Origin of the sequence: Pseudomonas sp. RIT357 (genome assembly GCF_000632245.1) — a bacterium.
Taxonomy (GTDB): Bacteria; Pseudomonadota; Gammaproteobacteria; order Pseudomonadales; family Pseudomonadaceae; genus Aquipseudomonas; species Aquipseudomonas sivasensis.
Map to the genome: position 1 here is coordinate 1 of NZ_JFYX01000006.1, position 115,343 is coordinate 115,343.

A 115,343-nucleotide genomic window follows, 5' to 3' on the forward strand; every position below is an offset into this window, starting at 1 on the left:
GACATGGGAAGCGGGGACAAGGGGGACGGGGGTTGGTTCCGTAAATTTCTGCCGTTATCCGGCGAGCTGTTTGCGAGGTGTCTGGAGAATCCGGGGCGATTCAGTTCTGGCTCTGAGTGTCAGCGCCGATATGCTGCTATTTGATGAGGGAGAACGTGGGCCGGATGACCTCCTGAAACTTCAGTTTGAGGCCATTTCCAAGCTGGATGACAAAGAGCGCGAAGCCCTGGAGACAGTGATCAGTAGCGTATTGCACATGCACGACGCCAAGCGCTGGACACAAGCTGCGACTAAAAGAGACAGCTTGCCGGGCCAATAAAACGGGCCAACCTTGAAAAAAAGACCAGTTCTGTGGGGCTGCCGCTGTGTATAACAAATGCTATACAACTCACGTCAGTGCTTGCTGGGCGAAACACTCGTTCTGTAATACAAATGTATAGCAGCACCCAGAAGACAGAAACCGGATAACCAATTGATACATATAGAAAATACCCACCTCGCGGGAGGTGCGTGATGTGTATTGAGATTTTGCTCCTGTTAAGGAGCGAAAAATCATGCTCAAAAAAAGCGTATTGAGCAGATAGACCGTAGGTCGTCAGGGGTGGGTGCAAATTGAGTGCAGAAAGGTTGCAACTTGGGAGCAAAAAGGGTGCAAATAGATAGCAAAAAGGAAGCAAAAGCACCGGCGCAAGGCCGGTGCTGGGAGAGTGCTATCACTATACAGTCAACTTAACTCAATTGATTTCAGCTGCCCCTCGCCATCGCACAAAATAATGACCGTACCGTACGGACAATCTAGAGTTATCACCCTGTCCTTGTACTCATCATCAACCATTCCGGATGGCTTACGAGTAGGGCTGTCAAATCTAATCTCTAGAAAATAGCCCTCCCCATTAGCTTGATTTGGCAAGGCATCTTTATTGCCTTGCTCAGACAAGATTTTTTGAATTTCCTCAATATGAATTGACGCCATAAGCCCTCCGCGAACTCAAGGTAACGGGACAAAATCGCCTTTGCCTAATAAGTTTTTAACTTGGTTAGGTCTAATTGGACCAACGGAAATAATTTTCATCTCGTCTCTTGGCACAGTAATTCGAATCAGCTTCCCTTCAACTTCTTGAATTACATTGATATGCCCTGTCCTTGCATCCATAAACCGAGTAGCGCTGGGATTATTGGCAAGTTTCTGCAAAGCATCGGCATCAAGCTTTCCTGCAAGCTGACCCATTCGAGGATCGTTGAGCTGGCCAAATACGCGATCAGCAATTGAGAAGTTTTTTGCGGAACCAGCAACTTCGCCTACGCCTTTTGCACCAACAGACCCAACCGTACTCGTCCCGCCCTTCCCAACAACAAGCCCCACCCCCGGAAGCATACCAGCTATCTCGGCATGCGTTCCCTGCAAGGTCTTCTGCACGGCCAATCGCATGTCATCCTGATTGCTATCCAGAAACCCTCGGACGATTAGCCGCTCTTCCCAGTTGAGTGCGCCGCTACTTTCGTATTTATCAAGTGCCGCATTTCCCACGGCAATTAATGACCGTTGAGCGTCGCAACTGGCGACATCGGTGCAGTGCATCAGGTCCATCCCGGACTTCTGGTCGCTGATGCCTTCGTACTTGAGCGTCAGGTCTGCTCGACAGGCAGCAGGATTTTCTGCTCCCCTGCACCCTTTCAAGTCCTTTACCAGGTCATCCACTTCGTGGTGATTGAGGTAGTTGTAAGCCGTGGCGTTCTTGGCGATTTCGGCGCCTTTCTGTACATCGCCTTCCGTAGCGCCAGCCGCCGCGATACCTACCAGTTGCGAAGCTGCCAACAAGAGCGCCGGGTTACCTTCCACCGCGTGCGCAAGACTGGTGACCAACGCTTCATTTGCACCTGCTGCCAGCGCCCCTGTGGCAAAACTGCCGCCACCGGCCTCGCTGACCAAACCACCGACCAAAGCATGGAGCGCTACTTTTTCAGGGCCGGACTCGGGCCAGTTTTGACTTTGAGAGAAGTCCCCCACTGTGTTAAAAGCGATGGCCTGCAAGGTACTCTGGAGTTGCGAAACAAGGGCCTGATTAAGGTTTTCTTTCAGGCCACCACCTTGCAGCAAGGTACTGAGGCCTGCCTGGGTAGCCCCTTGTGCTCCTGAGTACGCTGCAAACTTGGCAATATCGGAAGCCGAGGCAAGATCCAAGCCTTGGGTAATGCCGTTGACCTTATCGCCTGTCACACCGAATGCGGGGTCAATTACGCCGGCAGTGAATCCAGCGGTCAGAGCGTTGGTGGCGTAGCCTTCAAAGCGGCGCTTGACGTAACTGGTAGCGCAGTAGCAGGTAACTTAATGACTGGGCTACTCTGAAGAACCCCCTTCAACTCATTTGGGCTAATAGTAAACACAGAGCGGGAATTGGAGACTTCTACGTCGAAATGACCTTTCACGACGTGATCAAAGCCCGCAGATACAGGTTTTCCAGTATCACGGATACGGAGTAGTTTCTGTGCGCCCATTGGCAATATTTATACGAGATTGCACTCGACCGGACACAGGTATTGCAGCCTCACCTGCGGCTTTTGCACCAGAGGAAACTCAGACAAATGAAATGTCTAACCTATCGACCCGCCATGAAATCAGCTTCCCCTCAAGGAAACCAAAGTCCGCCAGAAAAACCTCATCACAGAAGGTCAATCCACTACAGCACAAACAACTATCCCTCAACTCGCCGATAATTCTGTATGAATAGCCTGGACCTTCTCTAAGGACTGAGGGTGTGACATGAAAAACCTCTTGAACAATATACTCACCAAAAACCATGGGCAACAACTCTGCCCGATACACTCGCCCTATCTCAAGCTGATAGGGAAGATAACTTGCAAAGCAGGTAAGCCGCTGACCACATACAACAATCGAGACCTCCTCTTCTATTTCAGGATTGATGCCATCAACAAGCACTGAATAAATCATGGCACAGGCCTTATAGTTTTATCTTTAGGATCACCATTCAACATCTTCCAAAAACTCTTGCCACTTTCCACATGGATTGTAGTTATGGCGCCATCAGAATTAGTTCCTACGAACCCATACTTCGCATCTCCACGGGACGAATTACCCATGAACTGCACGTAGCCAGTTCGCATTTCGCCCTTGTACAGATACTGAACCTTATCCCCGCCTTGCATAATGTCTTTGCCCACCTGCAAATATTCGATAGACGACTTTGCCCCAAATTCAGCACCGTGTTTTTCAAAGTGACCAATCAGCTTTGCTTCATCAGCAAAACTAGCCGACCTCACATTTACAGGCGCTTTTGCACCACCCGCCACAGCCCGCTTGTAAGCCAAACCCCCTGCAACAGTACCCAACCCTACAGCCAGCGCAACCTTAAGACTATCCGCAATGTCCTTCGCCTGGCTATCGCTCAGCTCCCATTTCGCCTTGATCGAATCGACCATGGCGCCGACTGAATGCTCGGTCGTGGCTGTCGCCAGCATTTCCTGGAACTCAAAATTGCCGTTGATGAGGTTCTGTATCGCATCCCGGGCACCGGGCGAGGCGTATTCAGCGATGTCTTTGATGGCGTCCAGATTCGCCATGGTGTTGGCGACTTCTTTGGACAATGCGGCACAAGACCTGGGATCAGCCTTGCAGCCGACAATAGCGTCAATGTCCTGCTGCAGGCTTAACTCTTTGAACTTACGTGTGGTGTCTTCGATGCAGGAGGCATCGGTGCAGCGGGTTATCTGTTTGGCGGCTCGCTCAAGTTGGTTGTGTGCCAGGTAGTTGTACTGCGTTGCGTTCTTTGCAACCCAACCGCCTTTCTCCAGCGCGGCCGCATCCGTATCTTCTTTTGCTGCAGCCGCTAACACGCCGACGATTTGTGAGCTCATCGTCAACAGGTTGTCATTCCCCTTGACCAAGGAATCCAGCTGGGTGACCAACGCCTCGCTTGCAGCGGCGGCCAAGGCGCCAGTTCTAAAGTCTCCGCCCGTGGCTTCTGCCAGCAGTCCACCGACCATGGCGTGAATCGCTACCTTCGGCGCCGAACCATCCGCGAGGACGTTTTTGGTGTAATCGCCCACCAGGTTGAAGCTGGCTGCAGCCAGTGTATTGAACAGCGCGTTTTTCAATGCATCACTGACGCTTGCGCCCTGCCCCAGCGCCTTATTCAGTAACAGAGACGTGCCATTCTGCAGCCCCTGATTGGCCGCAAATTGGCCTACGCCAGTCCAGGTGTTCAGCGAGCCCGATGCAGTGACTTTCTCTAGGGCCGTATTGGTTTGGGCCCCCGTCCACTGATCAAAATACCCCACAGTCAGACCAGCGGTGATTGCCGAAACGGCGTACCCCTTCATCGCGTCGGAGGACGTCACGTCCTTGAAGACGGCGCCGAGATTGCCTCGGTTATTGATCGCGCTGACGCTGGCATTGGTAGAGGCGCCTGTTGCTACAGCACCTACCATGGCGCCCCCCACACCGCCCCCTGCGGCGGCGGCAGCCATTGGCCCGATAACCGCCGACATCACAATCGCGATGATGATTTGCGACGCAGGTCCTAGCCCCGAGTGGCTGTACTTGAAGCTGTCGTGCACCTCCCTGACTTGGCGCCAGTCCACATCACCGCGATTTTCTGCGTCCTTGAGCCAAGCCAGTTGTGGATCTGCTTTGACCATTGCCTCGATGGACTGGCTGACGGTCTGCTGATTAACCTGTTTGATATCGATCTTCAAACCTTCAACGGCCTTGATCGCAATACTGCCCTCGGCAACCAACTGACTTTGCCGCAGCGTTTCGTCGGTACTGCCCTTGCCCCTGGATGAAACCCAGAACGCGCTGTTGTTACTCTTCTCGTGACTCTCCTGGCGCAAATCCTTCACCGCCTCAAAGGTCACTGCACCACCGCTGGTAATGGTGATATCCGCACCACTCTCCAGCCGCGCGCCCTGGTACAACTGGTCGCCGCCACTGACGAGGTTGAGGCTGCCGCCGGTGCTGATCTGGCTGCCGACAGCGCGTACGTCGGTGACTTCATCGCGCTGGGTTTTGATCGCGCCAAAACTGCCCTTTTTCTTGTAGTCGTACAGGCTGTAGTCGCTGTCATTGGCGCTCAATAACTCCAGTTGTCCGCCCGCGATCAGGTAAGCATCCTTGCCGCTGGTGACTTGGCTGGCATGCAGCAGGATGTCTTGCCCGGCCGTTGCCGTGAGGTTGCCGGCCGCGTTGAGTTGGCTGCCGATTTGGCGCACTTGGGTGGTTTGTTCGTGGGTCTTGGCACCGTTGCGTTTGCTGTGTACCTCGTGGTCGGTTTCGTTGGCGGCGGCAAGTAGGTTGATGTTTCCGCCGGCGGCCACGCTGAGGTCTTTGCCGGCATTGGCCTGGCTCGCCAACAGCGTGATGTCGCCGCCGGCTTGCAGGCTCAGGTTGCCGGCGGCGTTGACGTTGGCGCCAAGGTGTTCGGTACGGCTGTGTTGGGTGACAAGGTGCCCGCCGTTTTGCGTGGTGCGCACTTGCTGGGTGTCGGTGACAGCGATGAGGTTGATATCGCGGGCGGCGGTCAGGCTCGCGTCGCCGCCGCTGCTGATGGCGCCTCGGTTGTTAATGTCGCGCCCGGCATCGAGAGCCAGTTGCTGGCCCGCGCTGATCTGGCTTGCGTGATCGAGATGGGTGATGAGCGTGCCGTCACCCTGGTATTGGGCGTGGGCGGTTCGCTCATTGACGATGTCGCCGGTGAGGCTGGTGAGGTCCACGTGGCTGGCGCGGATTTCGCCGGCCATAGCGTTGCGGATGCTGTCGGTGGCCAGCAGGCTGAGGCGTTCGCCTGCAGTCATCGAGCCACCGTTGAGCAGGCTGCCATCAGCCATGGCGGTCAGGTCCTGGGTGGCCCTGAGCGTGCCGACACTGACGATATCGCCGCCGCTGACCAGGTTGATGTCCTGGCCCTGCACCAGGCTGGCGCCACGCAGGTTCTGGTGGTTAACCGTCGCCAGGTACAACACCGGTACCAGCACGTCTTCGCCTTGTACCTGGCGTTTTTCCATCCATACGATGTCGTGGGTCAGCGCGGCGACTTGTTGCGCGGTGAGGCCGACGCCGACGCTCAGTTGCAAGCTGTCGCGCGCGCTGAGGCCGTTGTCCATCAGGTGACGAAACTGCGCTTCATCGCTGTTCTGACCATCGAGAAAGCGTTGCCCGGTCTTGGCCAGCACGGCGTCACGGATCAGGCGACTTTCGTAGTAGCCGTCGCCGAGGCGGCGCCACGCCTCGTCGGTGTTGTAGCCGATCTTATCGAGCAGGTACTGGGAACTGAGGAAATTGCCCAGGTGGGTGAACAGCGGGTTGGTCTCGATGAGGTACGGGCTGCCGGGATCCTTGCTCGGGATAAACAGGCCGTACTCGCCGCTGGGCAAGTGAAACTCAGGCGGACGGGTCAGGTCATCGCTGAGTCGGTCGGGGCTCAGTTCAAGGTCATTGGGGTTGTGGCCGACCTCACCAATCAGCTGCGCCAGGGTGTTTTCGCGCAGGGTGCCATTTTGCAGGTATTGCGTGGCGTTCAGGTTGAGGCTGCCGCCCGCTTGCAGGGTGGCGGCGTACACTTCGCGGCCGTCTTCACGCCAGGTAGTGAGGGTGCCGGGATTGCTGAAGCCGGGGCCTTCGGAACGGGCCTTGAGTTCGGCAAAGCGCAACGGATCAAAAGGCGCGCTGTTGAAGGCCGGCAGATCGTGAAACTCCATCTGGTCCCACACGGCTTTGTCGATGCGCCCAGGGGTGCCGATGATCGTGCTGGACAGGCCGGTTTGTGAGGCGGCGCCCTGGTTGAGCAAGCGACGCGCGCTGAGGTGCATGTCGCCGTTGGCGGCCATCAGGCTGTAGCGGTTTTCCAACGTGTCGGCGTCGATATACAACTGTTGACCGGCCACCAGGCGGGCAGCCTTGGTGGAGCCGGGAGCGGCGGTTTCGCGCCAGGTTTCGGTGATGTAGATGGTGCCGCGCTTGAAGCTGTCATCGCCGTCACAGTGCTGGCCACAAACCCACTGAATGCTGCCGCCGACCAGTTCGCGCTCAAGGGCAAGCACCGTGCGGGCGTTCTCGAATTCAAGTGCCTTGATGTGCAGGTTGCCTTCGCTTTCCACGGTGCCGGACAGGTTGCGAAAGCTCGTCGCCTGGCCGCCGTCGGCGGCGGCGAAACTGAAATCGCCAACGCTGTAGACGTCGCCTTCGAGGTTGCTGAAATGCTCGCCGCGTATGTGCAAGTCACCGCCGCTGAACAGCAGTCCGGTATTGGCCACGTTGGCGCTGATCAGCAGGTTGCCTTGACTGCCCAGGCTGCCGTCGTTATTCAGTTGGGTTGCGTTGAGCTGCAGGTGACGGGCCGCACTCAGCACACCGAGGTTGTGCAGCACATCACGTACGCGCAGTTGGATGTCGTTGCCGCTGAGGATCTGGCCGTGGTTCTGGATGAGGTTGCGGGCGCTGAGAGTGGCATCGCCCTTCACGGCGATCAGGCCACTGTTGTGCAGATCTGCGTCAAGGGTAAGTTGCAGGTCACCATCGCTGAGCAGTTCGCCGCTGTTGTCGAAGGTGTTTGCGGCGAGGGTAATGTTGCCTGCCGCGACGGTCTTGCCGCTGTTGCTGACAGCATCGGCAATGAGATTCAGGTGGCCTTCGGTATGGAGCGTGCCGCTCTGGTTGTTGACCTGTTGAGCCGATAGGCTCAGTTCGCGGGCGGTGACGATCTGCCCGCTGTTGTTTATTTGTTGGCGGGCTTCGATCTCCGCGCTGTCTGCAGCGATGTTGCCGCTGTTGTCGACAACAGCGGTCTTGATGTCCAAATGGCCGCTTGCGTTGAGCTCACCTTGATTGTCCAGGCGTTCGGCGGTGATCCTGAGTTGCTTGCCGGCAATACGCTGGTCCTCCTGAATCCCACTGACCACCTTGCCCTGATTGCTCACGGTTGCCGCTTGCAAGTGCACATTGCCTGCACTGGCGAGGGTGTGCTGAACCACCAGATCGCCCTTCGCCTGCAGGTCCACATCTCCCGCTGCAAAGGTTGGGCCTTGCAACTCAATTGACGCGGCCGTGGCGTTCAACGCGCCGACGCTGGTGGTGTGGGCCAGGCTCAGGCCACCGTTGGCATTGATGACTATGTCCCCGGCGGTACTCGCCATATCCCCGGCCAGCCTTACGCCCACGCCTTGTTCCGTGCCAATCAGACGAATCGCCCCGGCATACATGCCGCCAAGGGCGCTGGCGTCGATGGCCAGTTGCGGCTTTTCGCGGCCATCATCGGCATGGGCACGAGTCTGCAGGCTGTCGGCGCTGACGTCATTGCGGCCGGTAATGATGTTGAGCTGGTCGGCGTGCAACTGCGCATTGAGTTTGGCGGTGCGAGTGATCAGATCGAATTGACCGACATTGCGCGCATTGAGTCCGGCGCCTTCCAGGGCGATATCACCGCCGTCCACGCGAAAGTGATCCAGACGCCCGCCGTCCAATACTGGTTTGCCAGTGGTCAGCGTCGCCCGTGGCGTATTGATAAAACCGCAGCCATTGCAGGTGATGCCATGGGGGTTGGCGACAATCACGCGCGCAGCCTGTCCGGCCACTTCGGTGTAGCCCCCCAGGTGGCTGCGATTGCCACCGGTGACCTCATTGAGAATCACGCTGGCTGCCTGCCCCTGCAAGCCGGGGTTGCCGAGGATCACCCCACCGAGCTGGGTGTTTTGCGTGGCATTCGTGGCGTTGTTTAGGATCAACCCGTTGCTGCCGACGTTGTAGTCGGTGAACAGGTTATGGGACAAGCCGCTGCCGTTGGGACCGGCGATATTGACCACCGGCACGCCATTGGGCGCTTGATCGATGCTGGTGCCGGGGCTGGCGGGGTCGACGCTCAGTTGCGCGGCAGCCGAGACGATCGGGTTGAGAAACAAAATACCTGCGAGGCTCAGGGCCAGGCACTGGTTAAAGGGGCTGCGCGCGTCCATAGGCAAGGTTCCTTGTTGTTAGAAGAAGAGGTCGATTCGGGCGTACATCGGGTGCTCGCGGTGCTCGATCACGGCCGGGCGCTCCAGAGCACGGGCGAATACCAGCGATGCGGCAAGGTGCCGGCCGCGCGCGCTGAGTTCCCAGGCATTGCCAGTGAGGCGCCCGGCCACGTCGGGGTTGTGCGGCCCACGGCGAATAACCCCAACGTCGTAGCCGAAGCCGACGCCCACTTCGTGCACCCACGGGCGCAAGGCGTCCCAACCCACGGCGTGGCGCCAGCGCAGTTGGCTGCGCCAGTAGCCGCCGCTGTTGCCCGAGAGATTCTGTTCGCTGAACCCGCGCACCGCGCCAAAGCCGCCGACGCTGAGGCGTTGTGGTCCATAGAGTTCGTCTTCGGCACGTTGGCCGGTGGCCAGGCTGTCGACGCTCCAGTGCTGGTCCAGCCAGCGAAAGGACTGCAGGTAACTGAGGGTCAGGCTGTATTTCTGATAGCGGGAGGTGGGGGCGCCGGAGCGTGTGGAGAGGTCGCGCTGGGCGTCCAACGCGCCGATGCCTTGCTGCCAACCGGCATCAAGGTTGAAAAACGCATTGCCGATGCGACGCCCATGGTTGAACCCCAACTGGCGCTCAGTGATGCGATGGCTGGACGTGCGCAACAACGCGTCTTCCAGGTAGTTACGTGTACGCAGGTGGCTCAGGCCGATGTTGAGCGCGGTCTTGCCGAGGTTGTCGCGGTGTAGCACGCGTTCGGCGCGAAGTTGCTGGGTGGAGGTGTCGCCGGACAACGCGAAGGCAAAGCCGGACGCATCATTTCGGGTGCGGTAATAGCTTTGGCTGTGGCTGAAATTGAAGGTCCACCAGCCATACGGCAAGCTGTAGAACAGGCTTTGGCTTTCGGAATGTCGCCAATGGTCGCTGACCGTGTCACGGTTGGCGCGCAGGCTCAGTTGGTCCGCCAGCCCCAAAGGGCTGTCCCATTCAAGGCCAAGACCGGCCTGCTGGCGGCCGGTGCTTTCGTCTCCATGGTTGTTGCGGTTAGCCGAGACGCGCCAGGGCTTGAAGCGTTCGCCCTTGAGTGCGACACGGCTACCGCCCACCGCTTGGCCCGGCATCAACTCAAGCTGCGGCTGGCGCGAGGGCAAGCGTCCCAGCTGATCGACCCATTGCTCCAGCTCGCGTAGATCCAGCACGTCACCGACGCTGCCAGGAAAGGTCATGGCTGACTCGGCGGGACTGGCCAGTGATGAGCTGTCGAGGCCTTCGAGGCGCCCTTCCACCACGATGATTTTAAGCTCGCCGTTTTTCAGGTCTTGCTGCGGCAGGTACGCCCGGGTGGTGACGTAGCCACGGCGCAGGTAATGGTCGGTGAGGCTTTTGAGCACCTCGTTTAGCTGAGGAACGCCAAGGCAGCGCCCCGACCAGGGAGCAAGCAAGGCCTCGCGCTTTGCCTCGGAGAGCAAGGTGGCACCTTCAACGGTGATGCGCGTGAGGGTCACGCACTGGCCGTCTTCAACCAGAGCAGGTGCGGTGCGTACTGCGGCTTTTCCAGGAAGGTTTTGCAGTTCGTCCAGACGTCGACGCTGCTCTTCCAGCACTTGCTGTTGTCTTTCCCGGGCCAGCTCTCTGTCGCCCGGTAAGGTTTGCGCCGCGGCAAGAAGTGGACCGCAGAGCAGCGCCACGCCAAGTAACGCGGGTCGTAAAACGGCTGACATCCTTTTCACCCTCACTGGTACTCATATGGAAAGAGCACGCAGCTTGCCGAGGCTGAATTGGTAAAGGAAAAGCAGAAAGGTTACAAAAATCTCAGGATTGCGAAGGGTATTCCTACATCTGTCACGCAGCGTTAAAAAGTCCGTCAGATTTTTCCTAAAAACATGGGAAAAGATCAGGTACCGAGCAGGAAAAAAGAATAAAAAAAGAAACGTATGGTTTTTTCTCCCACTCGAAATCTTCAAACCTACAAGCACATCGGAAAAAAGATAGGAATGGATAAACCAATTTGTCAGAGAGGTAACGCAGGACGCTTAGCCATCAGGCTTTTGCGCTTACCTGAAAACGAAAACCGCAGATTAATACCCCGCAGCTACCGTTTTACATCGTAAAAATCGTAGTTTCATCGACAAGCGGTCACGCTTCCCGCGTCTTCACCTTCAAATGCCGCGCATACCACGGCCGCTTCGGCACGCGCTTGAACAACCCTGTGAGCGCATCGTCGTCAGCACCAAAGGTAATACGCAACGCGAGCTTCATGGTCTCCGGGTCCATTTCCATCGACTTGCCCATTTGCAACCCCGGCGTGGTGCTGCAGCCGTGGGTGTCCGGGCCGAGCCACGGGTCGCCGACTTCGACCCAGCGGCCCGGGGCGAACCAGGCTACGCCGTTGACTTCCAGCCGGCTGACTTCGCCTGGATTGAAGCGTTCATGGGCCCGGAACCAGTCTTCGATGCGGTCGTCGATCCAGCCGTGGAAGTGCCAGAACACCGGGTTTACGTGGGAGGAAAACGGGTCGCCAAGGAAGTCGTTTTCGGCGGCGTACCACCGCGCGGCAAAGTCTGCCGGGTCGCGGGCAAAGGGCACTGGCGCGCCGTTGGAGGGATCGCGGGGCACGGAGGCCCAGCGCATGTGCAGCCAGTCGTGCAGGCCCAGTTCCATCTCGGAACCCAGTTGGCCCAAGGTGTATTTGGCCAGGTAACGCGGGTCGCGGTATTGGGACTCCCAGACCTGGAAGTTGCTGTGGTACGTCTCTTGCGACTTGATGTCGCTGACCCACTGGGTGTATTCGCTGTCGTCGGGGGCCAACCAGGTCGGCGGCAGGGCGAAGCCATCGTGGTTGTCGAAATAGCGTACAAACCCCAGGCGATCACGCTCCAGCGCCGGTTGCGGTTCGGGGAAGGCCGGCCAAGAGGGTAAGTCCTGCATGGCGCGTGCAGTGCCGAGCATGTGTCGATGCATAAAGAAGAAGTCGATGCCCGAGCCGTTGCGATCTTTGCGCTTGCCACGGGCGTCGCGCTCCTGGCCCCGTGGGCCGGGCTGCCAGCCGATGCCGCGCAGGGCATCGCGTTTTTCTTCGGAGAGTTTGTGCCATTGGTCGCGAGTGGCGTGCCACAGCTGGTGGAACAGGCGGTGTTCGGGGGCGATCAGCCAGGCGAGCAAGGTCGGGTTGTGACCGATGCGCTCGCGGGCTTCAGGAAACAGCTGTTTGTGGGCGATAAAGCGGTTGTCGCGTTCGGTCAGGGCCAGGGGGCGATTCAAGTCGAGGATCTGCCCGCTGAGGGTGCCGCTGCCGGCGTTGCCGAAGTCGGCCCAGACTTCATCAAGGGTCATCTTGAATTCATAGGCGGGCCTGCCATCGGCCGAGTCGCGGTCGATCAAGCGCCAGTAGAGCAACGCGCCCTCGCCCGTCAGCAAATCGCCCAATACCCGGTAACGCGGTTCGCCTTCGGCACGCAGGTTGGCGGCGGTGTCCAGGTAGCCGCGCAGGCCTCGGCCACGGGGGGCGATGTCGAGCAGCAGTTCCAAGCCTTGCAGCGGCAGGCCCTTGAGGCCAGCGTCGAGGCCTTCCAGGCGCAGGCTCCAGACGCCACGCAAGGTATTGGCCAGTTGCTGGCCGGCGGTGTCGGCCAGATCGACCGTGGCTTCGCCGGGGGTGATGGGGAATTCTTCACGCGTCCACTCGCGATGGGCATAGAAAGCTGCCGGCACAGCGGCGCCGGTGAGCGCGAGGCCTGCGATGAACCCACGTCGAGAGATGGTCATTGTTTACCTTAGGAAACGGCTTGATCAGAGCTAGAACGTTTGCTGGCAGGGGAAATTTACCGCCGCCGTCTCGCCCGCCTAAATTTCCCCGCTCATCGCTCGTTCTTCCCAGATAGCAAAGGCCTCAACTGACTGAGATGGCAATGACAAAATCACGTTCGAAAAAGGCGTTGTATATCGGCCTGCCGCTGGCCCTGGCCGTCGGCGCTGGCTTGCTGGTCTGGGATCACTGGTTCAGGGGCAACGCCGGCTACTCGCTGGAGGTGATCAAGCAGGCCAACGAGATGCAGGATCGGTTGTTGTCGTTCGACAGCCATATCACTGTGCCGGTGGATTTCGGCACCGCAGGCAAAGAAGCGGACAAGGACGGCAGCGATCAATTTGACCTGGTCAAGGCCAGTCGGGGCCGCTTGTCCGGCGCCGCCCTGACCATCTTCGGCTGGCCGGAAATCTGGAACGGCCCGAACGCACCGCACAAGCCCACCGAAGGGTTTGTCGAAGCGGCACGCCATGAACAGGAAGTGCGCTACAAGATCATCAGCGCCATGGTGCGCGACTTCCCCAATCAGGTCGCCATCGCCTACACCCCGGACGACTTCCGGCGCCTGCATGGCGAGGGCAAGTTCGCGATCTTTATGAGCATGCTCAACGCCTACCCGCTGGGCAACGATCTGAACCAGTTGGACCTGTGGGCCGCGCGCGGCATGCGCATGTTCGGCTTCAGCTATGTGGGCAATAACGCCTGGTCGGACTCATCGCGCCCGCTGCCGTTCTTCAATGATTCGGTGGATGCGCTCGACGGGCTGTCCGACATCGGCAAACAAGCCGTGCACCGTCTCAATGACCTGGGTGTGATCATCGATGTGTCGCAGATGTCGACCAAGGCCCTGGAACAGGTGGCGCAGCTGAGCCGCACACCAATGGTGGCGTCCCACTCGGCGCCGCGTGCGGCGGTGGATATCCCGCGCAACCTCAGCGACAAGGAATTACAGCTGATCAAGCACAGTGGCGGCGTGGTGCAGATCGTGGCCTTCTCGGCCTACCTGCGCCCGCTGAGCCAGCCAACCCAGGACAAGCTCAACACGCTGCGCGCCCGTTTTGACCTGCCGCCCCTGCCGAACCTGGCCATGGCCCTGATGCCAGGCGATCCCATCATCGCTGCCTGGCCCGAGCAGCGGTTCGGCGAGTACGCCAGCGCGCTGTACGGCATCCTCGACGAGGAACCCAAGGCCACCCTCAAAGACCTGGGCAACGCGATCGACTACACCGTGCGCAAGATCGGCATCGACCACGTCGGCCTGTCTTCAGACTTCAACGACGGGGGTGGCATCGACGGCTGGAACAACGTCGGCGAAATCCGCAACGTCACCGCCGAGCTGATCCAGCGCGGCTACTCCGAAGCCGACATCGCCAAGCTGTGGGGAGGCAACTTCCTGCGGGTCTGGGACCAAGTACAAAAAGCCGCCAAACCATTGGCCAACCGTTAACCCTCTAGAAGCCAGTCCATGACCGACCGCCGTACGTTTCTCAAGCAGGCAGGGGTACTTGCCGCCAGCCTGCCGCTGGGCGCTGCCATCCTGCCTCAGGCGCAAGCAGCCGCAACACAAGACCCATGGACCGGGTTCAAGCGACTGTTCAACCAAGACCCGGACTACCTGCACTTCTCCAACTTCCTGGTGACCTCGCACCCCAAACCGGTACGCGAAGCCATTGAGCGTTACCGCGCACAGATCGACCGCAACCCAGGGCTGGCCATGGACTGGGACTTGCAGGAAACCTGGAAGCGTGAAGGCCAGGTGCGCGAATGGGCCGGCCGCTACCTGAAGGCCTCTCCCCCGCAGATCGCCTTGACCGGCAGCACCTCCGAAGGGCTGGCGATGATCTATGGCGGGATCAAGGTACGGCCCGACCAGGAAATCCTGACCACGGTTCACGAGCATTACGCCACCCAGAACGTGCTGGACTTTCGTGTGCTCAAGCAAGCCACACAGGTACGCCGGATCGCACTGTTCGACAACGCCAACCAAGTCTCTGTCGATGAAGTACTCGGCAATATCCAGAGCAACATCCGCCCCAACACCCGTGTGTTGGGCATGACCTGGGTGCAGTCCGGCAGCGGCGTGAAGCTGCCCATCGGCGAGATCGGCAAGCTGGTGGACGAGCACAACCGCAACCGCGATGAGCAAGACCGCATCCTCTACGTGGTGGATGGTGTGCACGGCTTCGGCGTGGAAAACCTCGATTTCCCCGACATGCACTGCGACTTCTTCATCGCCGGCACCCATAAATGGATGTTCGGCCCGCGCGGCACCGGTCTGGTGTGCGCCCGCGACCCCGAGAACAAATACGTCACGCCGATGGTGCCGACCTTCTCCGAGGACAAGGACTTCGCCACCAGCATGACGCCTGGCGGCTACCACGCCTTCGAGCATCGCTGGGCCGCAGATGAAGCCTTCAAGCTGCACTTGCAGTTGGGCAAGGCCCAGGTGCAGACACGCATCCATGGACTGAATACCGAGCTGAAAGACCAATTGCTGGCGCAGCCACAGGTCGAGCTGGTCACCCCGCGCAACCCCGCGCTGTCCGCCGGTTTCACCTTCTTCCGAATCAAGGGCCAGGACAGTGAAGCAGTGGTGGCCCACATGATGAAACACCGTGTGGTGATCGATTCGGTGGACCGTGATGTCGGCCCCGTGATTCGCACCTCGCCTGGCCTGCTCAATAACGCCGACGAAATCCAGCGGTTCATGACCCTGCTGCGCCAGCGGGTGTGACGCTCACTTTTCCCTTTGAACGAGATGCCCACATGATTCCATTCCGACTCAAACCCTTGACCACTCTGGCGCTCACCGCCCTGTGCAGCGCCCTGCTGCCAGGCGTGGCCCAGGCCGCCGCGCCACAGCCGGGCAAAGTGTTCAAGGACTGTAAGGACTGCCCGGAAATGGTCGTGCTGCCCGCCGGCACCTTCACCATGGGGACGCCTGAGGATGAGGTCGGTCGCGAGCCGGATGAAGGCCCGATGCATGACGTGACCTTCGCCAAACCGTTCGCCATGAGCCGCTTCCACATCACTGCCGGTGAATGGGACAGCTATGTGCGCCAGACCGGCGTGAAGATCGCCAATGGCGACACCCGCCCCGGCCGCGAATGCATCGCCAGCAAGCCGCGCTATCCACAAGGCCCACGTCAGCCGGCAGTGTGCATGGACATGGACGACATCAAGGCCTACGTCGCCTGGCTGTCGAAAAAGACCGGCCAACACTACCAAATGGTCAGCGAAGCCCAGCGCGAATACGCCGCCCGTGCCGGTTCCACCGGGCCTTTCCCGTTCCCCTTCGATGAAGGCAAGGGCTACAGCATCGCCGAACACGCCAACACCTACGGGCCTGCGGACGGCTACAGCTACTCGTCGCCAGTGGGCAGCTACCCGCCGAACGCGTTCGGCATGTACGACATGCACGGCAACGTCTACGAGCGCGTCGCCGACTGCGAACATACCAACTACATCGGCGCCCCTGCCGACGGCAGTGCCTGGGTAGAGCCTAACTGCGAGTCCTATCAGATTCGCGGCAATGACTGGGGTGAAGCACCGGTATTTTCGCGCTCGGGCAACCGCAACACTATCTACCCGCAGACGCGGGGCGACTGGATCGGCTTCAGGGTTGTGCGTGATCTCTGATTACGCACACTGAAACCGGCAAAAAAAAACCGCCTGGCATGAGCCAGGCGGTTTTTTTATGTCTGGAGGGCGCCGGCACACGTGCCGGCTCCCGGTGGATCAGAACGCGTACTTGGCGTTGATCATTGCGTTGCGAGGTTCGCCGTAGGAGCCCGAATTGAACGTGCCCATGCCGTCGTAGTACTTCTGGTCAAACAGGTTGTTGACGTTCAGCCCCACACTCAGGTGGTCATCCACTTGGTATTTGGCCAACAAGCCAACCACGGCGAACGGATCCTGCGTTGCCTTGTAGTAAGGGCCGGAGTAGTTGATTTGCGATGCAGCGTACATCTCGCTTTGCCAGGTCACGTTGCCACCGACAGTCAACTTGTTCCACTCACCCGGCAGGCGATAAGTAGTGCCGAACTTGAACTGGTTGATCGGCTGGTTGGTCTGCACCCGACCCCCGTCCTTGTCATGGGACTCGCGGTAGGTATAACCACCAAACACGTTCCAGCCACTGACCACTTCACCCGAGATCTCGGTCTCGACGCCACGGGTGTTGGTACCACTGATGGCCTTGTACACAGCGCGGCCCGAAGAATCCGTGCCCGACTGTTCCGGCGTGTTCTTCTGATTAATCTCAAACACCGCGACGCTCGCGTTCAGCGCGCCGTCGAAGAACTCACCTTTGAGACCGATCTCGTAGTTGTCGCCTTCAAGCGGCGCCAGCGAAGTGCCCGACGCTGTTTTGTAGAACGTCTGCGGCAAGAAGATGCTGGTGTAGCTGGCGTACGCCGAATAGGTGTCGTTCAGCTCATAGACGATACCGGCATACGGCGTGACAACGCCGGTCTTTTTGGTCTTGTCGGTCGTCTTGGTGCCATCGAGATAGTTCTTGACCTCGTCATCCTGATTCCACCAGCTGAGCCGGGTACCCAGAATGATGGTCAGCGGATCGAACGGTTTCAAACGCAGGGCGCCGTACATGCCGGTCTGCTGCAAGGTCGTGACGGTACCGCCATCCTTTTGATACTCACGATTGCCGTACTCACGGCCGTCCCAGTTGAAAATATTCGCCGAACCGTAGTCGCCGTCATCATTGTGGCTGGCGTAGTTAGGGAAGTTCAGGTGAGTGCGCGAAGCACTGGCACCCACCACCAACTCATGCTCGCGACCGCCCAGGTTGAACGGGCCGGACGCATAGGTATCGAGCGTATCCTGGGTCTGGTAGCTGTCCAGGCGGTAAATAAATACGCCTGTGCCTTCACCAGTCACAGGGTCAGGGTAGCCGCCACTTGCCGATGCGCCCTGGCCTTTACGGTAGGAGTATTGATGGCTGTAAGCAGTCTTCAGGCTCCAGTCATTGTCCAGCTTGTGATCAAGCATGGCGGTGAAGTTATAGCTGGTGTTGTCCATGTAACTCGAACGCGAGGCCGGGTTGAATGAACGGGAGAAATTGGTTTGCTTGCCATTGCTGAAGAACAGCGGGATATGCCCGTAGCTGGTGCCTTCGGCGTCGTTGTTCTGGTAGTCGAGGCTAGTGCGCAGCGTAGTGCTGTCGTTGAGATCGATATCCAACGCGCCGTACATCACGCGCTTTTCCTGGCTGTACCAGTCAATGAACGAATTTTGCTTCTGATAAGCCGCGACGAAACGTCCACGCACATTGCCGGTTTCTGTCAGCGGACCCGAGACGTCAACTTCGGAGCGGTAACGGTCCCACGCCCCCGCTTCTCCGGAAACGTAGGCCTGGAAGTCCTTGGTCGGACGCTTACGCACCAGGTTGATGGTGGCCGACGGAGTGCCCGCACCGCTCATCAGGCCGGTCGCGCCGCGCACCACTTCGACACGGTCATAGATGGCCATGTCCGAGATTGCGCCTACGTATTGCTGGGACTCGTTGGCCACCTGGGACGGGATGCCGTCGTACTGGAAGTTCTGGATCGCAAAGCCACGGGAGTAAAACGTGTAACGCTCACTGTCGCGGTGGTTGATGCTGATACCCGGCGTGAACGCCATCACTTCGTTAAGCGTCGAAAGATGCTGGTCGTCCATCAGTTGACGGGTAATCACGCTCACCGACTGCGGCGTTTCGCGCAGGGACAAGGGAAGCTTGGTGGCGGTGCTGGTCGCCCCCGTGGTGTACGAACCGGTGTTTTCAGTCGTCTCCCCAAGACCCTCGGCACTGATCGTGGTCGCGCCCAGGTTCAGCGCCGAACCGCTGGATGGCGCCATCACGATATAGCTGCCGCTGGCTTCGCGACTGGCCTGCAAGCCACTGCCCGACAACAGTCGAGACAGGCCTTCATCCACGCCAAACTGCCCTTTCAACCCTGGAGTGGAGCGCTGGCTGGCGATCGCTGGATCGTAGGAAATCGAGACACCGGCCGCCGAGCCGAATGCCATCAGCGCATCCGATAATTTACCGGCCGGAATCGCGAAGGCAACCTTGCCGGCTTCGCTCTGGGCAAGTGCGACGCTCGGCATCAATGTGGCGGCAGCCGGCACAGCCAGCGCGGCGCCCAACATCATCAGACGCACAGTCTGCGGCAATTTCTTCAGCGCGTAATGCTTGGGCGTAGACAACCAAAGGAGATAAGGCATCGACAGCAATCCTTGAACAATGAGGCGTGTGTTTGGCAGAAATTAGTGGCGTCTTTGAGCGCCTCTGGTTAATAAGACGGTTCAGGTAATGAAAACCAGACTCATTTACCTGCTTTTTTTTACCACCCCTCTAAACGCGCTCAACCCTCAACCGCCAGGGGCACTGAGGGTCGAGCACGCGTGCTCATAGAAATGAAAGCATCCATGGGAAGGGATCGGCGCACCGGCCTACGGGTGCCGGCCATGGAACATGGCCGCATCCAATCTATAACGTGGGGCTGGCGGACAAATTTAGGGCCCGCGCCCAACGCAATGAGGCTAAATCGCGCCGTAGTCGAAACGTCTTCTACAAAAGCCCGCGAGCGATCAAATGGATCGCCGGGCCTCCACTCGCCCTTAGCACGTAGCCACGTCGCGACCGAGGTAGTTTCATGACTGCAAAACCGCGTAGCGCCCTCAGCGAACTCTTGAGCCTGCTCAAGCCCTATCGCTACACCGTCATTCTGTCGATTCTGTTCGGCATCCTTGGAGGGGTGAGCGTCACGGCTCTGCTTGCCACGGTTAACCAGGGCCTGCACAGCGAGTCCGGCCTCACCACCGCAGTGGTCCTGGCCTTTGCCGGGCTGTGCCTGCTCGCCCTGCTCAGCAGCATTGCCGCCGACATCGGCAGCAACTTCGTGGGCCAAAAAGTCATCGCCAGGCTGCGCAAGGACCTCGGCGCCAAGGTGCTGTCAGCGCCAATCGAACAGATCGAACGCTACCGCAGCCACCGCCTTATTCCGGTACTGACCCACGACGTCGACACCATCAGCGACTTCGCCTTCGCCTTCGCTCCGCTGGCCATTTCCATCACCGTCATCCTCGGCTGCCTGGGCTACCTGGCGAGCCTCTCGCTGCCGATCTTCATCATGACCCTGCTGGCCATCGGCATCGGCTCGGCGATCCAGTTCATCGCGCAAAGCAAAGGCATCAAGGGCTTCTACGCCGCGCGGGAAGCTGAAGACAACCTGCAAAAGCATTACTCGGCCATCGCCGAAGGCGCCAAGGAACTGCGGATCCATCGCAAGCGCCGTCACGCCATGCTGACCCGCAACATCCAGGCCACCGCCGACCACATCTGCGACACCCACGTGCGCTCGATCAATATTTTCGTGATCGCCAAGAGCCTGGGTTCGATGCTGTTCTTTGTGGTCATCGGCCTGGCACTGACCCTGCAATCGTTCTGGCCCAGCAACAACCCGGCCATGATGAGCGGCTTTGTACTGGTGCTGCTCTACATGAAAGGCCCGCTGGAAAACCTGATCGCCAACCTGCCGATCATCAGCCGCGCGCAGATCGCCTTTCGACGCATTGCCGACCTGTCCGAACGCTTCTCGTCGCCGGAACCGCACTTGCTGCTTGACGCCGATGAGAGCCGCACGCCGACCATGAAGCATCTGGAATTGCGCGACGTGCAATACGCGTTTCCGCCCGTGGAAGGCAGCGCGCCCTTCAAGCTGGGCCCGGTGAACCTGACCATCGAGCCTGGGGAAATCCTGTTTATCGTCGGCGAAAACGGCTGCGGCAAGACCACCCTGATCAAACTGCTGCTGGGCCTGTACACCCCGCAGCAAGGTGAGATCCGCCTCAACGGCACAACGGTGGACGCCCACGGCCTGGATGATTACCGGCAGATGTTCACCACCATTTTTGCCGACTACTACCTGTTCGACGAACTGGTGCAAAGCGATAAAGCCCTGCCGGACGACGCCAACCAATACCTGGAGCGCATGGAAATCGCGCACAAGGTCAGCATCCGCGATGGCGCTTTCACCACCACCGACCTCTCCACCGGGCAGCGCAAGCGCCTGGCGCTGATCAACGCCTGGCTCGACGAGCGTCCAGTGCTGGTCTTCGACGAGTGGGCCGCCGACCAGGACCCGACCTTCCGCCGCGTGTTCTACACAGAGCTGCTGCCGGACCTCAAGCGCCTGGGCAAGACCATCATCGTGATCTCCCACGATGATCGTTACTTCGATATCGCCGACCAACTGGTGCGCATGGAAGCCGGGCGCGTCATTACCGAAAAAGCCTTCGCCTGACCTCCCCCTCCGGCGAGCGCCCTGCCGCTCGCCGCTGCCTGCCAAGTCCCACGTCACACCTAAATCTCGTCGGCCACGCTTCGTCTTTCTGACAACGCATATTTACGCAGCCGATGGCGACGAGACCAAACATGAACCCACTGAATCAACTCCCCGACGACGACTTGCTGGCTTTGTTGATGGCCGACGACGTCGGTTCAGAGCATTCCATCAAGGCTTCCACCCATCGCGGCCCCACTCCCCTGTCCTTCGCCCAACAACGCCTGTGGTTCCTGCAACAACTCTCGCCCGACAGCAGCGCCTACAACCTGCCTAATGCGCTGCACCTGCGCGGCCCGCTGGATACATCGGCGCTCGCCGCGGCCTTGCAGCAGATCATCGACCGGCACGACGTGCTGAAAACCGCGTTCCAGACCGTCGATGATGAACCCCGGCAAGTGCTTGACCCGCAAGCCCGCATCCACGTGCGCGAAGAGGACCTCTCAGGCCTGGCACCGCACGCCCGTAGCACCGCCGTGACTGAGCGCCTGGCCGCCGAGGCCGGTGCACCGTTTGACCTGGGACGCGCCCCACTGATTCGCGCCACCCTGATCACCCTTGAGCGCGACGACCATATCCTGCTGTTGAACATGCACCACATCGTCTCGGACGCCTGGTCCAACCCGATCCTGATGCACGACCTGATCCAGGCTTACCAACGCGCCTGCCAGGGCGATACCACGCCGCTGGCGCGACCTGCCATCCAGTACGCCGACTACGCCCGCTGGCAGCGCGAGGAGTACCCGAACACGCCGGCACAACAGCGGGCCGCCGACTATTGGGCGGGTTACCTGGGACGGGAGATTCCCACGCTGGACCTGCCTACCGAGTTCCCCCGCAATGCCGAACAACAACACCGTGCCGGCAATCTTCAACTGTCAGTGCCCACAGCCCTGAGCCAACAGTTGCACAGCTTCTGCCAGCAACAGGACCTGACGCCGTTTATCGTGCTGCTGGGCACCTGGCAACTGCTGCTCAGTCGCTACAGCGGCCAGCAGGATTTCACCGTTGGCGTGCCGAATGCCAGCCGTAATCAGAGCGAGACCCAGGACCTGGTGGGGTTCTTCGTCAGCAGCCAGATCTATCGCACGCAACTCACCGACGACCTGACCACAGGCGAGTTTCTCCAAGCGCTGCGCCAGCAATCGCGGGCGGCGATGGAACATGCCGACTACCCGATTGAACTGATCATCGAGCGCTTGCAGCTGCAACGCAGCACCCAGGCCAACCCGTTGTTCCAGACCCTGTTCAACTGGCGGGTGAGCCAGGATCAACCGGCCGCTCTGACGCTGGGTGAGCTGAGCCTGGCGTTCCTGCCGGTGGCGCAACATGAGGCCAAGTTCGACCTGTCGATGGACGTGGACTACACGCCACAACAGATCACGGCGAGCATCGAGTACAGCACGGCACTGTTCGGCGCGGCGACGATTGAACGCCTGGGACAGCACTGGCTGCGCTTGCTGCAAAGCCTCGTTGACGGGCCGCAACGGCGACTGGCCGAACTGCCGATGCTCGACCACGCCGAGCAACATCAGATGGTCAGCGCATGGAACGCCACCGCCACCCACTACCCGCTGCACCACAGCGTCCAGCAACTGATCGAAGCCCAAGTGGCGGCCACACCCAATGCCACGGCGCTGGTGTTCGGCGATCAACAGCTGAGCTATCACCAGCTCAACCAGCGCGCCAACCAGCTCGCCCACAAGCTGATGGAACTGGGCGTCGGCCCCGATGCACTGGTGGGTATCGCCACCGAGCGTAGCCTGGAGATGGTCATCGGCCTGCTCGCCGTGCTCAAGGCCGGCGGCGCCTATGTGCCGCTGGACCCGGAATACCCGCAGGACCGCCTCAGCTACATGATCGAAGACAGCGGCATTGGCCTGCTGTTGACCCAGCAGCACCTGCTCACGCAGTTGCCGATTCCGGCTGCGCTGCCGGTGCTGGCCCTCGATCAACTGGACGTCAGCGCCTATGCCGACACCAACCCGGAGGTCGCCGTTGACGGTGAAAACCTGGCCTACGTCATCTACACCTCAGGTTCCACCGGCAAGCCCAAAGGCGCCGGCAACCGGCATTCGGCCCTGACCAACCGGCTGTGCTGGATGCAACAGGCCTATGGGTTGACCGCCGACGATACGGTGCTGCAAAAGACCCCGTTCAGCTTCGACGTGTCGGTGTGGGAGTTCTTCTGGCCGCTGATGACCGGCGCACGCTTGGCCGTTGCCGGGCCTGGCGATCATCGCGACCCGGCCATCCTGATCAGCCTGATTCAGCGTTACCAGGTCACGACCCTGCACTTCGTGCCGTCGATGCTGCAGGTGTTCCTGCTGGACGAACAGGTCGCCCAGTGCACCCGCCTGACACGCATCATCTGCAGCGGCGAAGCCTTGCCTGTGGACGCCCAACAACAGGTGTTCGCCAAGCTGCCGAACGCCGGATTGTTCAACCTCTACGGCCCCACCGAAGCCGCCATCGACGTAACCCACTGGACCTGCCGCGAGGAAGGCAAGGCCAGCGTGCCGATTGGCCAGCCGATCGCCAACCTCACCACCTACATCCTCGATGCCGAACTGCAACCGGTGCCCGCCGGTGTCATCGGCGAGTTGTACCTGGGCGGCGAAGGCCTGGCGCGCGGTTACCACCGCCGCCCTGCCCTCACCGCCGAGCGCTTCATGACCAGCCCGTTCGGTGATGGCCAACGCCTGTACCGCACCGGCGACCTGGCCAGCTACCGCCCCGACGGCGTGATCGAATACCGTGGCCGTATCGACCACCAGGTAAAAATCCGTGGCCTGCGCATTGAACTGGGGGAAATCGAAACCCGCCTGATGGAATTGGACTGCGTGCGCGAAGCGGTGGTGATCGCGGCTGACGGGCAGTTAGTCGCCTACGCCGTGCCCACTCAAGCCCGTGACGCCGCTGAATTGCGCAGCGACATCAAACACCGCCTGAGCGAACACTTGCCCGACTACATGGTGCCGGCCCAGTTGATCTTCCTCGACCAACTGCCCCTGAGCCCCAACGGCAAACTGGACCGCAAGGCTCTGCCGAAACCCGATGCAAACCTGCTGCAAAAAGCCTACGTGGCGCCGCAGAGCCCGCTGGAACAGCAGATCGCCGCCATCTGGCAAGACGTGCTCAAGCGTGAAGCCGTCGGCCTGCACGATGACTTCTTTGAGCTGGGCGGACATTCACTGTTGGCTACCCAGGTCGTCTCCCGTGTGCGTCATGCCCTGAACACCGATGTGCCCCTGCGCAGCCTGTTCGAGTGCAGCACCTTGCAGGCGTTCGTCGCCACCTTGGCGCAAGAACCGGTCCGCCACGAGCCGCCCTTGGTCCGGGTCGCGCGCGACCAGCCGCTGCGCCTGTCTTACGCTCAGGAACGCCAGTGGTTCCTCTGGCAACTGGACCCTCAAAGCACCGCGTATCACATCCCGGCGGCCCTGCGCCTGCGCGGCCATCTGGACACCCAGGCACTGCAGCACAGCTTTGAGCACCTGATCGAGCGCCATGAAAGCCTGCGCACCTCGTTCACCCAGGACGGCGAGCGTACCGTCCAACGGATCGCCGCCCACGCTCCGCTGGCGATCACCGTCGAGTCACGGCTGGGCGCAGACGAGCAGGCGATCCAGGCGTGTGTTGAACACGAAATCCAGCAGTTGTTCGACTTGCAGCATGGCCCGCTGCTGCGGGTCAAACTGCTGAAACTGGCGGATGACGATCACGTCCTGATCCTCACCCAGCACCATATTGTCTCCGATGGCTGGTCGATCAACGTGATGATCCAGGAGCTGATTGCCCTGTACGCCGGTTTCAGCCAGCAGCAACCCGTCAGCCTGCCTGACCTGCCCGTCCAATACGCCGACTATGGCGTGTGGCAGCGCCAGTGGATGGAGGCCGGAGAGCGCGAGCGCCAACTGGCCTACTGGACCCAACAGTTGGGTGGCGAGCAGACGGTATTGGAACTGCCCGCCGACCACACCCGGCCGTCGGAGCAAAGCTACCGCGGCGCCCAATTGGAACTGGCGCTGGGCCACGAGCTGAATCAGTCGCTCAAGCAATTGGCCCAGCAGCAAGGCGTGACGTTGTTCATGCTGTTGCTGGCCTCGTTCCAAACCCTGTTGCACCGCTACAGCGGGCAAACCGACATCCGTGTCGGTGTGCCGATTGCCAACCGCAACCGCGTGGAAACCGAAGGGCTGATCGGGTTTTTCGTCAACACCCAGGTGCTGCGCGCAGAGCTCAACGGCCAGGCGCGGTTTGTCGACGTGCTGCAACAGGTCAAACACCACGCCTTGCAAGCCCAGGCTCACCAGGACCTGCCCTTTGAGCAACTGGTGGAAGCCCTGCAACCGGAGCGCAGCCTCAGCCACAGCCCGCTGTTCCAGGTGATGTACAACCATGCCAGCGTGCAGCCGCAAAACAACGTCAGCCTGCCCGGCCTGAGCCTTGAAGTCTTGGAAGGCACGCTACCCAGCACCCAGTTTGACCTCTCGCTGGACACCACCGAGTCCGCCGACGATCTGCTGGCCACCCTCACCTATGCGATCGACCTGTTTGAAGCCTCAACCGTCCAGCGCCTGGCCGGGCATTGGCAAAACCTGTTGCAGGCCATCGTCCGTAACCCGCAGCAACGCCTGGGTGAACTGGACATGCTTGGGCGTGAAGAACGGCACCTGATGCTCCATGACTGGAGCAGTGCCACCCTCGATTACCCAAGTGAAGAACGGGTTCATCAGCTGTTTGAAGCCCAGGTGGCGAAGCAACCATCAGCCCCGGCCTTGCTCTTCGAAGACCGCCAGTTGAGTTACGCCGAACTCAACGCCCAGGCCAATCGCCTGGCTCGCCATCTGGTGAGCCTGGGCGTCGGGCCCGACGTGCTGGTGGGGATTGCCGTGGAGCGCGGCCTGGACATGATCATCGGCTTGCTGGCGGTGCTCAAGGCCGGTGGCGCCTACGTGCCTCTGGACCCTGAATACCCGCAGGATCGGTTGCTGTGCATGATCGAAGACAGCGGCACGCAACTGATGCTGACCCAGAGCCACTTGCGCGAACGCCTGACGATTCCTGCCGAGGTGGCGCACCTGTGCCTGGACCAGAACCAAGCCTGGGTCGATCTGGACGACAGCAACCTGGTCAATCGTGCCCATGCCGATAACCTTGCGTATGTGATGTTCACCTCCGGCTCCACTGGCCGGCCAAAAGGCGTGGGCATCAACCAGTCCTCGCTGACTCGCCATGCCTACGTGTCGTTGGGGTTCTTCAATCTCAATGGCGGCGACCGCATCCTGCAGTTTTCCACCTTCAACTTCGACGGCTTCGTCGAGCAGTTGTACCCGGCCCTGATCTGCGGCGCGTCGGTGGTGCTGCGCGGTACCGAAATCTGGGACACCGAGACCTTCTACCACGCACTGATCAAGCACCAGATCAGCGTGGTCGACCTCACCACGGCCTACTGGAACCTGCTGGCCAAGGATTTTGCCGCGGCTGGCCCACGGGATTACGGGCGCCTCAAGCAAGTGCACGCCGGTGGTGAAGCCATGCCGCCAGAAGGCCTCGCCGCGTGGAGCCAGGCCGGCCTTGGCCACGTCAAATTACTCAACACCTACGGCCCGACTGAAGCCACGGTGACGGTCACGGCCCTTGATTGCACCGACTATGTAACCCGCGCACGCCCTACGCCCTTGACTATGCCCATCGGCAAGGTCCTGGCCGGACGCAGCATTTACCTGCTGGACGACAGCGGTGCCCCGGCGCCGATTGGCGTGGTGGGCGAACTGGTGATCGGCGGCGAGTTGCTGGCGCGGGGTTATTTCAATCGCCCGGACCTGACGGCCGAGCGCTTCATGCCCGACCCGTTCAGCCAAAGTGGCGGCCGCTTGTACCGCACCGGCGACCTTGCGCGCTACACCCCCGACGGGGTGATCGAGTACGTCGGCCGGATCGACCATCAGGTGAAGATTCGCGGGTTCCGTATCGAGTTGGGCGAAATCGAAGCCCGACTGCTGGAGCACGACATGGTGCGAGACGCCATCGTCCTCGCCCAACCGGCCGCCAGCGGTTTGCAGTTGGTGGGTTATGTGGTGCCCGAGGCCACGGCCGTGCCGCACGCAGAGCTGCGTCAGTCGATCAAAGCCGCGCTGGCAGCCGTGCTGCCGGACTACATGGTCCCGGGCTTCCTGATGTTCCTTGATGTATTGCCCCTGAGCCCGAACGGCAAGCTGGACCGTAAAGCGCTGCCCAAGCCGGATGCCAGCCAACAGCAAAACCACTATGTGGCGCCGCGAACGGCCCTGGAAATCCAGGTCGCCGGAATCTGGCAAAGCGTGCTCAACCTTGAGCAGGTGGGCCTCACGGATGACTTCTTCGCACTGGGCGGCCATTCGTTGCTGGCAACCCAGATCATCTCCAGGGTGCGTCAGGCCCTGGGGCTGGATGTGGCCCTGCGCAGCCTGTTCGAACGCAGCGTGCTGGGGGATTTCGTCGCCGGCCTGGACGGTCGCGCGCGGCAGCATGAGCTGCCATTGGTGCCCGTCGAACGCACTCAATCGCTGCCCCTGTCCTACGCACAGGAGCGCCAGTGGTTCCTCTGGCAATTGGACCCGCACAGCGCCGCGTACCACCTGCCGGCCGCCCTGCGCCTCAAGGGCGCGCTGGATGTCGCGGCGCTGGAGCACGCGTTCAATCAACTGATCGCGCGTCACGAAGCACTGCGCACCACCTTCGTGGTGGACAACGAACAACCCCGCCAAATCATCGCCGACCAGGCACCGCTGGCGTTGGTGGTCGAGACGCTGAACGGCACGCCGGACGACGCCACGATCAAGGCCTTTGTGGAGCACGAAACCCGGCAACTGTTCGACCTGCAAAACGGCCCGCTGCTGCGGGTCAGGCTGCTGCGCCTGGCGGACGATGAACATGTACTGGTACTGACCCAGCACCACATCGTTTCCGATGGCTGGTCGGTGCAGTTGATGGTGGAGGAACTGATCAGCCTGTACGGCGCCGCCCAGTCTGGACAGCCTCACGCACTGGCACCGTTGCCCATCCAGTACGCCGACTATGCCGCCTGGCAACGGCAATGGATGCAAGCCTGCGAGCGCGAACGTCAACTGGCGTACTGGACCGGCCAGTTGGCCGGTGAACACAGCGTATTGGAGTTGCCGACGGATCACCCGCGCCCGGCGGAACAAAGCTACCGAGGTGCCCACCTGTCAATCACCCTGGCGCCTGGCCTGGGCGATGCCGTGCACGCCTTTGCCCATCGCGTTGGCGTGACGCCGTTCATGCTGTTGCTGGCGTCTTTTCAGACCCTGTTGCACCGCTACAGCGGCCAAAACGATATCCGCGTCGGTGTGCCGATTGCTAACCGCAACCGGGTCGAAACCGAGGGGCTGATTGGCTTCTTCGTGAACACCCAAGTCATGAAAGCCGAGTTCAGCTCGCACCTGCGGGTCGAGGCTCTGCTGCAACAGGTCAAGCAACATGCACTGGATGCCCAGGCGCATCAGGACCTGCCATTCGAACAATTGGTGGAGGCCTTGCAACCGGAACGCAGCCTCAGCCACAACCCGCTCTTCCAAGTGATGTTCAACCACCAGAGTGCCGACAAACCCAGCGCCACCGAACGTCCGTCACTGCCTTCGGCGTTGCAGGTCGAGGGATTGGACTGGGAAGGCAGCACCTCGCAATTTGACCTGACCCTCAGCACCAGCGAATCGGCCGAAGGCTTGAGCGCGACCCTGACCTACGCCACCGACCTGTTCAACGCCACCACCATCGAGCGCCTTGGGCGGCATTGGCAACAGCTGCTGCACAGCCTGATTGCCGACCCACAACAGCGAGTTGCAGATTTGGCGATGCTCGACCACGCCGAGCAGCAGCACATTGTCAGCGCGTGGAACGCCACCGCCACCCACTACCCGCTGCACCACAGCGTCCAGCAACTGATCGAAGCCCAAGTGGCGGCCACACCCAATGCCACGGCGCTGGTGTTCGGCGATCAACAGCTGAGCTATCACCAGCTCAACCAGCGCGCCAACCAGCTCGCCCACAAGCTGATGGAACTGGGCGTCGGCCCCGATGCACTGGTCGGTATCGCCACCGAGCGTAGCCTGGAGATGGTCATCGGCCTGCTCGCCGTGCTCAAGGCCGGCGCCGCCTATGTGCCGCTGGACCCGGAATACCCGCAGGACCGCCTCAGCTACATGATCGAGGACAGCGGCATTGGCCTGCTGTTGACCCAGCAGCACCTGCTCACGCAGTTGCCGATTCCGGCTGCGCTGCCGGTGCTGGCCCTCGATCAACTGGACGTCAGCGCTTATGCCGACACCAACCCGGAGGTCGCCGTTGACGGTGAAAACCTGGCCTACGTCATCTACACCTCAGGTTCCACCGGCAAGCCCAAAGGCGCCGGCAACCGGCATTCGGCCCTGACCAACCGGCTGTGCTGGATGCAACAGGCCTATGGGTTGACCGCCGACGACACGGTGCTGCAAAAGACCCCGTTCAGCTTCGACGTGTCGGTGTGGGAGTTCTTCTGGCCGCTGATGACCGGCGCACGCTTGGCCGTTGCCGGGCCTGGCGATCATCGCGACCCGGCCATCCTGATCAGCCTGATTCAGCGTTACCAGGTCACGACCCTGCACTTCGTGCCGTCGATGCTGCAGGTGTTCCTGCTGGACGAACAGGTCGCCCAGTGCACCCGCCTGACACGCATCATCTGCAGCGGCGAAGCCTTGCCTGTGGACGCCCAACAACAGGTGTTCGCCAAGCTGCCGAACGCCGGATTGTTCAACCTCTACGGCCCCACCGAAGCCGCCATCGACGTAACCCACTGGACCTGCCGCGAGGAAGGCAAGGCCAGCGTGCCGATTGGCCAGCCGATCGCCAACCTCACCACCTACATCCTCGATGCCGAACTGCAACCGGTGCCCGCCGGTGTCATCGGCGAGTTGTACCTGGGCGGCGAAGGCCTGGCGCGCGGTTACCACCGCCGCCCTGCCCTCACCGCCGAGCGCTTCATGACCAGCCCGTTCGGTGATGGCCAACGCCTGTACCGCACCGGCGACCTGGCCAGCTACCGCCCCGACGGCGTGATCGAATACCGTGGCCGTATCGACCACCAGGTAAAAATCCGTGGCCTGCGCATTGAACTGGGGGAAATCGAAACCCGCCTGATGGAATTGGACTGCGTGCGCGAAGCGGTGGTGATCGCGGCTGACGGGCAGTTAGTCGCCTACGCCGTGCCCGCTCAAGCCCGTGACGCCGCAGACCTGCGCAGCGACATCAAACACCGCCTGAGCGAACACTTGCCCGACTACATGGTGCCGGCCCAGTTGATCTTCCTCGACCAACTGCCCCTGAGCCCCAACGGCAAACTGGACCGCAAGGCCCTGCCGAAACCTGATGCAAACCTGCTGCAAAAAGCCTACGTGGCGCCGCAGAGCCCGCTGGAACAGCAGATCGCCGCCATCTGGCAAGACGTGCTGAAACTGGAACGCGTCGGCCTGAACGACAATTTCTTCGAACTGGGCGGTGACTCCATCATCTCCATCCAGGTGGTCAGCCGCGCCCGCCAGCAAGGCATCGCCTTTACACCCAAGGAACTGTTCCAACACCAGACCGTGCAAGGCCTGGCCAGCGTGGCCCGTATCGGCGCAAGTGCCCAGGTGATCGATCAAGGCCCAGCCACCGGCCCGCTCACGTTGCTGCCGATTCACCAGGTATTTTTTGAAACGGCGATCCCTGAGCGCCATCACTGGAACCAGTCGGTACTGCTCCAACCTGCGCAACCGCTGGTGGCCGAGGCACTGCAACGGGCGTTGCACGCGGTGATTGAGCACCACGACGCCCTGCGTTTGAGCTTTGCGCAACACCCCGGCGGCTGGAGCGCACAGTACCGGCCAATGGTCGACTGGCAGTTGCAACAGATTGACGCCACCGCCGAGCAATTGTCGGACCTGTGCGATCAAGCCCAAGGCAGCCTCGACCTGCAACACGGCCCGCTGATCCGCGCCTTGTTGATCCACTTGGCTGACGGTACCCAGCGCTTGTTGTTGGTGATCCACCACCTGGCAGTGGATGGCGTGTCCTGGCGGATTCTTTTTGAAGACCTGCAAAACGCCTATCAACAGGTCAGCGACCAGCAGCCGGTGCAGCTGCCGGCCCGCACCAGTTCGGTCAAGGCCTGGGCCGAGCGCCTGCAACGCCGCGCGCAAAACCAGACGTCCCAGGACGAACTGAACTACTGGCTGGCGCAACTCGACACCAACACGCCCGACCTGCCATGCGAACGTCCCCATGGCAGCCTGGACAATCGCCACAGCCACACGCTGCATACCCACCTCGACGCCCGGCAGACAAAGCAATTGCTGCAACAGGCGCCCAAGGCCTATCGAACGCAGATCAACGACTTGCTGCTGACGGCCCTGGCACGTGTCATCAGCCGCTGGACCGGCGCCCCGCACTGCCTGATCGAGCTGGAAGGTCATGGCCGCGAAGACCTGTTCGATGACATCGACCTGACCCGCACGGTGGGTTGGTTCACCAGCCTGTTCCCGGTCAAGCTCGTGCCGGCCGCCAACCTTGGCGACTCCATCAAGCAGATCAAGGAACAGTTGCGGGCAATCCCCGACAAAGGCCTTGGCTATGGCGCCCTGCGCTACCTGGGCACGCCGCAGGCACGGGCCAGCCTCGGCGCCTTGCAGGCACCACGCATCACGTTCAACTACCTTGGCCAGTTCGACGGCAGTTTCGATGCCAGTCAGGGCTCGTTGCTGGCCCCTGCCGCCGAAGGCAGCGGCCGTGAGCAGGCGCTGAATGCGCCACTGGGCAACTGGCTGAGCCTCAATGGCCAGGTATACGGTGATGAACTGACCCTAGGCTGGCAATTCAGCCGGGAGATGTTCGACGAAGCGACCATTGCGCACCTGGCCGATGACCTCAAGCGCGAGCTGCTGGCCCTGATCGAGCATTGCTGCGACACCGCCAACGTGGGGGTCACGCCATCCGACTTCCCGCTGGCGCGGATCAGCCAGGCACAACTGGATCGCCTGCCGGTGCCGTTGCCACAAGTCGAAGACGTCTACCCGTTGTCGGCGATGCAACAGGGCATGCTGTTCCACACACTGGAGGCACCGGAAAGCGCACTGTACGTGAACCAGATGGCCGTCTCGGTCACCGGCCTGGACGTTGCGCGGTTCACCGCAGCCTGGAACGCCGTGATTGAGCGCCATGAAATCCTGCGTACCGGGTTCTGGGCCGACAACCAACTGGCCGAACCGCTGCAAGTGGTCTATCGCGCGGCGACGATGCCTGTCGACGTACTCGACTGGCAGCAACGGGACGTCAACGCCCAAGACCTGGAGGTGCTCGCGAGCCAGGATTGCGCCCGTGGCTTCGAACTTCTGCGTGCGCCGCTCACACGCCTGACCCTGGTGCAGCTCGACCCGCAGACGCACTACCTGATCTGGACCAGCCACCACATCCTCATGGACGGCTGGTCCAACTCGCGGCTGTTGGGTGAAGTCTTCGCGATCTACAACGGCCAGGCCGCACCGGCCAAACGCGGGCATTACCGCGATTACATCCGCTGGCTGCAAGATCAATCCCAGGCGGTACTGGAGCAGTTCTGGAAAACCAAGCTCCAGGACTTGAACGGCACCTCGTCCCTCGCCAACAGCCTGTCGCCCAAACCGGCCATGGAATTGGAAGGCCACGCGGCGCTGTATCTGAATTGGGATGCGCTGCAAACCGCACACTTGCGTGAGCAGGCCCAACGTCTGCGCGTCACCCCGAACACGCTGATCCAGGCCACGTGGTTACTGCTGTTGCAGCGCTATACCGGCCAGGACACCGTGTGCTTCGGCGCGACGGTCGCGGGTCGTCCAGCCAGCCTGCCAGGCTCGGAGGACATGCTCGGGCTGTTTATCAACACCTTGCCCATTATCCAGACCCCGCAACCGCACATGCCCGTCGCCCAATGGCTGCAAGCGTTGCAGGCCTATAACCTGGAAGTGCGCGACCACGAGCACGCGTCCCTGGCGGACGTACAACGCTGGTCGGGCCAAGGTGGCCAGCCGCTGTTTGACAGCATTCTGGTGTTTGAAAACTACCCGGTGGACGAACGCCTGCAGGAAGCCGGGCAAGAACGCCTGAGCTTTGGCGACGTCAGCAGCCGCGATGTGACCAACTTTGCCATGGACCTGGCGATCAACCTCGGCGACACCCTGAAGATCGAGTTCCTGTACCTGCGCAACCGCTTTACCGAGGCCGCCACCGCACAAATCCTGCGCAGCTTTGAAACCCTGCTGCTGGAACTGCTGAACAACGCCCAGGCCAACGTCGGCAGCCTCACTATGCTGGCAGGCACCGAACAGCAACTGTTGCTGCAACGTAACGTGCTGAGCCCAGCCATGGCACCACGCGCCCACCTGGCACAGGTGATCCGTCAACACGCACTGGAGCGCCCTGACGCAGTGGCGGTGGTGTGCGACGGGATCGAGGTGAGCTACGGCGAACTGGATGCCCGGGCCAACCGCCTGGCCCACTGCCTCATGGCCCAGGGCATCGGGCCGGAGATGTTCGTTGGCGTCGCTCTGGAGCGTTCGGTGGACGTCATTGTCGCGTTCTATGGCGTCATGAAAACCGGCGCCGCCTACGTGCCGCTGGACATTGACTACCCGCAGGACCGCGTGCAGTGGATCGTCGAAGACTCTGCCATGAGCGTACTGATCAGCCAGCACTCGCTGCGGTCGCGCTTCGACGGCCTGGGCGAGGCGACGCTTATCGACCTGGATCGCCTGCCGCTGTCGGACTGGCCGGCGACGTGCCCGGCGCCGCAGGTGCACGACGATAACCTGGCTTATCTGATTTACACCTCGGGCTCCACCGGCAAGCCCAAGGGCGTCGCCGTGACCCATGGGCAAATTCGCATGCATTGCCAAGCGATTGCCGAGCGTTACGAGATGGACAGCGGCACCCGCGAATTGCTGTTCATGTCGTTCGCCTTCGACGGTGCCCAGGAGCGTTGGCTGTCGACACTGCAAAGCGGCGGGTGCCTGGTGGTGCGGGGTAACCAGTTGTGGACACCGGAAGAAACCTGGCAGGCGCTGCACGCCCACAGCATCAGCATCGCCTGCTTCCCTCCGGCGTATCTGCAACAGCTGGCCGAGTACGGCGACAGCCAAACCGATGCACCACCGCCCGTGCGCATCTACTGCTTCGGCGGTGACGCGGTGGCCGAGGCCAACTTCGAGCTGGTCAAACGCGTGCTCAAGCCGCAGTACCTGACCAACGGATACGGCCCCACCGAAACCGTGGTTACCCCGCTGCTGTGGAAAGTGAGTGCCGACGAACGCTGCAACGCGGTGTACGCGCCGATCGGCACCCGCGTCGGTGAACGTACCCTGTATGTGCTGGACGAACACCTCAACCCCGTGCCCGATGGCGTGGCGGGCGAGTTGTACATCGGCGGCGAAGGCGTTGCCCGTGGGTATCACCAGCGGCCCGGCCTGAGCGCGGAACGGTTTGTGGTTGACCCGTTCGCTGCCGACGGCACACGCCTGTATCGCACCGGGGATCTGGTACGCCAACGCCCCGACGGCGTGATCGACTACCTTGGCCGCCTGGACAACCAGGTGAAAATCCGCGGTTTCCGTATCGAACTGGGAGAAATTGAGTCACGCCTGCGCGAGATCCCCGACGTGCAAGACGCCGTGGTGGTCGCCCGCGATACGGCCGGCGGCAAGCAACTGATCGGTTACGTGGTGGCCGACGCTTCGGCCGGGCTGGGCGAACGTCTGCGTGCGGCTTTGCAGGTGGAATTGCCCGACTACATGGTGCCGGCGCAAATCCTCGCGCTGCCGGCCTTCCCGCTCAACCCCAACGGCAAGTTGGACCGCCTGGCCCTGCCTGACCCGGACTTCAAAGGCCGCGCCTTCGTTGCACCGCGCAATGCGTTGGAGGCACAACTGGCAGCGATCTGGCAGGAGGTGCTGGAGTTGGAGAGCGTAGGCGTCACCGACAACTTCTTTGAATTGGGCGGCGACTCGCTGCGCATTCTTAAAGTGCTGTCGAAGGTGCGCAGCCAGCCGGATATCGGCATCGAACTGAAACTGCGGGACATGATCGGCAAACCCACCATCGCTGAGCTGTCCGGGTTTGCCGAAGACGATGCCAGCCTGAATCCGCTGCTACTGCTCAACAGTGAAACGACGCACAGCTCGCCGTTGTTCTGCCTGCATGCCGGTTTTGGCACGGTGTTCGACTACGAGCCCCTGGCCCGTCGCCTGGATGGACAGCGCAGCGTCTACGGCCTGCAATGTCGCATGCTGCTGGACCGCCAGTGGAACGATGATTCCCTGGCGTCCATGGCCATCGATTACAGCCAGTACATCCGCCAGCAGCAAGCCAGCGGCCCGTACCACCTGGTGGGCTGGTCGCTGGGCGGCACCCTCGCGGTGCTGGTGGCCCAGGAGCTGGAAAGCCAGGGCCAACGCGTGGAGTTTCTCGGCCTGGTGGACAGCTTTGTGCCCACTGGCGAAGACGTCTTGAGCGACGACTGGAGCGACGACTTGCGCGGGTTCCTCGCGGTACTGTTCGGCCTCGCGGCCGAGGACTTGCCAGCCTTCGACGTCAGGGCGACGACGGACAGCGCGGTGCTGGAGCAACTGATCGCACAGGTCCAGGCAGGCGCTGCCGCGCGTTCGGTGTATGCCGCAATCAGCACCGAGGAGCTGGCTCACACGTTCCAGGTAGCGATGAAACTCAAGGCGTTGTCCACGGGACTGGACGGCTTGCCGCCCACCCGGGCGCAAGCCCATTGCTGGTGGGCCAAGGCGCTTGCCGACCAGCCGGCATCGAACCTGGCCAGCGCCCGGAGCAATGAACAGATCGCCGCCGGCCACTACGACATGCTTAACCACCCGACCCTGCTTCAGGGTCTGTTGCAGCACCTGGCGCTGCAACCCGTAGCCAGTTGAAACGTCGCCGCCCCTGATGGTCAGGGGCGGCGCTTCAGCCTATTTCACAAGGAACATGCAATGCCCCTGGACCCTGATCTCGAAGGTTTTCTGGAATTGGCGCAGATGGGTCGCCTGACCGGTAAAAGCCACCCCATGCACGCACTGAGTGTTGAACAGGCACGGCGGGAGTTCGAACAGACTTCGGCCATTCTCGACCCCAGCCCGCCGGGGTCGGTGGTGGTCACCCACCTGACGGTCACCGCCCGCGATGGCCATGCACTGCCCGCCCGTCTTTACCGGGCACCGGGCACCGCGCAATTGCCGGTGATTGCGTACTTCCACGGCGGCGGTTATGTGGTGGGCAGCCTGGACTCCCACGACTCCATCTGCCGCAGGCTCGCGGCCAGCGGTCAGTACGCGGTGTTCGCGCCCAGCTACCGTCTGGCGCCACAGGCGAGCTTCCCGACCGCAGTGAATGACAGCCTCGACGCCGCCAATTGGCTGGCCGAACAGGCCGGCAACCTGCAACTGGACAACCGCCGGATTACCCTGGCGGGTGACAGTGTGGGGGCAACGCTGGCGACCGTCCTGGCGATCACCGCAGTGAAGGCGCCGCAGCAACTGGCGTTCAAACCCTGGGCCCAGTTGCTGTTTTACCCGGTCACTGATACCTCGCGGCAGCGTGATTCCCATCGCCACTATGCCGAGGATTACCTGCTGGAAACGGCCACGCTGGAATGGTTCTACCAACACTATTGCCCGAACGCCCAACAGCGCCTGGACTGGCGAGTCTCGCCGTTGCTGGCCGAAGGGCTGACTGCACTGGCACCGGCCTATATCAGCCTGGCCCAGTACGATCCGCTGTATGACGAAGGGCAGGCGTACGCCCAGATGCTGGCCGCGAGCGGCACAGCGGTCAGCCTGCACGTGCAGTCGGGGCTGACCCATGACTTCCTGCGCATGAACGGCATTACCAGCGCGGTTGCAGGCATTTATGAAGACGTGTTGAGTTGGTTGGGGGAACAGCACTAAGCAACACTTGACCGTTCCCGCCATTAAACAACGGGGCTGATTGCCAGCCCCGTTTTACATCCCTACCCCTGCTCCTTGCTCGCCTGCAACTGCCTGGCCTTTTCCATAAGCGCCGCTTTCTCTTCAGGTGTCATTGCATCCATGCGCAAACGTGCCTGGGCGATTCTCTCCAACTGCCCAGCGACAGTTTCACGCTCGCGCAGCTCCCGCGCCAATGCCGCCACGCTTGGGTGATCAAACACCACACCGGGATGAATCTCGCATTGCAGCAGTTTGCGGATGCCTGCCACCAGCTTGATCACCAACAAGGAATGCCCGCCTGCGGCGAAAAAGTCCTCCTCGATGCTCAGCCGTTCCAACCCGACCAATTGGGCCATGCGCGTGGACAACAGGGTTTCAAGCGCATCCCGTGGCGCGACGTACACCGCCTGGGAAACCACAAGTTGAGCGTGCTGCAGCGCCTTGCGGTCAACCTTGCCGTTTGGCAGGCGCGGCATGCGTTCAAGGCTCACAATCTGGCGCGGCACCATGGCCGCCGGGAGATGCTGGGCCAGTTGGTTTTTCAATTGAGGCCCTACGTCCTCTGCCGTCGCCGCACGCATTACCACAAACGCTTGCGGCTCCTCTTGCACCAGCACCACCACGGCCTCACTGACCTCGGGCAAACGCAGCAACTGCGCCTCTATCTCGGCCAGCTCAATGCGGAAACCACGCACCTTGACCTGATGATCGCGACGGCCATACAGCTGCACGCCCCCCTCTACCCGATAACGGGCCAGGTCTCCCGTGCGGTAAAGGCGCGCGCCGTCCACCAGCGGGCTATGGATAAACGCGTCTGCATCCGCCTCGCCCTGCAAATAGCCTCGGCACAGCTGGTGGCCACCGATGAACAACTCACCGAGTTCACCCGTTGCCAGCAATTGCGCGTCGGCGCCCAGTACGAAGACTTGGTTTCCGGGAAGCACGTGGGTCAGCGGCACGCCATGGGACACGTCTTCCGCAGGCAGTAACGGATGCACCATCACACCCACTGTCGCTTCGGTGGGGCCGTAATGGTTGAACACGCGACAGTCGGGCCGCAGCTGGCGAATGCGCTGCACCAGGCTCGCGCCGATGGCTTCACCGCCCAGCACCAGCGTGTCAGGCAATACGGCGGTATCAGCCTCAAGCAAGGCGGCCAGGTGCGACGGCACGATTTTCAGGCAATCGATGCTGTTTTCCCGCAGGAACCCGGCGAAGCCCTGGGGATCTTGCAGGGTCGCATCGTCAGCTATATGCAAGGTCGCGCCGTTGTAGAGCGCGCCGAACAAGGCGGTGTTGCCCAGGTCCGCCGCTACCGTGGAACTAAAGGCAACGTGGCGGCAGGCGGACAGGCCCAGTTGCTGGCTGCTGCTCGCGGTGTAGTTGAGTAACGCGCCATGCTCGATCACCACGCCTTTGGGCTGGCCGGTGGAGCCGGAGGTGAACAGCACATAGGCGACGTCACGGGCCTGCACGGACACCGCCGGGGCCACCGTGGCATCCTGGGTTGATGCGCCCGGATTGAGCAGTTTGAACGCGGTCAGCGGGTCGTCCTGGCCTGGCGCGTGAGTCACCAGGATCAAGCTCGCGGCGGCGTGCCCTGCGATTTCAGCCTGGCGCGCCACTGGCCATTGCGGGTCCAGCGGCAGATAGGCTGCGCCCGCACGCCAGGTGGCAAGAATGGCGACGACCAGTTCCGCCGAGCGCGGCAGCGCCAGGCCCACGATCGACCCAGCGCCCACACCCTGGCGCAGTAATTCGGCACTCAAGCGCGCGGTGCGGGCGTCCAGTTCTGCGTAGCTAAGGGCCTGGCCCGCAGCGACCAACGCCACGGCGTCCGGCGTCTGATCAGCCCACGCAGCGATACGTTGCGGCAACAACTGCGGCGTTTGCATGATTTGCGCCGGCGGGTTCAGTGCCAGCAATCGGCTCTTTTCGTCGGCACCCAACAGGTTCAGGCGTGCAAGGGTTTCATCCGGTTTGTCGGCGATGCTGTGGAGCAACTCGCGGAGCTGGCCCAACAGCGTCTCGACGGCGGGCGCTGTATAGCGTGCGGGATTGAAGTCCAGTGACAAACATTGAGGTTCGCCAGACGCTGCGATTTCCAGCTGAAGGGCCAACTCGAATTCAGGCAGACGGGCCGGCAGGTCGCTGCCCACCCAAACCATCCCGGCCACTTCACGCGGTTCCGAAACCAACCGATTGCCAAAACCGACCGCAGGCGCGGCCTGTTGCGGGAACGACAACGGTGTCCAGTATTCCTGCCAGGTGCGGTGCTGATCCAACTGCGCGGCCAAGGTGGTCACCAGCTCACGGAAGGTGCTGGCCGGATCAATGCGAATCGCCAACGGCAGGGTTTTCTCGAACAGGCCCAGGCTGTGGCTGAAAAATTCATAGTCCAGGCGCGCATCATGCCGCCACCCCGCCAGGAATGACTCCCGGCCACTGATGCGCGCCAGCAGTACCCACCAGGCGGCGTGCATCAGCACGTCCAGCGGCAGCCCCGCCGTGCGCAGGCGAGCCAACAGCGATTGATCCAGTGGCACGCTCAAGCGTTCTGCTGGCAGGACTTCTGCGCACGTCAGGCGATAGGGCAAGTCTGGGCCGCTGAGCAGCCCCTCGTGCCCTTGCAGATACTGCTGCCAGTAAGCCTTGGCGGTGTCTGCGTCTTCGTCGAAGATCACCTCGCTGCGCCATTCCAGGTACTGGGAAAACTGCCCCGGCTCGTCCTCTTCAAACCCTTGCTGCCCATAAGCGGCCAACAACTCCTGCTGGATCAGGGCCAAGGTCCCGGCGTCGGCGGCGTAACGCGAAACGCCGATCAACAGTTGCCAGTGGTCCGTTTCCAGGCGCTGCAACAACGCGCCGATCAGCGGCTGTTGCTGCTGCAACCACTGCTGTTGGCGTGCAATCACCTGTTGGGGCGACGCCACGTCGAGCCACTGGGTCAAGCTCACCGCTTGAGCCGGCGCAACCCGCTGGCGCAATCCGTGATAACCACTGACGGGCGCAAACTGCGCACTCAATGCTTCGTGGCGCACCGCCAGGCTATCCAACGCGTGTTGCAGGCGCACCGGGTCCAGCTCGCCACGAATATCCAGTTTCAGGCAGTGGGTCAGATCCCCCCAGCTCGCCCCTTGTTGCCGTGCGTCCAGATGCTGTTGCTGCTCGACCAGCAACGCCAGTCCCGCGTCCACGGTTCCCTGTTGTGCAGTACTCATGCTCCGGCCTCTTCCTTTTCGGTCTCGCTATGCGCTAGGTGCAGCGCGCTGCGTTCAATCATTTCGCCCATTGCCACAACGATCTTGCGCGGTCCTTCGAAGGGATCACGTGCGTGGGCAGCCAGCATGTTGTCCAGCAGGATGACATCGCCCTTGTGCCAGTCGAATCGCACCGCGCAGGCTTCGTACAGCTCGCCCACCAAGGCCATGACTTCGTCTTCAATCGGCGAGCCATCGCCGTAGTACACGTGCCGAGGCATACGCTGCTCGCCGAACAGTGCCAGCAAGTCTTCGCGCACATCCGGGTCCAGGCAGAAGATGTGGTGCAACTGAACCTGGTTGAAGAAGGTTTTTTCCCCCGTCACCGGGTGCCGGATGATCGCCGGGCACGGGGTGCGGATTTGCAGTTCATCGTTGTCCAGCCAGGTCCACGCGATGCCCGCAGCCCGGCAACGCGCCTCGACGTCGGCACGCACGTCGGTCTTGAAGAAGTGCTGCCAGGAAACGTCGAGCTTGTCGGCAAAGGTGCGCACGTACAGCAACCCCTTGTCCTCGAAGCGCTCGCGGATCGCCGCCGGCAACTTGAGGTACATCTGCCGGCAGTCCACCACCGGTGTGGCGCCGCCGATTGGGGATGGCTGTTCGCAGAAGAACAGCTGCTTGCGCGGCCAGCGGTCCTGATGGGAGCTTTCGTTATGGAACAGGATCATTTTCTTTTCGGGGTACGGCGTGGACCGGTAGGTGTTCTTACCGCCCTCTTTTTTCGGCAAGTCGCCATATTGGCCATAGAGGCCCGGCTGTACAGCTTCAGCGAACGCTTCGAAGTCATGAATATCGCGCAGGGCAAATCCACGGAACAGAATCCCCGCATGGCGGGCCAGTTTTTCTTCCACCAGGGCGCGGTTGTCCTTGATCCAGGCCACCAGGTCCAGGCCCGGATCAGTGGGTTCCATCAGCAATGGAAAATCCTGCCCGGGTACCAGCAGCGATTCACGCATCAACGCGCCGGCAGGCCTGTCGGTGCGGCTCTGGGATTTTTTCAGGAACTTGCCCAGCTTGTCGGCCTTGATGGCTGGCGGTACGGGCGTCGTGGTTTGTTCCAAGGTGTTGGTAGGCATGGTGATATCCCCTAATTGAATGTTCGGATCACACACAATCTGTTCAAGAATTCCCGTCCAGGCGTTGACGAATGACTCGATGCGTTGGTGTTCAAACAGGTCGCTGGCGTACTGCCAGGTACCGTGCAGGCCGCCTGCATCCTCATCGATGAACAGGGCCATATCGAACTTGGAGTAACCGCCACGAGTGGGCAGTACCTCAACCTCGATCCCGTCCATCTGGCCACCCTGCACCGGCAGGTTGTTCATCACGAACAACACCTGCACCAGTGGGTTGAAACCCCGTTGGCGCGGGCGCGGCGAGGCCTCCACAATCATGTCGAAGGGCAGGTCCTGATGATCGAAAGCGTCCAGCGCGGTGCCTTGGGTGGCGGCCAGGAAAGCGCTGAACGGTTGCTGCGCCACGAAGGTCGAGCGCAGCGGCAGAATGTTCACGAAGAAACCGATCAGACCTTCCAGCTCAGGCTGCTGGCGCCCGGCAACGTCGGCACCGACCAGCACGTCATCGCTGCCGCTGAGGCGATGCAGCAGGATCTGGAACGCGGCCAGCATCGTGCTGTAAAGCGTCACACCGGCACGCGCCGACACCGCCTTGAGCCCTTCATGCAAGGCCACGGGCAGCGTGAAACCGAGGTCGCGACCTTCATGGGTCGGTGCCTGGGGACGCGGTTGGTCGGTGGGCAGTTGCAACACGCCGCTGTGACCGGCCAGTGCCTGTTCCCAGTAACGCGCCTGCGCGGCCAGCACGCCGGTGCGTTGCAGTTGCTGTTGCCAGAGGGCGTAATCGGAATACTGGATCGGCAGCGGCGGCAGCGGCTCAACGACCCCCGCCTTCGCCCGGCCATAGAAGCCCACCAGTTCATTGACCAGCACCGCCATGGACCAGCCATCAGAGATGATGTGGTGCATCGAATACAGCAACACATGTTCGGTGGGGCCCAGCTTGAGCACCTGTCCACGTAACAAAGGCGCGTGCAGCAGGCTGATGGATTGGCGGGTGTTCGCCTCAACGGCGACCGCGACCCGGCGCTGCTGTTCAGCGGGATCCAGGGACGACAGGTCCAGTAACGGCAAGTCGACCTCCACGTGCGCGGCGATGACGGCCTGCGGGTCACCCTCCTCGTCGGTGATGTAGGCCGTGCGCAGGGTTTCGTGGCGGGCAACCACCTGTGCCAGGCTGCTGACCAGTAGCGGCACCGACAACTCGCCGCGCAAGCGCACGGCCAGCGGCATGCCATAGGCGCCACTGGCCTGCGACAGCTGCTCCACTACCCATAGCCGGCGTTGCACCAGGGACAGTGCTGCGCTGGTTTTTTCGCCGTGAGCCACTAATGGGCTGCGCGCCGGCGACGTGTCCTGCCCGGTGCGGGTGGAGATCGCCGCGATAAAGTCTGCCAGTCGCGGCGCGCCAAACAGGTCACGCAGGGTCAGGTCGCAGGCCAACAGCGTCTTCAAGCGTGCGACCACTTGGGTGGCCAGTAGCGAATGCCCACCCAACTCAAAGAAGTGATCGTCCAGCCCGACCTGTTCCAGCCCCAGCACGTTTTGCCAAACCTCGGCGACCTGAATGTCCAGGGCCGTTCGGGGTGCCACATAGTGTTTTTGCCGTTGGCTGACATCCGGCTTTGGCAAGGCTTTACGGTCCAGTTTGCCGTTGGGGCTCAGGGGCAACACGTCGATCAGCATCAGGAAACTCGGCACCATGTAGTCCGGCAACGACTGACGCAACGCCGCCGTCAAGGCGTGCGCCTCCAGGGCATCCGACTGGGGCACGACATAGGCGACCAACTGCGCGCCGGTCGGCCCGTCCAGCGCAATCACCGCCGCTTCGCGCACCTGAGGCATGGCTTGCAGACAGGCTTCGATTTCACCCATCTCGATCCGGAACCCACGGATTTTCACTTGATGGTCAATGCGGCCCACGTACTCCAGGGCCGCGTTGTCGTTGTAGCGAGCCAAGTCGCCACTGCGGTAGAGCCGCGATCCCGGCACGCCGGAGAACGGGTCCGGCAAGAAGCGTTCGGCGGTCAGCGCCGGGCGATCGAAGTAGCCCTGGGCCAAGCCCGCCGCCGCACCGATGCACAGCTCACCGACGCCGCAGGTCGGCAGCAATTCAAACCCGCTGTCCAGCACGTACAGCGCGCGCCCGTCGATCGCCCGCCCGATCGGCATGCCGAAGGCGTCATTGGCATCTGCAAGCTGGCAGTCATGCACGCTGGAGACCACGGTGCCTTCGGTCGGGCCATAGGTGTTCACCAGACGAACGTCGCCCAACCCGGCCTCGTGCCAGGCACGTACGCCCTCCACGGCCATGGCTTCGCCGCCGACATGCACTTGGCGCAAGTTGCCCAGGGTGCGGCCATCGACGGCGCACTCCTTGGCCAGCAAGTACCAATAGGCCGCGGGCAAGTCGGCCAGGGTCACGCCCTGCTCGACGATTTGCTGCGCCAGCAACCCGGCGTCCCACAGCTCATCGCCGCGCATGATCAGCGCCGCGCCGATGCACAGCGGCGGGTAGCATTGCTCGACAAACCCGTCGAAGCTGAACGTCGCAAATTGCAGCACGCGGTCGGCAGGCGTCAGCGCACTGTAATCGGCCGCTGTGTCGCAGAACTGGTCGAGTGCAGCATGGTCGATGGCCACCCCCTTGGGTTGGCCGGTGGAGCCTGAGGTGTAGATCACATAAGCGAGGTCGGCGGCAGCGGCGTGGTTCGGTGGATTGGTCAACGGGTAGCCCGCCAGCTCTTCACCCTGCGCGCTGAACTCCACACGTTTGAGCCCATGGGGCAATGGCAGATCAGCCAGCAAGCCGGTCTCGCTGAGCAACAGGTTCAGACGGCTGTCTGCCAACATGTAGCTCAGGCGCTCGGCTGGGTAGTTGGGGTCCAGCGGTACGTAGGCCGCGCCACTTTTGAGGACGGCCAGCAGGCTGACGATCAACTGCGGGCCACGCCGGGAAACCAGGCCTACCCGTTGGCCCGGGCCGACACCCTGCTCCAGCAGGCGGTGAGCCAGACGGTTAGCCCGCTGATTGAGCTGGGCGTAACTCAGGCGTTCACTGCCTGCCTGAACCGCCAACGCATCAGGGGTGGCTTGGGCTTGGGTGGCGATGCGTTCATGCACACGCATTGGCCGCGGCGCAGTACCAGGGGATTGGCTGATGGCGAGCAGAGAGGCTTGCGTGCTGTTGTCCAGCAGTTGCAGGGTGCCGAGTGGCGCGTGGATATCCGCCACCCATTGCGCCAGCAGGTGCTGCAGGTTGGCGCTCAATTGCGCGACGTGTTGCTCGGTGAACCGCGCCCGGTCGTAGCTGAACTCCAGGCGCAAGCCGGTCCCCAGCTCGATGCCCAGGGTCAACGGGTAGTGGGTGCGCTCATGGTTGTGCATCTTGCCGAAGGTAAGGCCCGCTGGCGCGCCTTGCTTGAGCGCTTCGGCTACCGGGAAGTTTTCAAACACCAGCAAGGTGTCGAACAGTGCGGCACCTTGTTGTCCGGCCCAGCCCTGGATGTCGTAAAGCGGTACATGTTCATGGTCGCGCAGGCTGAGGTTCAGCGCTTGCAGCTCCGCGAGCCACGTGGCGGCGGACTGGGCCGGCGAGGCCGCGCTGATGATTGGCAACGTGTTGATAAACAGGCCCAGTTGCTGCTCGATACCCGGCAACGGCGCCGAACGCCCGGCAACAGTGGCACCGAAAGCCACGCAATCCTGGCCGGTGTAGCGTTGCAGCAAGAGGCTCCAGGCGCCTTGCAGCAGGGTGTTGAGGGTGATTTTGTGCTGGCGCGCGCAATCGCCGAGCGCGCGGGTGAATTGGCTGTCCAGGGTGGTGTGATGGTCGGCCATGCCCGCCCCTTCGACCGGCACGCGCAGTGCTTCAGCCAGCAGGGTTGGGGCTTGCAACGGTGCCAGGGCTTCGCGCCAGAACACTTCGCCCGAGGCTTGCTGCTGCAGCCAACCCAAATAATCGCGGAACTGCCCCAACGGTGCGGGCAAAACGTGGCCTGCGTAGTCGGCAATGACTTCGCCGAGCAACTGGGCGTTGCTCCAGCCATCCATGAGGATGTGATGGCTGGTGAAAATCATGTGCCAGCCCGTACCGGCACCGCGCACCAACATCAGGCGAAACAGGGGCGCCGCGTTCAACTCAAAACCGCGCTGACGCTCGGCGTCGGCCAAGGTGTCGAGGTCAGCATGCGGGTCTTCGATCACGTGCAGCTGCAAATCGACCTGGCGCTGGATCACTTGATGGGCGCTGTCCAGGCCGAGCCAGTGGAAGCTGCTGCGCAAAATGTCATGCCGATCCAGCGCCGCCTGCCAGGCACGACCAAAGCTCAGCAGATCGAGGCCTTCAATGTCCACGCGCAACTGGTTGATATAGGCCTGGACTTCAGGCTCGTACAGGGTGTGGAACAGCATGCCTTGCTGCATGGGCGACAGCGGGTAGATATCGGCGATGGCCGGGCCGTCCACGGGCAAATCATCCAATTGCTGTTGGGTCAGGGTTGCCAGCGCAAAGTCCGACGGCGTCACCTGCCCGGCGGGCGTATCGCAGCAGTGCTGGATCAAGGCGTTGAGTTCGGCGGTGTAATCATCCGCCAGGCGCTGGATGGTCGACGCCTGGAACATCTCGCGGCTGAACCCCCATTGCAGCGCCAGTTCGCCGCCATACACCTGCCCTTCCACCGTCAGCCAGTTGGCCAATGGCGCTTCGGGGTCTTGGGCCTGGCCGCTGCCTTGGGTGGCGGGCACGAACAATGCGGACTCATCGAACTGGCGATCGAACTGGCCGAGGTAGTTGAACGTGATGCGCGGCGCGGCCAGGCCCGCAAGGGCTTCACGCACGTGAGGCGCAGCCAGGTAGCGCAGCAAGCCGTAGCCCAGCCCCTTGTCGGGCACGGCACGCAGTTGCTCCTTGACCGACTTGATCGAGGTCGACAGCTCGCCGTCCGCCTGCAGACGTACAGGGAACAGGCTGGTAAACCAGCCAACAGTGCGGGTGAGGTCGACGGCGTCGAACAGATCTTCGCGACCGTGGCCTTCCAGTTGGATCAGCGCCGCAGCCTGCCCGCTCCACCGGCTGACTACCCGCGCCAACGCCGTCAGCAACAGGTCGTTGACCTGAGTGCGATAAGCCGCTGGCGCGTCTTGCAGCAACTGGCGGGTTTGCTCGGCGTTGAGGCGGGTTTCAAGCTTACAGCCCAAGCGGTTTTGCAGCCCGCCGTGGGGGTTGTCGCACGGCAGCTCGGCGTCGACGGACTGCGCCTGCCAGTAAGGCAGTTGTTCGCTGAGGGTTTGCGCGTGGGTGTGCAGTTGGTTCGCCCAGGTTTGGTAGGCACTGGTCTTGGCCGGCAAGGATGCCTGGCGGTAAGCCTGTTGCAGGTCTTCCAGCAGGATGCGCCATGAAACCCCATCCACCACCAGGTGATGCACCACCAACAGCAAGCGCTGGGTGCCATCGGCCATGGAGACGAGGGCGGCGCGCAGCAGCGGGCCTTGCGTCAGGTCGAGGCTGCGCTGGGCTTCGTCGCATAGCGCGGCCAGTTGCGTATCGTCGGCGGCATGGGAGTGCCACAGCGCAGGCTCGTCGACGGGCGCAGCGTGGGTTTGCTGCCAGCCGTCGGGACGCTGCACAAAACGCAGGCTCAGGGCGTCGTGGTGGTTAATCAACTGCGTCAGCGCCGCTTCCAGGCGCACCGGGTCCAGGGCCTCGCGCGGGGTCAACAACAAGGATTGGTTCCAGTGGTGACGTGCCGGGATGGCCTGGGCGAAAAAGCTGTGCTGTACCGGCGTCAGCAGCACCTCGCCGCTGACCGGGCCTTGGTCGATAACGCTGGCCTGCTCAAAGGTGGCGACGAGGGCCAGGCTGCGCACGCTCTGGTACTGGAACAGGTCGCGCGGGCTGAGGCGAATCCCCGCCTGGCGCGCACGGCTGACCACTTGGATGGAGATGATCGAATCACCACCCAACTCGAAAAAGTTGTCTTCCAGGCCGACCTGCTCGACGCCGAGTACGTCGCTCCAAATCGCTGCCAGGGCTTGTTGCAGTGGGTTTTGCGGTGCGCTGTAGGCTTGTTGCGGCGCGGCATCCGGCAGCGGCAGCGCTTTGCGGTCGAGCTTGCCGTTGGCGGTCACCGGCAGCTTGGCCAGGTGCACCATGTGGGTGGGCACCATGTATTCCGGCAGGCTGCTGAGCAGCCAAGCCTTGAGGTCGGTCGGCGCCTCGCCTTCCAGCACCAGGTAGGCCACCAATTGCTTGCCGCCCTGCACCAGCACCACCGCCTCACGCACGCCTGGGTGTTGCATCAGGCGCGTCTCGATTTCTCCCAACTCGATGCGCAGGCCGCGCAGCTTGACCTGATGGTCGAGCCGACCAAGGTAGTCGATCACGCCATCCTCACGCTGGCGCACGCGGTCACCCGTACGGTACAGACGCGCACCGTCACCGAAAGGGCTGGGCACGAAACGCTCGGCGGTGAGTGCCGGGCGACGGTGGTAACTGCGGGCCAGGCCGGTGCCGCCCAGGTACAGCTCGCCGGACACGCCGGCGGGCACCGGGTTGAGCTGCGCGTCGAGCACATAGGTGCCAAGGTTGGCGATGGGGCGGCCAATGGGCACGGCGTCACGGCCTTCGTCGACGCAGGTCCAGTGGGTCACGTCGATGGCCGCTTCGGTCGGGCCATAGAGGTTGAACAACCCTGCCTGGGGCAGCTTGGCGAAGACTTGCAGTTGCGCATCCAGTGGCAAGGCTTCGCCGCTGCACACGATGCGCTTGAGGCTGGTGCAGCCCTGTACGCCCGGCTCATGGACGAACGCCTGGAGCATGGACGGTACGAAGTGCAAGGTGGTGATGCCGTGCTGGCCGATGGTCTCGATCAGACGCGCCGGCTCGCGGTGTTCGCCAGGGGCCGCGACCACCAGGCGCGCGCCGGTCATCAGCGGCCAGAAGAATTCCCACACCGAGACGTCAAAGCTGAACGGGGTTTTTTGCAGTACCGTATCGCTGGCGTCCAGGCCGTAGGCTTGCTGCATCCAGCACAAACGGTTGACCAGCGCGCGGTGGCTGTTACCGGCGCCCTTGGGCTTGCCGGTGGAACCGGAGGTGTAGATCACATAGGCCAGGTTCAGCCCATGGATGCCTACGGCGGGCGATGCGCTGCTGTATCCGTCAAGCCAGCCAGGCGCCTGGTCCAAGGTGATCACCTGGATGCCCTCGGTGGGCAGCGACGGTACCAGGCTGTGCTGGCTGAGCAGCAGTTGGATGCCGCTGTCTTCGATCATGTAGGCCAGGCGTTCCTGGGGGTATTCAGGGTCAAGCGGGACGTAAGCGCCGCCGGCCTTGAGAATGGCCAGCAGGCCAACGACCATTTCCACGGAGCGCTCGACGCAGATCCCCACCAATGCATCGGGACCAACGCCCTGTTCGCGTAAGGCGTGAGCCAACTGGTTGGCACGGGCATCGAGATGGGCGTAGGTCAGCGTTTGGGCACCAAACACCAGAGCCGGAGCGTGGGGTGTGGCCTGGACCTGGTCTTCGATCAGTTGATGAATGCCACGCTCAGTCGGATATGCCTCTGCGGTTTGATTCCAGGCCTCAACCAGCACCTGCTGCTCCTGGGTAGCCAGCATCAGCAACTCGCCGACGCGCTGCTCGCCATCGGCAACCATGGCCTGCAACAGGCTGATCCAGTGCCGGGCCATACGCGCGATGGACGGCGCGTCAAACAGGTCGTTGGCGTACGTCAGCGCGGCGTGCAGGGTGCCGGATTTTTCATACGTGTCGAGGGTCAGGTCGAACTGGGTGGTACGGCCTTGCCACTCCACCAACGCCAGCTCCAGGCCGGAGGCGGTACTGACCGATGCAATATCGGCCACCACCGGCTGGTGGTTGTACATCACTTGGAACAGCGGCGTATGGCTGAGGCTGCGCTCGACTTTCAGGGCTTCCACCAGACGCTCGAACGGCAGTTCCTGATGGGCCTGGGCGCCGAGGGCGTGCTCTTTGATGCCTTGCAGCAGCTCAGCAACACGGGTTTGCCCGGTCAGCTCGGTACGCAACACCTGGGTGTTGACAAAAAACCCGATCAGCCCTTCGACTTCACTGCGGTTACGGTTGGCAATCGGCACGCCGACGCGGATATCGCCCTGGCCGGTGTAGCGGTGCAGCAGCACATTAAAGGCACCGAGCAACAGCATGAACAGCGTGACGTTGTGCTTTTGCGCACAGGCGCGCAGTTGCGCCGCCAGTGCCGGCTCAATCGCGAAGTTATGGCGGGTGCCCTGATAGCTGGGCATGGCCGGGCGCGGACGGTCCGTCGGCAGTTCCAGCACCGGGTGCTCATCGCCCAGGCGCGCCTGCCAGTACTCCAATTGACGGGCCTGCTCCCCCGCTTCCAACCAGCGGCGTTGCCACAGGGCGTAGTCGCTGTATTGGATCGGCAGCGCCGGCAATTGCGGTGCCTCGTTGCGCTCATGGGCGTCGTAAAAGCGGATGAACTCGTCGATCAGCACATTCATCGACCAACCGTCGGAGACGATGTGGTGCAGGGTCAGCAGCAGGACATGCTCCTGGGCGCCAAGCTTGAGCAATTGCACACGCAGCAGCGGGCCGTGCTCCAGGTCGAATGGCAGCAGCGACTGGCGGGTGGCTGCGTCATTCACTGCCTGCTCGCGTTCCGCCGGGGCCAGGTCAGTCAGGTCGAGTTGCTCAACGGCCAATGAGGGTTGAACGGCGACTTGCAACAGGCGCTCATCGGCCTGGCGCTGGAACACCGTACGCAGGGTCTCGTGACGCGCCACCAGGCTGGCGAATGCCTGCTCCATCGCGCTTAAGCTCAGCGTTCCCTTGAGTCTCACCGCCCCCGGCAGGTTGTAAGCGCCGCTGGCCGGGTCCAATTGCCACAGGAACCACATGCGTTGCTGTGCGTAAGACAGTGCCTGACGGTCCTCCACCTCCACCCCGGCTGGAATCGGAAACCGGGAGAAATCCACCCCTTCTTTCTGCAGTGCTTGCAGGAACAGCTGGCGTTTTTCCAGGGGCAACCCGATAAACCGGCGAGCAAGTTTCAAGGAGTCTTCAGCATTCATTTGTTGGAGTCCGGAGCAATAGGCAGGAAGCACAAAGGCACGTCGTCCCTATAAAACGAACCGGAGAGGGAAAAATTAGCGGCGGGTGGAGGGGTTGGAGCGAGGGGTCATCAAGGGTTACGTCAATCCCGGGAAACCCGTGCAAAAGCGAGAATGATCACGTTGCACAGGCCCGGCCCCGGCAATGCACTGAAGCACTGCATTCGGCGCCGAATCATCGAGCCATTGCGTTCAGGAGAACTGATTACGTGAACGACCAACTCAAACGAAAAGCCTGAATCGGCTCCATAGAGGCCTGCCTCGAAGGTAACTTCCTGTTCGGCAAAATCCTGTTCATCAAGGCGCTGAACGCATTCCTGCAACATCACAACGCAGAGGCATGCCCAGCGATGGGTTGGTTAACCCAACCGCCGGTACCCCAACACCGCCGAGCCCAACACCACCGCGCCCGCCGCCAACGCCACCCAGAACCCGCTGGCGGCGCCAAAGTGGTCGATCATCCAACCGGAACTGGCGGCACCAATGGCCACGCCGATGCTCAGGCCGGTGATCAGCCACGTCATGCCTTCGGTCAGGCGGCTGGCGGGGACGATCCGCTCCACCAGCGCCATAGACACGATCAGGGTCGGGGCAAAGAACAGGCCGGAGATAAAGATCGCCACCGCCAGGCCTGGAATGTTGGTGACCAGCAGCAACGGCAAGGTGGTCAACGCCGTGGCCACGCCGCAGAACAGAAACTGGCGCGGCAGCGGCGCCTTGAGCTTGAGAGTGCCAAAGGCGAGTCCCGCCAGGCATGAACCGATGGCGTACACCGACAGCACAATACTCGCCGCCGCCGGCTGACCCTGGTGTTGGGCAAACGCCACGCTGACCACATCCACCACACCCACGATCACCCCCATGGCCAGCAAGAGGATCATCAGGATCAATACCGACGGTGACGCGATCAGCCAGCCGGCATGGTGATCGTGGTGCTCATGCACCGGGGGTTCGGTCGCTCGTTGCAGGACGAACGTGGTGACGCCCACCGCCAGCAACAACGCGGCCACCAGCGGCCCGGCTTCGGGGAATAGCACCACACTCAAGCCCACCGAAATCGGCGGGCCGACGATAAAGCACACCTCATCCAGCACCGACTCCAGGGCAAAGGCGGTTTGCAGCTTGGGCTGACCTCGGTACAACTCGGTCCAACGGGCCCGCACCATCGCCGACATGTTCGGCATGCAACCGGCCAAGGCGGCAGACAGGAACAGCGTCCAGGTCGGCGCCTGCAACCGCGTGCACAGCAACAGCATCAGCAGCGCCCCGCCACCGATCAACGCGGCAATCGGCAGCACCCGGCCTTGGCTGTAGCGGTCCACCAGCCGTGATACCTGTGGCGCGCAAATCGCCGTAGCCAACGCGAATACCGCCGCCACCGAGCCTGCCAGGCCGTAGCCGCCATGCACCTGGGAAAGCATGGTGATAATGCCGATACCGGTCATGGACACCGGCATACGCGCCAGCATGCCGGCCAATACAAAAGCCCGGGCGCCAGGGACTTGAAATAACTCGGCGTAGGGGTTTGCCATGACTTAAACGCCTTCTGTCCTTAAATTGCGCATCCTTTTATCACACCAACCGCTTGATCTGTTTATGCCGCCACACCAACCGGTAATACGCGGTCTGCAACCCCAGCATCGCCAGGTACGTCACCGGAAACGCCATCCAAACGCCTTCCAGGCCGAAGTGCGCATTCAGCAGGTATGCCATCGGCAGCTCCACACACAGCACGCAGAAGATCGAGATCGCCACCGGCATCAGCACCACGCCGCTGGCACGCATGATCCCGCCGATCACGGCCTGGAAGCCGAACACGAGGATGCTCCACAACATGATGTGCAGCAGGTGCTCGGCATTCACGCGTGCGGCGTCATCGGTGATGAACAGCCCGAGCAACCAGTGGGATAACAAGTAGCCCAGCACGATCAGACCACCGGTGAGACAGGTGTTGATCAGCAACCCGGTACGCAGAATCGGCCCGATGCGCTCCAGGCGCCCGGCACCAATGGCCTGGGCGCCGAGGATCGAGGCGGTGATGGCAATCGACAGGGCCGGAAATTGCACGTAGTTGACGATCTGCGTCACCGCCCCATAGGCCGCCGTGGCCTGGGAACCATGGCTATTGACCAACGCCAGGATGACCAGCTCCGAGAGCGACAGCACCACCATCTGCAAGCCGGTGGGCAGGCCGATACGCAGGACTTTACCGAGGATGACGCGGTCCAGGCGCAAGGCCGCGAGCAGTTCGCGATCCGGCGCCATCACGTGGTTTTTATGGCGCAGGCGCAGGACCAGAAACAGCATCGCCGAGGCATTCCCCACCAGGCCCGCGTACACCGCGCTCTGGATGCCCAAGGGCGGCAGGCCGATCCAGCCGCGAATCAACGCCGGGGTCAGCAACAGGCCGACCAGGGTCGAGACCATCAACGCGAGCAAGGGCGAAATCGTATCGCTGACGCCCCGCAGCAATTGGGTGTAAAGGATGAACACCAGTAACAGCGGCATGATCAGCATCATCATCTGGGCATAGCCGACTGCGTCGTCGAGCACGTCAACCGGCGTGCCCAATGCCTGCAACGCCGGGCGCGCAAACAGACTGCCCAACACCGCCGCGATCAAGCCCACCAACGCGCCAAGGGTCAGCGTCGCGCCGGTAATCGACTTGACCATCGCGGTTTCCTGGGCACCCCAGGCCTGCCCGATCAACACCGACGCACCCGCCCCCAGGCCGATCACCAGTGCGATAAAGAAAAACACGATGGGAAACATCCCCGACACCGCCGCCAGGGCCTGAGTGCCGAGCATCTGCCCGACATAAATGCCGTTGAGCGTGCCGGAAAAACTCTGCAGGAAGTTGGACAGCACCATCGGTGCCAGAAAGATCAGATAGACCTGCCACAGCGGGCGTTGCAAAGGGCTTTGCATGAGAAACGGGGCCTCGAAGAACTAAAGCGTCCGAGGTTTATACCGCATGTGGATCCAATGTTCCTGCGGTTTATCAGGGCAAGGGTTCGAACATCAGGCGGCACTCGCTTAGAATTTGGCTGCCCATTCAAGCCACTCCCCTCTGCCCCGTGGGGAAGAGAGAAGTGACAGGGATCACGTCGGATCAGCCTCGAGCAGACTGGCTAGATTTCAACATTGATCATCACCATTCCCCGCTGTGTCGCCACTACTAAACGTTCGCCCCCCAAGAAAGTCAGGGCTCGAACCTGCGCAGCAACGTTCACCTGCAATAGTGCATTCAATTCGGCATCCCAAAACCTGACGACACCATCATCCCCTCCCGACGCCAAAAGCAATTGTGGCCTTTCATCGCAAAACGCCAGGGCAGTCACATCACCCTTGAGGTGAGTGTCATGACGTACGGCGAATCTTTCCAGCGATGGCACATGCCACATCGCAATCTGACCTTCATCAGTGCCTGCCGCCAAAAACTCTCCATCCGCGCTTTGCGTAATCGATAGAACTTGGGCGATATAACTACCGGGAATACGCAGTGTCCTGAACACTTCAGGATCCAGCGCGTGATGCCTCACCGGCGGGTACTGCGCGATCATGACTTTGGAGTATTTACTGGCAAATACGATCCGCGTAGCCGCTTCCTGTGAATGACAAGCCAGGCTCTGCAATGGCTTATCCTCCTCGCCTCCCGTGAGCTGATAACTCCACTTTGTACGAGTCGGATTTGTGAAGGTATTTAACTCAATACCGGTACGCAAATTCCAGGCACGAATCGCGTTGACCTGTCCCTCCCGGACAGACGCAAAGGCTACAGGCTCGCCGTCGTGCCATACGACATCCAGCTTGATCACCTGATCCCCTGCCTCAATAATCTTGTCTGGGACAGGCTCGCCGCCGACACCCACGAGAAAGATGCTGCCCTCTGATGCCACAACCAACGTGAGCCTTCCCGCATCCACATAGCCTGATAACGAGCGGATCCGGTGCGGCACATTCAGTTTTCGCTGCCAGGTCTGCTGTCCAGTCGCAGAGTCCACGCCGACTAGAACGCCGTGCGTAGTGCCGCCGTAAATTGATGCCGCACACCGCTCATCGACGTACATGCAATTGATGTTATCCGGAGAAAAGTCGAGCTCCTTGGTCCCCCCTCCAAGTTGGGGCGTGCTGCTCAGTGTCCAAATATTCACCGAGCCTACGGATGCGCTGATCACACAAGGAGTTCCATCGATCGTGAACGTGTCAGACCAAAATTCGTCAAGGGCGCAACCGTCCATGCGAAATGCAGGCTCCAGCGATATGGCGCTTGCCGAGGCGTCTTCCAGGTCCAGGCTAAACCGTTCAAAGAACCCCGCCCGCCGGACCTGAATGGTTACCGGCATATCCTCACCCTGCAACCACGCGTCATCGACGACCTCGCTCGCGAAATAGAGCGGCGTGAGTCGTTCGCTATCGGCTCTCCATACGCTGTAAGGGCGCAAGCTATCGACTGTGACGGCGTAGGTGATTCCGGCGATCTGCCTCAAATGGATAGACTCGACAACTCCACTATCAATGGTTGCGGGCGTCTCCCATAACACATCGAGATCCATCGACCAAAGGCACAGGCTTGGCGCACATCTGGCCGCATCAAAATGCGTATCTCCACCCGACAGAATTCTCATGCCAGCGGGAGATTTGAATGCGACAAGTTGATAAATAGTTGCGAGCGAGGCGCGCGTTTTGTATCGAACCAAACTGAAGTCAGCAAGATCCCAAAGGTACAGATCGTTTTCGCAAACGGCTCTTTTCGGCCATCTTCCCGGGGACTGCTTACCTTCATTGGCACTGACACAAAAGTAGCGGCCCTCTTGCTCAATAATCGTGAGCGCGGTGATTTCCCCGGTGTGGGCTGTGGCCGGCATCAATGCAAATCGATCCTGTTGATGCCTAAGGTTAGTGGCCCCCAGTTGTTCCCCCCAACTTGCGACCAACACCTCGCCATCAGGCGTGTGGGTGAGCGCCAGGCGAGTCACTTCCTGATCGCGCAAGGGTGCCCAACTGGCCAATTTGTGGCCATCATTGAGCCTGAACACTTCAATCAGTCCATCTGCACGCCCGACTAAAGCGACCGGCGTGTCAGGGTTCCATAAACCCGTGTTCAACGCCGTCACTCTAGAGTCACGGGCGTCTATCAAACCGCTGTTTTTTGGACGGTTCCAGGCCGCCCAGACAGGCGTCCACTGACTGCGTAACCCATTGGGAGCGCTTGGCGCCAAGCGCGGCAAAGCCCTTTGCATGAGGGCAAGAGCCAGATAGGGCCTGCGTTCTGGCTCAGGGAGTTCCCGCAAAGTGCCAAAAAGGCTCAGGTATGTCTGCTCCAGGGAGTAACTCGATGCCGAACGTAGCGTGAGGTGACTGCGCAGAATCTCGGGATCGCTGGCCAACAGAAATTCGGGATCGGTGATTAACTCATCAAGCACACCAGCCTTGGCAGCAAAGGAGGAACCATGGCGTTTGAGATAGGGATGGGCGTTGGCCCACATGCGTTTTCCACTGCTGTCGACCGGCACAGCGGCGAATAACGCGTCCCACAATAGGCGGTAAACGGACGGCTGCTTGCCGACGATCTCACGCAGTTGTTCGGCAAGCTGCTCGTGGTACAGGCGATACACCGAACGCCCGCTTTCGATGGACTCAACAACGAAGGGGGCGGCAAAGTCCCTGACCTGAATGATGTCTTCATCCGTTATGACGCGATTGCTCAATGCACTGGCAGCAGCAGGCCACAACTCGGCCCAGGGCAGGCCCTCCCCTTGAGCGAACGCCAACGCGCTCAAAACCGTGTAAACCGTGGCCGAATCCAAGCCAGCAGCGCGTTTGTCCAGCGATGCCAGGTACTGCTTGAACGCTTGCATAAGGCCCGTGGGCAGTTGAACTATCCAGTCTGGCTGCGAAGTGTCGACTGCTTCCCCAATGTTCAACAAGGCAAGCACCACCGTATGGGCTACCAGGTAGACATGCCCTGCACGTGAGGCAACCGCCAGGGCAACCTCTCTGGCCAACTCCGGCTGTTCTCGGTAAGGCGAGTAACGCTCCGGTTCCTCATCGGCCCTGAGCCGTCGCTCGACGTACAAGGCAACGTCGCCGGACTCAAGATGGCACGCCTGGTCAAGATTGATCTCAAGGGTGTTAGCGCCCAGGGCCTGAAAGCGCTGCTCGCTTGCCGTTGCGTCAGGGCGTGTGCCGACCAACAGAAATACATGCTTGAGTTTGGACAGAGGCAAGAGCAATTGGCGTATGACGTCCTGACTGTCATCGGCCTCGTCAAGCGCGTCAATAACAATGACCGTCTTTCTCTGGCGCTTAGCCAACGAGTCCAGTACTGACGCAACGTCACGCTCGGAAAGACTGAACCCAAGCGCTATCTGCTCAACGATTTCGGCCAGGACTTTGTACCGAGCATGCACCGCCACATCGACGATACCCTGAGGTACGTGAGCATAGAGATGCCCTTCTAACGCTTGCCTTTGTACATCCTGCGCGTCGCGCGGGGCAGCAGACAAGGTCACGACACGGCCCAATAAAGCGGACTTACCGGTTCCTGCGCCGCCGGTCACCACCAGGACGCGTCCTTGCTCATCCGGCAATGCCAGCCAGTCGCCTATCTGCTGCAGTGCCTTGGTTCGACCCGTGAAATAATTACCGGAAGCGCCCAGTTCTACACCGCGCGCTTTAGGCGACCAATGCAGATCGAACACCCGCTGACTGGCCAGATCAAGTCCTGTTTTGAGATTCGGTCGATGGCGGGGGTTAGGGAACAGCAGGCAGATACCGTCTGAATGGATGGAAGAAAACTGTGCCTGCTGCTTGGGAAAGTTAACCCGCAAGTACTGTTTAACCGTCTCCATCACCTCCTCCATCGCCAGGTAAGGCTGGTTGGCCCCACCCAATCGACAGTCAGGATTACTCAGCGCCAACGCCAACGCCGCGCTTAAGGCTCCTTCATCGGCCTGCTCACTATGACGTGCCGCTGCAATCACGTAGGCCGATGTCTGGACAGGAAGTGTATTTGCCAACTTCGCGGCGATTTTTAAGAAATCGCCGGCGCCGGCACCCGCGTGACACACGTCCAATATCAACAACACTTGTTCAGCATTGGCCCTGACCATGACTCGTGCGATGTCGTCAATGGAGATGGCGGTCCGATCAAACTCAGCGCATGCTAGCGCGGTGTCATGGGTCAACAGATAAAAGCGATCCGTCCGTTCACCATGGCCGGTGTAATAGATCACCAGCAAATCATTCTCGTCGCAGCTGGCACAAGCGTCGGCGACCCATGCCTCCATCTGCACCCGCGAAGGCGACACTCCGGTTTCGATCAACTGGTAATTCAGTGATGAAAAGGCAGCTTTTACCGTGTCCAACTCATCGGGCACGCGTGAAAGCTGCCCGTGGTATAGAAAGTCACTGGTGCCCGTCGCCATTAAACGTCGACGGTAGTGATCAGAAGGCGGCAGCAATGGCATGACCTACCTCCCGCGTCGTCAAGTAGCGACAAGCATCGTGTGCTTTGGCGCCGTTACTGATACTGAGATCAACGATGGTTGGCATGAACAACGGTTCAAGTGCCTTGGTCAGCGCAACGATATCGTCGCCTGAGGAAATATTCGTCCAACACTCCACACCCGCCGGCCAATGCCCCTTTCCCTCGGTTGGAGTCGGCTCCAGCGCGTCAAAGATCAGGTTTCGCACGCCCAGCGGCGACCCCAGCGTAATCAAGTGAGTAACTGGCCACTGGGGGTTGGCACACAGGGCCTCGTAGGCAACGACCGAACCGAGTGAATGGGCCACGATCACACGAGTGTCATCGGTGATCAGTTTCGCAATACTGGCCTGTGCTTTAGCCCGAACGACATGATCATGAAAATAGCGAAATACCTGTCTGAGATCGCTGAACATCAGGCTTTCCAGAATACCGCTGAAGTAGCTCGCATTCGTCAAGGCGCTCAGCGCTTTGTGTGCCCCGGCCATGACCCAGGACTTTGTCGCCTCATCGGGGGCGCGAACGTTTGGATACGTCCGCGCGGCCTCTTCCCACCACATCTGAAGTAACTGCGCCTCCCATTCACTCGCATCGGAGACGTCATGCACCGAGCCTGCCGACTTGCCCGTCGGGCGGAATAGATCGCCATAAAAGGCACAGTCAAACGAGACGTCCTCAGGCAGATGATGCCCAGCCAACGTCACTCCATCCTTCAGTGCCGGCAGCCATTTTTCACGCAGCGAATTGGCGCCACCAAATTGATGACCAATGCCATGCACCCCAATAATTTTCGTCATCTCTTTATGCGTCCAATTAAAGATTAACGGAAGCTACGTTCAAGCCGTCCGTGGATATCAATGAAACAGGGGCGCAATGATAGCCAAGTGACACTTTCCCGGTGCAGCTTTCTTGCTCCTTGCAAAAAATAACCGCGGAGGCCGACGCAACGTTGGCGTCGGTCGGCTGGATTTTGATCAAACTGGAGCAACCGGCAGCGCACGCTTGTGTGCGGTCTTGGTGTACGCCGCCTCCACAATCGCCCTCACCCGCTCACTCACCGGCTCGCCCATCAGGTACGCATCGATCTCTTCGTACGTGCAGCCATAAGCCTGTTCATCCAGCTTGCCCGGTGCCAGTTCTTCGAGGTCGGCTGTGGGCTGCTTGTGCACCAGGTTCGTCGGTGCCCCAAGGGCACTGGCCAACAGCCGCACCTGGGTTTTGGTCAGGCCGGACAATGGCGCCAGGTCGCAGGCGCCGTCACCGAACTTGGTGAAAAACCCCATCAGAGCTTCGGCGCCATGGTCGGTGCCGACCACCAGGCCATTGTGCAAGTTGGCCACGGCGTACTGCGCGATCATGCGGGTGCGGGCCTTGACGTTGCCTTTGATGAAGTCCACTTGAGCGGCGCTGGCGTCGGTGGCGGTGAGGCTGGCCATCAGGCCGTCGACGCTGGCGGCGATGTTCAGGGTGTCGATGTGGTCCGGAGTGATGAAATCCAGCGAGGCCTGGGCGTCGCGCTCATCGGCCTGGGTCTTGTAGGGCAGGCGCATGGCGATAAAGCGCGCGGCGTAATCCTCAGCCCGCAGTTGCTCAACCGCCAACTGGCACAGGCGGCCGGCGGTCAGGGAATCCACGCCACCGCTGATGCCCAGCACCAGGGCTTTGCAGCCCGACTGGCGCAACGTGGTCTTGATGAAATCGATGCGCCGTTGGATTTCCCTGGCCTCACCGCCCTTCACCAGTTGCCGGTTGATATTCAGTTCCTGCGCGATACGGTCTTGCATGTCACACCTCCACGTTGCCGACATTGAATACCTTCGCTGCGTACTGCAAAAACGAGGGGTCTTCGCAGACGTTCTTCACCGGGTCATCGGAGAACTTCACCACCGGTTCGCCGTGCACCCGTACCAGCTTCATAACGATGCTCAGCGGTTCGACGCCGTCCACATCGCAAGCCAGGCTGGTGCCCATGCCGAAACCGAACTTGGCCTTGCCACGGATGTGCCGCAGGATCGGCAGGCATTTTTCGAAGTTCAGGCCGTCGGAAAACATCAGGTCCTTGGTCATCGGGTCGATGCCCAGCTGTTTGTAGCGAGCCAGCACCTTGTCGGCCCAGGCGATGGGGTCACCGGAGTCCTGGCGCAGGCCGTCGTAGAGCTTGGCGAAGTACAGGTCGAAGTCCTTGAGGAAAAAGTCGGTGCTGATGCAGTCGGTCAGAGCGATGCCGAGACGGCCACGGTATTCATGCACCCAGTTCTCCAGGGCGGCGTTCTGGCTTTCGCGCAAGCGCCCCAATTGCTGGTGCACCATCAGCCATTGGTGGGCCATGGTGCCGATCAGCGGCAAGTCGAATTCATACGCCAGGTGCGCGTTGCTGGTGCCAACGAACTGGCCGGGGAAGTCGCGGCGCATGATGTCCACCACTTCGCGCTGGGCCTTGAAGGACAGACGCCGACGGGTCGAGAAGTCGGAGACGCGCAGGTCGGCCAACTCGTCGCGGCTGAGGTTTTTCTCCAGCCAGTCGAACTTCTGGTACAGCTTGCGGGTGACGTCTTCCAGGGTCACATCCGGGTATTTGTCGCGGTTGCGCAGTTCGCTGACCAACGCGAGCACCGGCTGTTCGAACATGATGCAGTGCAGCATCGGGCCGACCACGCGGATGTTCAATTGGCCATCGACTTCGCTGACGTGGATATAACGCAGGTTGAAGCGGAACAGGCCCAGGAAGCGCTCGTAGTCCGGGGTGAGGTACTCGCGAAAGCGTGGGTTGAACAGAAAGCGCAGCTCGCCTTCACGCACCTGCAGGCTGGCGAGTTTGTCCAACTCGGCGCGCAACTGCGGGATCAAGTGGCCGAGTTTTTCCTTGGAGCGGACGATGAAGTTGTATTCCACATCGACGTTGGGGTACTGGTGCAACACCGCCTGCATCATGGTGAAGGTGTAGTAGTCGGTGTCGAGCAGGCCCTGGATCACCGGGGCGTCGTAGTCGTAGGCACTTTCCATGGTAAATCTCCTTAACGCGTGGCCATCGCGGCCAGTTCTTCGCGGGTGCGGCTGATGCCGGCACCAGCCTTGAGCAACTCATTGACAGCCTGTACGCCGCCCTCCTCGCTGATACCGCGGCACGCCGGCAGGTGCAGCACGACTTCCAGGCCGGCCTTGAGCAATTGCAGTGCGGTGGTTTTGACGCAGTAGTCCAGGGCCAGGCCGCCAACGATCACACGGGTGACACCTTGAGCCTTGAGGTACTCGATGACTCCGGTGGACAGCTTGTCGTGCAGGTCGTGGTAGCAAGCACCGTAGGGGTGCAGGTCGGGCTCGACGCCTTTCCAGATGAAGTAGTCGTAGTCATAGGGCGTGGGCAGTTCGTCGAGCAACGTGAAACCTTCAGTGCCCGGTACGCAGTGGCTGACCCATGTGAGGTCGGCGTGAGTCAGGCCGGTGGGTTTCAGCATCTCGCTGGGCTGCGCGACCACCCAGGGTGCTTGCGGGGTGTGGGCGTCCTTGCTGCCGACGCGATAGCCGGCGAGGCTGGCCATGTAGTTGAGTTCGGCACCGATCTGGTCACCACCGGCCACAGGCAATTCGTTGGGGCACAGCGGCGTGAAGCTCTTCTGAGGATCGACATCGAAAGAAGCAAGGGCAGTTTTCGCAAGGGTCATGGCTGTTCTCCTGTGGCCTGGAAACAAAAGTACACGTCATGTACTTTCATTGCAAGAAACATTTATTTATCTATTCGCCTTCAAGCACATGACATATCTTTTCGATCCGTTAGACTGAGCCCTCTTCGCCGTTCAGAAGGATTTCATATGCCACTTAGCGCCTACCTCCACACCGTCGACCTCTGCGTGCTTTTTTACTGCCGCGCAACCGGGGAACTGAAATTGTTGCTGAACAAGCGCGACGCCGAGCCCTTCGCCGGGCATTGGGCGTTGCCGGGCGTGGTGGTGAATGGCGACGTGCAAGATCTGAGCCTCCAGGATGCGGTGGAACGCTTGCGAACCAGCGACAAGGTCGGTCTGGAGCTGGCCTGGAGCGAGCAAGTCGGCACGGTGGGCGATGCGTTTCGCGACCCGCGTTGCTGGTCGTCATCAACGTACTATTTGGCGATCGTCGCGGATGAGGTGCAGCTGGGGGAGCATCAAGGCTGGTTTGGGTTGAGGGCGGTGGCGGACGGCAGCATCAAGTTGCCGTTCGATCACAACAGCATCGTCGCGGCCGTGCAGGAGCGGTTGTTCTCCAAGTCGCTGTACAGCAGCTTGCCGCTGATGTTCCTGGGCAATGAGTTCAGCGCGCCGGAGGCGACCACGATCTTTTCCCTGGTGCTGGAGCGGCCGGTGCTCAAGACCAGTATTCGCCAGCGCTTGTTGAAGCTGACGGAGGCGGGATATTTGCGCGAGACGGGGCGCAAGAAGCATGGCGAGGGCGGCAGGCCCCAGGCCACGGTGGAGAACTTGAGGCCTGGGGCGGTTTACTTCTTTGATCGCAGTTTTGCCGACTAAGCACCCTTTTCAAGCGCGATGAGGTTCAAATGTGGGAGGGGGCTTGCTCCCGATAGCAGTGTGACAGTCAGCAAATAAAGTGACTGATCCTCCGCTATCGGGAGCAAGCCCCCTCCCCCAGTTTTGATTGGGGTATGGCGTTAGCTCATCCAATTGCCGCCGTCGACGTTGTAGGTCTGGGCCACCACATAATCAGCCTCCTTCGATGCCAGGAAGATTGCCATTCCGGTGAGGTCTTCAGCCGTACCCATCCGCCCAAACGGCACCTCTGCCCCCACCCGCCGCTTCTTCTCGCCAGGCGCCAGCCCTTCATGCTTGGCGAACAGCGCATCCACCCCATCCCAATGCTCACCGTCGACCACACCGGGTGCAATGGCGTTGACGTTGATCCCTTGCTTGATCAGGTTCAGCCCCGCCGATTGCGTAAGGCTGATCACCGCTGCCTTGGTCGCGCAGTACACCGCCACCAATGCCTCACCGCGCCGCCCGGCCTGGCTGGCCATGTTGATGATTTTGCCGCCGTGGCCCTGGCGGATCATTTGCCGGGCCGCGGCCTGCAAGGTGAACAGCGTGCCGGCGACATTGATCGCGAACAGCCGCTCGAAGCTGTCGCGGGTGATGTCGACGATGGGCGCCAGGTCGAACAGCGCTGCGTTGTTGACCAGGATATCCAGCTTCCCGACATGGGCAACCACGGCGGCAATCGCGCCATCGATGGAGGCTTGGTCAGTGACATCCATCGCGACCGCGTAGGCCTGAGGGCCCAGCTCAGCGGCAGTTTGCTGGGCGCGTTGCAGGTTGATGTCGGCAATGGCAACCGTCGCGCCTTCATTGATGTAGGCCAGGGCAAACGCGCGGCCAATCCCGCGCGCCGATCCAGTGATCAGCGCGCTTTTACCTTCCAGTCGTTTCATGGGTGTTGTCCGTCAAGGTTACTTGGGATAGCCGGCGCGTTTCATTTCGCGCTCGGTGGTGGACTGCGCCTGCAACAAGGCCTGATCAACCGTCATGCCGCCGGTAAGCGCCGCTGAAAACAGCTTGCCGACCGAGGTGCCGATGGCCTGGAACTCGGGGATGGTCACGTATTGGATGCCCACGTACGGCACCGGTTTGGCTGAAGGATGGGCGGGGTCGGCGTGTTTCATCATCTCCAGCGTCACCTGGGCAAACGGCGCGGCCTTGAGGTAAGCCTCGTTGTAAGTGGATTGGCGCGTGCCCGGCGGTACGTTGGTGATGCCCTCTTTATCGGCGACCAGTTGGATGTAGTCCTTGGAAGTGGCCCAGGTGATAAAGGCCTTGGCGGCGTCCTTGTGCTTGGAAGTGGCCGGGATCGCCAGGGACCAGGCGTAGAGCCAGGATGAACCTTTGTCGGTCACCTCAGTAGGCGCGGCGGCGAAACCGACGCTGTCGGCAACCTTGCTCTGGCTGGTATCGGTGGTGAAGGAACCGGCGACGCTGGCGTCGACCCAGATCGCGCACTTACCACTGTTGAACAGCGCCAAGGTCTCGTTGAACCCGTTGCTCGACACGCCTGGCGGGCCGTATTGCTTGAGGGTATTGACGTAGAAGTTGGCGGCGGCGGTCCATTCGGGGCTGGTCAGCTCGGGCTTCCATTGTTCGTCGAACCAGCGCGCACCAAAAGCGTTGGCCATGGTACTCAACAGCGCGATGTTCTCCCCCCAGCCGGCCTTGCCCCGCAGGCACATGCCGTACTGACCCTTGTCCTTGGCGGTGAGTTTGGCGGCGAACTCGCCGAGTTGGGTCCAGGTGGGATGCGCGGGCATCCTCAGGCCGGCGCTCTTGAACAGGTCGGTGCGGTAGTAGGTGACGGTGCTTTCGCCGTAGAACGGCAAGGCGTAGAGGGTGTTATTGACCGACAGGCCCTGGCGCACTGAGGGGAAGATATCGTCGGCGTCGTAATCGGCCGGCAGCTCGGTCAACGGTTCCAGCCATTGTTTGGCGCCCCACAACGGGGTTTCGTAGGTGCCGATGGTCAGCACATCGAACTGCCCACCCTGGGTGGCGATGTCGGTAGTGAGGCGTTGGCGCAGAACGTTTTCTTCAAGCACAACCCAGTTAAGTTTGATGCCAGGGTGCTGCTCTTCGAATACCTTGGACAGGCGCTGCATGCGGATCATGTCGCTGTTGTTGACCGTGGCGATGGTCACGGTGTCGGCCGCATGGCCGGGTATAGCGATAGCCAGGCCGGACAGCAGTAACAGTGCTTTGGGAAGCGTTAACATGGCGGTTTCCACCTGTTGTTTTTGTTGTTGAGCACCGATTACAGCAGCTTGGCCAAGCCCTCACAAACGCCTGGCGAATGCGCGGCTGATACTTTTTTAACCGCACACCCAGGATCAAAAAAGTATCAGTGCCGGGCGAAAGCGGGGGTAGCCTGCCCCGTGCAAACCCGCGTATTTTGGTGTAATCCAACGCACAAGAGGCAGCACCATGCCCGTCAGCCGCGCCGAACTGTTCGAGCACCGCCCCGCCGAACTCGAAGTGATCTTGCCCGAACCCGACCACTGCTTTCGTTGGTTCGAACACGATTACCCCTATGATCTGGCGCGCTGGAACCACCATCCCGAATTTGAAATCCACCTGATCCGCCAAGGCACCGGCAAGCTGGTGGCGGGCGACTATATCGGTGCATTCAGCGCCGGCCATGTCGCATTGATCGGCCCGGACCTGCCCCACGACTGGATAGGCGAACTGGCCCCCGGCGAACACTTGAGCGGGCGCGATGTGGTGCTGCAATTCGATGGCGCCGCCCTGCTCGCCCTGCGCAATACCCTGCCGGAACTCGGGGATTTGCAGCCGCTGTTCGAACAGGCCCGGCGCGGCCTGGAGTTCACCGGTGCCAGCGCCGAAAAGGCTGCGCACCTGCTGGAAGCCATCGGTAGTGCCAATGGCCTGCAACGGCTGATCCTGTTCCTGCAATTGCTAGACACCTTGAAAAACGCGCCGCCCATCCAGGTCAAGGCACTGGCCAGCCCCTGCTACGCGCCCACGCTGGATGCCCGCAGCGCTGAACGCATCAACAAGGCCTTCGACTACCTGATGCGCGAACTCACTGGCGACGTGCGCCTGTCGGTCATCGCTCAACAACTGGAAATGAGCGAACCGGGATTCTCGCGGTTCTTCAAACGCAACACCGGCCACGGTTTTATCGACCTGATGCGCAAATTTCGCGTGCAGCGCGCGTGCCGGTTGTTGCTGCACAGTGAGCGGTCGGTGGCGGATATCTGCTTTGAAGTGGGCTACGCCAACCTGTCCAATTTCAACCGGCACTTTCGCATCGAGATGAACCAGACGCCGAGCGAATATCGCCGCGACACCGCGATGCATCTGTTCAATCCCATTGAAAAAATGACACCCAGTCATTTCTGATCAAAAGGTCGACTAATTTGTCTTTTTTCTAGGCCATTCAAGCCATTGGGCAAAGTTGGTACAGCATGTGCAAACGTTTGCGGTACGAACTTGACCGTCAAGTTCCTCCTTACCTGAGCAATCGGGTTCAAACCGCGTACGAATAGGGACTTTCAATGCACCTCACCTCAAGGCCTCGCGCCTGCTTTGGTGTTTCCTTGCTACTGGCCGCCGTTACGGGAGTACTCAGCACACCCATTTTGGCGCAGGAAACACCTGCCAATGACTCAGCACAGGGCGAAACCCTCAGCCCTGAAGCCACCCAATCGAATAAAGGCCCTTACCTGTCGCAATGGTTCAACCAGGACCTGACGCTGATCGGCAGCAAAGACATCAGCTTCGGCCCCAAGCCGTCCGATGACATTTACCTGGAATACGAGTACTTCGGCCGCAAAGGGCCCTTCGAGCTGTATGGCTACATCGACGTGCCGAAGATCCTCGGCATTGGCAACAGCAACGACAAAGGCGCATGGGACCACGGCTCGCCGGTGTTCATGGAGCATGAGCCGCGCATCTCCATCGACTACCTGGCCGGTCGCAGCCTGGCCATCGGGCCGTTCAAGGAATGGTACGTGGCGTTCGACTGGATCTACGACCACGGCAGCAACAAGGAAAACCGCGCCAACACCCTTTACAGCGGCCTGGGCACCGACATCGACACCCACTCGCGGGTCAACCTGTCGGCTAACTTCTATGGGCGCTACCAGTGGGAAAACTACGGTGCCAGCAATGAGTATTCCTGGGACGGCTATCGCGCCCAGATGAAGTACATCGTGCCCATCGGCAAGTTCGACAACGGCGCTTCGCTGACCTACATCGGCTTCACCAACTACGATTTCGGCTCCAACCTGCACAAGGACAACCCGGCGCGCACCGCCAATTCCATGGTGGCGACCAACGTGCTGCTGTACTCGTTCACCCACCTGCGCTTCACGCTGGTCGGGCGCTACTTCCATAACGGCGGCAACTGGGAAGATGGCAGCGAGTTGAATTTCGGCGAAGGCAACTTCCGCGCCCGCTCCGATGGCTGGGGCTACTACGCCGGTGTCGGCTACCAATTCTGATCAAGGAGCATGAGATGAACACGTTTACCCGTCTATCGATGGCCATCGGCATGGCCCTGTTGCCGCACCTGGTGCTGGCAGATACCCCGCCACCGATCAAACCCAAAGTGATGCTGATCACCATGTTCGCGCCCGAGGCACAAACCTGGATCGACCGCCTGCAACTCAAGCAAGAAGTGCGCGTGCCGGGCCTGTCCGCCGAATACCCGGTGATCCGCTGCAACACCCAGGACGTTTGCCTGCTCGTCACCGGCATGGGCCAGACCAACGCTGCCGCCTCCACCCTGGCCCTGGCGTTGTCGCCCAAGTTCGACCTGCGCCAGAGCTACTTCCTGATTGCCGGGATCGCCGGCATCAGCCCCAAGCACGGCACCATCGGCACCGCTGCCTGGGCGCATTACCTGGTGGAGTTTGGTACGCAGTGGGAACTGGATTCGCGCGATGCGCCCAAGGACTGGCCGACCGGCTACATCGGCATCAACACCAAAGGCCCCAACGAAAAACCGCCGCTGGACTACAAGACCGAAGTGTTTGAGCTCAACCTCAAGCTGCAAGCCAAGGCGTTTGCCCTGTCGCAGAAAGTCGAGCTGACGGAAAGCAAAGAGTCGACGGCCTGGCGCAAGCACTACCCCGCCGCCCCGGCCAACCAGCCGCCGCAAGTCACCCGCTGCGACACCCTGGCGGGCAACACGTGGTTCTCCGGCACGCGCCTGAGCGAACGCGCCGAGGTTTGGACTAAGCTGCTCACGGATAACAAAGGCGAATACTGCACCACCCAGCAGGAAGACAACTCCACCTATGAGGCCCTGCTGCGCGCCAGTCGCGAGGGTTTGGTGGATATTCAACGCCTGGCCGTGGTGCGAGCAGGTTCCGACTTCGACCGGCCTTACCCTGGCTACAGCGAGGTGGATAACCTGCTCAACTATGCGGACCAGGGCGGGTTCGTGCCGGCGCTGGAAAACCTGTACCGCACGGGCAATCCGCTGGTGCAGGCAATCCTCAACAACTGGTCAGCCTGGGAAAAAGGTGTTCCCGACGCGTGACGATCCCTGTGCCGGCGATGGCGTGCTTAGGGCCAATCGCCGGTAAGCCGGCGCCTACGGGACCGTATCAGGGCAGGAAGATGATTTTGTCTGCACTGCCCTGGTTCACGTCTTCGTAGCACTGCGTCCCTTCGGCCAGCGCCACTTCGCGCAGGCCGACCGGCAGCGGCAGCAGGCCCTCATCAAAAAAGCGCCCGAACTGCTCCAGCATCACCGCGCACTGCTCGCAGCTGTAGAGCAATGAATTGATCCCCACCACTGAACCTCCCTTGCGGTACAGCGCCAGAGCCGGCAATTGCACATGACCGTCCACGGGCGCAGCAATGATGGCGATACGGCCAAATGCCGCCAGACCCGCCACGGCGGCAGGCAGCCAGAAACCGGTGGTGTCGAAGATTACGTCGGCGCCGCCTGCGAACACGGCATTTACTTGCGAACCCAAGTCTTGCGGTTTAGCGAGGGTAATCGCCTCGAAACCTTGCGCTTGCAAAACCTCGACCTGCTCAACCCTGCGCACCGCCGCCAGCACCCGGGCGCCACGGATTTTCGCCAGGGCCAACGCCGCACTCCCCACGGCACCGTTGGCGCCGATCACCATCAACCGCGTGCCTTTGCCCACACCGCTGCGCTCCAGCGCATCCCAGGCGGTGGTGTACGGCACACCCAGGCTCGCCGCCTGGGCAAAGCTCAAATGCGTAGGCTTATGGGCCACGCCCTTGGCAGACACCGTGAGGTATTGAGCGTGGGAGCCATCGGCAAAAAAACCAAGATCGCGGCCGGTGCCCCAGACTTCCCGGCCCACCAATGCCTGCGGGCCTTCAACCACCACGCCAGCAAAATCGCGACCAGGAATGCGTGGCAGCGTGGTGTAAGGGAAGCGACCGAGCACGTTCTTTACATCGCTGGGGTTGAGGCCCGCAGCCTGGATTTTTACCAACACTTCATCAGCGCCCGGCACCGGTGTGGGAACGTCGATAAAGCTGAGGGCATTGAGATCGCCAGTGGCGGAAAATTGCAGGGCTTTCATGGGCAGTACATCCATCGAAAAGAAAAAGACTTCAGGACAACCAGGCACTGACCAACTGTCGCCCCATGGGCCACAGTTTTTCGCCGATCAACATGCCCATCAGGCCGACAAGCGCGATGGCCGGCGGCGCGGGTGAGCGAAAATCCAGCGCACCATAAATCACGCCGACAAACAGGCCAATGGCGAGGGAAATCAAGTAATTCATGGGGGCAGCGCCGTGTGGGTTGGTGGGCTCAGTGTAGGGAGCCCCTCCCGCTGGCATCGGCCAACTGCTTCAGGATTTCGGCCAAACCTCAGCCGGTGTAGTGCGAAGGGGCCACACCGAGTTCGCGGCGGAACATGTCGCTGAAGCTGCTCGGCGAATAACCCAGGGACCGCGCAATCCCGCTGACCGACTGGCCCTGGATCAACTCCGCCACCGCCGTGGCGAGTTGCACTTGCCGGCGCCATTCGGCGAACCCCATGCCCAGGTGGTTCTGGAACAGCCGCGCCAGGGTACGCACGCTGGCACCGGCCACCTCGGCATGCTGCTCGAAGGGGATCACCAGGGAAGGCGCAGCCATGACCGCCTGGCACGCGCTGATCAGTCGACGGTCGGCTTCAACCGGCATGGCGATGCGGATCCGGGAGCGACGCGCCCGCTGCAACTCCAACATGGCCAGGCCGACCACCGCGTCGTAATACGCACCGTCGCCGCTATCGCCCTCCTCCACCAGCGTGACGATCAACTCGCGCAGCAACCCACCGACCTCAATCACCTGCACCTGGCTGTCCAGCGTCGCCGCCAAGGCAGGACGCAGGTAGATATTGCGCATCTGCAAATCCGACACTACGCGAATCCCGTGCTCGACACCCGGCGGCAGCCATACCGCGCGCTGGGGCGGCACCACTAGGGCTTCGCGTGGGGTCTCGACCCACATAACGCCGCTCATGGCGTAAAGCAATTGGCCCCACTCGTGCCTGTGGGGTTCCACATACCACCCACGCGGGTAAGTACGCGCCAGAGGTTGCACGGGGACAGCGTGATCACTGAGGTCAGGTGGCGCGGCCAGGGCCATGGGACGTACGTCAGTCTAGGATGAGCCACCATGGTAATGACCACCGCCCGACAATCCGAGTGAATTTTTGGCGCTCGTGGCGATCACTTGCTTACACCACCAGGGTTGATGGGCCGATGAATAACGCAAAACTGTTTGTGATCGATTACACCCTCCATGGCGAGGCCAAGTCATTCATTATCCGCCTGGAAAAACTCGATGCCGCCGAAGCTTGGCATTGGGCAAGCTGCGATGCCGGCGTCGGTCGTATTGGCCGTTTCGCCCGGGAGCAGGTCAAGAAGACCAGCCAGGTTCAGGCCGAGAAATTCGGCATCACCAACGTGCAATGGCGCCGCTCGGACGCGCGCGCCCAGGCTTGATCAAGGAGAGATACCCATGAATGTATGTGGCCAGGTCAATGGTAAGGCTCGGATTGATTACACCCAGGACACCCTGTTTGGCCCACTGGCCAGGCATGTGGAATGCCAAGTGAGCGTGCAGCGCAAACCCGACAGACTCGTACTGAAGGTGTTCCAGCCGCTCCCGGATGATCTGCATGCAGCGAAAACGGTGGTGTTTGCCCTGGAGGGACGGCGGACCAGCGGGGTGGTCAGAGGTCGGCAGCGCCTGTCTGACCATAGCCTCCGGCTGGAGTTGGAAACCCAATAGCAGCTAACAGATAGATCAAATGTGGGAACGGTTTTGACCGCTCCCACCGCATTCAACCGTCGGCCGACTTGGCACACTCGCAGCCCGTAGCCGCAGCGCAGGGTTCACCATGGGCATGGTGTTCGGCACAGCCCTGGCAGCAATAGCCCTTACCGTCTTTCATCACCGCTTCGACACCCAATACACATTTGCAGTGTGGGCAGGCACAGGTTTGATCTGGCATGGTCAGACTCCTTCATCATGGTCGTCTCGGTACGGCGAGCGCCGGCACCTTAAGCAATGACTGCCGGCTCACGCAGATCGTTCAAACCATCAGTCGGTGCGCGTATTGCTGCGATACATGAACACCAGCGCCAGCGCCAGGCACACCATCGCCAGCATGCGACCGCCCGACAATTCGATGGCAGGGTTGCCCAGCCAGCCGAAGTTATCGATCAGCATGCCCATGCCCAACTGCCCGGTGATCACCGCCACAGTGGCCACCGCCGTGCCGACCACCGGCACCGCACCGACCATCACCATCATGTACACCACGCCGAACAGCGCGCCGGTCAGCTGCCATTTAGGCACGTCCAAGAGGCTCAACGCCTGTGCCGGTTCAAAGAAGAAAATCAACAGCGCGGTGGTGAGCGCCCCTACGGCAAAGGTCAGCAAACTGCTGCGCAACACACCCACTGTCTGGCCCAGGCGACCGTTGATCGCCGCCTGCACACTCAATACCGCACCGGCCGCGATGACCAGTACCAACAACAGAATCAGATTCATCGTCTTACCCTCGTGCGATCAGAACAAGTGCCACCACAATCAACGCCAGCGCGATCCAGCGCTCTCCATTGACTCGCTTGCGCGTCGTGCCGAACCAACCGAAATGGTCGATCAGAACGCTCTTGCCCACCTGTCCTGACAGAATCGCGATCATGGTCATCGCAATACCGATGTGCGGCGTGGCCAGGGTCAGTACCACCACGTACATCGGCCCCAGAAAACCGCCGATCAGCTGCCAGCGCGGCAAGTCCGTGAGCGCCGGGCCTTTTTGCGGACCGCTGAACAGCAGCAGCAAATACAGAATCGCCGAGCCCACGCCGAAGATGCTCAACGTCGCCCACAGGTGCCCCACCTGCACGCCCAACGGGCCGAGTAAACCGGCCTCCACCGACAAGCCCATACCGGCGAGGATCACCAGCGGCAACAACAGCAACCGCAGAAGGTTTTTTTTCGGCGTGGCGTTCGCCACACCCTCGATAGAACTGGCCTGCATACATCACCTGCGCATCAACAAATGGATTAATGGCGCGCATTATCCAGTGGCCGTCCTGTGCGATAAATGGGAGCATGCCAACAACACCTTTGCGCAAAACGCACAGCCTGGAGCCATGATGCAGGGTTTGAACGAGTTGAGTTTCAAGGCGCTGCGCCTGTTCGTCGCAGTGCTGGACCACGGCAGCTTCTCCGAAGTGGCGCGCCGCGAAAGCCTGGCGCCCTCCTCGATCTCGCGGCAGATCCAATTAATGGAGCAGACCCTGGGGCAACAGTTGTTGTATCGGCACACCCGCGCCGTCAGCCCCACCGAGGCTGGGCGCCTGCTAGGGCGGCACGCGCGCCTGATGCTCGAACAACTGGAAGCCGCCGGCCAGGCCCTGCAGGAACAGGAAAGCGAGCCCAGCGGCCTGGTGCGTATCAATGCGCCGATGGTGTTCGGCCAGCGTCACCTCTCACCCTGGCTGGGCGAGTTGTGCCGCCGCTACCCCAAGCTGCAACTGGATATCCAGCAAACCGACACCTACGTCGACCCTCTGCAAGATGGCACCGACCTGCTATTTCGCATCGGCGTGCTCAACGACTCCGGCATGCAGGCACGTATCTTCGCGCCCCAGCGCTTTCGCATCGCCGCCAGCCCTGCTTACCTGGCGAAGCAAGGCACGCCCTCGCACCCCGATGAACTGATCAACCACCAATGCCTGGCGTACAAGGGCATCACCGGCCAACAACGCTGGTTTTTCCGCCGCGACCAAGGCGACTGGACGCCCTACAGCGTCAAAGGCCCGATCACTGGCAACCACGCCGACACCCTCACCCACGCCGCCGAACAAGGCCTGGGGCTGGTGGTGTTTCCATCCTGGTTGATCGGCGAAAGCTTGCGCGCCGGCACGTTGCACGCGGTGCTGACGGAGTACGAAGTGGCGACCACGCTGGAGCCGCAGCAAATTGCGGCGTTGTGGCCAGGGAGCCGGCGCTTGTCGCTGAAGGTGAGGACCGTGATTGATTACTTTGTGGAGTGTTTTGGGGCGGTGCCTTATTGGGATCGCTGACTCAAAACACCCATTGCCCAATCAACCAAGCATTCGCCCCACTGATCACCACAAATAGAAACCACACCAACACCCTGGTGGGCAGGCTATTCACAAACGGTCCCATCAGTTGCTTGTCGCCAGTCATGCGAATCAGCGGATACAGCGCAAACGGCAGCTGCAGGCTCAGCACCACCTGGCTCAGGATCAGCAATTTGCCGATGGCATCGTCACCCATCAGCCACACCCCGAGAAACGCCGGGATCAGCGCCAGCCCCCGGGTAATCAGGCGCCGCTGCCAGCAGGGAATGCGCAGGTTCAGGTAGCCTTCCATAATCACTTGTCCGGCGATGGTGCCGGTAAACGTCGAGCTTTGCCCGGACGCCAGCAAGGCGACGCCGAACAGGATGCTGGCAAAGGCGCCACCCACCAACGGATCGAGCAGGTGGTAAGCATCCTGGATTTCCACCACGTCGGTGTGGCCGGTCTTGTGGAATGCGGCGGCGGCGAGTACCAGGATGGCGGCATTAACCAGCAGGGCCAGAGCCAGGGAGCCGATGGTATCGATGCGCGCCAGCTTGACCGCGTCCTGTTTGCTGGCCAGGTCTTTACCGATCAGGCGGGTCTGCACGATTGAGCTGTGCAGGTAGAGATTATGGGGCATCACCGTAGCGCCCAGAATGCCGATGGCCAGGTACAGCGGCGCGGCATCGCTGATGGCCGACAGTGACGGCGTGAAGCCGCTGAAGACGTCCGGCCAATACGGTTTGATCAACACCAGCTCGATAAAGAAACACACCCCGATGGTCGCCACCAACGCCAGCATGATCGCTTCCAAGCGGCGAAAGCCTCGGTTTTGCAGGGCAAGGATCAGCAGCGTGTCAAAGGCCGTGATCACAATACCGGTCGTCAGGGAAACGCCTAGCAGGAGGTGAAACGCCAAGGCGCAGCCGAGCACTTCGGCCAGGTCGGTGGCAATGATGGAGATTTCCGCCAACGCCCATTGGGTGCGGGCGGAGCGCTTGCTGTAGCGCTCGCGGCATAGCTGCGCCAGGTCTTTGCCGGTGGCGATGCCCAGTCGCGAGCACAGGCACTGCACCGCCATCCCCGCCAGGCTGGCCAGCAGCACCACAAATAAAAGGCTGTAGCCGTAGCGCGAACCGGCCTCGATGGCCGTAGCCCAGTTGCCCGGGTCCATGTAGCCAATGGAGATCAGCAGGCCGGGGCCGGCAAACATGAGGGCACGCTTGAAGAACGACGCCTTGGGATCAACGGCGACAGAGCCCGCCACTTCCGGCGGGCAGAACGGGGCGGTAGCAATTTTAGGCAGGCTGAATTTCACGCGGTATCCCAGGCAAACACACTCGACACCGCGCAGCTTATCAGTCGGACGCGACCGTGCGCATCACCGTGTCCCGTGGCAGGTCAAACGCTTCCACCACCTGCACCACGAGGTCCATCTCCTGGTTCAGCGCCTCACGCTCCATGCGCTGGCGAATCACACCGATCACCAACACCGCCAGCGTCGTAATCGAATACGCCGGACCGGAAAACGCCCGAACACCACTCACCAGCAGCATCGCGGCCGCCAGTGCCTGCCCCACCACCGGAATCGCTGAGGCCGCCCCACGACGCAGGATAAACCCGGTCAGCCCCGCCAGCGCCGTGCCGCTCAAAGCCGTGGTGGCCGAGCGCCCAACGTCGAAACGCTTGAACAGGCCCTGCTCTTTTTGCGCGGCCGCCTTGAGCTCCGCGTCGAAGACCTGCCGGTCGGCATTACTGAGCTTGTCCTTGTACTGCTCGATCAGCTTTTGCGCGACCTGGGTTTCGATCTCTGCCAGCGCAACCGTTTCAAGCGACTCGTCAAACTTGATCCCCAGGCGCTGCGCCACGTCTTCGGCGATCTGGCGATAACTTACGCCATGCCCACGAGCCAGGTTCATAAAGCTATCGCCGCCCATGCGCTGTAACTCGATGGCCAGTTTGAGCGGCTCGCGCACCTTGGCATCAATCGATGCACTGCGCTTTTGCGCCATCAGTTCGGCGAGGAATTTCAACTCCTCCGGCCGCGCCTGCACCAAGGCTGGGAACAGTTCCACATCCTCCTCGGCAAAGCGCACCTCGCTGCTGCGCTGGTCGGAGCGGATCATGCCGCGTCGCTCGTGCAACAGGTCGGTGTACTGCACCACCGTCTGCAATTGCGGCCAATAGGCGGCGTGATCGAAGGTAGCCAAGTGCACATTGGTGATCTTGGCCTTGAGTGCCGGCGTCACCTCAATTGCATAACGACCAATGCAGCGCTCGGTGTCCGGCTTAATGGCCAACGCCCAATCCTTGCTGGAGTGGCAGTTGATCAGCCGGCCCTTGAGTGGCGCCGACACCTCATCCCACGGGCTCGACGTGCAGATCGCCCCGCCCATCAGCAGTAGATTGTCCAACGGCAGTTCCCGCGCAGTTTCAGGGCTGGCCAGGAGGCTCTTGACCAGAATCCGCGCGCCCAGGGAATGGCCGATCAGGTTGATACGCCGCACGTTCAGCGACTCACCGTGCAGGAAACCCGCCAGCTCCGGCAGCAAACTCTTGGCCACTTCGTCCACCCGCGCCTCGACGCTTTTGTAGTGGTCGAGGAAATAGGCAATCGCCTTGCCCACGCCGACGGTCGCTGCGCCGACACTGCCGCCGCCGAGCATCGCGCCGATCACGTCCTTGAAAGGCGCAAACAGGTTTTCCAGGAAGTGCCCCGCGGGCCAGAACAGCATCAGGTTGGTGGAGCCTTCGATGCCCGCCAACTGCGCCTTGAAATTGCCCAGTTGTTGCCGGTTGAAAAACGCCGAATAACCGTGAACATAGAGATTGAGCACGTCCCCCTTAGGCTCGCCACACAGTAGGAATGTGGGCTTGCGGGTGCGGTGCATTTCATCCCACTGGTGTTGCATTGGGCGGTGACTCCGGGTGACAAGGGTGGGCGATAGTAACAAAGGCAAGGCCCAAGGGAGGTGAATCCTGACCGACGTGGCAGCAGCAAACGCCTCAGAACTGCGCGCCAGCCTTTGAGTTCGCCAGGTAGCGCGCCGGAGAATCCCCCAGGTTGCGCCGGAACACCGACGTGAACGCACTGGAACTGCTGAAACCCAACCCGAGCGCCACCTCGGTGATGGAAGCGCCATGGCTTAGGCGTGCAGTGGCTTCCAGCAGGCACACCTGCTGGCGCCAGGACACAAACGTCATCCCCGTGCTTTCCTGGAAATGGCGGGTGAACGTGCGTCGACTCATGTTCGACCACTCAGCCATCTCGTCGAGGGTGATTTTTTGCGTGGGCGCCTCCAGGAAACGCTGACAGGCCCGCGCCAGCCGTGGTTCGCCAGGCAATGGCGCGCTGAGGGGCACCTCAGGCATGGCGCCGATTTCATCAATCAACAGCGTCAACACGCAGCGATGCCTCACATTGAGTGGCATTGAGGGATCGATAGCCAGCGCCGCCTCCAGCAAATGCCTGAGCAAGGGCGACACTTCAAACACCTGACAGCGCGCTTGCAACCCCGCGCGCAGGACGGCATCGGCGTTCAGGTAGGTATTGAGCATCACCACCTCCCCGCGCATCTGCATTTCATGGGGCACACCACCGGGCACCCAAATCGCCCGCTGCGGCGGCACCACCCAATTGCCGAGGTCGGTGAACATTTTCAACGCACCGGTGGAGGCATAGGCGAACTGCCCACGCGCATGCGTGTGCCGCTCGAAAACAGTGCCATTGGGGTATTCGCGTAGCGTCACCACGGCGTCAGGGCTGGAAAAATCAAAGGCTGGAATCATGGCCCGATCTTGTCAAAAGTTGACCTGACATAGCAAGCGGGCCAATCGAACTGCCCCTAACATCAACGCCCTTAAAGAAGCGTCATGACCTAGGGAACACTCCATGCTGAAAAAACACTTGGCGCTAGCCGTGCTCGTCACCCTGGTGTGGGGAGTGAATTTCCCCATCACCCAATTGGGCCTGCGCTCGGTCGACCCCTTTGTGCTCACCGGCATCCGCTTTGCCTTGGCAGCCCTGCCCCTGGTGTTCTTCATCAAGCGCCCCGCCGTCAAGTTCAGCTACGTAGCCGCCTACGGTTTTATCTTCGGGCTGGGCATGTGGGGCGTAATCAACTACGGGATCCAGATCGGTGTGAGCCCTGGTATTGCTTCATTGATCATCCAACTCAGCGTGTTCTTCACCATGGGTTGGGGTTTTTTACTGTTCAAGGAGAACATCCGCAAGGCGCAGATCGTCGGCGCCTTGCTGGCGCTCAGCGGACTGGCGGGCATCATTTCCACTCAGGAAGGCAACCACGCCGTCCTTGGGGTGATGTTGATCGTATTGAGTGCGCTGGCCTGGAGCGTGGGCAACGTCATCATCAAGAAGTCCGGGGTCAAGGAGATCTTCTCGTTCATGGTATGGGCCAGCCTGTTTCCGCCGATTCCACTGTTCCTCATGGCCTGGTGGATGCATGGCAGTAGCCCGTTCGAAGGCTTGAACGCCAGCCTCGACCTGGCAGCGATACTGTCCATCCTGTTCCAGGTGTACCTGGCCACGCACTTTGCCTACTGGGGCTGGAACTCGCTGCTAAAACTGTACCCCGTGTCCACAGTGGCGCCGCTGTCGTTGCTGATTCCCGTATTCGGGATCAGCAGTTCGATGTTGATCATCGGTGAGCACGTTTCCACGCCGAACCTGATTTCGATTGCAATCATCATCGTCGGGTTGGCGGTGGGGTTAGTTCCCCGCTACGGACCGCGCTTGAGCGAAAACACAAAATAGTCTTCGACCCAAAAGCCGTCCATCAACGATCAACTTTCGTAGGAATATGCTCAGCAACGTAATCTACTAGCTGTTTAAGGCTTTGCTCGAACGTCTGGTTAGCCGTATCAATGATCAAATCAGGGTTCAAGGGCGGCTGGTAAGGCGCATCTATACCCGTGAAGTCGAGAATTTCTCTGGCTCGGGCCTTGCGGTACAAACCCTTGGGGTCACGTATCTCACACGTTGCAAGGTCTGCCGCAATATAGATTTCATGGAAAGACGTGTTGCCGGCTGCGGCACGAGCGCGCGCACGCCCTTCGCGATAGGGGGAGATAAACGCAGTGATACAAATCATGCCCGCATCTGCAAATAGTGCGGCTACTTCACCGACCCGCCGTATGTTCTCTGTCCTGTCGTCTTCTGAAAATCCCAGGTTGGCATTAAGTCCTTTGCGAATATTGTCTCCATCCAGTGTGTAGCACGCGCAGCCAGACCTCAGTAGATGCGCCTCCAAGGCCATCGCCAAACTCGACTTTCCGGACGCAGAAAGGCCCGTAAACCAAATCACAGCGCCTTTTGTCCCCATGTAATGGGCGCGCTCAGCCTGGGTCACATGGTGACTGACAGACGTCAGGTTAGAGGTATTGACAGGCGATTTCATAAGCGTGATCCCGCGTATCCCAACGCATGAATTAGAACTCGCCGAGCTTTCAGCTCAGCACCGTCTGATTGTAGAAAATAGTCTTGGGCGCATCAGTCGTGAGGAACTTGTGAGGCGATCACTCACCAACGTCTGCCAGGTAACTGGATAAATACTCACTCGGAAAAGAGTGCCCTCTCAATCCGTCCAAGCCACTAATAATTCCCTCACGCCATTTCTCAAGAAGTACTGTTGAGACATGGCGTTTATCTACGCTGACCCCAGCCGCGCTTAGTAAGCGTCGGCTTCGTCGCATGGAGTTGGGGTCATTTTCAACGTAATACGATAGAAAGCTGCGCTTTATCGAATTCAAATGAGGTAGCAGGAACGGTTCGGGCTTTCCTTGTTGATCTGCTGAAAGTACTTTTACAATTCGATTCAGCACTCGCATGGCCTGAAGTTCATGCCCGGTCAGTGAGCGGTTATGTTGAATACTCTCTGGGGAACGAGGCCTCAAGGTAAAGCCTGCGTGCCCCTCAATCATGTCGTAGAAACGACCGGGGTCGTCACGCAGCAACTCTACGGGAATAACCAGTACGTTTGATGCGCCAAACAGGGAAGCGTAAAGATCATACAACTTCGCGTAATTCAATAACCCGAGCAACATGGCATGCCAGCGTTCGGTAAACACACGAGGGTTTTCAGAAGCGCCCTCTTTCACCGCCTGATTGTAGTAGCTGTCCACAAACGACAACGGGCTTCTTGTCACAATCAGCACTTTAGCGTCGGGTAACTCATGCTTCAGCGCCGCCGCGACCAGGCGTTGGTACGTTTGAATTTCAAGTGCCGTTACCGGTCTCGGCGCCCAGCCGCAGAGTTCTTCACAGCTCACGAAAACAGGGGCATCTGCCCGTGGTTGGTGTGGCGCTATATTCGACTCCCCCGGACCGTCTAGATAAGCTTCCAGCGAAGCCGCGTGAACAATATTCTGGGCGTAATTGTGCCATTGAAGCACCTGTACGTCGCCCCGCTGCTGTGCCGCGGCTTGTATGTAAGTTGACGCTGACTTGGGGAGGCCAATGTGAATAAGCTTCATTAAATATCCTGTCGAGGGTACCCCGATAACGATCGGCGCCACCCCATGAGTAAATTTAGCGCCCCGCGGCAGTCTGCCGGCGTTAGCCTAGGTCGGTTTCGTCACCTACCCTATAACCAGCGCTTCCTTAGGAGTGATCAACTTTCTTTTCAGCCAGACACGTAATGTGATGTGTTTATTCTCCAGCAACCACGCGCACATTGCAGCAAACATAATGCATATAAATACTGACAGCCAGGCATTAGACACGCGCGATGGATCTATATATTGCGCCACCAGAACACGAATCGGCTCATGTGTCAGATACAACGCATAGGACACATATGCACCCTTTGCAGTCACCCACCTGACGGGGGAAGGAATACGAAGATCCTTGCTTGCCAATACGACCAGCATCAGCCCTACACCCGAAAGAATTAGAAGCTGTAAGTCATACATATTTATCTGACTGGCAAGCGAGAGTTTTTGAAATTTCCAGAGAATCCCAGCCACAACAGCCATGAGGGGGACAACAACCTGCCGCCACCCCATCTGAGGCGCATAGACAAATATAGCTGCGCAGGCGGCACCCAGAAACCACTCCCATGCTACCGATTCCCAGACTGTGAAATACCCCACCACCAGTGTCGCGGGGCATGACAGCAGTACCGCAAGCGATTTCTCAATCTTTCCCATCGACCTCCAAAAAAAGGCAATACCGAAAAAGACATAGAGCCACCACTCAATAGCTATCGTCCAAAGAACACTGTTTCCCCCATAGATATTTATAGGCGGGACGCCTCCGATCATCCTGGCGAAAGGCGTGTGCTGAAGCTGAAAAAGGTGCCCAACAGAATCCCAAGCCGTTGGCGGAGCACGGCCCAAAACAACAACACAAACCAAAAATGTAATCATCAGCCCCGGAATATATAAAACATATATCCTGCTAAAGCGATCTATCATGTACTCGCCAAAACTGTACTTTTTCTTACTCAAGCATTGGTAGACGATAAGAAATCCTGAAAGCCAAAAAAACACAACTACCGCCAAGCTTTGAAATGGCATCACCTTACCAAACCAACTATCAGGAACTACTAATGAAAACGTATGCCCTACTAAAACTACAAAAGCAGCCAACGCTCGTATTGCATCGAGCATGGTTGACTGACCAGCGGTTAATCTATTAATCACAAAAAGCTACCTTCTTTATTATTAGTCAAAATACCATTCAGACATTTGTGACTTTATTGGAATAAAGAGATAAACGCTTTTTGGCCATATTATTATGCGCCCACTGCGGGCTGCACCTGCAAATAACCAGAATGCCCAGCACACACACAAAAAAAACCGCCATTCAAATGAGAATGACGGCTTTTAAAACTTAATCGTTTCTTGGCGTAAGGCCATATATCGCAGCCTGTTCCAGCATGCGTACCGCAATGTCCCAATCCTCGAGAGTATCAATATCGAGCGACTCGCGACTGTCCGTCATTACTAACGGCACGGTCCCGGGGCCTAAAAAACGCTTCTGCTCACGAAGAACATCTGGCGCCAGCAGGTAAATGGCCCCGTCCAATGTGTAGGCCGGTTCCAGGTCCTGCGATCGCTTCGACAGGCTCTCCCAACCAAGGAAAGGCGTCATGGTGTCCCCTTCCAGCCTGAAACACCAAGCGGGATGAGAGCTGGCTGCTGCAACACTGACAACGGAGCGGGAAACATCCTGCTGATACTGCAATACCGCACGCCGAATGGATTCTGCCGAACGAAAGGGCGAGGTGGGCTGAAGCAACATGACACCATCCACGGCGCCGTGAGCGGTTTCATATTCATCCAGCACCTGCACCACTACGTCAAAACTGCTGGCGATATCAGTGGCCAAATGCGCAGGCCTCATACTGAGGACACTGCCACCAAACGTGCGGGCAACGTCCGCAATAGCAACATCATCCGTCGAGATCACGACATCGGTAACAACGCCACTTTGCTGCGCAGCTTCAATTGTCCATGCAATCAACGGCCGCCCACCCAGAACCTTGATGTTCTTTCCGGGTAGCCGTTTGGATCCGCCCCTCGCGGGTACGATTGCCAGGATTTTCATTTCAGCGCCACAAAGTCGCGCAACATCGACAACCCGACCTTGCCACTTTTTTCCGGATGAAATTGAGCGCCCCACACATTGTCGCGCCCGATAACCGCCGCCACAGCCGTATCGCCGTACCGGCAATCCGCAACGCGATGAGCACCATCTTCAGGAACAGCCATGTAGGAGTGCACAAAATAGACCGCGCTATTGTGCGGTTCTATCGAGGCCAGCAATGTTCCTTCCCAGGAAGCACGCCCTGCGGCACAAACCAGATCTGACCAACCAATATGAGGGATTTTCAGACGCGCACCGCTCTTATCAACGGCAGGTATCGGTTCTACGGAACCTGGGATCAATCCCAACCCGTTGATAAGGCCAAACTCATGGCTGCAATCCAACAACAGCTGCATTCCAAGGCAAATGCCGAAAAGTGGCGCACCAGATGAGGCGTACTCTTTGATTGCCTGATCCATTCCGTTCGCCGACAACATCGTCATCGCATTGGAAAAGGCCCCCACACCTGGCAGTAGAACCTTAGTGGCGTCTTTCAACGCATCGGGATCGGATACCAGGTTTACGGTCGCACCGCAGTACTCAAGCGCACGACGTACGCTAAAAAGATTACCTACGCCATAATCGATAACTGTTACTACATTACTCATAGGTTCGAACCCGGATCCCGCCAGCAGAGGCTTCTGTTCGGATGTCAGCCAGCGATGCTCGCTTATAGTGAAGAATGTCAGCCATAGCTACTGCATCCGCCCCCATCCTGACCACCTCGACGGCATCTTGGGCTTTACCCATACCGCCGCTGGCAATAACAGGAATATTGACTGAATCGGTTACCGCCTGAACAAGTGCCAGATCGAAGCCTTTACGCGTTCCTTCGCGGTCGACCGAGGTCAGCAAAATCTCTCCGGCACCTAACGCTGCCGCCTGTTTTGCCCAGTCGACGACGTCAATACCCGTGCTTTCACGGCCATTGTCGGTGAACACTTCCCAACGTTCCGGCGAGACGCTTTTTGCCTCAATTGACAACACCATACATTGGCTGCCAAAGCGCCGAGCGATCTCGGTGATCAACTGCGGATTGCGGACCGCTGCGGTATTAACGGCGACCTTATCGGCACCACACCTCAGCAGATGAGCGACGTCGTCAGCCGATCGCACGCCTCCGCCGACGGTCAGAGGAATGAAGACATTCTCTGCCGCCTGCTTGATCAACTCACTCAGGCTGTTGCGCCCATAAAGACTCGCGACGCAGTCCATATAGATCAACTCATCAATGCCCTGCTCGTAGTAGCGCAGAGCATGTTCGTTAGGGGACCCGATTACGCGGAGCCCCTCAAGATGAATGCCTTTAATGAGATTGGCACCTTTCACATCAAGGCGGGCAATCAGTCGCGTGTTGCTCATTCAGCGTTAACCTGAGGATTCCAAGGCGTGTAACGCAGTTTCCACTCGCCATCAACCACATGCCACAGGTGCGGAGAACGGAAACGATCACATGTTTCCAGGAACTCTTCACGGGTCATGCTGATGTAGTCCAGGAATTCCTTTTCGTAGCGCGATGGATATTCACCTTCATAACGCTGCATCAAAGCTATTGCTTCGTCCTTGTCGATGTGATGGTTACGAATCTCTTGAGCAGAGTCCATCATCGAGCGGCCCACGCCGAATTTGATCCAACGCGTGAAGTAGAAGAAACCATCTACCTTGTCATCGAGGCTGTTGTACTTGGAGTACGTCCCCTCGGTGCGAACAGGGTTGGCTTCAAAGCCGGTATTCTCTACGGCGTAGTAGTAGGCTTCCTGCGGTACCCACTTCTTGTAGTAACCCAGGTATTTGAAATCGATACCCTTGCGCTCAAGCACTTCGGCTGGCATTGGCAGATAGCTTTTCAGGTCGACCAGCGGAACGCCTTCGTCCAGGTATTCGCCAATTTTCTTGCCACCCAGGTAAACGTCGCGGACGTCTTTGCCACCGAAATAATCCAGCGAAAAACCCTCGCTTTCCGCTACTTCATTGGCGGCAGCGTAGCTTGAGGTTTTATGGGAAATCTTTTCGCCGTACTCGCCTGGCATCTCTCCGTAGAAGATCAACGGAATATTCAGTTGCGCTGCCATTTTAGCAACGAACGTCTTCTGCCCCAGGATGAACGGCTGGAAAGGGTGCAGCAGATTGATTGTCGCGTTGCGGGTCAGCAGGCGGTGAATCTTGCCATTGGGGGTATACAGATAGTTATCGAAGCCACCGACATGCAGCCACTGCTGGAAGTTTTTCCAACCGATATCGGTATACAAGTGCGGCGACCAGGTCACGGTCAGCGGATTCATGCCGTATTTGTACTTCAGCAGGTGAGACTGCATCGCGCTGTCTTTACCACCGCTGCCACCGACGATGCAGTCATAGGTGCCGTCGGACTTACGATGCTGATTGCACAACTCGACGAGTTCGCGCTCACGCTCGTCCCAATCGATTTCACCGTCTTCCTTGAGGATGTTGAAACGGCACGCGTGACATACACCCTCTTCGTCGAAGCTCAAGGTTGTCTTGGTCGAGCCATTGCTGTGCGCGTACTCATTGCTCGACATCGGCTGCTGGTTCGACATGTTGCACTTTTTGCAGAACTTAACGTCGCGCGGCAACCCGTAATAAACTTCCAGTTCATTTTTTGGCTTGCTGAACCTTGAAAGATCTATAGATGAACTCGGGGCAATTTTCAAAACCAATCTCCAATCACGAAATTATTTATTGAACAGTGTACTTGTACGTACCAACAGCGGGTCGCTGGGTCTGTATCGCTTACGCCCCGCATGCTGCACGCGCTCGAACAACAGTGGTATATCGCTCTGACCCCCAAAATAAACGATTTCATCGATTAAAGCGGGGTCCACACGTAGATACCAGCGCTTACGTGTATTCGGTTTATCGGCCTCTCATGGAGGCCATTATTTTTGCATCTTCAGTCGCTTAACGTTTTTTCCTACCGTGTTGACTGACATCAACTGGAAACTGTTGAACGCCACTGGCATGCGTCAGACGCACAATGCTTGCGCAGCCCACTTCATGGGTTGCGACCAAGGGCCCGACAAGCGCATTTTTCCAGAGGAAGTTGGTCAACTGAGCTCATGATTATTTTGGCTCAACTTTAAATTTCGACTCACGAATCCGCATTGGAGAACTCACCACCAAATGCCCTGCTTGCAGGTCCCTGACCAACGTACTTCCCGCCGCCACGATGGCGCTCTCGCCAATACTAAGGCCTTGCAGGGTGGTGGAACCTGCGCCAACAAATGCGCCAGTCGCCACCTTGACTCCACCGCATAAAACAGCCCCGGGAGCGATGTGAACATGACTTGCGATTATACAGTCGTGATCGACCCTGGCCCCGGTATTTATGATCGTGTTGGCACCTATGACGGAATCGGGCTGAATCACTGCCCCGGCCATGACTTGGGCACCCGCCTCCAGCACTACAGTTGAGTCGATCCATGCTGCCGAGTGCAGAAGTGCTGGAAACGTATAGCCCTTGGCGGTCAGCTCCATAAAGACCTTCATCCGGCGATCGCTGCCGACAACTTGTCCCAGACCATTGACCAATGCCACCTGGGTAGGATCCAGCCCATTAAGCGCCTCGTCACCCCCCAACACCCTTACACCCCGCCAGAACTCGATACCACTCTGCGCCAGAACGGGATCGCAGACCCCCTTCACCACCGCCCCCATCGACTGAAGCAGCGCCAATAACACTTTCGCGTGCCCCCCGGCGCCAAGAATGACAAATGGAAGCAGGGAAACGTCGCGACCAGACTCCTTCATTCGATGATCTCACCGGCGCGATAGTTGCGCGAAGCCACTGCTCCGACTCGCTGCCACAACTCAGTCGCAGGCAAGCCGCTGCCAGAGCGCGCCGTGGTCAGATCGGCGCGGGCGAACCGCTGACCCGAAGTAATTTCGCGCGCCGCCACTACCTGCTGACGAGCAGCCTTGCGGGTATCCCACTCACTGGGTTGTGGCGATTTTCCCGGCTTCCCGAGGGCCAGTTCCAGCGCCCTTATCTGCCTTACCATGTCAGCAAGCTCAGCGGGCTCCAGCGATGCCTTGTGATCCGGGCCCGGCATGGAACGATCCAGCGTGAAATGTTTTTCGATTACGGTCGCACCACGAGCGACCGCGGCGACGGGCACCAGTAATCCTTCCGTATGGTCCGAGTACCCGACTTCAAGCCCGAACGCTTCTTTCAGCGTATCCATGGCCCGAAGGTTAACTTCCGCCATAGGCGTAGGGTATTGCGAAGTACAGTGCAACAGCGTGACATGGCCGGCCAATCGGCCTCTTGCCTCATCATCACTCCAGCACCGCCAAACTTCATCCATATGTGCCGGTTCGGTTTGATTACACAGTGCGTGCGCAACGATAGCCAGACCTTGCTCGACCTCACTCAGTGTCGCCATGCCCGTCGACAGAATGAGTGCCTTCCCGGTCCTGGCAAACTGCCAAAGCAACGGTCCGTTGGTCAGCTCCCCCGAAGGAACCTTGAAGAATGGAATATCCAGCGAACACAGAAAATCCAGGCTATCGCTATCAAAAGCAGTGCTGATGAACTCAATGCCACGGGCTTTGGCATGGCTTTGCAAATCAGCGTGCCAGGCGCGCGGCAGTTCAAGCTTCTGCAGCATCGCCAACTGGCTTTCAGCCGCGTCGGTCGTTTCCTGCTGATACAAGGCCTTGGGAGCACTTGCAGATGCCAATTTGCGCGCATCGAACGTCTGGAACTTTACCGCATCTGCCCCAGCGCTCGCGGCCAGGTCGACCAGTTCAAATGCCAACTCGCGCTCACCATTATGGTTTACACCAGCTTCAGCAATAACGTACACCGCATCTTTTTTGGGTAGTTTCATACGTCAACTCAAATCATGAAATGTTTTGTGACTCAATAGGTCACAAGTTTCAAGAACGGCCACAATAGCCTCGGCGACTTCACCCTGCCCATACGGGTTGGTTGTTTCCCTGCAAGACTGCGCAAATGGCGCACTCAGCGCCAACGCAAGCGCCGCGACGATGGCGTCTTTATCGGGCGGGCAGGCCAACACCGAGTCCGCGCAAAGCCGGCCGGCCTGACGCATGCCAATATTGACGGTCGGCACACCAAAAGACGGTACTTCGATGATCCCACTGGAAGAGTTGCCGACAACCGCTGAAGCGCGTGCGACGACACTGAGGTAGCGACGAAAACCCAATGAAGGGATCGCCAGGACCCGATCAGGATGACGCCCAGCAAAATCCTCCAGCAACGGAATGATCGCGCGACCACCGTTATCGGCATTCGGGTAGGTCAGAATGACGCGATAATCCGCGAATTCCTCCAGGGCCAGCAATAAGGCGTTGAAGCTTTCAACTGGATCCTCTGTCAACGCCGTGACCGGGTGGTAAGTGACCAGGATGAGCGGTGCATCCACATCAAACTGAAGGCTCTCACTTAATTCGTGTGCCGACATAAGCGGCGTGCGCTTAATGTGATCAAGCCCAACCGCTCCGACATTAAAGACCCGCTCGGGGCTTTCACCCATCTGAATGACACGCTGCCGGTAGGGCTCAGCCGCCACGAAATGCAGGTATGCCATTTTCGTGATTGCATGGCGAATGGCATCATCATATGCGCCCTCCGTCAGCTCCCCACCGTGCAAATGAACGACAGGAATGCGCATGACCAACGCCGCCTGAACAATACTCAGCGCCTCGAATCGGTCACCCAGTACCACCAACATCTCAGGGCGCAACCGATCCAGGGCATCAGCAAATCCCAGCGTACCCAATCCCATCGACTTGGCCACGCCGACGTCGGTATTGGAGGATAAAAGCATCTCGACCTTGGCGTCGATGGCAAAACCATCGTGCTCGATTTGTCGCCAGGTCTCTCCAAACTCAGGAGAAAGGTGCATGCAACTGACAATGGTTTGCAGCTCAAGCAGCTCGCTGGCCTGAATGCCTTTCATCAGCCAGTACAGCAAGCCGTACTCAGCCCGAGTCCCGGTAAATACGGCGACGCGACGTGTCATAAGCGACCCGCAGGCGGCACGCTGCTGGGCAGGTTAACGATACGCGCCTCCAGCCAATGCGAGTTAGTCAGGTCGCCCTTCAAGCAATGCTCGTAAGTGGGCAAATGGCTCATCAATTTCCAGATCGGCCGAGTCATGACACCACTGTCGTTGGTTGCTTTCAGCAGCGCGTCACGCTGCGTCCTGTCATTGCAAATAACCGCGTTCAACCAGTAATTGGATTTGCCATGCGCCGGCTCGGTAAAAAACTGCAAGTCGGTTTGTGCCAACTCATGCTTGTAATTCATTGCCAGCTTTCGCTTGGATACGAGGAATGAATCCAACTGTTCCAACTGCGCACAACCCAGGGCCGCATTAAGGTTAGGCAACCGGTAGTTGTAGCCCACTTCATCATGAACATATTCGTAGGCATGAGGCTGTTTGGCAGTGGTCGTAAGATGCTTGGCTTTGGCACCCAGTACCTCGTTGGTCAGCAGCATACCGCCACCGCCAGTGGTAATGATCTTGTTGCCATTGAAGCTGAGCGTGCCAATCAACCCGAATGTGCCGGTATGACGCTCTTTATAAGTACTGCCTAGAGACTCGGCCGCATCCTCCACCAACGCCAGCCCCCAACGAGCACAGACCTCCATGAGCGCATCAAGCGCTACGGGATGGCCAAATGTATGCATTGGTAAGCAGGCCCGGAGTGCGCGGTCGTCACTTCGCAAGCGGCAAACGCCGTCGGCGTCGATAAACGCTTCGGACTCAAGCCACGCATCCAGGGCTGTCGGCGAAAGGCCCAAGGTCTCACGATCGACATCAACGAATACAGGTTGAGCGCCACAATAGGCAATGGCATTGCATGTAGCTACAAATGTCAGGGACTGAGTGATGACCAGATCACCCGGCTTAACGCCCGCCAACAAAAGAGCTATGTGCAACGCAGCGGTACCGTTCACGGTAGCTACGGCGCGCTCACTGCCAGTGTAAACCTGCATGTCCTTCTCGAAACGATCTACAAAGGCACCAACGCTGGAGACGAAGGTCGATTCGATCGTGTCTGCTACATACTTTTTCTCGTTACCGGAGAACACCGGGGCATGCAACGGAATGAACTCATTTGTTCCGTATTGATCGCGTACAAACCGAACCAGGGCATCAAACATTTCGAGCCTCAAACGTTATAAATATTGGCTTTATATTTGCTGAGATTTTGAGGCTGGGAGAACCACTCAACCGTTTTTTCCAGGCCTTGGCGAATCGAATACTCAGGCTCAAAACCGGTAAGAGCGTGGATCTTTGAGTTATCACACCACAAGCGGAAAACTTCAGATTTCTCTGGACGCAGGCGCTGGTCATCCGTCAGGAACTCAACATCGCTATTCATCAACTCGCGAATAAGATTGAGCGTATCACCTACCGAAATCTCAAAATTCGAACCGATGTTCACCGTTTCACCGATGGCTTGCTCGCAACGAGCCAATTCCAGGAACCCACGGCACGTATCGGCGACGTAGTTGAAGTCGCGAGTCGGCGTTACATCACCCAGCTTGATCTGTTTCTGCCCGGCGGCAATCTGACTGATGATGGTGGGGATAACCGCCCGAGCAGACTGGCGAGGACCGTAGGTGTTAAATGGGCGCGCAATCGTCAATGGCAGATCAAATGCATTGAAAAAGCTCATTGCCATTGCATCAGCGCCGATTTTTGAAGCGCTGTACGGCGACTGCGCCTGAAGCGGGTGCTTCTCATCGATAGGCACATACTGGGCAGTGCCGTACACCTCACTGGTCGAGGTATGGATAATGCGCTTTACGCCGTTTTCCAATGCCGCCTGGCAAATATTCAAAGTGCCTTTGACATTAGTATCTACATAACTGTCTGGAGCGACGTAGGAATAAGGAATAGCAATCAGCGCAGCCAAGTGAAAAACGATGTCGACACCTTTAGTGATGTGCTTGCAATAGTGCGGGTCACGCACATCACCATTGAGCACCTCAATACGAGACAGGCAATCGACATCCTCGAGCCAACCCCAATAGTTGAAGGAGTTATACTGAGACAGCGCCTTTACATTATAACCTTCACGCACGAGCAGCTCGGTCAAATGCGAGCCAATGAACCCATCCGCGCCGGTCACTAAAACTGTAGTCATCGTTCAACCCTTAACGTACTTGTCCCGAAGCCCCAGAGCCCAAGACACAAAAAACAGTTACGCAAGAGTCCTACAAACGGATCCTGCTTCAAAAATTGCGACACGTGCAAAAGCACGCGCATACCACACCGCACCGAGCCGCATAGAGATAGCCTGGCTGGCAACCCGCAAGGCAATGCCATCAGAGGGAGCACATCTTGCACTGAATAGCCCGGCTTGCGCCATTAGTCGCCCAACAAGTATCCGGCAGCAACCATGACACAGCGCAGCCTACGACGCAGCGAAACCAGAGGTGGTGTAAAAAATCAAACAGGGGGGAGGCTCCCATTACTTTACGCCAAGGGAGCTTTGCCAGGATCAATCACGAGCCGCCTGAAAAGCGTCTCGCAAGAAATCGGTGAGCATGCATCCCTGCAATGATTGGCTGATCATACCAGCTCAAAGAGCGCCGAAAAACATCCCTCGCCACTCTTCCTACAAAAAGCAGCATAAGTGGCTTACGTTGCGCATGCGTGAACCGCACACTGATCACTCTTGTTGACTTACGAGACCTGTCGTGTAGGCTTATTGCGCCCCTGTTTAACAGCTGCGGCTGCGCTACAGTTCGGCTGTTCAAAATATTCGGAGCAATATAGATACAGTAGACAGGGACGCTCTGCTCCGAGGCACTCCAGTCAGATTAGGAAGTCGATAAAGTGAAGGATTGGAGAGATACCGTAGTCTCGCCCAACACTCCGTTGCGCGAAGCGATTGTTCGCATCGACGCCTGCGGGATGCAAATGGCACTGGTGTTGGATGATGACGAAAAACTGGTCGGGTTACTCAGCGACGGTGACGTCCGCCGAGCAATCCTTAAGGAAGTCCATCTGGAGACGCCGGTTGCCGAAGTGATGAACGAGGCGCCGCAGACTGCTCACGCAACATCTTCCAGCAACGAACAATTGAACCTGATGCGCCGAGGTGTTTTACACCATCTGCCGCTGCTGGATGATGAACAGCGCGTGGTGGGTTTAGCCACGCTCGATGCCCTCACGGGAATACTTGAGCGCCCAAACTGGGTGGTGTTAATGGCTGGCGGCCTGGGACAACGCCTGCGCCCCCTGACAGAGCACTGCCCAAAACCGATGCTGATGATTGCCGGAAAGCCCATATTGGAGTGCATTCTGGAGAGTTTCATCGAGCAAGGATTTCGCAACTTCTTTCTCTCCGTCAACTACCTCGCTGAAGTGGTACGCAACCACTTTGGGGATGGCAGCAAATGGGGTGTGCGAATTCGTTACCTGGAAGAAAACAAACGACTAGGTACGGCAGGCGCCTTGTCGCTACTGCCCAAACGCCCCGAGCACCCTATTCTGGTGATGAATGGCGATCTCTTGACTCATGCGCGTTTCGACGACTTGTTGCAGTTTCATGAAGATCACAACGCCGAAGCCACAATGACAGTACGCGAGTACGACTTTCAGGTGCCCTACGGGGTTGTGAAGGTCGATGGTTCAGCCATTACCGGCATTGATGAAAAACCGATACACAGTTTTTACGTCAATGCCGGAATCTACGCCATTTCACCCTCGGTGCTCGACCAGATTCCCGAAGGTACCTTTTACGACATGCCCACCATGTTCGAGGACTTGATCGCATCCAAAAGAGCCACTGCGGCATTTCCCCTGCGTGAGTACTGGCTCGACATTGGTCGTATCGAAGAATTCGAACGAGCACAACACGAATGGTCTGCGCAAAAAACCGAAAGGCAGCCTGCAAACTAACGCCAAACAGCACAGTGAATTTTCCATGAAAAAAATGCTTTTGCTTCTGACTATTTTGACCGCCACCGCTGGCAGCCTTGCTGGCTGCGATCAAGCCTCCGACAAACAAGCGCAGGCTCTCGGCAGACCAGCCAAAGCGGCCCCTGCAGTAACCCTTGAGAATCAGGCGCTTGAACTCGCACTGTCCTCGCCTGAAGGCGCTGCACAACTGGCCGCGAAGTCTCCGGAAACCGTTGCCGTCGCTGCAATGCAAGCGTCCGAAAAAGCGCTGTCTGAAATCAAGTCCTCGCCAGAGTCGGCAATGCTGAGGCTTAACGCCTACGTAGAGCTTGCATCGGCCGCCTCTGCAGCAGCTCCACAGTCGCAAGTTGCGAAAGACGCAGCCCAAAAGGCTAAGAGCGCTAAATTGCGTGCCACAGCGGCAATCAAGGATGCTAAATAGATAGCAATCCATCCAAAAAGTGTTGCGGTCGAGCGGGCGCTCACGCTGAGTGACCCGACTTCGACGGCACAACGAATTGTGCATAAGGTTGACGGGAACGCTCAAAGGCCTGCAAGCCGTGCTTTTTGAGAAAGAATTCCTACTCTATTTTTTCCAACACGTAACGACTTCATTAGCTTAGCGACGGAGATGTCAGGACGATGCACGCAACAAAAGGTGAGGAATGAAATTGGGCTCTCCACTCCCTGGCAAAAATGTGCTTTTTGTCGTAAACGAAGCCGGGGAGTTCGTCGAGCTTCGCCGTGTCGCAATAGCTGCCAAGACGGCTGGTTACGACGTCAGCTTCCTTTTCGTACAAGCGGGCTATATCAACCTCAAGCCTGACCGTGCGTTTTGCCGCATGAACGGCTTCGGTGCTTATTACCCAGGGCGCCCGCTGAAGCGCTCTCCACTGTCGATAAAGTATGAAAAAATCGCGAAGGAGCTTGAAAACGGTTACATACCTCACTCCTTGGTGCAAAAGACCAATCCCAAAGGTCGTGCATTTACATGGGCCGGCCTTGTTCTAACGACAGTGCTCAGTCCATTTTTCAAGCTGCATGACTTCGCCACTCGCTCCAAGCAAAAGCGCGCCGAAAAAGCCAACAGCAAAAGTTTCCAGCCGTATAACTACGCGCGCCAGTTGTACAACGTCCTCAAGCCTTCAATGGTGGTTTTCGGTCAGGAATTCCCAGGATCGGTGAATACCCTGCTGACGAAAATCTGCAACAAAGATAACGTCCCAACACTGATCGTCCCGTTCGCCGTAGGCACGGCCAAAGAAATGGTCGAAAGCCTTTCCGACAAACCGATGTACGAAGCGGACAGGAATATCCTTAACAAACTTGCAGCGTTTCTGTTTCCACACTGGGTCAACTACTACGCCTCGAAGAAACTCCTTCGCCTGCCCGGTCAGCACATATTTTTGCTGGAAGCCTTCGGTTTTGCGCCGGAACATCCTTGGATCCCTAACAACAGCAGCGTCACCTGTATCGCCGTCGAAAGCCCGGAAATGGAGCGTTACTATCGCCGTATGCTATTCCCGGAGCACCAGTTGCGCTTGACGGGGGCTGCATACGACGACGTTATGCATGCCGCACGAGAGTCGCAAACCGCCCGCGAGCGCATTTTCCGACGACTGCGTCTGGATCCTACCAAGCCTTTGCTCGTCTGTGCCTGGCCCACCGACCAATATGGCTCACGCAGCATCCCAATGGAGTTCCAGGACTACAAGTCACTTTGCAAGGCCTGGGCAAAAGCCCTCGCAAGCGTCAGTCGCTTTACTGATTTCAATGTGATAATTCGTCCACACCCCGTCACCGACCCCGAGCTTTTGAGTGAAGTCCTCAGGCCCTATCGCCTGCATCACCGGGTGACCGATATCGACACACTTGAACTCGTTCCCGCGTGCGACCTGTTTGTCGCGTGCGTGTCGTCCACGCTGCGCTGGGCCACGGCATGTGGAATTCCAGCCATCAACTACGACTGCTATGACTACGGCTATACCGACTTCGATAACGCGAAAGGCCTTATTACGACCAACCGCTACAGCGTATTCCAATCGAGTCTGGAGCAATTGACTGACAACAAGGAAGCGTACGCCGAGGCACGAGCCAATCAAATTGAATGTGCTCATGAATGGGGCCTGCATGACGGTAAATCGATGGCGAGAATTATCAAGCTGTTCGACGAACTGACAAGCGCTCAGCCTCTCTCCACCCCCTCAACCAGAACCTGACCCTAATGAGTACCGAAGAAAAAATCCGCCCGCCGCTCAAGGAAACGGTTGTCAACAATTCCCGCCGTTTCGACCTTCGCGGACTGATCAGAACCCTATGGGATTTTCGATTACTGTTGTGGGTGTTCTGCAAGCGGGATCTGAAGGGACGTTACACACAAACGATATTCGGATTGGGGTGGGTCGTTCTGACCCCACTCATTACCGTTGGCGTATTCGTTATCGTGTTCGGCATCATGGTCAAGGTGCCAACTGATGGGCTCCCCACCATTATGTTTTACCTGGTGGCGGTCATACCCTGGTACGCCTTCATGAACGTCCTCAACCCCTCGGTTCAGATGATTGAAGGCAACGCAGGCCTGATCACCAAAGTCTACTTCCCTCGCCTCCTCATTGGCGGGGCTTACGCCGTAGGCGCCGCCGTTGACTTCCTGATCGCCTACACGTTGCTGATTACGCCTTTCGCCATTATCTATGACGTTTGGACAATTCAGTTGCTGCTCATCATGCCGTTGCTACTGGCCTGTACACTCATGACAGGCCTGGGCATAGGCCTGATGCTCGCGCCTTTAAATGCCAAGTATCGAGACGTAAAACACTTGGTACCCTTGGCCTTACAACTTTTTTATTACTCAACACCTGCTATTTACCCGGTCTCGGCTGTCCCGCCTTGGGCTAAACCCTGGTATGCAGTCAACCCACTCTCGCTGGTGATTACCGGTTACCGTGACGCCATGCACGGCCACTGGCCCGCACAATCCACCCTGCTTACGCTCATTGCCATTGCAGTGACTTGCTTCTCGGTTGGCGTGTTTATATTCCAGCACTTCGATAAAAATGTGGTAGACACCCTATGACATGGGCTATTCGTTGCGAGAACGTTTCCAAACTTTATCGGATTGGCAAGTCCAACGTTACCGCCGCCGAAATGATCAATATGCGTATTCGGTGGATGCTCGGCCGAGTGATTAACCCGCTGCAAAAGTCGAAAACTGCGAAACCGGTGGAAACCACTCACGAATCGCACACCATTCTCGACGCCATGCAGACCCAAGATGCGCCACCCAACCATTTCTGGTCTCTGAAGGACGTGGACCTGGAGATAAAGCAAGGTGATCGAGTCGGTATTATCGGTCCCAACGGTTGTGGCAAAAGTACACTGCTAAAGATCTTGTCCAGAATCACGTCGCCCTCCCATGGCGGCTTTCGATTCCGTGGACGATTGATCAGCCTTCTGGAGATCGGAACAGGATTTCACGGCGATCTCAGTGGCCGCGAAAACATCTACCTGAACGGCTCGATCATGGGCATGAAACCTCAGGAAATCAGCCGTCGTATCGAGGAAATTATCGAGTTCTCGGAACTCGGCGAACTGATTGACACGCCGGTGAAGCGCTATTCCTCAGGCATGTATGTGCGCCTCGCCTTTTCCGTAGCGGCCCACCTTGAATCCGAGATTCTCATCGTCGATGAAGTGTTGGCGGTAGGTGATGCTGCGTTTCAGAGACGCTGCACCGAAAAAATGCTTCAAGTAGCCGACCAGGGACGCACACTGCTGTTTGTCAGCCACGACATGGATGCTGTCAACCGCATTTGCAATAGAGCCGTACATATGGCTCACGGCCGCATTGTTAACGACAGCAAAATCGAACTGCCGAAAAGCGTCGAAGACAAACAAATTTCTACGCAAAGTGTCTCAGACATCACCCGCTCTTATATACGCTCAGGCATTCAACTGACACCGGCAGTGACGTGGGCTGAGGCCAACGCGCCGCTGTTTGACGACTGCGTAAGACTCGACTCGATCATGGTTCTTGATCAAAACGGCAATCCGAGTCCCGAATTTGACGTGAAGGAAGAGTTTGTTATCGAAGTCAAGTTCACGGTTCTTGAGGCGAAATGGCCGATTAATGTGCACCTGCACCTGAAGGACTTGGCGGGCCATTATGTACTGGTGAGCATGGACAACCTGTACACCGGCACGGATGTCAGGGCCGTGGGCCAACATATCGAGCGTTGCACTGTTAAGTCGCCGTTGCTCAATGTTGGAGACTATCGTGTCGATGTCGAACTGTGGCCTGGCGCTGAAATCGATCACCGGATCATGAAGCAGGCGGTCATCAGCTTCACGGTTGCCGATGACAGTGAACCCACCGGAGTTCGTGGGAACTGGCCCAACGCATGGCCCAACTGCATGGTGCGGCCTCACCTATCGTGGGATGTTGATTTGCCCGTAAACCGTCAGGCGCGCTAGTCAGTGATCGTGGACAATGCACACACTCTTTCCCCCGCATCCGCGGGGAAAGAGGTCATTTTGATCTCGTCTCCACATCAACTTTTACATGCTCTCTGCGCGCTTCGTTTCGATAGAGAATCCAGGAATATTGCAAGAGAAACCCCGGCCACTCTAGTGCTGTGGTCCTATCAACTGATGGACCACTCGCCGAACTCAAAAAGTCGGCAATTTTTTGATGCCGCACTCAAAAGCTTCCCGTTCATCACCGGAGTGCTGCCATCACTGAAGGAACGTAAAGGACCGCTCTCCGCTTACCGAAAATTGTCAAAACGTGCAGAGTGGCTCAGGGAGTATTTGAACATCACTCCTGGAGAATGTGCCGCGTTTTATTACTCGCACGATGCCAGCTCCGAACATACTGCGCAGGCATTCATGCAGGCTCTATCAGCAAAACGAAATATTTGTTATGGAGACTCCCCTGGCTTTCTCTATCCAAATATAAAGCCCCCTGCGCCGACTTTTGATATCAGCCTTCGCGGGCTGAAGCATTTTTTTTGGTTCACCCGCGTCAACATCGCCGCCGAATGGATTGCAGCAGAGACGGCGTTGACCGTGATCGATTTTGATGACCTGGACCGCACCCTTCCCCACCCTAAGCACACCATCATACCTACCGAAATCCTCGTACAGACGCTCACCACGCTGAAGCAGTTTTTCGCGCCTGTACTCCAGCTTGAACAGGAAATTGGTGCAAGGTCGAAAACAGAACCTACTTGGGTGCTCATCCTCAGCAACTTCACGAGCAGTAAATTGACGAGCGAGTCGGATGAGCTCGAATTGTATGTCCAGATCTGCAGTGAGCACGTATTACCGGGCGGGACAATTTACATTAAAAAGCATGCGGGCACGCCTGCTGTCTTCGTCACGCAGTTATTACGGCGTCTTGAAAACTATAACGCAAAGAAACTTCCTGACAGCCTGGATTGCTTGCCTATTGAGTTTCTAAGTCAAGTACTCGAAACGTGCGGCATTATTTCCGTTTCATCAGCATCAGCGCTGTTGAGTTTATTGCAAGCCCCTAATCTAATTCACGCACTCACTGCAGAAAACATAGACATGTTCTTCAGGCCAGCCCATAAAGAATATATGACCATCGCAAACAAACAAATACTAAAAAAACTACATATGCCACAGCTGCACTTCCCCCAACATCTTAAGAACTAAATAATGCTCCGTCTCAATATAAAAAACGCTACCCTCGCATTTATTACGGTAATGATAGCCTTCACTACTCCAACGCTAGTGATTGCCCAGTCCGAGGAGGCAGACAACTCTACCACCCTCATTGGAAGCGTTCCCTACACCATTAGCAAGCCAGGAAACTATAAGCTGGAACGATCGCTACAGAGCGACCGCAACGGCATTGAAATTCTTGCCAGCAACGTCACCATCGACCTTGATCAACATACAATCAATGGCCCCACTGAAGGTGACAATACCGGATTCGGTATTTTTTCATTCGGCCAAAGTAACATCACCATAAAAAACGGGTTTATTCGCGGCTTTCAGTACGGCGTTTATCTTTCCGGGTTTTCTGACCTCGCCACCCACTCTTCAATGTTGGAAGGGCGCAATCACTTAGTCAACCGTATGGATATTCGCTTTAGCACATTCAGAGGAATTAGGGTTGAGGGCGAGAAGTCGGTGATCTCCGACAATGTGATCTCAGACATCGGCGGGGATACTACCATTGAAAACGCATACGCCATGGGTATCGAAACCTATGGAAAGGATATCCGAATTCAAAACAACAGCATCATGGAAGTAAGAGGCCAAGGGATTCAGGATATAGGTGAGGGCGTAGGGATTTCACTCTCCCGATATGGCGAAGGCAGCGTTGTGGACAATAACAAGGTCGCTAACCGCGAGCTCGAAATAAGCAGCGACTCTCCCGCCTGGCAGAGCAGATCAAGGTCAACTTACGGCATATGGGTAGGTGGCGATGGCATTCAAGATGTTGTCATCAGTAACAACACCGTCAACAACTTTAAACAGGGCATAACGTTCAAGCGATCTGAGTCGGGCTCTTTCTCTGGCAACCGGGTTACCAACGCGTTTATCCCTTATTACCTCCCCGACAATCATGAAAGAACAAGAGTGGTAGATCTAGGAGGCAACACATCGGATGAACAGACTCTTGAATTGAAGCCTGGGAGGGCAACGCCGGGCCAGATCGAAACCGTGGAGCCCCCTTACCTCACCTATCTTTCTCCCCTGCATCGTCATTCCAATCCTGCCTTTCTTCCTCGGCCAAACCCGACCAATGGCGACGATATCATCATTGGAATTGGCGAACGGAACATGGTCGATTATTGGTCCCCAATCGACCCAAGCAAACCCGACAACCCTGTATTCATTGATCTGATGGCAGGACGAGCGACTGGTGGCGGTGGCAACGACCGTCTGATCAACATTCGCGGTGCGCAGGGCTCCCCCTACGACGACATCATCCTCGGCGATGACCACGATAACTTGCTGGCTGGCGGAAGCGGCAACGATCGTATTGAAGGCAGGGAAGGAAATGACTATCTCTACGGCGATGACGGAGATGACGAGCTTTTTGGCGGCCCAGGCGATGATGTTCTCGATGGTGGTGCCGGCAACGATATTCTGTGGGGTGGCCCGGGCGCTGATACTTTCATTTTCTGGAAAGGAAGTGGCGGCGGAGAAACTATCATTGGAGACTTTTCAGGCAGTGCCGGCGAGCAAGATAAAATTGACCTTGCAGGTATTGTAGCGACCTTCGAAGAAGTCATGGATGCGTCGGTACAGATGGGCGACGACCTGCTTATCACGCTTAACGAAGATGACTCAATCTTGCTGCTCAATATAAAGAAAGAAGACCTCTCCCCTACCGACTTCATCTTCTGACATAAACATGCAACTATCAGGCGCTTACCGACAGGTTCGCGCCGCCTTTTTTTATACGCGACGCATAATGACCGCAACTATCAAACCAAGATTCCCCAACAGCGTCTGACGATATACTCCCGAGCCTATAAAACCCCAAAACCGTGCTAATAATCTATTCTTTCTGGCCTTGGTAAAACGCTCAAGAGTCGTTCTGTTTTCCGCTGTAAACCGATGACTGATTACCTGCAATGAAATAATATTGTTATCAATCCAACCCTGATAACGTCCGCGCCACAGTTCCTTTGCACGCTTACTATTGTTAAGAAACCCACGATTGGTACCAATGCAGTTCAAACTGTGCTGACGATAAAGTACTGTGGGTGTCTCATCATAATAAATTCGACCATTACAACCGCTGACAATCATGTATGCCCACCAATCGTGAGATGCCACGGGCACACTATCGCCTGCCTCACGAATCAGATCCATCAAGGCCTGATTGAAAACCATGGTATTTCCACCTGCAATATTTTGAACGAGCGCGTTCTTAAAAGTTGCTGGTTTTAAAAAGAAGGGGGAGAAGCCAATACTTTGACCATGCTCATCAATTAGTTCCGTGCGTGAACAATAAAGGGCCGGCACGGAACTATCACCACTGGCGAGCCACTCTACTGCGATCTGGAGTTTATTCTCATTCCAAATATCGTCCTGATCGCACCATGCATAATAGTCGGCTTTTACGTCGGCGCGACAACTGACAGATAAAAAGTTTCTAGCAAACCCTTTTACTGGACCATCAGTTAGTTCAATACACTCATGCCCCAAGCGCTCAATTTCGGCTGTAACAATGGATTGCGTAGCATCACTCGATCCATCGTCAGAAACATAGACTTTAACGTTCTTATGGGTTTGACGATAAATTGAAGCTATTTGCTCTTCAAGGAAGCGCTCACCATCTCTCGTGCATAATAATACGGCGACAGAAGCAATAGCAGCCAAGCCCACACCATCCATTGGTAAGTCATTGGAATCTAAACCCTTTGAAACCCTGTCTACAGTCACGTTTCGTAAATCCCCTAAATCTAAGTATCAGTTCCGATAGCAATAAAAATTAGCGCCTCACAAAACGAGAGTACTTTCGAGCTAGTTTTCGGCGTTAAAGCCAGCGCCGCCATCCATACAAAGCGCCACTATCGCATATCAGAAAAATCTGATCTCGAATTGGTATTTTCCACGCCAACTGTAGGATTGTCTATCCTACTTCGAGTAAAAATCGACTTTCTAACACATTTCAAATTGCCACTAGTCAAATGCTTATCAGCTGTCGCGCAGAAAATACCTGGCAGATACGGCAGCAGATCTTGTTAGACGAAACAGCATCCGCCTTCAAAAATTTTATGAATTGAATCCGAATGATATTTTTGGGTTCCCTGTAAATGAGAGTTCCGTCCAGCATTCATTGATATCTGCCTCAAAAATACAATTTTCAAAATGTAAAAAGCGCTCTAATACACGCCTGATGACTGGTTTTGAAGATCCTGGAGTTCGCAATGCCCCATGAAGGCAACCTGTTACAAGCAGCCGTGGTGTTCCTGCTCGCGGCCGTGCTGACCGTGCCCCTGGCCAAGCGCCTGCAATTGGGCGCGGTGTTGGGCTATCTGTTTGCTGGTGTGATCATTGGTCCATCGGTGCTGGGCCTGATAGGCAACCCGCAAAGCGTGGCGCAGTTTTCGGAGCTGGGAGTGGTGTTGCTGCTGTTCATCATTGGTCTGGAACTGTCGCCCAAGCGACTGTGGGTGATGCGCAAGGCGGTGTTTGGTGTCGGCCTGGCCCAGGTGCTGTTGACCGGGCTGGTCATGGCCGCAGTGGCGCTCTGGGTATTTGGCCAGGCCTGGAACAGCGCCATCGTGCTGGGCCTGGGCCTGGCGCTGTCGTCCACCGCGTTTGGCCTGCAAAGCCTTGCCGAGCGCAAGGAGCTCAACCAGCCCCACGGCCGGCTGGCGTTTGCCATCCTGCTGTTCCAGGACATCGCGGCCATCCCGCTGATCGCCATGGTGCCGCTGCTGGCCGGCAGCGACCACCCGACCACCGAAGCCCAGGGCGTGCAACACGTCCTGCAGATCCTCGGCAGCATCGCTGTGGTGATCATTGGCGGGCGCTACCTGCTGCGGCCAGTGTTTCGCATCGTCGCCAAGACTGGCCTGCGCGAAGTGTCCACTGCCACCGCGCTGCTGGTAGTGATCGGCACAGCCTGGCTGATGGAACTGGTGGGCGTGTCCATGGCCCTCGGCGCCTTCCTCGCCGGCCTGCTGCTGGCGGATTCGGAATACCGCCACGAACTGGAATCCCAGATCGAACCGTTCAAGGGCCTGTTGCTGGGACTGTTCTTTATCAGCGTGGGCATGGGCGCCAACCTCAGCCTGTTGCTCAGCTCGCCCCTGGTAGTGATCGGCCTGACCCTGCTGCTGATTGGCCTCAAGCTACCGCTGCTGTACGCCGTGGGCCGGATGGTGGGAGACCTCAATCGCGAAAGCGCCCTGCGCCTGGGCGTGGTACTGGCCGCCGGCGGTGAATTCGCCTTCGTGGTGTTCAAGATCGGCCGCGACCAGGGCCTGTTCGAACCCCATCTCTACGACATCCTGGTGCTGACCATCACCCTGTCCATGGCCGTGACGCCGCTGCTGTTGCTGGTGTGCCCGAAGCTGTTCAAGCCCAAGGTCAAGCCGGTGGAAGTGCCCGAGGAGTACCGCGCCATCGAAAGCGATGCGCCGCGTGTGGTCATCGCCGGCATGGGCCGTATGGGCCAGATTGTGGCGCGGATCCTGCGCGCCCAGAACATCTCGTTCATCGCCCTCGACACCTCGGTGGAAACCATCGAACTGACCCGCAGTTTCGGCGGCATGCCGGTGTTCTACGGCGACCCGCAGCGCCCCGAGATCCTGCACGCGGCCAAGGTCGACCAGGCCGAGTTCTTTGTGATCGCCATGGACGACCCGGAGATCAACATCAAGACCGCCGAGCTGGTGCGCACCCTCTACCCGCACATGAAAATCATCGCCCGCGCACGTAACCGCCAGCATGTGCACCGCCTGGTGGACCTGGACGCCTCGCCCGTTCGCGAGACGTTCTACTCCAGCCTGGAAATGAGCCGCCGCACCCTGGTAGGTCTGGGGCTGACCCAAGCCCAAGCTGATGCGCGCATCAACCGGTTCAAGAACCACGACCTGCAAGTACTCGCTGCCCAGCACGCGGTGTACGACGACGCAGCCAAAGTGATGCAGACCGCCCAGGAAGCCCGTACGGAACTGGCGCGGCTGTTTGAGATGGACAGACTTGAGGAAGAGTCCGACAAGGTGTGAGGCTAGCGATGAACGATCTTGCGAATTTTCTGACAGAATACGGCGCAATTTCGTTCATCCCTGGAGCGCTTCATGGCCACTTTCACCAAGACCGCCGCCCTGCTGGCCCTCGCGCTTACCGCCGGCAGCGTATTCGCCGCTGCCAAGCCGACCGTGCAAACCATCTCCACCTTGGGCGGCAAGTTCACCTTCAGCCTGCCCAAGGCCTACACCGCCGACACCCTGCCGTCGGGTAAGGCTGAAGATGGCACTGCCGACACCCAAGGCACGATGTACGCCAACAAGACCACGAAAAGTGTAGTGATCGTCGCCGAAACCGTGCGTAACGACGGGGTTAGCATTAAGGACAACGACCCACAATTCCTCGACGGCGCCGTGGCCGGCTTCGTCAAGGACCAGAGCGCCGCCCTGCCAGACTTCAAAAAACAAAGTGAGAAAAAACTGACTTTCAAGGGCCTAGGCCTCCGCCAGGTAGACAGCACCGCCACCCAAGGCGGCGGTAAAACCTTGAACTCCACATTCCTCGGCGGTTCAGGCAATCACCTGCTGGTGATCCAGGCGATTTCACGGGCCGATGATGCAAAAGGACATGCTGAACTGGTGAAACAAATCACTGGCGGCAAGTAACCAGCAGTCCTGACGACGCCAATCAAAAGTGGAAGGGGCATGCCCCCTCCCACATTTGTTCAACGCGCTCACTTCAAATTCGTTTCCAACCAGGCCTTCAGGTCTTGCACTTCCGTCTCACTGACGGTGTGGTTCATCCCTGGATAGCCATGAAACTCCGGCTTCAACCCCAGCCCCACCAACACCTCATTCGCCCGCGTCGCCGACGCATACGGCAGCGCCTGGTCCAGGGTGCCATGGCCGATAAAGATCGCCAGTTTGTCCAGACGCTCGTCCGGCTTGAGCTCAGCCTTGAGCACCGGCAGCAGGCTGCCACTCAGTGCCGCGATGCCGCGCACCAACTGCGGGTCACGTAAAGCCACCTCATACGTCATGATCGCGCCCTGGCTGAAACCTACCAAAAACACACGATCAGGCTGGGTGTGATACTTGACGGTGGCTTTGCCGACAAAGTCCCTGATCAGCGCAGCGCTGCTCTGCAAATCGGCCGTCACCCCATCGTAATCGCCGTCCCCCGGAGTCTTGGTAAACCAGCGGAAGCCATTGGGCTCCACCGGCATCGGCGCGCGGACCGACAGGTAGGTCCAAGTGGACGGCAGCGCGTCCTTGATCCCGAACAGGTCCTCCTCATTACTGCCGAACCCGTGCAGGAAAATCACCAGCGGCTCGTTGCGCGCATCGCTCTGGGTCTGTTCCAGGTACGCCAGCGGCAAATCGGTGTGCAACTCGGAATCGGCGTGAGCAACGCCAGCCATCAGGGTCAGCGCCAGGGCAAACAGTTTGAGCATGGGAAATGACCTCAGGGTTTGCGCAATAAATAGGTGTCCATGATCCAGCCATTCTCAAGGCGCGCCGCCTTGCGCACCCGCTCAATCTCTTCAGCCACTTCGCTGACTTTGCCGCTGATGAGGATTTCATCAGGCGTGCCCAGGTAGGCGCCCCAGTAAATATCGAGGCCCTGATCCGCCACCGTGCGGTAGGAATCTTCCGCGTCGAGCATGACCACCAGGGTGTCGGCATCGCTGGCCTGCCCCGCCGCCAGCCTGCGTCCCGTGGTGATTTCGACGGACTTGCCGATACGGTTCAGCGCCACCTTATGCTGGGCCGCCAAGGCCTGCACACTGGTGATGCCGGGGATCACTTCAAACTCGAACGTGCACCGGCCAGTGGCCAGGATCGCCTGCAAGATGCGAATGGTGCTGTCGTATAGCGCCGGGTCGCCCCAGGCCAGGAATGCGCCGACTTCGCCGTCGGCCATTTCCTCATTGATCATGCGCTCGAAGGTGGCCTGCTTGTCACGGTTGAGGTCCTGCACAGCGGTGGTGTAGTCGATATCGCCGCGCACACGCTCGGGGCAATCGGCCTCGACAAAGCGGTAGCCGGGCTCGGTGATGTAGGTCTCGCAAATCTCACGGCGCAGGTCGATCAACTTGTCTTTGCTCTGGCCCTTGTCCATCAGGAAAAACACGTCGGTGCGGTTCAGCGCCTTCACGGCCTGCATCGTGATGTAGTCAGGGTTGCCGGCGCCAATGCCGATGATCAGGATGCGTTTCATGGGTTGCTCTCATTGCGGGGCGTGGATTTTGCCATGTTCACGCGCCTGGGCGTGAGTTTCCAGGCGCAAGCGCCAGACCTTGTTGAAGCGAAGTTCAGTGGCCGACAACGCTTCGACGTCGATGAGGTAGAACATCGACAGCGGGAACTGCATGACGTACAGCAGTGCGGCGCGGATCACAAAGGGGTGCGTAATGGCGACCACATGGCCGGGTTGGGTTTCGAGGGATTTCATCCACTGCGCGACACGTGTGCAAACGTCATCCACCGACTCGCCGCCATGGGGTGCGCACGTGCTGTCAGTGAGCCAGGTGTTTAACTGATCGCCATTCAGTTGGCTGATGGCCTGGCCTTTCCACTGGCCGAAATCCGCGTCACGCAGGGCGTCTTCGATTCCTGCGTCATCGCCGAACAAGCCGGCTGTCTGCCGTGTACGCACTTCCGGCCCGCACAACAAACGCCGGGGTTTCTTATAACGCCCGGCGAGGGACAGCGCCGCGCCATGCCAATCCATCGCCACCGCCTCGTCGTCCGGAAAACGCCCGCGCTTTTGCAGAGGCGTGGCGGCATGGCAGATGAGTGTCAAACGGGTGGCCTGGATCACGGATTGTTTCAACGACAAGGATTAAGGCCACCAAGACTGGCGCAGTTATCACTGGGGCGCAACGCCTTGTGCCAGATAGAGCACCTGGTAGCCCGTGCCTGGGTGCTCGGCATCCAACGTTTTGGCCGACAGCGTAAACCGCACCAAGCGCCACGCTTGTACGTCCAGCGCGAGGAACACCGCGAACGTGTCGTTGCTATCCGCCAACTGCTGATTCCGTCGTTTCTCATCGGCCAAGATGCCCGCGCGGTCCACGCCAGGCGCCAGCGGCCGTTCCTCCCGATACAGACTCAGCGCGTTCTGCGCAGGGCCACGTTGTACATCCAGCGGCAGCCAACTCTCGATATGCGGACGACCGAAGCTGTCGAGCACTTTCTGGAAACGCTCCCCCAGCAAAAAGTCAGCGGCCTGCAACGGGTCGGCCCACAGGTACACCGAGGAATACACATTGCCGCCAGTCTCCTGGGCGATAAACGCCTTGAACAGCAACCCTTCAGCGTGATCCCACAACGGCCCCAACTGCGTGGCACGTCGGCGAATCACGTTCATGTCGTAATCGGCGGGTAAGCGGTGTGAATACTGTTTGGCGAACATCAGGAAGCTCCCAGGCAAGATGAGGTATCAGCTTGCGCATCCGCGATGATTTCAACAAGATATGACCGAATATAGGTGCGATAAGGATTTGATATGACTGACGCGCTCAAACCTCTGGACATCGACACCGTGCACGCCTTCGTACTGGTGGCCGATTTCGGCAGTTTCACCCGTGCCGCCGAGGCCCTCGACACTTCCCAGGCCGCGATCAGCCTTAAGCTCAAGCGCCTTGAAGAGCGCCTCGGCTATCGTCTGCTTGAGCGCACGCCACGGCATGTGCGGCTGTCGCCCCAGGGCGAGCAGTTCATCGTGGCCGCGCGTGCGCTGCTCAACGCCCATGAACGCGCGCTGGGCGACATGGGCACCCACGCACCGCGTCGCCTGGTGATCGGCATCAGCGACCATGTCGCCGGCCCGGACTTGCCGGCCTGGCTCAGCCGCCTGGCCGCCTATGACCCTTTGGTGATCCTCGAAGTGCGCATCGCCTCCTCCCGCGACCTGGTCGCGGCCTTCGATCGCAACGAGCTGGACGCGGTCATCGTGCGCAACGAGGGCGACCGCCAGGACGGCGAAGTCTTGGTGGTGGAACGCTTTGGCTGGTTCGCCGCGCCCACCTGGCAGCACAGCGCCGGCACGCCACTGCGCATGGCGACCATGGCCGCGCCCTGCGGCGTTCGCCACTTGGCCACACGCGCACTGGATGCGGCGTGCATCGACTGGACCGAAGTATTCGTCGGCGGCGGTGTGATGGCCGTGGGTGCGGCAGTCAGCGCCGGCCTCGGCGTCGCCGCCCTCGCCCACCGCGTGGCACCCGCTGGCGCGGTGGAGGTGAGCGAGCAATATGGGTTGCCGGCGTTGCCCGTCAGTGAAGTGGTGCTTTACAGCCGTATCAGTGACGCACGCTCCAGGGAAACGTTGCGCGCCCTGAGCGCAACCTTTCGTGGTGTGCTGCAACGGTGAAACCAGCCCCGCAATTCCTCTGCTACGGGCCATCTCATTGAACATGTGCAGTCAATCAAACCACTCGCGGCGGCCTTCGAACGTACTGACGATCAACGCCACAATCATCTGCACCGCCTCGGCATCCTGCACCTGTGCATTCACCGCCAGCCACACCTGGCGCTGCATGCTCTCGGCCAACAACCCCGGCAAGGCCACCAGACCTCGGTCGAAACTGCTCATGTAGTGCGGCAGCAACCCGATGCAGGCGCCGCAGCGGATCATCTCCAGCATCAGCGAATACGCATGCACCTGCACCACGGCGGCGAGGCGCTGCTCCACCACGTGGTTCCATGGCTGCAAGGCCTCGACCTGCGCATCGGGTTGCCATTGCACCAGCATGTAGTCAGCGAGGTCTTCCACGCTGTCCGGGCGCGTGGTCAGCCGCGAGTAGCGCTTGGCAATGTGCGGCAAGTACTGCAGGCGCGCCAGGGCCCTCGGCGGTTCGGTGACAAAGCCCGGGCCGGGCATCGGGCTGTCGCTGTCCGACAACCACACCACCACATCCACGTCCACCGCTTGCAGGGACAGTTGGCTGTCGATGGAGATGATCTCCAGGCGCACGCTGGCGTTGCGGCGCAGCAAGGCGATCAAATCGCGGCCGAGGATGTCATGCAGGATCGGTTCGGCCACCGCCACGCGGATCAGCGGCTGTTCCACCACCGGCAGGCGTCGTTCATGGGCCAGAGCGATCAGTTGCGCCTGCAATTGCTGGCCGTCCCGACTGAGCACCAGCCCATTGCCCTGGTAACTGAACAACACGTGGCGCAAGTGCTCTTCCAGTTGCGCCAGGCGCTTGCGCAGCAGCGTCGCCTTGATGTTCAGGCTGCGCGCCGCCTGCATAAAGCAGCCGCAGCGCGCGCTCACCAGAAAGTAGCGCGCCACCTCCGGGTCAATCTCATGGGCCAGGGCCAGCCAATGGCTGCGCGGCTCGGCCGCCGCGGGATAGGCGGCGGTGCCCTGAGGGCCGGACGGTTCCAGTAATGCCATTTGAGACTCCCTGTCTTGTTGGTCTGGGCATCCAATGCGGGTGGACGGGTATTACTCCAATACTTTGTTCAACTCGGCGCCGTCGATGCTCAAGGTCGCGGTGTTGAGCATGCCTTCAAGGTAAGCCTTGGCGATCTGCTCTTGACGCTGGGCACGCAGGGCCTGGGTCAGGCGTTCACGCAGCTCATCGAGGCTGGCGGTGCGCGCCGGTTGTTGGCCGATCAACTTCAGTACATGGAACCCCGCCGGGCTCTGCACCACGTCCGACACCGCGCCGACCTTGAGTCGCGACACCGCCTCGCGTACTTGCGGCACCAGTTGCTGCAACGGCTGCATCCCCGAATCACCTCCGCGCGCGGCGCTGTCCGGGTCCTGGGAAAACTGCGTGGCCAAGGCCGCAAAATCGGCTGGCGCGGCCTGGGCCTTGCGGCTCAACTCCTGGGCCTGGCGCCGCACGGCATCGAGGGTTTGCGGGTCATTCACGGCGAGGAAAATCTGGCTCACCCGGTACAACGGCGGCGTCACCCATTGCGCCTTGCCGCTGTCGTAGGCCTGTTGCAATTCGGCGGCGCTGGGGTAATCGGCCGGGACTTTACTGACCGACAACATGTAGTCGCGAAACACGATCTGCTCGGTGGCGGCGCGGGTCTGTTGCTCCACCTCCGGGCGTTGGCGCCAGCCTTGGGCGTCGGCCTGTTCCAGCACGGCTTTTTGCGCCAGACGCGAGCGGATCCAGGTTTCCAAGGCGCCACGGTTGCCACGCAATTGTTCGCGGGACTCAGCCGGCAGGCTGGCGAGTACGTTTTTCAGTTCCGGCAGGTCGATCTGCTGGTTGCCCAGGCGCGCAACCGCCGGCCCGGTTGACGCAGGGCTGATCACCGGCGCCGGTTGTTGCGCCGCCACCGGGTCGCTGCCCGGTCGCAGGCTCAACGCCACTGCCACCACCAGCAGGGCCAACGCGCCCGCGCCGACCATCAGTGTCGGCTTTTTCACAGGACAGGCGCCTCTTCCCCAACCGCGGCGGCCTGCAACTGCGCCGCGTGCTGGCTGTATTCACGCAGGTAGACGATGAATTCCTGCAACAGACGGTCCCACAATTCCAACTGACTGCGCAGGTGCGTGGCGCCAACGCCGGCCACCACCACGTCCATTTCCATCAATAGGAATTCACCCTGCACCGACAACCGCGCAAAACGGCGCGAGGCATTCCACACCTGGGCCAAGCCTTCGGGCAATTCGCCCTGGACCCGCAGCGCGCAGCTGTAGGTGAAGTCCACATAGCTGCCCTGCTCGGCCGCCGGGTTGCCGAAGCGCACGGCAAAGCCGATGCCCTGGCTGGCGCTGAGCAACTGCACGATGCCGTTCTGTTCGGATTGGTTGACCCGGTAGCCGGCTTCCTGCAACAGCTCGGTGAGGCTCTGGACGCTAACGCTGGTGATCAATTCGCTCATGGTCTGTTCTTCCTTGTCGATCAGTGGGTGACGCCCGCCTGGGGCGCATCAAAACGGCTCTTGTACAAATCGTCGCCAAAACCCTGGGCCAGTTCCTCGAACTTGACCCGCGCGCTGCTGGCGAACGGCTGGCGAATACTCATCACCTCAGCCACATCGATTTTTTCGTAGGCCGCGAGCAACTGCTGGGCCACGCCGTACATTTGTTGATTCTTGACTGAACATTGCTGCACTTGTGTGTCACGTTCGCTCAATTGCGCTTGCAACCGCGCACGCTCGGTTTCCTTGCCCTTGGCCAGCACCAGCAACTCGTCATAGGCCTTCTTGAACTTGCCAATCTGCTCGTTGCTCGCATTCACCTGGGCTTGCGCCTGGCTGTGCAGGCTTTGTTGCTGGCCGGCCAGTTGCTCGGCCATGCCACGGGTCCTTTCCAGCTCAGCCGTCAACTGCTTGATCTGGGCCTGGGCCTGCTTGGCCTGGGTTTCGGCGGCGATGCGCGCGGCACTGGCCTGGGCCTGCTCGCTTTGCAACGCCTGCAATTGCTGGGTAGTGCTGCGCAGTTGGGTACGCAGACGTTCCTCCATGCCTTCGGCGCAAGCGCCGCTGGCGACGAACAGCAACAACAGCCCGCAGATTCGCGTGTTCATGTGGCATCTCCCTGCGCATCAAAAGCGCGTGTTGAGTTCCAGTTGCATCACATCCACCTCAAACGGCTGGCCGTAGACTTCGGAGGCGCTCAACCAACGTGCGCTGGCGTAGATGTTCTTTTCGATGCCGTAGTTGGCGCCAATGAAATAGCCCTTGGCATTGGTGCCGCCCAGGTGGAACGAGGAGTCATTGAAGCCGTCGGGCAAGGCGTCGGGTTGGATGTATTTGTAGCCGGCCAGCACGTTCCAGTCGCCACGCTTGCGCATCTCCAGCGCGCTGCCGAGGGTGAACGAGACCATCAAGGCATTGCCGCCACTTTCAAACTGGCCGTCGCTGTTGAGGTTGTTGACGATCTGGCCTTCGCTGCGCTTGAGCATTTCGCCCTTGTCGTAGGCCAGGTTGTGAATGAAGTTGCCCTGGCTGCGCAGCTTCAAGTCGCTGGGCAACTCGCTGTCCCAGACCGCGTTGAGGTCCAGCACATTGAACTTGGACGCCAGGCCGACGTATTGCGGCTCCGGCGTAAGGCCGGGTGTGGCCGGGTTAGGCGTGATGTTGCGCAGGTTGAACACGCTGTTGCCCTTTTGCATAAACGCCACCCGCGAGCCATCAGTGTCGCAACCGGGTTGGCCTGCCCACGGTGAGCACGGGCTGGAACGTTCGCCTTCGATGTCCTGGAATTGGTAGTACGCGGCGGCCAGCTTGAGTTTGTTGCTGCGGCTGATCTTCCAGTCCGCGCCGATCTGCCCGCCAAACAGCCATTTGGTCTCGCTGTCCTGCTTGTCGACGCCGTTGCTGCTGGCGGTGTCGGAGGTGTACTCGACCGGGAACGCACCAAGGGTGCCGAACAGGCCCCACTCGCTGTTGAGGCTGTGATTGAAAATCGCCGCCACGCCGTCGAAATTGAGGTCGTTGGAATACATCATGTCAGTGGAATAGAACGGGTTGCCGATACGCCCGCCGGTCAGCGTCACCGCGTCGGAGGCTTTCCAGCTCAGGTAACCCTGGTCGAGCCAGATGTCTTTCTTGCCGAAACCACCGCCCAGGGTCTGGGTGGTGGACACCGGGTTATTGTCCGAACCGGTCCCCAGGCGAATGCCGGCGGTCCATTCCGGTGAAATCACCGCTTTCATGCCCAGGCGGGCGCGCAGGCGGAACAGGTTCTCACGGTCCTCGCGGGTATTGAGCAACGGCGGAAAACGCGTATTGGTGCCAGGATTGACGTCATACGGGCCCGAATCGTTGAGCTTGGCGTAGTCGGTGATGGTGTCGTCGTTCTTGCCCGAAAAATACCGAGATTCGTCGCGTAAACGGATATCGCCATCAAAGCTCACCCGTGAGATCCAATCCGGAAAGGTGTTGGGTTGGGCCCAGTTTTCCTGCTTGGCGGTGGCCATGACTTCAGCTTTCACCTGGTCACGGATCTGATCACGCACCGCTTGCGGCACATACTGCACCCGCACATCCCCAGGCGCTGCGGCCGGGCCGCTGGCAACCACCGGCGCCGCATTGGCCTGGCGCGCCTGCAAGGCTTCTTTTTCGGCCTGGGCGATCAGGCCGTTGGCGGTGTCCTGGGTCAGCACGCCCTGCTGCACCAGCAGGCGGATCAGGTTGATGGTGACGTTTTCCGAAGGGGCAACCGGAGCAGCCGCCGCCTGGCCGACCAGGGTCGCGATGACCATGCCAACCGCCAGGGTCAGTCGATTCACGGGGGAAATCATGTGTACGCAACTCCTGTAAAAAACCATTGAAAAAGCATTCGATCAATCTGGACGCCGACCCTTGAGGGACAGGCGTACCGGCATCGTCACCGAGGCCGGCACCCGTTGCGTGGCATGGGGCGCACGCAAGGCGGCGAGGACCTGGGCATCGGTGTCGGCATCGCCGCTGGACTTGGCCAACTGCGCACGGGTGACCGCACCTTCGGCGTCAAGCCACAAGTCCGCTTGCACCGTGTAAGCCTTCTTGCGTAACTCCGGGTCTTCGCGCAGCAGGCGTTGAAACACCCCGGCCAAGTACTGCTTATAAGTGCCGGCACCGAGTCCACCACCACCGGAACCCGCCATGCCGCCGCCCTTGCCCGCGCCAATGTTGAAACCGTCGTTACCTGACTGGGCGTCGCCATCGATCTGCATCGGGTTGGCCAGGTCATCGGCCGGTGAAGGCGGCGCTTCCTCGGCCGGCTTGACCTCTTCCGGTTCTGGAGTAGGGACCGGCTCAGGGATTTTTTCTTCCACTTGCGGCTCCGGTTCCTTGGGCTTTTCAGGCGGTGGCGGCGGCGGTGGCGGCAACGGAATAATCGTCGGCACCTTCGGCGCTTCGCGACGTACGCCACTCATGTCATTGGCCCATTGCCATAAAAACCAGGCCGCCACGGCCGCCAGCAGCAAGCCGGCGCCCCACTTCAGCGGGCGCAGCTTCGGCGTTTTCTTGACCGGCAACGGCGTGATCGGGATCTGTGCAGTCATGACTCAGCCCTGGCTCGGTTTGCCGGTGACCAACCCGACCTGGGACAGCTCCAATCGGCGCAGCAGGTCGAGCACTTCGATCACTTTCTGGTACTGCACCATGGCGTCGCCGCGCACGATCACCGGGAAATCCGGGTTCAATGCTTTCTCGATGCGCAGGCGCTCTTCCAGCTCGCCGAGGGTCACCGGGTAAGCGTCGAGGAACACCTGGCCGCCGTCATTGACGGAAATGGCCTTGGTCTTTGCCTCCGACAACGACACCGAAGCGCTGGCCTTGGGCAGGTGAATCTGGATACCCGACACCTGGGCGGTGGCGGTGAGGATGAACATCACCAACACCACCATCAGCACGTCCACCAGCGGCGTGATGTTGATGCTGTCGACAGCGGCATCATCGTCATCGTCGTGGGAGGTATTTACGGAAGCCATGGCGATTCTCCTCAGGCCGGAACCGATGCGTGATGTTCGCGACGGTGCGCGATTTCACTGTGCTGGCTCTCGCCGTGCATCTCCGCCAGGCGGGTGATGAACTCGTCGACGAACACCCGCATGTCGGCGCTGACTTCCTTGTTGCGCGTGATCAGGCGGTTGTAGCCAAACAGCGCGGGGATCGCGACGAACAGGCCCATGGCCGTGGCCAGCAAGGCGGCCGCCATACCGGGGGCGATGGCGTTGATGTTGACGTCACCGGCCATGGCCGTGCCGAGGAACACCACCATGATCCCCAGCACCGTACCGAGCAGGCCGATGTACGGGCCGCCGGCAATGGCGTTGGACAAGGTCGAGAGTTTGGAACTGAGGGCCTGGTTCTCACGGGTGCGCACGCCGTCCATGGAACAGCGGATCGCTTCGATGGTGGCCGCAGACACCGATGAGGTGTCGGCGCCCTGGGCACGGCGCGTGCGGATCTCCTTGACCGCCACCAGATACAGGCGCCACAGCGAGGAATGGGTCAGCCGCTCACTCAGTTGTGCGTCGTCGGCGTACATTTCCAGACGGGTGCCGATCTGCGCGAAGTGCTCGCGGAACACCTCGTTGGCACTGCTCACACGGCTGACCTGACGGTTCTTGCGCAGCATGATCACCCACGATTGGAACATCATCGCCACCAGCACCAGGATGATGACCCAGGCATCCACCGGCACGGCATTGAGCAAAAAGCCCAGGCTGCCGAAGCCCATGCCCGACTGTTCTTCATCCACCCCGTAAGCCACCAGTTTCGACTCGGCGCCCTGGGCACTGGCATCAGCCAGCAACAGCGCGGCCGGGCGCGCCACTTTGGACAAGCGCAGCTCATCCATCGCACCAGCGAACGGCAAGTGCGTACTGCCCGCTTCCGGCAGGTCGGCACCGATGGCGAATTGGGAATTGAAGGCCGGCAATGCGACGGCGAGCGTGGCGGTTTCGCGACCATTCACATACAGCGCGACTTTTTCACCCTCGGCGGTGAACGCCAAGTGCTGCCATTGGCCGGGGTTCAACGGCTGGGTCGAGACGGCGCGCTGGCCGTCGATTTCCACAAACGGCATGCCTTGATTCAAGCCCAGCAACAGGCTGTGGGCACCGTCGCGACGGGCCAGGACGATTTGTTCGCCACTGGCCTGGTCCAGACGCAACCAGGCGCTGACGGTGAACGCCCCACCGGCGGCGTGTTGCAGCGACGGGCTGGCCGGCAGCAACAGCGGCTGGCCGCCGAACTGCAAGGCGCGGCCGATTACGCCGTCGATGCTCGCGCCGGTGGCGTTCAGCGCCGTGTTGGCATAGGCCGTGGTGTCCCGTGGCGGCGTGGCATTGGCGCCGTCAAAGTGATAGAGCGCGGTGTAATTCGGGTCAAACGTCAGCTGGCCGTTAGCGGTGGCCGGGGCCTTCTGGTTGCCGTAGTACATCCAGATGTCCTGGCGCTGGCCGCCTTCGACCTTGGGCACGTCGACCCAAATCAGCGCCATGCCCATCAACGGATCAAAGCTCTCGATCTGGTGATTGAGCACGGTTTTGTCATCGGCACTCACAAAGCGCAGGTCGGCGCCGTCGTCCTTGACCCCGTCAAAGGTGAAATTGCCGGTGTGCAAGCGCACCAGCAGTGCGGTACGGCCCAAGGCCTGATTGATCGCGGCGCCTTGGGCGGTGGTGTCTACCGAAATCTGTTTGCGGTAGTGCCAATCGTCCTGCCACCAGGCGTGGGCGGTGGCCGGGAGCGCGAAGCCCAGGCAGATCATCAGGCTCAGAAATAGGCGTTGCATGGGTGAAGTCTCCGGAAGAAAAAGTCAGAACGTCGCCTGCACACTGAAGTGCAGTCGCGAATCCTGTTTCTGGGTGTTCGGTCCATCGAGCAGCGGGTAGCCCCAATCCAGGCTGCCGGACAACCATTTGCTCAAACTGGCGCGGGTGCCCAGGCCGACACTGGCCAGGCTGTATTCGTCTTCTTGCTCGAGCAGCGGGTCGTGCAGACGCAGGCGCGCGCCTTCGGCGAACGCATAAAAGCGCCACTCCTGCACATAACTGCCGAGGAACTTGGCCAGGGACGGCGTGCGCAGCTCCTGGGACAGCAGCAAGCCTTCGTCGCCGGTGCGTTCGGCCGCCAGGTAGCCGCGCACCGAAGTGGCGCCGCCGGCGGAATACTGCTCGTTGGACACCAGCGGCCCCGAGGCCAATTGGAAGCCGGCCTTGGACGCCGACTGCCAATCGTTGGCGAAGGTGTAGCTGTAATTCAGGTCGCCCTTGAGCACGGCAAAACTGGCGCTGGCCTTGTAGCGTTTGTAATCGAACTCTTCGGCGTCGCTGCCGTAACCAAAGAACGCACGGGTGCCGACCACCAGGTTCAGGCCCAACCCCAACTGGGACTGTTCGGTGTAGCGATAGCCGTTGTAGCCGAGGGTGAACGGCGCGTACTTGAGCGGCACCTGATCGCTGCTGGAACCGAATCTCATCTGCTCGTCGAAGTCTTTGAAGTCGATACCGAACGAGAAGGAATTGGCCCAATTGCCGGCGGCCGGCAGGTTGTAAATCGCCGAC

General features: G+C 59.5%; 77 protein-coding genes and 1 pseudogene (1 of these 78 running past the window's edge). 25 read left to right on the plus strand and 53 right to left on the minus strand.

Annotated features, from left to right (window positions below; translation table 11 throughout):
- The coding region (locus tag BW43_RS29110; protein ID WP_256226072.1) for a hypothetical protein at positions 1-319 on the plus strand (319 nt) is incomplete at its 5' end.
- A 405-nt stretch (positions 320-724) separates the two neighbouring features.
- On the opposite strand, the gene BW43_RS20910 is transcribed toward BW43_RS29110, so the two are convergent.
- The 6 genes and pseudogenes from BW43_RS20910 to BW43_RS20890 form a co-directional block, all read right to left on the minus strand.
- Positions 725-973, minus strand: a complete 249-nt coding sequence (locus BW43_RS20910) for a hypothetical protein (RefSeq protein WP_032885330.1) — start codon at positions 971-973, stop codon at positions 725-727.
- Between the two features lie 15 nt (positions 974-988).
- Positions 989-2,275 (minus strand): annotated as a pseudogene (locus tag BW43_RS29115) (DUF637 domain-containing protein); the annotation flags it as partial.
- A gap of 300 nt (positions 2,276-2,575) precedes the next feature.
- A complete protein-coding gene (locus tag BW43_RS28730; protein ID WP_155989945.1) occupies positions 2,576-2,950 on the minus strand; it encodes a hypothetical protein in 375 nt (124 codons plus the stop codon).
- A complete protein-coding gene (locus tag BW43_RS20900; protein ID WP_050442810.1) occupies positions 2,947-8,964 on the minus strand; it encodes a DUF637 domain-containing protein in 6,018 nt (2,005 codons plus the stop codon). Before BW43_RS20900 ends, BW43_RS28730 begins: the two co-directional genes overlap by 4 nt.
- Before the next feature lie 18 nt (positions 8,965-8,982).
- Positions 8,983-10,677 carry a ShlB/FhaC/HecB family hemolysin secretion/activation protein gene (locus BW43_RS20895; RefSeq protein ID WP_032885332.1) on the minus strand — a complete coding sequence of 565 codons (1,695 nt, stop codon included), beginning with the start codon at positions 10,675-10,677 and terminating at the stop codon, positions 8,983-8,985.
- Positions 10,678-11,092: 415 nt separating this feature from the next.
- On the minus strand, positions 11,093-12,721 hold the full coding sequence (locus BW43_RS20890) for a hypothetical protein (protein WP_032885333.1): 1,629 nt from the start codon (positions 12,719-12,721) through the stop codon (positions 11,093-11,095).
- A gap of 143 nt (positions 12,722-12,864) precedes the next feature.
- On the opposite strand from BW43_RS20890, the gene pvdM reads away from it, so the two are divergent.
- Genes pvdM through BW43_RS20875 form a run of 3 tightly spaced genes read left to right on the plus strand, consistent with a single transcriptional unit; the run spans position 12,865 to position 16,400 of the window.
- Positions 12,865-14,208, plus strand: a complete 1,344-nt coding sequence (pvdM, locus tag BW43_RS20885; protein WP_032885334.1) for a pyoverdine-tailoring dipeptidase-like protein PvdM — start codon at positions 12,865-12,867, stop codon at positions 14,206-14,208.
- 18 nt (positions 14,209-14,226) lie between these two features.
- Positions 14,227-15,495 (plus strand): aminotransferase class V-fold PLP-dependent enzyme, encoded by a 1,269-nt coding sequence (locus BW43_RS20880; protein ID WP_032885335.1) that lies wholly within the window; start codon positions 14,227-14,229, stop codon positions 15,493-15,495.
- 32 nt (positions 15,496-15,527) lie between these two features.
- Positions 15,528-16,400, plus strand: a complete 873-nt coding sequence (locus tag BW43_RS20875; RefSeq protein ID WP_032885336.1) for a formylglycine-generating enzyme family protein — start codon at positions 15,528-15,530, stop codon at positions 16,398-16,400.
- Between the two features lie 99 nt (positions 16,401-16,499).
- On the opposite strand, the gene BW43_RS20870 is transcribed toward BW43_RS20875, so the two are convergent.
- Positions 16,500-18,986, minus strand: a complete 2,487-nt coding sequence (locus tag BW43_RS20870; RefSeq protein WP_032885337.1) for a TonB-dependent siderophore receptor — start codon at positions 18,984-18,986, stop codon at positions 16,500-16,502.
- 431 nt (positions 18,987-19,417) lie between these two features.
- Here BW43_RS20870 and BW43_RS20865 point away from each other — a divergent pair, with 431 nt between their 5' ends.
- The 3 genes from BW43_RS20865 (at position 19,418) to BW43_RS20860 (ending at position 37,104) form a co-directional block, all read left to right on the plus strand.
- Positions 19,418-21,067 carry a cyclic peptide export ABC transporter gene (locus BW43_RS20865; RefSeq protein ID WP_032885338.1) on the plus strand — a complete coding sequence of 550 codons (1,650 nt, stop codon included), beginning with the start codon at positions 19,418-19,420 and terminating at the stop codon, positions 21,065-21,067.
- 131 nt (positions 21,068-21,198) lie between these two features.
- Positions 21,199-36,090 (plus strand): non-ribosomal peptide synthetase, encoded by a 14,892-nt coding sequence (locus tag BW43_RS28185; protein WP_081797622.1) that lies wholly within the window; start codon positions 21,199-21,201, stop codon positions 36,088-36,090.
- Between the two features lie 60 nt (positions 36,091-36,150).
- Complete coding sequence (locus tag BW43_RS20860; protein ID WP_032885339.1) at positions 36,151-37,104, plus strand: alpha/beta hydrolase; 954 nt, start codon at positions 36,151-36,153, stop codon at positions 37,102-37,104.
- Between the two features lie 62 nt (positions 37,105-37,166).
- Here BW43_RS20860 and BW43_RS20855 read toward each other — a convergent pair whose 3' ends face one another.
- The 9 genes from BW43_RS20855 to BW43_RS20815 all read right to left on the minus strand — a co-directional run bounded on the left by BW43_RS20855 (position 37,167) and on the right by BW43_RS20815 (position 61,735).
- Positions 37,167-40,346, minus strand: coding sequence for an amino acid adenylation domain-containing protein (locus BW43_RS20855; RefSeq protein WP_032885340.1), 3,180 nt, complete (start codon positions 40,344-40,346; stop codon positions 37,167-37,169).
- The gene (locus BW43_RS20850) at positions 40,343-50,545 is read right to left on the minus strand and encodes a non-ribosomal peptide synthetase (RefSeq protein WP_081797624.1); all 10,203 of its coding nucleotides are present in this window, start codon (positions 50,543-50,545) and stop codon (positions 40,343-40,345) included. The genes BW43_RS20855 and BW43_RS20850 overlap by 4 nt, the downstream gene beginning before the upstream one ends.
- A 398-nt stretch (positions 50,546-50,943) precedes the next feature.
- Positions 50,944-52,116, minus strand: a complete 1,173-nt coding sequence (locus BW43_RS20845) for an MFS transporter (RefSeq protein ID WP_032885341.1) — start codon at positions 52,114-52,116, stop codon at positions 50,944-50,946.
- A 40-nt stretch (positions 52,117-52,156) separates the two neighbouring features.
- The gene (locus BW43_RS20840) at positions 52,157-53,512 is read right to left on the minus strand and encodes an MATE family efflux transporter (protein ID WP_032885342.1); all 1,356 of its coding nucleotides are present in this window, start codon (positions 53,510-53,512) and stop codon (positions 52,157-52,159) included.
- Positions 53,513-53,715: 203 nt separating this feature from the next.
- On the minus strand, positions 53,716-58,056 hold the full coding sequence (locus BW43_RS20835; protein WP_032885343.1) for an AAA family ATPase: 4,341 nt from the start codon (positions 58,054-58,056) through the stop codon (positions 53,716-53,718).
- On the minus strand, positions 58,034-58,870 hold the full coding sequence (locus BW43_RS20830; RefSeq protein ID WP_032885344.1) for a hypothetical protein: 837 nt from the start codon (positions 58,868-58,870) through the stop codon (positions 58,034-58,036). The genes BW43_RS20835 and BW43_RS20830 overlap by 23 nt, the downstream gene beginning before the upstream one ends.
- A 177-nt stretch (positions 58,871-59,047) precedes the next feature.
- A complete protein-coding gene (nadE, locus tag BW43_RS20825; RefSeq protein WP_032885345.1) occupies positions 59,048-59,857 on the minus strand; it encodes an ammonia-dependent NAD(+) synthetase in 810 nt (269 codons plus the stop codon).
- A 1-nt stretch (position 59,858) separates the two neighbouring features.
- Entirely contained in the window at positions 59,859-61,076 is a 1,218-nt protein-coding gene (gene pncB / locus BW43_RS20820) for a nicotinate phosphoribosyltransferase (protein WP_032885346.1), read from the minus strand.
- An 11-nt stretch (positions 61,077-61,087) separates the two neighbouring features.
- Positions 61,088-61,735 (minus strand): nicotinamidase, encoded by a 648-nt coding sequence (locus tag BW43_RS20815; RefSeq protein WP_032885347.1) that lies wholly within the window; start codon positions 61,733-61,735, stop codon positions 61,088-61,090.
- A gap of 147 nt (positions 61,736-61,882) precedes the next feature.
- On the opposite strand from BW43_RS20815, the gene BW43_RS20810 reads away from it, so the two are divergent.
- Positions 61,883-62,575: an NUDIX hydrolase gene (locus tag BW43_RS20810; RefSeq protein WP_032885348.1), complete on the plus strand. Its 693-nt coding sequence runs from the start codon at positions 61,883-61,885 to the stop codon at positions 62,573-62,575.
- 140 nt (positions 62,576-62,715) lie between these two features.
- On the opposite strand, the gene BW43_RS20805 is transcribed toward BW43_RS20810, so the two are convergent.
- Positions 62,716-63,489, minus strand: a complete 774-nt coding sequence (locus BW43_RS20805) for an L-iditol 2-dehydrogenase (protein WP_032885349.1) — start codon at positions 63,487-63,489, stop codon at positions 62,716-62,718.
- Positions 63,490-63,507: 18 nt separating this feature from the next.
- Entirely contained in the window at positions 63,508-64,818 is a 1,311-nt protein-coding gene (locus BW43_RS20800; RefSeq protein ID WP_032885350.1) for a sugar ABC transporter substrate-binding protein, read from the minus strand.
- Positions 64,819-65,026: 208 nt separating this feature from the next.
- Between BW43_RS20800 and BW43_RS20795 the strand changes: the two genes are divergently transcribed.
- From BW43_RS20795 to BW43_RS20785, 3 genes are all read left to right on the plus strand, one after another.
- Positions 65,027-65,965, plus strand: a complete 939-nt coding sequence (locus tag BW43_RS20795; protein WP_032885351.1) for an AraC family transcriptional regulator — start codon at positions 65,027-65,029, stop codon at positions 65,963-65,965.
- Between the two features lie 155 nt (positions 65,966-66,120).
- Positions 66,121-67,068, plus strand: a complete 948-nt coding sequence (locus tag BW43_RS20790; protein ID WP_032885352.1) for a nucleoside-specific channel-forming protein Tsx — start codon at positions 66,121-66,123, stop codon at positions 67,066-67,068.
- A 14-nt stretch (positions 67,069-67,082) separates the two neighbouring features.
- Positions 67,083-68,111, plus strand: a complete 1,029-nt coding sequence (locus BW43_RS20785; RefSeq protein ID WP_032885353.1) for a purine nucleoside permease — start codon at positions 67,083-67,085, stop codon at positions 68,109-68,111.
- Between the two features lie 67 nt (positions 68,112-68,178).
- Here BW43_RS20785 and BW43_RS20780 read toward each other — a convergent pair whose 3' ends face one another.
- The 3 genes from BW43_RS20780 to BW43_RS20775 form a co-directional block, all read right to left on the minus strand.
- Entirely contained in the window at positions 68,179-69,138 is a 960-nt protein-coding gene (locus BW43_RS20780) for a zinc-binding alcohol dehydrogenase family protein (RefSeq protein WP_032885354.1), read from the minus strand.
- A 31-nt stretch (positions 69,139-69,169) separates the two neighbouring features.
- Positions 69,170-69,343: a DUF1427 family protein gene (locus tag BW43_RS28195; protein ID WP_081797626.1), complete on the minus strand. Its 174-nt coding sequence runs from the start codon at positions 69,341-69,343 to the stop codon at positions 69,170-69,172.
- Between the two features lie 88 nt (positions 69,344-69,431).
- Complete coding sequence (locus BW43_RS20775; RefSeq protein ID WP_032885355.1) at positions 69,432-70,196, minus strand: helix-turn-helix transcriptional regulator; 765 nt, start codon at positions 70,194-70,196, stop codon at positions 69,432-69,434.
- A 116-nt stretch (positions 70,197-70,312) separates the two neighbouring features.
- Between BW43_RS20775 and BW43_RS20770 the strand changes: the two genes are divergently transcribed.
- Together BW43_RS20770 and BW43_RS20765 are read left to right on the plus strand one after the other, a co-directional pair.
- Positions 70,313-70,555 (plus strand): DUF6555 family protein, encoded by a 243-nt coding sequence (locus tag BW43_RS20770; RefSeq protein ID WP_032885356.1) that lies wholly within the window; start codon positions 70,313-70,315, stop codon positions 70,553-70,555.
- A 16-nt stretch (positions 70,556-70,571) separates the two neighbouring features.
- Complete coding sequence (locus tag BW43_RS20765; RefSeq protein WP_032885357.1) at positions 70,572-70,844, plus strand: hypothetical protein; 273 nt, start codon at positions 70,572-70,574, stop codon at positions 70,842-70,844.
- Positions 70,845-70,896: 52 nt separating this feature from the next.
- Here the strand turns inward: BW43_RS20765 and BW43_RS28200 are convergent, their stop codons facing one another.
- The 3 genes from BW43_RS28200 to BW43_RS20755 all read right to left on the minus strand — a co-directional run bounded on the left by BW43_RS28200 (position 70,897) and on the right by BW43_RS20755 (position 72,102).
- Positions 70,897-71,067: a metallothionein gene (locus tag BW43_RS28200; protein WP_081797628.1), complete on the minus strand. Its 171-nt coding sequence runs from the start codon at positions 71,065-71,067 to the stop codon at positions 70,897-70,899.
- Between the two features lie 89 nt (positions 71,068-71,156).
- Complete coding sequence (locus BW43_RS20760) at positions 71,157-71,609, minus strand: DMT family transporter (RefSeq protein WP_032885358.1); 453 nt, start codon at positions 71,607-71,609, stop codon at positions 71,157-71,159.
- A gap of 4 nt (positions 71,610-71,613) precedes the next feature.
- Positions 71,614-72,102, minus strand: a complete 489-nt coding sequence (locus BW43_RS20755; RefSeq protein ID WP_032885359.1) for a DMT family transporter — start codon at positions 72,100-72,102, stop codon at positions 71,614-71,616.
- 118 nt (positions 72,103-72,220) lie between these two features.
- Between BW43_RS20755 and BW43_RS20750 the strand changes: the two genes are divergently transcribed.
- A complete protein-coding gene (locus tag BW43_RS20750) occupies positions 72,221-73,153 on the plus strand; it encodes a LysR family transcriptional regulator (protein WP_032885415.1) in 933 nt (310 codons plus the stop codon).
- Position 73,154: 1 nt separating this feature from the next.
- On the opposite strand, the gene BW43_RS20745 is transcribed toward BW43_RS20750, so the two are convergent.
- From BW43_RS20745 to BW43_RS20735, 3 genes are all read right to left on the minus strand, one after another.
- Positions 73,155-74,474, minus strand: a complete 1,320-nt coding sequence (locus tag BW43_RS20745) for an Nramp family divalent metal transporter (RefSeq protein WP_032885360.1) — start codon at positions 74,472-74,474, stop codon at positions 73,155-73,157.
- Between the two features lie 40 nt (positions 74,475-74,514).
- Positions 74,515-76,068, minus strand: a complete 1,554-nt coding sequence (locus tag BW43_RS20740; protein WP_032885361.1) for a DUF726 domain-containing protein — start codon at positions 76,066-76,068, stop codon at positions 74,515-74,517.
- A 94-nt stretch (positions 76,069-76,162) separates the two neighbouring features.
- Positions 76,163-76,945 (minus strand): helix-turn-helix domain-containing protein, encoded by a 783-nt coding sequence (locus BW43_RS20735; protein WP_032885362.1) that lies wholly within the window; start codon positions 76,943-76,945, stop codon positions 76,163-76,165.
- A gap of 103 nt (positions 76,946-77,048) precedes the next feature.
- Here BW43_RS20735 and BW43_RS20730 point away from each other — a divergent pair, with 103 nt between their 5' ends.
- On the plus strand, positions 77,049-77,930 hold the full coding sequence (locus BW43_RS20730) for an EamA family transporter (protein ID WP_032885363.1): 882 nt from the start codon (positions 77,049-77,051) through the stop codon (positions 77,928-77,930).
- Between the two features lie 22 nt (positions 77,931-77,952).
- Here BW43_RS20730 and cysC read toward each other — a convergent pair whose 3' ends face one another.
- From cysC to BW43_RS20670, 12 genes are all read right to left on the minus strand, one after another.
- Positions 77,953-78,573: an adenylyl-sulfate kinase gene (gene cysC / locus BW43_RS20725; protein ID WP_032885364.1), complete on the minus strand. Its 621-nt coding sequence runs from the start codon at positions 78,571-78,573 to the stop codon at positions 77,953-77,955.
- Between the two features lie 118 nt (positions 78,574-78,691).
- Positions 78,692-79,648 carry a sulfotransferase gene (locus tag BW43_RS20720; protein ID WP_032885365.1) on the minus strand — a complete coding sequence of 319 codons (957 nt, stop codon included), beginning with the start codon at positions 79,646-79,648 and terminating at the stop codon, positions 78,692-78,694.
- Between the two features lie 105 nt (positions 79,649-79,753).
- A complete protein-coding gene (locus BW43_RS20715) occupies positions 79,754-80,785 on the minus strand; it encodes an acyltransferase (RefSeq protein WP_081797632.1) in 1,032 nt (343 codons plus the stop codon).
- 223 nt (positions 80,786-81,008) lie between these two features.
- Entirely contained in the window at positions 81,009-81,725 is a 717-nt protein-coding gene (locus BW43_RS20710; RefSeq protein WP_032885367.1) for a cytidylyltransferase domain-containing protein, read from the minus strand.
- Complete coding sequence (hisH, locus tag BW43_RS20705) at positions 81,722-82,372, minus strand: imidazole glycerol phosphate synthase subunit HisH (RefSeq protein ID WP_032885368.1); 651 nt, start codon at positions 82,370-82,372, stop codon at positions 81,722-81,724. Before hisH ends, BW43_RS20710 begins: the two co-directional genes overlap by 4 nt.
- Entirely contained in the window at positions 82,365-83,126 is a 762-nt protein-coding gene (gene hisF / locus BW43_RS20700; protein ID WP_032885369.1) for an imidazole glycerol phosphate synthase subunit HisF, read from the minus strand. Before hisF ends, hisH begins: the two co-directional genes overlap by 8 nt.
- Complete coding sequence (locus BW43_RS20695) at positions 83,123-84,442, minus strand: N-acetyl sugar amidotransferase (RefSeq protein ID WP_338105013.1); 1,320 nt, start codon at positions 84,440-84,442, stop codon at positions 83,123-83,125. The genes hisF and BW43_RS20695 overlap by 4 nt, the downstream gene beginning before the upstream one ends.
- Positions 84,443-84,845: 403 nt before the next feature.
- Positions 84,846-85,532, minus strand: coding sequence for an acetyltransferase (locus BW43_RS20690; RefSeq protein ID WP_032885371.1), 687 nt, complete (start codon positions 85,530-85,532; stop codon positions 84,846-84,848).
- Positions 85,529-86,614, minus strand: coding sequence for an N-acetylneuraminate synthase (gene neuB, locus BW43_RS20685; RefSeq protein WP_032885372.1), 1,086 nt, complete (start codon positions 86,612-86,614; stop codon positions 85,529-85,531). Before neuB ends, BW43_RS20690 begins: the two co-directional genes overlap by 4 nt.
- 3 nt (positions 86,615-86,617) lie before the next feature.
- The gene (neuC, locus tag BW43_RS20680; protein WP_032885373.1) at positions 86,618-87,772 is read right to left on the minus strand and encodes a UDP-N-acetylglucosamine 2-epimerase; all 1,155 of its coding nucleotides are present in this window, start codon (positions 87,770-87,772) and stop codon (positions 86,618-86,620) included.
- Complete coding sequence (locus tag BW43_RS20675) at positions 87,769-88,920, minus strand: LegC family aminotransferase (protein ID WP_032885374.1); 1,152 nt, start codon at positions 88,918-88,920, stop codon at positions 87,769-87,771. The genes neuC and BW43_RS20675 overlap by 4 nt, the downstream gene beginning before the upstream one ends.
- Positions 88,921-88,928: 8 nt before the next feature.
- The gene (locus BW43_RS20670) at positions 88,929-89,909 is read right to left on the minus strand and encodes an NAD-dependent 4,6-dehydratase LegB (RefSeq protein ID WP_032885375.1); all 981 of its coding nucleotides are present in this window, start codon (positions 89,907-89,909) and stop codon (positions 88,929-88,931) included.
- Positions 89,910-90,604: 695 nt separating this feature from the next.
- Here BW43_RS20670 and BW43_RS20665 point away from each other — a divergent pair.
- From BW43_RS20665 to BW43_RS27940, 7 genes are all read left to right on the plus strand, one after another.
- A complete protein-coding gene (locus BW43_RS20665; protein WP_032885376.1) occupies positions 90,605-91,672 on the plus strand; it encodes a nucleotidyltransferase family protein in 1,068 nt (355 codons plus the stop codon).
- A 25-nt stretch (positions 91,673-91,697) separates the two neighbouring features.
- Complete coding sequence (locus BW43_RS0127320; RefSeq protein WP_032885377.1) at positions 91,698-92,114, plus strand: hypothetical protein; 417 nt, start codon at positions 91,698-91,700, stop codon at positions 92,112-92,114.
- 223 nt (positions 92,115-92,337) lie between these two features.
- Positions 92,338-93,891, plus strand: a complete 1,554-nt coding sequence (locus tag BW43_RS20660) for a hypothetical protein (protein WP_032885378.1) — start codon at positions 92,338-92,340, stop codon at positions 93,889-93,891.
- Positions 93,892-93,896: 5 nt separating this feature from the next.
- Positions 93,897-94,748, plus strand: coding sequence for an ABC transporter permease (locus tag BW43_RS20655; RefSeq protein WP_032885379.1), 852 nt, complete (start codon positions 93,897-93,899; stop codon positions 94,746-94,748).
- The gene (locus BW43_RS20650; protein ID WP_032885380.1) at positions 94,745-96,145 is read left to right on the plus strand and encodes an ABC transporter ATP-binding protein; all 1,401 of its coding nucleotides are present in this window, start codon (positions 94,745-94,747) and stop codon (positions 96,143-96,145) included. The genes BW43_RS20655 and BW43_RS20650 overlap by 4 nt, the downstream gene beginning before the upstream one ends.
- Before the next feature lie 3 nt (positions 96,146-96,148).
- Positions 96,149-97,351, plus strand: coding sequence for a hypothetical protein (locus BW43_RS20645; RefSeq protein ID WP_155989946.1), 1,203 nt, complete (start codon positions 96,149-96,151; stop codon positions 97,349-97,351).
- 3 nt (positions 97,352-97,354) lie between these two features.
- Positions 97,355-99,058, plus strand: coding sequence for a right-handed parallel beta-helix repeat-containing protein (locus tag BW43_RS27940; protein ID WP_050442812.1), 1,704 nt, complete (start codon positions 97,355-97,357; stop codon positions 99,056-99,058).
- A 51-nt stretch (positions 99,059-99,109) separates the two neighbouring features.
- Here the strand turns inward: BW43_RS27940 and BW43_RS28205 are convergent, their stop codons facing one another.
- A complete protein-coding gene (locus tag BW43_RS28205; RefSeq protein WP_233897005.1) occupies positions 99,110-100,102 on the minus strand; it encodes a glycosyltransferase family 2 protein in 993 nt (330 codons plus the stop codon).
- Positions 100,103-100,590: 488 nt separating this feature from the next.
- Here BW43_RS28205 and BW43_RS20640 point away from each other — a divergent pair, with 488 nt between their 5' ends.
- Positions 100,591-102,399: a monovalent cation:proton antiporter-2 (CPA2) family protein gene (locus BW43_RS20640; RefSeq protein WP_032885382.1), complete on the plus strand. Its 1,809-nt coding sequence runs from the start codon at positions 100,591-100,593 to the stop codon at positions 102,397-102,399.
- 72 nt (positions 102,400-102,471) lie between these two features.
- A complete protein-coding gene (locus BW43_RS20635; protein WP_032885383.1) occupies positions 102,472-103,026 on the plus strand; it encodes a hypothetical protein in 555 nt (184 codons plus the stop codon).
- A gap of 68 nt (positions 103,027-103,094) precedes the next feature.
- Here BW43_RS20635 and BW43_RS20630 read toward each other — a convergent pair whose 3' ends face one another.
- Genes BW43_RS20630 through BW43_RS20615 form a run of 4 tightly spaced genes read right to left on the minus strand, consistent with a single transcriptional unit; the run spans position 103,095 to position 105,778 of the window.
- Complete coding sequence (locus BW43_RS20630) at positions 103,095-103,814, minus strand: alpha/beta hydrolase (protein ID WP_032885384.1); 720 nt, start codon at positions 103,812-103,814, stop codon at positions 103,095-103,097.
- A gap of 11 nt (positions 103,815-103,825) precedes the next feature.
- Positions 103,826-104,581: a precorrin-6A synthase (deacetylating) gene (cobF, locus tag BW43_RS20625; protein WP_032885385.1), complete on the minus strand. Its 756-nt coding sequence runs from the start codon at positions 104,579-104,581 to the stop codon at positions 103,826-103,828.
- Between the two features lie 9 nt (positions 104,582-104,590).
- Positions 104,591-105,181: a histidine phosphatase family protein gene (locus BW43_RS20620; protein WP_032885417.1), complete on the minus strand. Its 591-nt coding sequence runs from the start codon at positions 105,179-105,181 to the stop codon at positions 104,591-104,593.
- Positions 105,182-105,232: 51 nt separating this feature from the next.
- Positions 105,233-105,778 (minus strand): DUF4865 family protein, encoded by a 546-nt coding sequence (locus BW43_RS20615; RefSeq protein ID WP_032885386.1) that lies wholly within the window; start codon positions 105,776-105,778, stop codon positions 105,233-105,235.
- Positions 105,779-105,871: 93 nt separating this feature from the next.
- Between BW43_RS20615 and BW43_RS20610 the strand changes: the two genes are divergently transcribed.
- Positions 105,872-106,738, plus strand: coding sequence for a LysR family transcriptional regulator (locus tag BW43_RS20610; RefSeq protein ID WP_032885387.1), 867 nt, complete (start codon positions 105,872-105,874; stop codon positions 106,736-106,738).
- Between the two features lie 51 nt (positions 106,739-106,789).
- Here BW43_RS20610 and BW43_RS20605 read toward each other — a convergent pair whose 3' ends face one another.
- The 9 genes in view from BW43_RS20605 to BW43_RS20565 are tightly spaced (at most 51 nt apart) and all read right to left on the minus strand, a layout consistent with a single transcriptional unit that may run on beyond the window.
- Positions 106,790-107,767, minus strand: coding sequence for a LysR family transcriptional regulator (locus BW43_RS20605; protein WP_032885388.1), 978 nt, complete (start codon positions 107,765-107,767; stop codon positions 106,790-106,792).
- Between the two features lie 51 nt (positions 107,768-107,818).
- Positions 107,819-108,760, minus strand: coding sequence for a peptidylprolyl isomerase (locus BW43_RS20600; RefSeq protein WP_032885389.1), 942 nt, complete (start codon positions 108,758-108,760; stop codon positions 107,819-107,821).
- A complete protein-coding gene (locus BW43_RS20595; protein WP_032885390.1) occupies positions 108,757-109,218 on the minus strand; it encodes a YbjN domain-containing protein in 462 nt (153 codons plus the stop codon). Before BW43_RS20595 ends, BW43_RS20600 begins: the two co-directional genes overlap by 4 nt.
- 20 nt (positions 109,219-109,238) lie before the next feature.
- Positions 109,239-109,865: a hypothetical protein gene (locus BW43_RS20590; protein WP_032885391.1), complete on the minus strand. Its 627-nt coding sequence runs from the start codon at positions 109,863-109,865 to the stop codon at positions 109,239-109,241.
- An 18-nt stretch (positions 109,866-109,883) separates the two neighbouring features.
- Positions 109,884-111,584, minus strand: a complete 1,701-nt coding sequence (locus BW43_RS20585) for a putative porin (RefSeq protein ID WP_032885392.1) — start codon at positions 111,582-111,584, stop codon at positions 109,884-109,886.
- Between the two features lie 42 nt (positions 111,585-111,626).
- Positions 111,627-112,331 carry an energy transducer TonB gene (locus tag BW43_RS20580; RefSeq protein WP_032885393.1) on the minus strand — a complete coding sequence of 235 codons (705 nt, stop codon included), beginning with the start codon at positions 112,329-112,331 and terminating at the stop codon, positions 111,627-111,629.
- Positions 112,332-112,334: 3 nt separating this feature from the next.
- Positions 112,335-112,760, minus strand: coding sequence for a biopolymer transporter ExbD (locus tag BW43_RS20575; RefSeq protein WP_016980095.1), 426 nt, complete (start codon positions 112,758-112,760; stop codon positions 112,335-112,337).
- A gap of 11 nt (positions 112,761-112,771) precedes the next feature.
- Entirely contained in the window at positions 112,772-114,571 is a 1,800-nt protein-coding gene (locus BW43_RS20570; RefSeq protein WP_032885394.1) for a DUF2341 domain-containing protein, read from the minus strand.
- Between the two features lie 24 nt (positions 114,572-114,595).
- Positions 114,596-115,343 carry the end of a ShlB/FhaC/HecB family hemolysin secretion/activation protein gene (locus BW43_RS20565; RefSeq protein ID WP_032885395.1) on the minus strand. Its footprint extends 836 nt past the window's final position, so 748 of the gene's 1,584 nt are visible here — the last part of the coding sequence; its start codon lies beyond the right edge, outside the window — the gene reads right to left on this strand; the stop codon is at positions 114,596-114,598.

What these genes read in the sequence shown, in the direction of transcription:
- BW43_RS20710 (WP_032885367.1), bottom strand. Translation starts at nt 81,725, where the DNA reads ATGAAAATCCTGGCAATCGTACCCGCGAGGGGCGGATCCAAACGGCTA.
- BW43_RS20875 (WP_032885336.1), top strand. Translation starts at nt 15,528, where the DNA reads ATGATTCCATTCCGACTCAAACCCTTGACCACTCTGGCGCTCACCGCC.
- BW43_RS20790 (WP_032885352.1), top strand. Translation starts at nt 66,121, where the DNA reads ATGCACCTCACCTCAAGGCCTCGCGCCTGCTTTGGTGTTTCCTTGCTA.
- BW43_RS20855 (WP_032885340.1), bottom strand. Translation starts at nt 40,346, where the DNA reads ATGAGTACTGCACAACAGGGAACCGTGGACGCGGGACTGGCGTTGCTG.
- BW43_RS20835 (WP_032885343.1), bottom strand. Translation starts at nt 58,056, where the DNA reads ATGCCATTGCTGCCGCCTTCTGATCACTACCGTCGACGTTTAATGGCG.
- BW43_RS28195 (WP_081797626.1), bottom strand. Translation starts at nt 69,343, where the DNA reads ATGAATTACTTGATTTCCCTCGCCATTGGCCTGTTTGTCGGCGTGATT.
- BW43_RS20595 (WP_032885390.1), bottom strand. Translation starts at nt 109,218, where the DNA reads ATGAGCGAATTGATCACCAGCGTTAGCGTCCAGAGCCTCACCGAGCTG.
- BW43_RS20640 (WP_032885382.1), top strand. Translation starts at nt 100,591, where the DNA reads ATGCCCCATGAAGGCAACCTGTTACAAGCAGCCGTGGTGTTCCTGCTC.
- BW43_RS20800 (WP_032885350.1), bottom strand. Translation starts at nt 64,818, where the DNA reads ATGTTAACGCTTCCCAAAGCACTGTTACTGCTGTCCGGCCTGGCTATC.
- BW43_RS20590 (WP_032885391.1), bottom strand. Translation starts at nt 109,865, where the DNA reads ATGAACACGCGAATCTGCGGGCTGTTGTTGCTGTTCGTCGCCAGCGGC.
- BW43_RS20900 (WP_050442810.1), bottom strand. Translation starts at nt 8,964, where the DNA reads ATGGACGCGCGCAGCCCCTTTAACCAGTGCCTGGCCCTGAGCCTCGCA.
- BW43_RS20755 (WP_032885359.1), bottom strand. Translation starts at nt 72,102, where the DNA reads ATGCAGGCCAGTTCTATCGAGGGTGTGGCGAACGCCACGCCGAAAAAA.
- BW43_RS20760 (WP_032885358.1), bottom strand. Translation starts at nt 71,609, where the DNA reads ATGAATCTGATTCTGTTGTTGGTACTGGTCATCGCGGCCGGTGCGGTA.
- BW43_RS20660 (WP_032885378.1), top strand. Translation starts at nt 92,338, where the DNA reads ATGAAATTGGGCTCTCCACTCCCTGGCAAAAATGTGCTTTTTGTCGTA.
- BW43_RS20850 (WP_081797624.1), bottom strand. Translation starts at nt 50,545, where the DNA reads ATGAATGCTGAAGACTCCTTGAAACTTGCTCGCCGGTTTATCGGGTTG.
- BW43_RS20780 (WP_032885354.1), bottom strand. Translation starts at nt 69,138, where the DNA reads ATGAAAGCCCTGCAATTTTCCGCCACTGGCGATCTCAATGCCCTCAGC.
- hisF (WP_032885369.1), bottom strand. Translation starts at nt 83,126, where the DNA reads ATGAGCAACACGCGACTGATTGCCCGCCTTGATGTGAAAGGTGCCAAT.
- BW43_RS28730 (WP_155989945.1), bottom strand. Translation starts at nt 2,950, where the DNA reads ATGATTTATTCAGTGCTTGTTGATGGCATCAATCCTGAAATAGAAGAG.
- BW43_RS20610 (WP_032885387.1), top strand. Translation starts at nt 105,872, where the DNA reads ATGACTGACGCGCTCAAACCTCTGGACATCGACACCGTGCACGCCTTC.
- BW43_RS20770 (WP_032885356.1), top strand. Translation starts at nt 70,313, where the DNA reads ATGAATAACGCAAAACTGTTTGTGATCGATTACACCCTCCATGGCGAG.
- BW43_RS20910 (WP_032885330.1), bottom strand. Translation starts at nt 973, where the DNA reads ATGGCGTCAATTCATATTGAGGAAATTCAAAAAATCTTGTCTGAGCAA.
- BW43_RS20615 (WP_032885386.1), bottom strand. Translation starts at nt 105,778, where the DNA reads ATGTTCGCCAAACAGTATTCACACCGCTTACCCGCCGATTACGACATG.
- BW43_RS20650 (WP_032885380.1), top strand. Translation starts at nt 94,745, where the DNA reads ATGACATGGGCTATTCGTTGCGAGAACGTTTCCAAACTTTATCGGATT.
- BW43_RS20720 (WP_032885365.1), bottom strand. Translation starts at nt 79,648, where the DNA reads ATGAAGCTTATTCACATTGGCCTCCCCAAGTCAGCGTCAACTTACATA.
- cysC (WP_032885364.1), bottom strand. Translation starts at nt 78,573, where the DNA reads ATGAAATCGCCTGTCAATACCTCTAACCTGACGTCTGTCAGTCACCAT.
- nadE (WP_032885345.1), bottom strand. Translation starts at nt 59,857, where the DNA reads ATGCAAGACCGTATCGCGCAGGAACTGAATATCAACCGGCAACTGGTG.
- BW43_RS27940 (WP_050442812.1), top strand. Translation starts at nt 97,355, where the DNA reads ATGCTCCGTCTCAATATAAAAAACGCTACCCTCGCATTTATTACGGTA.
- BW43_RS20740 (WP_032885361.1), bottom strand. Translation starts at nt 76,068, where the DNA reads ATGCAACACCAGTGGGATGAAATGCACCGCACCCGCAAGCCCACATTC.
- BW43_RS20795 (WP_032885351.1), top strand. Translation starts at nt 65,027, where the DNA reads ATGCCCGTCAGCCGCGCCGAACTGTTCGAGCACCGCCCCGCCGAACTC.
- BW43_RS20815 (WP_032885347.1), bottom strand. Translation starts at nt 61,735, where the DNA reads ATGACCCTTGCGAAAACTGCCCTTGCTTCTTTCGATGTCGATCCTCAG.
- BW43_RS20860 (WP_032885339.1), top strand. Translation starts at nt 36,151, where the DNA reads ATGCCCCTGGACCCTGATCTCGAAGGTTTTCTGGAATTGGCGCAGATG.
- BW43_RS0127320 (WP_032885377.1), top strand. Translation starts at nt 91,698, where the DNA reads ATGAAAAAAATGCTTTTGCTTCTGACTATTTTGACCGCCACCGCTGGC.
- BW43_RS20570 (WP_032885394.1), bottom strand. Translation starts at nt 114,571, where the DNA reads ATGCAACGCCTATTTCTGAGCCTGATGATCTGCCTGGGCTTCGCGCTC.
- BW43_RS20805 (WP_032885349.1), bottom strand. Translation starts at nt 63,489, where the DNA reads ATGAAACGACTGGAAGGTAAAAGCGCGCTGATCACTGGATCGGCGCGC.
- BW43_RS20785 (WP_032885353.1), top strand. Translation starts at nt 67,083, where the DNA reads ATGAACACGTTTACCCGTCTATCGATGGCCATCGGCATGGCCCTGTTG.
- BW43_RS20750 (WP_032885415.1), top strand. Translation starts at nt 72,221, where the DNA reads ATGCAGGGTTTGAACGAGTTGAGTTTCAAGGCGCTGCGCCTGTTCGTC.
- BW43_RS20890 (WP_032885333.1), bottom strand. Translation starts at nt 12,721, where the DNA reads ATGACCATCTCTCGACGTGGGTTCATCGCAGGCCTCGCGCTCACCGGC.
- BW43_RS20580 (WP_032885393.1), bottom strand. Translation starts at nt 112,331, where the DNA reads ATGACTGCACAGATCCCGATCACGCCGTTGCCGGTCAAGAAAACGCCG.
- BW43_RS20830 (WP_032885344.1), bottom strand. Translation starts at nt 58,870, where the DNA reads ATGACGAAAATTATTGGGGTGCATGGCATTGGTCATCAATTTGGTGGC.
- pvdM (WP_032885334.1), top strand. Translation starts at nt 12,865, where the DNA reads ATGACAAAATCACGTTCGAAAAAGGCGTTGTATATCGGCCTGCCGCTG.
- BW43_RS28200 (WP_081797628.1), bottom strand. Translation starts at nt 71,067, where the DNA reads ATGCCAGATCAAACCTGTGCCTGCCCACACTGCAAATGTGTATTGGGT.
- hisH (WP_032885368.1), bottom strand. Translation starts at nt 82,372, where the DNA reads ATGAGTAATGTAGTAACAGTTATCGATTATGGCGTAGGTAATCTTTTT.
- BW43_RS20870 (WP_032885337.1), bottom strand. Translation starts at nt 18,986, where the DNA reads ATGCCTTATCTCCTTTGGTTGTCTACGCCCAAGCATTACGCGCTGAAG.
- neuC (WP_032885373.1), bottom strand. Translation starts at nt 87,772, where the DNA reads ATGACACGTCGCGTCGCCGTATTTACCGGGACTCGGGCTGAGTACGGC.
- BW43_RS28185 (WP_081797622.1), top strand. Translation starts at nt 21,199, where the DNA reads ATGAACCCACTGAATCAACTCCCCGACGACGACTTGCTGGCTTTGTTG.
- BW43_RS20810 (WP_032885348.1), top strand. Translation starts at nt 61,883, where the DNA reads ATGCCACTTAGCGCCTACCTCCACACCGTCGACCTCTGCGTGCTTTTT.
- BW43_RS20880 (WP_032885335.1), top strand. Translation starts at nt 14,227, where the DNA reads ATGACCGACCGCCGTACGTTTCTCAAGCAGGCAGGGGTACTTGCCGCC.
- BW43_RS20575 (WP_016980095.1), bottom strand. Translation starts at nt 112,760, where the DNA reads ATGGCTTCCGTAAATACCTCCCACGACGATGACGATGATGCCGCTGTC.
- BW43_RS20775 (WP_032885355.1), bottom strand. Translation starts at nt 70,196, where the DNA reads ATGGCCCTGGCCGCGCCACCTGACCTCAGTGATCACGCTGTCCCCGTG.
- BW43_RS20845 (WP_032885341.1), bottom strand. Translation starts at nt 52,116, where the DNA reads ATGGCAAACCCCTACGCCGAGTTATTTCAAGTCCCTGGCGCCCGGGCT.
- BW43_RS20840 (WP_032885342.1), bottom strand. Translation starts at nt 53,512, where the DNA reads ATGCAAAGCCCTTTGCAACGCCCGCTGTGGCAGGTCTATCTGATCTTT.
- BW43_RS20630 (WP_032885384.1), bottom strand. Translation starts at nt 103,814, where the DNA reads ATGCTCAAACTGTTTGCCCTGGCGCTGACCCTGATGGCTGGCGTTGCT.
- BW43_RS20670 (WP_032885375.1), bottom strand. Translation starts at nt 89,909, where the DNA reads ATGACTACAGTTTTAGTGACCGGCGCGGATGGGTTCATTGGCTCGCAT.
- pncB (WP_032885346.1), bottom strand. Translation starts at nt 61,076, where the DNA reads ATGGAAAGTGCCTACGACTACGACGCCCCGGTGATCCAGGGCCTGCTC.
- BW43_RS20690 (WP_032885371.1), bottom strand. Translation starts at nt 85,532, where the DNA reads ATGAAGGAGTCTGGTCGCGACGTTTCCCTGCTTCCATTTGTCATTCTT.
- BW43_RS20605 (WP_032885388.1), bottom strand. Translation starts at nt 107,767, where the DNA reads ATGGCATTACTGGAACCGTCCGGCCCTCAGGGCACCGCCGCCTATCCC.
- BW43_RS20675 (WP_032885374.1), bottom strand. Translation starts at nt 88,920, where the DNA reads ATGTTTGATGCCCTGGTTCGGTTTGTACGCGATCAATACGGAACAAAT.
- BW43_RS20730 (WP_032885363.1), top strand. Translation starts at nt 77,049, where the DNA reads ATGCTGAAAAAACACTTGGCGCTAGCCGTGCTCGTCACCCTGGTGTGG.
- BW43_RS20895 (WP_032885332.1), bottom strand. Translation starts at nt 10,677, where the DNA reads ATGTCAGCCGTTTTACGACCCGCGTTACTTGGCGTGGCGCTGCTCTGC.
- cobF (WP_032885385.1), bottom strand. Translation starts at nt 104,581, where the DNA reads ATGAAACGCATCCTGATCATCGGCATTGGCGCCGGCAACCCTGACTAC.
- BW43_RS20655 (WP_032885379.1), top strand. Translation starts at nt 93,897, where the DNA reads ATGAGTACCGAAGAAAAAATCCGCCCGCCGCTCAAGGAAACGGTTGTC.
- BW43_RS20735 (WP_032885362.1), bottom strand. Translation starts at nt 76,945, where the DNA reads ATGATTCCAGCCTTTGATTTTTCCAGCCCTGACGCCGTGGTGACGCTA.
- BW43_RS20585 (WP_032885392.1), bottom strand. Translation starts at nt 111,584, where the DNA reads ATGATTTCCCCCGTGAATCGACTGACCCTGGCGGTTGGCATGGTCATC.
- BW43_RS20865 (WP_032885338.1), top strand. Translation starts at nt 19,418, where the DNA reads ATGACTGCAAAACCGCGTAGCGCCCTCAGCGAACTCTTGAGCCTGCTC.
- BW43_RS20765 (WP_032885357.1), top strand. Translation starts at nt 70,572, where the DNA reads ATGAATGTATGTGGCCAGGTCAATGGTAAGGCTCGGATTGATTACACC.
- BW43_RS20635 (WP_032885383.1), top strand. Translation starts at nt 102,472, where the DNA reads ATGGCCACTTTCACCAAGACCGCCGCCCTGCTGGCCCTCGCGCTTACC.
- neuB (WP_032885372.1), bottom strand. Translation starts at nt 86,614, where the DNA reads ATGAAACTACCCAAAAAAGATGCGGTGTACGTTATTGCTGAAGCTGGT.
- BW43_RS20715 (WP_081797632.1), bottom strand. Translation starts at nt 80,785, where the DNA reads ATGCTCGATGCAATACGAGCGTTGGCTGCTTTTGTAGTTTTAGTAGGG.